108 protein-coding genes and 6 tRNA genes (2 of these 114 cut by a window edge) are annotated in these 115343 nt (G+C 33.8%); 63 read left to right on the plus strand and 51 right to left on the minus strand.

Annotated elements, in window-relative coordinates:
* The 4 genes from HQN85_RS11280 to HQN85_RS11295 all read right to left on the minus strand — a co-directional run.
* Window positions 1–5: transfer RNA gene (locus HQN85_RS11280), tRNA-Phe, on the minus strand (it extends 68 nt beyond the left edge of the window).
* 165 nt (window positions 6–170) lie between these two features.
* A complete protein-coding gene (locus HQN85_RS11285) occupies window positions 171–641 on the minus strand; it encodes an SRPBCC family protein (protein ID WP_173272200.1) in 471 nt (156 codons plus the stop codon).
* A 16-nt stretch (window positions 642–657) separates the two neighbouring features.
* Window positions 658–1071, minus strand: a complete 414-nt coding sequence (locus tag HQN85_RS11290) for a VOC family protein (protein WP_173272202.1) — start codon at window positions 1069–1071, stop codon at window positions 658–660.
* 94 nt (window positions 1072–1165) lie between these two features.
* On the minus strand, window positions 1166–1741 hold the full coding sequence (locus tag HQN85_RS11295; protein WP_173272203.1) for a thymidine kinase: 576 nt from the start codon (window positions 1739–1741) through the stop codon (window positions 1166–1168).
* A gap of 95 nt (window positions 1742–1836) precedes the next feature.
* Here HQN85_RS11295 and HQN85_RS11300 point away from each other — a divergent pair, with 95 nt between their 5' ends.
* The gene (locus tag HQN85_RS11300) at window positions 1837–2931 is read left to right on the plus strand and encodes a hypothetical protein (protein WP_173272205.1); all 1095 of its coding nucleotides are present in this window, start codon (window positions 1837–1839) and stop codon (window positions 2929–2931) included.
* Here HQN85_RS11300 and rodA read toward each other — a convergent pair.
* From rodA to purN, 7 genes are all read right to left on the minus strand, one after another.
* Complete coding sequence (gene rodA, locus HQN85_RS11305; RefSeq protein ID WP_173272206.1) at window positions 2924–4186, minus strand: rod shape-determining protein RodA; 1263 nt, start codon at window positions 4184–4186, stop codon at window positions 2924–2926. The genes HQN85_RS11300 and rodA overlap by 8 nt on opposite strands.
* Window positions 4170–6161, minus strand: a complete 1992-nt coding sequence (gene mrdA / locus HQN85_RS11310; RefSeq protein ID WP_173272208.1) for a penicillin-binding protein 2 — start codon at window positions 6159–6161, stop codon at window positions 4170–4172. Before mrdA ends, rodA begins: the two co-directional genes overlap by 17 nt.
* The gene (locus HQN85_RS11315; protein WP_173272210.1) at window positions 6161–6676 is read right to left on the minus strand and encodes a rod shape-determining protein MreD; all 516 of its coding nucleotides are present in this window, start codon (window positions 6674–6676) and stop codon (window positions 6161–6163) included. The genes mrdA and HQN85_RS11315 overlap by 1 nt, the downstream gene beginning before the upstream one ends.
* Window positions 6666–7505, minus strand: coding sequence for a rod shape-determining protein MreC (gene mreC / locus HQN85_RS11320; RefSeq protein ID WP_173272212.1), 840 nt, complete (start codon window positions 7503–7505; stop codon window positions 6666–6668). Before mreC ends, HQN85_RS11315 begins: the two co-directional genes overlap by 11 nt.
* Window positions 7506–7579: 74 nt before the next feature.
* Window positions 7580–8602 (minus strand): rod shape-determining protein, encoded by a 1023-nt coding sequence (locus HQN85_RS11325; RefSeq protein WP_173272216.1) that lies wholly within the window; start codon window positions 8600–8602, stop codon window positions 7580–7582.
* Between the two features lie 366 nt (window positions 8603–8968).
* Window positions 8969–10495 (minus strand): bifunctional phosphoribosylaminoimidazolecarboxamide formyltransferase/IMP cyclohydrolase, encoded by a 1527-nt coding sequence (gene purH, locus HQN85_RS11330; protein WP_173272218.1) that lies wholly within the window; start codon window positions 10493–10495, stop codon window positions 8969–8971.
* Window positions 10496–10667: 172 nt separating this feature from the next.
* Complete coding sequence (gene purN / locus HQN85_RS11335; RefSeq protein WP_173272220.1) at window positions 10668–11246, minus strand: phosphoribosylglycinamide formyltransferase; 579 nt, start codon at window positions 11244–11246, stop codon at window positions 10668–10670.
* A 269-nt stretch (window positions 11247–11515) separates the two neighbouring features.
* On the opposite strand from purN, the gene rpsT reads away from it, so the two are divergent.
* From rpsT to HQN85_RS11365, 6 genes are all read left to right on the plus strand, one after another.
* Complete coding sequence (gene rpsT, locus HQN85_RS11340; protein ID WP_055132277.1) at window positions 11516–11770, plus strand: 30S ribosomal protein S20; 255 nt, start codon at window positions 11516–11518, stop codon at window positions 11768–11770.
* Between the two features lie 144 nt (window positions 11771–11914).
* Window positions 11915–12613 carry a RadC family protein gene (gene radC, locus HQN85_RS11345; RefSeq protein WP_173272222.1) on the plus strand — a complete coding sequence of 233 codons (699 nt, stop codon included), beginning with the start codon at window positions 11915–11917 and terminating at the stop codon, window positions 12611–12613.
* Between the two features lie 49 nt (window positions 12614–12662).
* The gene (locus HQN85_RS11350; RefSeq protein ID WP_246249723.1) at window positions 12663–13502 is read left to right on the plus strand and encodes an endonuclease/exonuclease/phosphatase family protein; all 840 of its coding nucleotides are present in this window, start codon (window positions 12663–12665) and stop codon (window positions 13500–13502) included.
* A gap of 14 nt (window positions 13503–13516) precedes the next feature.
* Window positions 13517–14266 carry a prolipoprotein diacylglyceryl transferase gene (locus HQN85_RS11355; RefSeq protein ID WP_246249725.1) on the plus strand — a complete coding sequence of 250 codons (750 nt, stop codon included), beginning with the start codon at window positions 13517–13519 and terminating at the stop codon, window positions 14264–14266.
* Window positions 14267–14269: 3 nt separating this feature from the next.
* Complete coding sequence (locus HQN85_RS11360; RefSeq protein WP_173272224.1) at window positions 14270–15664, plus strand: radical SAM protein; 1395 nt, start codon at window positions 14270–14272, stop codon at window positions 15662–15664.
* A gap of 3 nt (window positions 15665–15667) precedes the next feature.
* The gene (locus HQN85_RS11365; RefSeq protein WP_173272225.1) at window positions 15668–15874 is read left to right on the plus strand and encodes a hypothetical protein; all 207 of its coding nucleotides are present in this window, start codon (window positions 15668–15670) and stop codon (window positions 15872–15874) included.
* Between the two features lie 140 nt (window positions 15875–16014).
* Here HQN85_RS11365 and HQN85_RS11370 read toward each other — a convergent pair whose 3' ends face one another.
* Complete coding sequence (locus HQN85_RS11370) at window positions 16015–16449, minus strand: hypothetical protein (RefSeq protein WP_173272227.1); 435 nt, start codon at window positions 16447–16449, stop codon at window positions 16015–16017.
* A gap of 172 nt (window positions 16450–16621) precedes the next feature.
* On the opposite strand from HQN85_RS11370, the gene pheT reads away from it, so the two are divergent.
* The 8 genes from pheT to HQN85_RS11410 all read left to right on the plus strand — a co-directional run bounded on the left by pheT (window position 16622) and on the right by HQN85_RS11410 (window position 26980).
* On the plus strand, window positions 16622–19021 hold the full coding sequence (gene pheT / locus HQN85_RS11375) for a phenylalanine--tRNA ligase subunit beta (RefSeq protein ID WP_173272228.1): 2400 nt from the start codon (window positions 16622–16624) through the stop codon (window positions 19019–19021).
* A gap of 29 nt (window positions 19022–19050) precedes the next feature.
* On the plus strand, window positions 19051–19341 hold the full coding sequence (locus HQN85_RS11380; RefSeq protein WP_173272230.1) for a hypothetical protein: 291 nt from the start codon (window positions 19051–19053) through the stop codon (window positions 19339–19341).
* Window positions 19342–19371: 30 nt separating this feature from the next.
* Window positions 19372–19662, plus strand: coding sequence for a cell division protein ZapA (locus HQN85_RS11385; protein WP_173272232.1), 291 nt, complete (start codon window positions 19372–19374; stop codon window positions 19660–19662).
* Window positions 19663–19850: 188 nt separating this feature from the next.
* A complete protein-coding gene (gene rny, locus HQN85_RS11390; protein ID WP_173272233.1) occupies window positions 19851–21413 on the plus strand; it encodes a ribonuclease Y in 1563 nt (520 codons plus the stop codon).
* A 168-nt stretch (window positions 21414–21581) separates the two neighbouring features.
* A complete protein-coding gene (locus HQN85_RS11395; RefSeq protein WP_173272235.1) occupies window positions 21582–22082 on the plus strand; it encodes an Mpo1 family 2-hydroxy fatty acid dioxygenase in 501 nt (166 codons plus the stop codon).
* A gap of 111 nt (window positions 22083–22193) precedes the next feature.
* The gene (locus HQN85_RS11400) at window positions 22194–24983 is read left to right on the plus strand and encodes a TonB-dependent receptor (RefSeq protein ID WP_173272236.1); all 2790 of its coding nucleotides are present in this window, start codon (window positions 22194–22196) and stop codon (window positions 24981–24983) included.
* Window positions 24984–25083: 100 nt separating this feature from the next.
* The gene (locus HQN85_RS11405; RefSeq protein WP_173272238.1) at window positions 25084–26532 is read left to right on the plus strand and encodes a hypothetical protein; all 1449 of its coding nucleotides are present in this window, start codon (window positions 25084–25086) and stop codon (window positions 26530–26532) included.
* A gap of 118 nt (window positions 26533–26650) precedes the next feature.
* Window positions 26651–26980: a hypothetical protein gene (locus HQN85_RS11410; protein WP_173272239.1), complete on the plus strand. Its 330-nt coding sequence runs from the start codon at window positions 26651–26653 to the stop codon at window positions 26978–26980.
* Between the two features lies 1 nt (window position 26981).
* On the opposite strand, the gene HQN85_RS11415 is transcribed toward HQN85_RS11410, so the two are convergent.
* Window positions 26982–28190 (minus strand): hypothetical protein, encoded by a 1209-nt coding sequence (locus tag HQN85_RS11415; protein ID WP_216847265.1) that lies wholly within the window; start codon window positions 28188–28190, stop codon window positions 26982–26984.
* 274 nt (window positions 28191–28464) lie between these two features.
* Window positions 28465–30216, minus strand: a complete 1752-nt coding sequence (locus HQN85_RS11420) for a lysophospholipid acyltransferase family protein (protein ID WP_173272241.1) — start codon at window positions 30214–30216, stop codon at window positions 28465–28467.
* 160 nt (window positions 30217–30376) lie between these two features.
* Here HQN85_RS11420 and HQN85_RS11425 point away from each other — a divergent pair, with 160 nt between their 5' ends.
* From HQN85_RS11425 to HQN85_RS11530, 22 genes are all read left to right on the plus strand, one after another.
* A complete protein-coding gene (locus HQN85_RS11425) occupies window positions 30377–31285 on the plus strand; it encodes a helix-hairpin-helix domain-containing protein (protein WP_173272243.1) in 909 nt (302 codons plus the stop codon).
* Complete coding sequence (locus HQN85_RS11430) at window positions 31286–31813, plus strand: adenine phosphoribosyltransferase (RefSeq protein ID WP_173272244.1); 528 nt, start codon at window positions 31286–31288, stop codon at window positions 31811–31813.
* A 262-nt stretch (window positions 31814–32075) separates the two neighbouring features.
* On the plus strand, window positions 32076–33227 hold the full coding sequence (locus HQN85_RS11435) for an acyl-CoA dehydrogenase family protein (RefSeq protein WP_173272246.1): 1152 nt from the start codon (window positions 32076–32078) through the stop codon (window positions 33225–33227).
* A gap of 491 nt (window positions 33228–33718) precedes the next feature.
* On the plus strand, window positions 33719–33913 hold the full coding sequence (rpsU, locus tag HQN85_RS11440) for a 30S ribosomal protein S21 (RefSeq protein ID WP_055132547.1): 195 nt from the start codon (window positions 33719–33721) through the stop codon (window positions 33911–33913).
* Between the two features lie 123 nt (window positions 33914–34036).
* On the plus strand, window positions 34037–34921 hold the full coding sequence (locus HQN85_RS11445; protein ID WP_173272248.1) for a tyrosine-type recombinase/integrase: 885 nt from the start codon (window positions 34037–34039) through the stop codon (window positions 34919–34921).
* Between the two features lie 13 nt (window positions 34922–34934).
* Entirely contained in the window at window positions 34935–35282 is a 348-nt protein-coding gene (hpf, locus tag HQN85_RS11450) for a ribosome hibernation-promoting factor, HPF/YfiA family (protein WP_173272249.1), read from the plus strand.
* A gap of 207 nt (window positions 35283–35489) precedes the next feature.
* Window positions 35490–35562: transfer RNA gene (locus HQN85_RS11455), tRNA-Thr, on the plus strand.
* 42 nt (window positions 35563–35604) lie between these two features.
* Window positions 35605–35687, plus strand: a tRNA-Tyr gene (locus HQN85_RS11460).
* A 63-nt stretch (window positions 35688–35750) separates the two neighbouring features.
* A tRNA-Gly gene (locus tag HQN85_RS11465) sits at window positions 35751–35823 on the plus strand.
* A gap of 74 nt (window positions 35824–35897) precedes the next feature.
* Window positions 35898–35969: transfer RNA gene (locus HQN85_RS11470), tRNA-Thr, on the plus strand.
* A 125-nt stretch (window positions 35970–36094) separates the two neighbouring features.
* Window positions 36095–37282 carry an elongation factor Tu gene (tuf, locus tag HQN85_RS11475; protein WP_173272251.1) on the plus strand — a complete coding sequence of 396 codons (1188 nt, stop codon included), beginning with the start codon at window positions 36095–36097 and terminating at the stop codon, window positions 37280–37282.
* Window positions 37283–37361: 79 nt separating this feature from the next.
* Window positions 37362–37432: transfer RNA gene (locus HQN85_RS11480), tRNA-Trp, on the plus strand.
* Window positions 37433–37448: 16 nt separating this feature from the next.
* On the plus strand, window positions 37449–37640 hold the full coding sequence (gene secE, locus HQN85_RS11485; RefSeq protein ID WP_173272253.1) for a preprotein translocase subunit SecE: 192 nt from the start codon (window positions 37449–37451) through the stop codon (window positions 37638–37640).
* Between the two features lie 13 nt (window positions 37641–37653).
* Window positions 37654–38196, plus strand: coding sequence for a transcription termination/antitermination protein NusG (gene nusG / locus HQN85_RS11490; protein WP_173272255.1), 543 nt, complete (start codon window positions 37654–37656; stop codon window positions 38194–38196).
* A 155-nt stretch (window positions 38197–38351) separates the two neighbouring features.
* The gene (gene rplK, locus HQN85_RS11495) at window positions 38352–38795 is read left to right on the plus strand and encodes a 50S ribosomal protein L11 (protein ID WP_113652284.1); all 444 of its coding nucleotides are present in this window, start codon (window positions 38352–38354) and stop codon (window positions 38793–38795) included.
* Window positions 38796–38818: 23 nt separating this feature from the next.
* Window positions 38819–39517: a 50S ribosomal protein L1 gene (gene rplA / locus HQN85_RS11500; RefSeq protein ID WP_055132255.1), complete on the plus strand. Its 699-nt coding sequence runs from the start codon at window positions 38819–38821 to the stop codon at window positions 39515–39517.
* 2 nt (window positions 39518–39519) lie between these two features.
* The gene (rplJ, locus tag HQN85_RS11505; protein WP_173272257.1) at window positions 39520–40041 is read left to right on the plus strand and encodes a 50S ribosomal protein L10; all 522 of its coding nucleotides are present in this window, start codon (window positions 39520–39522) and stop codon (window positions 40039–40041) included.
* Between the two features lie 63 nt (window positions 40042–40104).
* On the plus strand, window positions 40105–40482 hold the full coding sequence (rplL, locus tag HQN85_RS11510) for a 50S ribosomal protein L7/L12 (RefSeq protein WP_173272259.1): 378 nt from the start codon (window positions 40105–40107) through the stop codon (window positions 40480–40482).
* Between the two features lie 153 nt (window positions 40483–40635).
* Window positions 40636–44442, plus strand: a complete 3807-nt coding sequence (gene rpoB, locus HQN85_RS11515; protein ID WP_173272260.1) for a DNA-directed RNA polymerase subunit beta — start codon at window positions 40636–40638, stop codon at window positions 44440–44442.
* 86 nt (window positions 44443–44528) lie between these two features.
* A complete protein-coding gene (gene rpoC / locus HQN85_RS11520; RefSeq protein WP_173272262.1) occupies window positions 44529–48818 on the plus strand; it encodes a DNA-directed RNA polymerase subunit beta' in 4290 nt (1429 codons plus the stop codon).
* Window positions 48819–48977: 159 nt separating this feature from the next.
* Window positions 48978–49712, plus strand: coding sequence for a hypothetical protein (locus HQN85_RS11525; RefSeq protein WP_173272264.1), 735 nt, complete (start codon window positions 48978–48980; stop codon window positions 49710–49712).
* A gap of 57 nt (window positions 49713–49769) precedes the next feature.
* Complete coding sequence (locus HQN85_RS11530) at window positions 49770–50084, plus strand: DUF3467 domain-containing protein (RefSeq protein ID WP_173272266.1); 315 nt, start codon at window positions 49770–49772, stop codon at window positions 50082–50084.
* Window positions 50085–50109: 25 nt separating this feature from the next.
* Here the strand turns inward: HQN85_RS11530 and miaA are convergent, their stop codons facing one another.
* From miaA to HQN85_RS11565, 7 genes are all read right to left on the minus strand, one after another.
* Window positions 50110–51033, minus strand: a complete 924-nt coding sequence (gene miaA, locus HQN85_RS11535; RefSeq protein WP_173272268.1) for a tRNA (adenosine(37)-N6)-dimethylallyltransferase MiaA — start codon at window positions 51031–51033, stop codon at window positions 50110–50112.
* 88 nt (window positions 51034–51121) lie between these two features.
* Window positions 51122–51772 (minus strand): IS1096 element passenger TnpR family protein, encoded by a 651-nt coding sequence (locus tag HQN85_RS11540; protein ID WP_173272269.1) that lies wholly within the window; start codon window positions 51770–51772, stop codon window positions 51122–51124.
* A 62-nt stretch (window positions 51773–51834) separates the two neighbouring features.
* Window positions 51835–53241 (minus strand): CCA tRNA nucleotidyltransferase, encoded by a 1407-nt coding sequence (locus tag HQN85_RS11545; protein ID WP_173272271.1) that lies wholly within the window; start codon window positions 53239–53241, stop codon window positions 51835–51837.
* 105 nt (window positions 53242–53346) lie between these two features.
* On the minus strand, window positions 53347–53913 hold the full coding sequence (locus tag HQN85_RS11550) for an L-threonylcarbamoyladenylate synthase (protein WP_173272273.1): 567 nt from the start codon (window positions 53911–53913) through the stop codon (window positions 53347–53349).
* Window positions 53906–54709, minus strand: coding sequence for a glycosyltransferase family 2 protein (locus HQN85_RS11555; protein ID WP_173272275.1), 804 nt, complete (start codon window positions 54707–54709; stop codon window positions 53906–53908). The genes HQN85_RS11550 and HQN85_RS11555 overlap by 8 nt, the downstream gene beginning before the upstream one ends.
* Window positions 54706–55629, minus strand: a complete 924-nt coding sequence (locus HQN85_RS11560) for a glycosyltransferase (RefSeq protein ID WP_173272277.1) — start codon at window positions 55627–55629, stop codon at window positions 54706–54708. The genes HQN85_RS11555 and HQN85_RS11560 overlap by 4 nt, the downstream gene beginning before the upstream one ends.
* Window positions 55629–56447 (minus strand): 2,3,4,5-tetrahydropyridine-2,6-dicarboxylate N-succinyltransferase, encoded by an 819-nt coding sequence (locus HQN85_RS11565; RefSeq protein WP_173272279.1) that lies wholly within the window; start codon window positions 56445–56447, stop codon window positions 55629–55631. Before HQN85_RS11565 ends, HQN85_RS11560 begins: the two co-directional genes overlap by 1 nt.
* Before the next feature lie 66 nt (window positions 56448–56513).
* Between HQN85_RS11565 and HQN85_RS11570 the strand changes: the two genes are divergently transcribed.
* Entirely contained in the window at window positions 56514–56909 is a 396-nt protein-coding gene (locus HQN85_RS11570) for an RNA-binding S4 domain-containing protein (RefSeq protein WP_173272282.1), read from the plus strand.
* A 73-nt stretch (window positions 56910–56982) separates the two neighbouring features.
* Here HQN85_RS11570 and HQN85_RS11575 read toward each other — a convergent pair whose 3' ends face one another.
* Together HQN85_RS11575 and HQN85_RS11580 are read right to left on the minus strand one after the other, a co-directional pair.
* Window positions 56983–57711, minus strand: coding sequence for an EcsC family protein (locus HQN85_RS11575; RefSeq protein WP_173272284.1), 729 nt, complete (start codon window positions 57709–57711; stop codon window positions 56983–56985).
* An 83-nt stretch (window positions 57712–57794) separates the two neighbouring features.
* The gene (locus tag HQN85_RS11580) at window positions 57795–58391 is read right to left on the minus strand and encodes an OmpH family outer membrane protein (RefSeq protein WP_173272286.1); all 597 of its coding nucleotides are present in this window, start codon (window positions 58389–58391) and stop codon (window positions 57795–57797) included.
* A gap of 167 nt (window positions 58392–58558) precedes the next feature.
* Here HQN85_RS11580 and gyrB point away from each other — a divergent pair, with 167 nt between their 5' ends.
* Window positions 58559–60517 carry a DNA topoisomerase (ATP-hydrolyzing) subunit B gene (gene gyrB / locus HQN85_RS11585; protein WP_173272288.1) on the plus strand — a complete coding sequence of 653 codons (1959 nt, stop codon included), beginning with the start codon at window positions 58559–58561 and terminating at the stop codon, window positions 60515–60517.
* Window positions 60518–60673: 156 nt separating this feature from the next.
* Here gyrB and HQN85_RS11590 read toward each other — a convergent pair whose 3' ends face one another.
* Genes HQN85_RS11590 through mdh form a run of 4 tightly spaced genes read right to left on the minus strand, consistent with a single transcriptional unit; the run spans window position 60674 to window position 63382 of the window.
* The gene (locus HQN85_RS11590; protein ID WP_173272290.1) at window positions 60674–61207 is read right to left on the minus strand and encodes an SRPBCC family protein; all 534 of its coding nucleotides are present in this window, start codon (window positions 61205–61207) and stop codon (window positions 60674–60676) included.
* A 56-nt stretch (window positions 61208–61263) separates the two neighbouring features.
* On the minus strand, window positions 61264–61932 hold the full coding sequence (locus HQN85_RS11595) for a peptidoglycan recognition protein family protein (RefSeq protein ID WP_173272292.1): 669 nt from the start codon (window positions 61930–61932) through the stop codon (window positions 61264–61266).
* Between the two features lie 13 nt (window positions 61933–61945).
* The gene (locus tag HQN85_RS11600) at window positions 61946–62383 is read right to left on the minus strand and encodes a retropepsin-like aspartic protease (protein ID WP_246249727.1); all 438 of its coding nucleotides are present in this window, start codon (window positions 62381–62383) and stop codon (window positions 61946–61948) included.
* Window positions 62384–62443: 60 nt separating this feature from the next.
* Window positions 62444–63382, minus strand: coding sequence for a malate dehydrogenase (gene mdh, locus HQN85_RS11605; protein WP_173272296.1), 939 nt, complete (start codon window positions 63380–63382; stop codon window positions 62444–62446).
* 137 nt (window positions 63383–63519) lie between these two features.
* Between mdh and HQN85_RS11610 the strand changes: the two genes are divergently transcribed.
* From HQN85_RS11610 to HQN85_RS11630, 5 genes are all read left to right on the plus strand, one after another.
* Window positions 63520–63972 (plus strand): lipocalin family protein, encoded by a 453-nt coding sequence (locus HQN85_RS11610; protein ID WP_173272298.1) that lies wholly within the window; start codon window positions 63520–63522, stop codon window positions 63970–63972.
* Between the two features lie 78 nt (window positions 63973–64050).
* On the plus strand, window positions 64051–64731 hold the full coding sequence (locus HQN85_RS11615) for a type 1 glutamine amidotransferase domain-containing protein (protein WP_173272300.1): 681 nt from the start codon (window positions 64051–64053) through the stop codon (window positions 64729–64731).
* A 211-nt stretch (window positions 64732–64942) separates the two neighbouring features.
* Window positions 64943–69376 (plus strand): DNA polymerase III subunit alpha, encoded by a 4434-nt coding sequence (gene dnaE / locus HQN85_RS11620; protein WP_173272302.1) that lies wholly within the window; start codon window positions 64943–64945, stop codon window positions 69374–69376.
* Window positions 69377–69789: 413 nt separating this feature from the next.
* On the plus strand, window positions 69790–70107 hold the full coding sequence (trxA, locus tag HQN85_RS11625; protein WP_173272305.1) for a thioredoxin: 318 nt from the start codon (window positions 69790–69792) through the stop codon (window positions 70105–70107).
* Between the two features lie 130 nt (window positions 70108–70237).
* Window positions 70238–71449 (plus strand): PQQ-dependent sugar dehydrogenase, encoded by a 1212-nt coding sequence (locus HQN85_RS11630; protein WP_173272307.1) that lies wholly within the window; start codon window positions 70238–70240, stop codon window positions 71447–71449.
* A gap of 73 nt (window positions 71450–71522) precedes the next feature.
* On the opposite strand, the gene HQN85_RS11635 is transcribed toward HQN85_RS11630, so the two are convergent.
* From HQN85_RS11635 to HQN85_RS11645, 4 genes are all read right to left on the minus strand, one after another.
* Window positions 71523–71900: a VOC family protein gene (locus tag HQN85_RS11635; RefSeq protein ID WP_173272309.1), complete on the minus strand. Its 378-nt coding sequence runs from the start codon at window positions 71898–71900 to the stop codon at window positions 71523–71525.
* A gap of 202 nt (window positions 71901–72102) precedes the next feature.
* The gene (locus HQN85_RS15715; RefSeq protein ID WP_216847267.1) at window positions 72103–72309 is read right to left on the minus strand and encodes a hypothetical protein; all 207 of its coding nucleotides are present in this window, start codon (window positions 72307–72309) and stop codon (window positions 72103–72105) included.
* Between the two features lie 848 nt (window positions 72310–73157).
* Complete coding sequence (locus HQN85_RS11640; protein WP_173272311.1) at window positions 73158–73853, minus strand: hypothetical protein; 696 nt, start codon at window positions 73851–73853, stop codon at window positions 73158–73160.
* A 152-nt stretch (window positions 73854–74005) separates the two neighbouring features.
* Window positions 74006–74791, minus strand: coding sequence for a nucleotidyltransferase domain-containing protein (locus tag HQN85_RS11645; protein WP_173272313.1), 786 nt, complete (start codon window positions 74789–74791; stop codon window positions 74006–74008).
* Window positions 74792–75148: 357 nt separating this feature from the next.
* Between HQN85_RS11645 and HQN85_RS11650 the strand changes: the two genes are divergently transcribed.
* Window positions 75149–76066: a DUF58 domain-containing protein gene (locus HQN85_RS11650; protein WP_173272315.1), complete on the plus strand. Its 918-nt coding sequence runs from the start codon at window positions 75149–75151 to the stop codon at window positions 76064–76066.
* 381 nt (window positions 76067–76447) lie between these two features.
* Here the strand turns inward: HQN85_RS11650 and HQN85_RS11655 are convergent, their stop codons facing one another.
* The 12 genes from HQN85_RS11655 to HQN85_RS11710 form a co-directional block, all read right to left on the minus strand.
* Window positions 76448–77767 (minus strand): sensor histidine kinase, encoded by a 1320-nt coding sequence (locus tag HQN85_RS11655; protein WP_173272317.1) that lies wholly within the window; start codon window positions 77765–77767, stop codon window positions 76448–76450.
* Between the two features lie 243 nt (window positions 77768–78010).
* Complete coding sequence (locus HQN85_RS11660) at window positions 78011–78688, minus strand: response regulator transcription factor (protein ID WP_173272319.1); 678 nt, start codon at window positions 78686–78688, stop codon at window positions 78011–78013.
* A gap of 47 nt (window positions 78689–78735) precedes the next feature.
* Window positions 78736–79926 carry an aspartate aminotransferase family protein gene (locus HQN85_RS11665; protein ID WP_173272321.1) on the minus strand — a complete coding sequence of 397 codons (1191 nt, stop codon included), beginning with the start codon at window positions 79924–79926 and terminating at the stop codon, window positions 78736–78738.
* Between the two features lie 111 nt (window positions 79927–80037).
* Window positions 80038–80484, minus strand: coding sequence for a hypothetical protein (locus tag HQN85_RS11670; RefSeq protein WP_173272323.1), 447 nt, complete (start codon window positions 80482–80484; stop codon window positions 80038–80040).
* A 9-nt stretch (window positions 80485–80493) separates the two neighbouring features.
* A complete protein-coding gene (locus HQN85_RS11675) occupies window positions 80494–81117 on the minus strand; it encodes a hypothetical protein (RefSeq protein ID WP_173272325.1) in 624 nt (207 codons plus the stop codon).
* Window positions 81118–81158: 41 nt separating this feature from the next.
* A complete protein-coding gene (locus HQN85_RS11680) occupies window positions 81159–81710 on the minus strand; it encodes an RNA polymerase sigma factor (protein WP_173272327.1) in 552 nt (183 codons plus the stop codon).
* A 75-nt stretch (window positions 81711–81785) separates the two neighbouring features.
* Entirely contained in the window at window positions 81786–82742 is a 957-nt protein-coding gene (locus HQN85_RS11685; RefSeq protein ID WP_173272329.1) for a transketolase family protein, read from the minus strand.
* Window positions 82743–82787: 45 nt separating this feature from the next.
* Entirely contained in the window at window positions 82788–83633 is an 846-nt protein-coding gene (locus HQN85_RS11690; protein WP_173272331.1) for a transketolase, read from the minus strand.
* 79 nt (window positions 83634–83712) lie between these two features.
* Window positions 83713–84174 (minus strand): thioredoxin-dependent thiol peroxidase, encoded by a 462-nt coding sequence (bcp, locus tag HQN85_RS11695; RefSeq protein WP_173272333.1) that lies wholly within the window; start codon window positions 84172–84174, stop codon window positions 83713–83715.
* Window positions 84175–84183: 9 nt separating this feature from the next.
* On the minus strand, window positions 84184–85929 hold the full coding sequence (locus tag HQN85_RS11700) for a M23 family metallopeptidase (RefSeq protein WP_173272335.1): 1746 nt from the start codon (window positions 85927–85929) through the stop codon (window positions 84184–84186).
* Window positions 85930–86541, minus strand: coding sequence for a fumarylacetoacetate hydrolase family protein (locus HQN85_RS11705; protein ID WP_173272337.1), 612 nt, complete (start codon window positions 86539–86541; stop codon window positions 85930–85932).
* Window positions 86542–86571: 30 nt separating this feature from the next.
* Window positions 86572–87078: a T9SS type A sorting domain-containing protein gene (locus tag HQN85_RS11710; RefSeq protein WP_246249730.1), complete on the minus strand. Its 507-nt coding sequence runs from the start codon at window positions 87076–87078 to the stop codon at window positions 86572–86574.
* A gap of 194 nt (window positions 87079–87272) precedes the next feature.
* Between HQN85_RS11710 and HQN85_RS11715 the strand changes: the two genes are divergently transcribed.
* On the plus strand, window positions 87273–89252 hold the full coding sequence (locus tag HQN85_RS11715; protein ID WP_173272341.1) for a KUP/HAK/KT family potassium transporter: 1980 nt from the start codon (window positions 87273–87275) through the stop codon (window positions 89250–89252).
* Between the two features lie 59 nt (window positions 89253–89311).
* Here HQN85_RS11715 and HQN85_RS11720 read toward each other — a convergent pair whose 3' ends face one another.
* The 6 genes from HQN85_RS11720 to yihA all read right to left on the minus strand — a co-directional run bounded on the left by HQN85_RS11720 (window position 89312) and on the right by yihA (window position 98038).
* On the minus strand, window positions 89312–90340 hold the full coding sequence (locus HQN85_RS11720) for an acyltransferase (RefSeq protein WP_173272343.1): 1029 nt from the start codon (window positions 90338–90340) through the stop codon (window positions 89312–89314).
* A 28-nt stretch (window positions 90341–90368) separates the two neighbouring features.
* Window positions 90369–92315 (minus strand): amino acid permease, encoded by a 1947-nt coding sequence (locus HQN85_RS11725; RefSeq protein ID WP_173272345.1) that lies wholly within the window; start codon window positions 92313–92315, stop codon window positions 90369–90371.
* 110 nt (window positions 92316–92425) lie between these two features.
* On the minus strand, window positions 92426–94348 hold the full coding sequence (locus HQN85_RS11730; protein WP_173272347.1) for an LTA synthase family protein: 1923 nt from the start codon (window positions 94346–94348) through the stop codon (window positions 92426–92428).
* Window positions 94349–94768: 420 nt separating this feature from the next.
* A complete protein-coding gene (locus tag HQN85_RS11735) occupies window positions 94769–96484 on the minus strand; it encodes a M3 family oligoendopeptidase (protein ID WP_173272348.1) in 1716 nt (571 codons plus the stop codon).
* 1 nt (window position 96485) lies between these two features.
* Window positions 96486–97349, minus strand: a complete 864-nt coding sequence (locus HQN85_RS11740; RefSeq protein WP_173272350.1) for a UbiA-like polyprenyltransferase — start codon at window positions 97347–97349, stop codon at window positions 96486–96488.
* Window positions 97350–97387: 38 nt separating this feature from the next.
* A complete protein-coding gene (gene yihA, locus HQN85_RS11745; protein ID WP_173272351.1) occupies window positions 97388–98038 on the minus strand; it encodes a ribosome biogenesis GTP-binding protein YihA/YsxC in 651 nt (216 codons plus the stop codon).
* A gap of 95 nt (window positions 98039–98133) precedes the next feature.
* Here yihA and ubiE point away from each other — a divergent pair, with 95 nt between their 5' ends.
* From ubiE to HQN85_RS11815, 14 genes are all read left to right on the plus strand, one after another.
* On the plus strand, window positions 98134–98862 hold the full coding sequence (ubiE, locus tag HQN85_RS11750) for a bifunctional demethylmenaquinone methyltransferase/2-methoxy-6-polyprenyl-1,4-benzoquinol methylase UbiE (protein ID WP_173272353.1): 729 nt from the start codon (window positions 98134–98136) through the stop codon (window positions 98860–98862).
* Window positions 98859–99608, plus strand: coding sequence for a type IX secretion/gliding motility protein PorT/SprT (gene porT / locus HQN85_RS11755; protein WP_173272355.1), 750 nt, complete (start codon window positions 98859–98861; stop codon window positions 99606–99608). The genes ubiE and porT overlap by 4 nt, the downstream gene beginning before the upstream one ends.
* Window positions 99609–99658: 50 nt before the next feature.
* Entirely contained in the window at window positions 99659–100417 is a 759-nt protein-coding gene (locus HQN85_RS11760) for an SDR family NAD(P)-dependent oxidoreductase (RefSeq protein ID WP_173272356.1), read from the plus strand.
* 102 nt (window positions 100418–100519) lie between these two features.
* Entirely contained in the window at window positions 100520–100966 is a 447-nt protein-coding gene (locus tag HQN85_RS11765; RefSeq protein WP_173272358.1) for a GatB/YqeY domain-containing protein, read from the plus strand.
* A gap of 112 nt (window positions 100967–101078) precedes the next feature.
* On the plus strand, window positions 101079–101843 hold the full coding sequence (locus HQN85_RS11770) for an alpha/beta fold hydrolase (protein ID WP_173272360.1): 765 nt from the start codon (window positions 101079–101081) through the stop codon (window positions 101841–101843).
* On the plus strand, window positions 101843–102505 hold the full coding sequence (locus tag HQN85_RS11775; protein WP_173272362.1) for a CBS domain-containing protein: 663 nt from the start codon (window positions 101843–101845) through the stop codon (window positions 102503–102505). Before HQN85_RS11770 ends, HQN85_RS11775 begins: the two co-directional genes overlap by 1 nt.
* Window positions 102506–102513: 8 nt before the next feature.
* Complete coding sequence (locus tag HQN85_RS11780) at window positions 102514–103395, plus strand: NAD kinase (RefSeq protein ID WP_173272364.1); 882 nt, start codon at window positions 102514–102516, stop codon at window positions 103393–103395.
* A gap of 1 nt (window position 103396) precedes the next feature.
* Window positions 103397–104206: a type IX secretion system protein PorG gene (gene porG / locus HQN85_RS11785; RefSeq protein WP_173272366.1), complete on the plus strand. Its 810-nt coding sequence runs from the start codon at window positions 103397–103399 to the stop codon at window positions 104204–104206.
* 18 nt (window positions 104207–104224) lie between these two features.
* The gene (locus HQN85_RS11790; RefSeq protein WP_173272368.1) at window positions 104225–104965 is read left to right on the plus strand and encodes an isoprenyl transferase; all 741 of its coding nucleotides are present in this window, start codon (window positions 104225–104227) and stop codon (window positions 104963–104965) included.
* A 63-nt stretch (window positions 104966–105028) separates the two neighbouring features.
* Window positions 105029–107575: an outer membrane protein assembly factor BamA gene (gene bamA / locus HQN85_RS11795; protein WP_173272369.1), complete on the plus strand. Its 2547-nt coding sequence runs from the start codon at window positions 105029–105031 to the stop codon at window positions 107573–107575.
* Between the two features lie 16 nt (window positions 107576–107591).
* Complete coding sequence (locus HQN85_RS11800; protein WP_173272371.1) at window positions 107592–108122, plus strand: OmpH family outer membrane protein; 531 nt, start codon at window positions 107592–107594, stop codon at window positions 108120–108122.
* 47 nt (window positions 108123–108169) lie between these two features.
* Window positions 108170–108760, plus strand: a complete 591-nt coding sequence (locus tag HQN85_RS11805; protein WP_173272373.1) for an OmpH family outer membrane protein — start codon at window positions 108170–108172, stop codon at window positions 108758–108760.
* Between the two features lie 61 nt (window positions 108761–108821).
* A complete protein-coding gene (murI, locus tag HQN85_RS11810; protein WP_173272375.1) occupies window positions 108822–109655 on the plus strand; it encodes a glutamate racemase in 834 nt (277 codons plus the stop codon).
* Window positions 109656–109763: 108 nt separating this feature from the next.
* Complete coding sequence (locus tag HQN85_RS11815) at window positions 109764–111665, plus strand: amidophosphoribosyltransferase (RefSeq protein WP_173272377.1); 1902 nt, start codon at window positions 109764–109766, stop codon at window positions 111663–111665.
* Between the two features lie 70 nt (window positions 111666–111735).
* Here the strand turns inward: HQN85_RS11815 and HQN85_RS11820 are convergent, their stop codons facing one another.
* A complete protein-coding gene (locus HQN85_RS11820; protein WP_173272380.1) occupies window positions 111736–112356 on the minus strand; it encodes a LysE family translocator in 621 nt (206 codons plus the stop codon).
* Window positions 112357–112589: 233 nt separating this feature from the next.
* Between HQN85_RS11820 and HQN85_RS11825 the strand changes: the two genes are divergently transcribed.
* Together HQN85_RS11825 and HQN85_RS11830 are read left to right on the plus strand one after the other, a co-directional pair.
* Window positions 112590–114026 carry an MFS transporter gene (locus HQN85_RS11825; RefSeq protein WP_173272382.1) on the plus strand — a complete coding sequence of 479 codons (1437 nt, stop codon included), beginning with the start codon at window positions 112590–112592 and terminating at the stop codon, window positions 114024–114026.
* 222 nt (window positions 114027–114248) lie between these two features.
* Entirely contained in the window at window positions 114249–114710 is a 462-nt protein-coding gene (locus HQN85_RS11830; protein ID WP_173272384.1) for a deoxycytidylate deaminase, read from the plus strand.
* Window positions 114711–114730: 20 nt separating this feature from the next.
* Here HQN85_RS11830 and HQN85_RS11835 read toward each other — a convergent pair whose 3' ends face one another.
* Window positions 114731–115159 carry a hypothetical protein gene (locus tag HQN85_RS11835; protein WP_173272386.1) on the minus strand — a complete coding sequence of 143 codons (429 nt, stop codon included), beginning with the start codon at window positions 115157–115159 and terminating at the stop codon, window positions 114731–114733.
* Window positions 115160–115321: 162 nt separating this feature from the next.
* On the opposite strand from HQN85_RS11835, the gene guaA reads away from it, so the two are divergent.
* Window positions 115322–115343: the 5' portion of a glutamine-hydrolyzing GMP synthase gene (gene guaA / locus HQN85_RS11840; RefSeq protein ID WP_173272388.1), read on the plus strand. Its footprint extends 1505 nt past the window's final position; 22 of the gene's 1527 nt are visible here — the first part of the coding sequence; it begins with the start codon at window positions 115322–115324; the stop codon falls past the right edge of the window.

The raw sequence follows: 115343 nt of genomic DNA on the forward strand, positions 1-115343 counted from the left end.
GTACCTACTTCCCGTTTGGGATTGCAAATGTAGTGTCTTTTTTTAAAGCTACCAACATTTTTTCATTTTTCTTTTCTTGTAAATTTTTTTAAATACTTTTTATGCTCTAAATCAATAGTTTACAATGTTCAAAAAACTAAAATCAGAATAAACAAATAGATTGAAAATTTTTATACCACTACTGGAGGAATGATTTCATCCTGTTCTGCTAATGATTTTACATTTGCTAAGGCTTTAGGCCACATTCCTGCAAACATTTCAATCATTGCTTTATTAGCTTCAGAATCATCCATTTCCATAAAGACGTATAATTCTGTTTTACCATCTACATCTTTTAATGTATAATTCTCTTTGGCGCCTGCCCATTTCTTTACCTCTTCACTTTCATAATCTTCAATACCGTTCATAATCATCCCCAAATGTTCAATTGACATGTATTCGTTCGGTATATTTTCAGCAATTCTAGAAACCATACCACTATTTTCGTTACCTAGAAATAAAGCTTTGCTTCCTTTTTTCCAATCGGTTTCTACTCTAGATCCTTTACCAAAAGCAGCAGTCCACATTGGATATGTTTTTTCACCCCAAAGTACATCCCATACTTTTTCTTTTGGCGCATTAATTTCAATTTTAAAGTCCATATTAAAAAGATTAAAATTATTTACTCATTTTGCTAAAGTCCATATGTAGCACATTCCATCTGTGTCCATCTAGATCAATAAAGCCACCCCCATACATCCAACCATCTTTTTCCCCACCGTTTGCATAAATTTTACCTCCAGCATCTTCTGCTTTTTGTAGCATTTGATCTACTTCCTGAGGGCTTTCTGCATCAATAGAGAATAACACTTCGGTACCTTTTGAAGTGTCTGAAATTTTATTTCCACAAAAACCTTCTATAACTGAATTAGTGAATAACATCATCACGAAATTTTTTTCTCCAATAAAAAAGGAAGCCATTGTCTCAGTAAAAGGAAATCTTTCGTTGGCTTTAAATCCTAATTTCTTAAAAAAATCTACAGATTTTGAAATATTGGCTACAGGTAAATTTACCCAAATATCTTTTGTCATAATTTTTCGTTTTAATTAATAAACTAAAGTTCAGTAATTAATACTTAAAACAAGAGGTGTGATAAGACATTTTAAAGGTGTAAAGACGACAGTTTTAGCCAAGTGCATTGTAGCAAGCTCGGCAACGAGGTTCGTAACTGTCTTTTTCTCCTAATAAAATCTTTGCATCATTAGCAACAGTACGATATGAATAAACTGCTGGACTACCGCAACGCATGCAAACTGCATTTACTTTGGTAACATGTTCTGCAATAGCTAACAGGGCAGGCATAGGGCCAAATGGCTTGCCTAAAAAATCCATGTCTAAACCAGCAATAATCACTCTAATTCCTTTTAGAGCAAGTTTGTTGCACACTTCAGGTAAGTTTTCGTCAAAAAATTGTGCTTCGTCTATACCCACCACTTGTGTGTTAGCGCCTAATAATAAAATAGCAGATGAACTATCTACAGGAGTAGATTGTATGGAGTTTAAATCATGAGAAACCACTGCAGTTTCATCATAGCGGGTATCAGTTTTAGGTTTAAATATTTCTACATTCAGCTTTGCAATTTGAGCTCTTTTAAGTCTTCTAATTAATTCTTCTGTTTTGCCTGAGAACATGGAGCCGCAAATTACTTCGATGCTTCCACAAAATTCTCCTCTTCTAAAATTTTGCTCGCTGAATAACATTTGTAAAGGTATTTTAGCCAAATATAAAAGAATTTTATAGTACTTTTGACTGTCATTTATTAACATAAATCGCCCATTTTTTCGTTTACACAGTTATGATGAAGCAAGAAGATCTTTTTAGGAAATTAGGATTGATATTAAATGAATTGAATGAACAATATCAATTTTTAGCACAAAACCCACAACAACTCAATGAGTTAGAATTGGAGCTTTTTCATGCCAATGCAAATTTCCTAGCAGACCATGTTCAAATCATCAAAAAAATAAGTCTAGGCCAACAAGCGCCTATTGCTTTAGCGCCTGCTAGTGAAAATCAAGAAATAGCTGAAAATATAACCGAAGCTGAAGGAGATAACATTCAGGATGAGCAACAAGTTGAGGAAATAACTTTTGAAGATCAAATTAAAGATTCGGAACCAATTATAGAAGAAAAGCAAACTCCGAATTTTGAAGAGATAGAAGCTGAGGTTTTTAAATTAGATGATGAACCTGCTAAATTTGAGTTTATTTTAAATGACCACTCTGAGTATGAAACAACTGAAGATGTAGGGGAAATGGACAATAGGCAATTTTCACTAGATAGTTTCATCCATGAAGAAAATTCAAACGCAGATGAAAAATTTGATTTTGAGGAGAAGAGTGTTGATGAAATTTTTAATAGGCCTTTAAGTGAGGAAGAAGAACGTATTTTAGCGCAAAAGAAAAAGCTCAGAGAAGATCCTATAGAAGAAATTATAGATACTGATGAAGATGAAATTGGGCCTGAACCATTTTTAGTCAAAAAAAATGAGGATTTTATCATAACACCGAATGATCTAAAACTAGAAGAAGCTCCAACCCTAGAAGTTACTTTAGACAAAAGTGAACTAGTAGAAGATCCAAATTTCAAACCAACATTAAATGATTTATTGGCAAACAGATCGGCAGCTAACTTAAATTCTACTTCGACAACAGGTATTACTGATTTAAAACAGGCAATTAACTTAAACGATAAATTACTTTATATTAAAGATTTATTTAATGGATATAATTTAGCTTATGCAGAAGCAATTGATTTAGCCAACAAACTACCAAATTTTGAAGCTGCAGATAATTTCTTTAAAAACAATTATGCTGTCAAAAATAATTGGGCAGAAAAGCAAACAACGGTTGATAAATTTTACGAATTGTTAAATCAACGTTTTAAATAAAACCCATTCTATTTGAATCGAGTTTTAAGAAAATAAATAACAAAATTGTAAAACTCCACAAAGATGATCCGCCGTAACTAATAAAAGGTAATGGAATGCCAATTACTGGCATTATACCAATAGCCATTCCTATATTAATAAATACGTGAAAGAAGAAGATGCAGGCAATACAATAGCCATAAATCCTAGAGAAAGACGAACGTTGTCGTTCCGCAATATTCACGATTCTTAAAAGTAAAAAAATATAAAGTCCAATTACGACGAAGCAACCTACGAAACCCCATTCTTCACCAATGGTTGAAAAAATAAAATCAGTACTTTGAGCAGGTACATATTTTAATTTTGTTTGTGTGCCTTGTAAAAATCCTCTCCCTGTAGCTTGTCCAGAACCTATCGCAATTTTGGATTGTATAACATTGTAGCCAGCACCTTTATTATCTTTCGATAAACCAAGGATTAATTCAATACGTGTACGTTGGTGCGGTTGTAAAACATTGTTAAACATAAATTTAGCAACAAATAGATATGCAACTGCAATTAATGTAATGATGCCAATACTAATCATCTTTTGCTGTCTTTTTCTATTTGTGTAAATAAATAAAGCACCAATTAATAAAATAGCAGAAATGAGTAGATAAGGAGATAAGAAAAGATTAAGAATAAAGAGTAAAACAGCTCCCCAGAATATAATTAATAAATTGCCAGGTAAGCCTTCTCTGTACAATGGAAACATAAAAGATAAAAATACCAACATAGAACCTGCGTCTGGCTGCAACATAATTAATGTCATTGGTAATATAATAATTGCAGCAGATATAAGAATTGGTTTTAAGGAATTAAGTTTAAGGTTAAAGGAGCTTATATATCTGGCCAAAAGTAAAGCTGTTCCAAATTTGGCAAACTCTGAAGGCTGTAATCTAAATGAACCTATGGGAATCCAAGCCTGATTACCACCAACATTTCTGCCTATTACTAACACAATTAATAATAGAACAATGGTTACACCATATATAACTGGAGCAAATACACTAAAAAATTTGGCATCAAATAAAAGAATGGATAAGCCTAATACTAAACCTGTAATGATAAAGATTAGTTGTTTTCCATATTCTGCGGCAAAACTAAAAGCTTCCGATTTATCAGGATTGAATTTTACAGAGTAGATGTTCAAAAAGCCAATAGCACACAATGCCACATAAATTAATATTGTTATCCAATCTACATTAAAGAAAAACCGATTACTTTGATGTTGCATTGTCTTTTGGTTTAATAGCTAATTTATTAGGTTGATTTTGAGCAACTTTTGTTTTTACTGGTATAGTCTTTTTCAGACTGTCAGTTTTTTTTAAACTATCTGGTTTACTAAGTGGCTTAATTAAGGGTTTGGTTGTAAATACAGGTAATAAATTAGCTTCTTTATACATTTCTATTGTACTGCCATTTATTCTTCTTCCTGATAGGGAATCTGTTAAATATTTTTCAGTTAAATAACTTGCAATTGGTGCTGCATATGCCCCACCATAACCACCATTTTCGACAATTACAGCAATGGCAATTTTTGGATTATCTCTAGGGGCAAAGCCAATAAATACGGAGTGATTTTTACCCCTGCTATTCTGCACTGTTCCTGTTTTTCCGCACATAATGATATTCTGCAATCTCGATTCTGTCGCTGTACCCCATGATTGGTTTACAGCATCTTCCATACCATCTATTACTGGCTCAAAATAACGAGGATCAATGCCTACTGAATGTTTTTCTTTATATCTGGGAGCAATGCTTTTTCCATTTCCAATAGCTTTAACTACATGCGGTTTTAAGTAATAGCCTCTATTGGCAATAATTGCCATGATATTTGCCATTTGTAGAGGTGTAGTGTTAATTTCTCCTTGGCCAATAGCTACAGACATAATAGAGGTATTACCCCAATATTTACCACGGTGTAATTTATCGTAATCTGCAGCTCTATATAACTTGTATGCTTTTTCCCCAGGGAAATCAATTCCTAATGTATCGCCAATGCCAAATTTTCTAACCTTATTTTGCCAATCTTCGTATGTGATATGTTGTTTAGCATACGAACTGCCATTTTTTGTCATCAGTTTTGCGAAAATATTATAAAAATAAGTATTGCATGAACGAGCAATTCCTCGACGTAGACTAATATTTCCATCAACGTGCTCACACTTAAATCTTCTATTTCCGGCAATGTAATATCCTGGGCAATTAAATGTTGTGTTGGGATCTACAACACCTTCACTTAATGCAATTAAAGCATCTAGAGGTTTGAAAGCTGAACCCGGACTATATCCGCCTTGAATTGGCCTCACCACAAAAGGTCGATTTGGATTGCCATAAATTTCTTGATAATTAGGACTGAATTTATTTCCCACTAATCTATTAGGATCATATCCAGGGCTGCTCACAAAAGCTAAAATTTCTCCTGTGCTGGGTTCTATTGCCACAATACTTCCAACTTTATTAGCTAATAATTCTTCCCCTAATTTTTGTATTCTGCTATCAATTGTTGAGGTTAATTGATCTCCAGAAATAGCCAACGAATCAAGCTTTCCATTTGCATAGCTCCCTTGCGCTACATTATGCGCATTATAAAGCATATTAGTAACGCCTTTTGTACCGCGTAATACAGTTTCATATTCTCTTTCAATGCCGCTTTTTCCGATATAATCTCCTGGTTTATAGTAACCTGCATGTTTTTCTATATCTGTTGGATTAACCTCTCTCATGAAACCTAAAAACTGAGCAGCAATACTATCTGGATAATATCTAATAGTTCTTTTTCTAACACTAAAACCCCTATAATTAAACATCTTCTCTTGTAAAGAAGCGTAAGTTTCTACAGGTATTAATTTTTGAAAGATTGTTTCTTGGTACCTGGATTGTACAATTGCTTTATGGAACTTTTCCCTGAACTGTACCATATCAATACCGATGATCTTACAAAGTGATAAGGTATCAAATGGTTTAACCTGATTTGGAGTAACTAATAAATCGTATGTGGGTTGGTTTTGTGCTAAAACGTTATTATGACGATCTAAAATTACCCCCCTAGCTGGATATGTATAGATTTTACGAAGTGCATTATTGTTAGCGCTTAAAAAATATTTATCGCTAATTACCTGCATATAAAAAAGCTTGCCTAAAAGAATTAGGGCAATCAAAACAAATAAACCTTGTATAATATATTTTCTATTAAACAATTGATCCATTAATTCGATTTTCTATTATGGAAGATAAACTCGACCAATAAAACTAAAAATAGTGTAAAAATAACACTTAAAGCACATCTGCCTAAAGTGTAAGAGAATTCACTTAATTTAAATGCTTCTAAAAAGAATACCACAAAGTGATGTACAAAAATACAAAGAATGGCATAGATGGAAAACCATTTAAAACCCATATTGCCAAGGGATGGTTCTGGTTCATCAAAGGCATCGCGGTTTACGCTGACAGAAATAAATAAAATCCTCACAAAAGCTAATGCCACACAGGCTGTTGTGTGTACACCTAAAGTATCATAAAAAGAATCTAATGTTAAGCCTGTACCAAAAGCAATAATGAAGAGTAATAAATTTGGTATTCCGAAAGGAAGAACCAAAATAAATAATATGTAAATAAAAGGAGTGGAGAGGTTATAAAAACTAAGATTGCGTAATAAGAAAACCTGCACAAATAAAAGTACAAACCATCTAAATATGTTGATGAAAATAGTTTTACTGTTCATTAGGAGTCTGAGTTTCTAAAGTCTTTTGTTCTTCTGCTAATCGATTTTTTATAATATAAACATATTGTAAAGTGCTAAAATCGTTAAAAAGATTAATTTCTAACGTCATAAAGCTATCTCCCGTGCTTATTTGAGTTTTACTTACTTTACCAACTTGTATGCCCTTAGGAAAACCACCAGCCCCTGAAGTCACAATTGTATCTCCAACGTTAACTTTAAAATGATTTGGTATTTCTTTCACATAGGCTTTTCTAAAATCGAAATTTCCGTCACCCCACACCAATGAACCAAATGCATTATTCTTTTTAAGATTTACACTTATTAGGGTTTCTTTGTGCAATAAAGATCTTATGGTAGCCAAATGTGGCGAAACATTTAAAATAAAGCCAACCACCCCATTGTTTGGTGATATAACAGCCATATCTTTTACAATACCATCATCACTACCTCTATTAATGGTAATGATATTATTGCGTTGGGTAATAGAGTTTTTAATTACTTTGGCAGAAAGTAAGGTGTATTGTTGTTGATTTACAGTGTCCTTAACAACAATAGTTTTATTGCTGTCAATATTTTTTAAAGAAATCAGTTCTGTTTTAAGTTTCGCATTTTCTACAGCAAGACTATCGTTAACTTGTCCTAAATTTAAATAGCGTTTTAAAACATTTAAGCGTTCATAAGCGCTACCTACCACTTCATTTGTAGAATTTAAAGTAACACTACGTTGAAACACATTGTTTTTTAAAGTAAGGACAATGCCAACAGTAAAGAAAATGATGAAATAGAAAAATGCGTTATATCTGTTTATGAAAATCCAAAGGTTACGCATTCTGGGTTATGAATTGCGAGTTATGAGTTATGAGTTTAGGCTTGTAACCTTTAACTCATAACCCGTAACTCAATTTATTGCATTAAAAATTTAAAATTACCAATGTTTTTTAAAGCGATACCAGTACCACGAACTACTGCACGAAGTGGATCTTCGGCAACGTGAACTGGTAATTTTGTTTTAGCCGCAACACGTTTATCTAAACCACGTAACAATGCACCACCGCCAGTTAAATAAATACCAGTTTGGTAAATATCAGCTGAAAGCTCTGGAGGTGTAATCTCTAGCGCTTTTAAAATTGCTTCTTCAATTTTAGAAATTGATTTATCTAAACAGTGCGCAATTTCAGTGTAAGAAACAGTAATTTGTTTTGGTACACCAGTCATTAAATCTCTTCCTTGTACTGCAAAATCTGCAGGTGGATCTGCTAACTCTGGCAAAGCTGCACCAACTTCAATTTTTATCTTTTCCGCAGTACGATCACCAATCATAATGTTGTGTTGGCGACGAATGTAATTTACAATATCGCTATCAAAATTATCTCCTGCAACACGAATTGATTGATCGCAAACAATACCCGATAAAGCGATAACCGCAATCTCAGTTGTACCACCACCAATATCGATAATCATATTTCCCATTGGTTCCTCTACGTCAATTCCGATACCTACAGCAGCTGCCATTGGTTCATGAATTAAGTAAACTTCTTTCGCGCCAGCAATTTCTGCACTATCTCTAACCGCACGTTTTTCAACCTCAGTAATCCCGCTTGGGATACAAATTACCATCCTTAATGATGGGAACATCCATCCTTTACCGCCATTTAACATGCGAATCATTCCTTTAATCATCGCTTCTGCAGCATTAAAATCTGCAATTACGCCATCTTTTAAAGGTCTAACTGTTCTAATATTATCGTGTGTTTTACCTTCCATTTGCATCGCCTGACGGCCAATTGCAATAATTTTGTTTGTTTGCCTATCAAAAGCAACTATCGAAGGTTCGTCAACTACTACTTTATCGTTATGTATGATGAGGGTGTTTGCGGTGCCTAAATCTATAGCAACCTCTTGTGTAAACCAATTAAATAAACCCATTTATATCTTGTAATTATTTTATTCTAGTTAATGTGTATTATATCAAATGTAAAAATAGTCTTTTTATTATATTTTAATTCAAAAAAACAGTGTGATATCTTAATTTATTTTTTCAAATTATTTGAAAATCAATAAACTACTTTTATCGGTTTTTTCAGTCCCGCTTTCCCTACTGCCATGAAGAATGGCATTCGTTCAATCACGTTTATTTTATTTAGGTATGTGCAAATAGTAAAGGTTGTAAAGTTTTTAAAAAGTAATCGCTTTAAGATTGCTTCGTTCCTCGCAATGACGAAGAACGAGTTTATTCTTTGCTCCTTATTCTTTAATCTTTCCGACTTTCGGTCTTCTTGACTTACCTACTTCTTAGTGCTTAAAATGTCTAACCCCCGTGGTAACCATGGCAATACCTTTTGCGTTACACATGTCGATAGAATCCTGATCTTTAATCGATCCGCCAGGTTGTAAAACAGCAATAATTCCAGCGTCAGCAGCCAATTCAACACAATCAGGGAAAGGGAAAAACGCATCCGACGCCATTACAGCGTCTTTTAAGCTAAATCCAAATGCTTCTGCTTTTACAACTGCTTGTTTCAAGGCATCAACTCTAGAAGTTTGTCCAACTCCACTTGAAATTAGTACATTGTCCTTAACAAAAACGATGGTATTTGATTTGGTGTGTTTTACAATTTTATTCGCAAAGATTAAATCTTGAATAGATGCTGCACTTGGAGCTTTTTCTGTAACGACTGTCATTTGATCAGCACCCTCAAGGCTTAAATCTTTATCTTGTTCAATTACGCCATTTAATAAAGTTTTAAATTGTTTTTTACTCAATTCAACCTCATTACGCTGTAAAATCACTCTATTTTTCTTTGCTTTAAATAATTCTACTGCTTCTGTTTGATAAGAAGGAGCGATTAAAACTTCAAAGAACAAGTTGTTGATTTCTTGCGCCGTTGCTAAATCAACCTCTTTGTTTGTAATTAAAACACCTCCAAAAGCAGAAACAGGATCGCAAGCTAAAGCATCTTTCCATGCTTCTAGAACAGTTGGTCTTGATGCTAAACCACAAGCGTTGGTGTGTTTTAAAATGGCGAAAGTTGGTTCTGTAAATTCATCAATCAAACTAACCGCTGCATCAACATCAACCAAATTATTATAGCTTAATTCTTTACCATTCAATTTAGTAAACATTTCATCAAGGTTACCATAAAATGTTCCTTGCTGATGTGGATTTTCGCCATAACGTAATGTTTGTGCCTGTTTGACACTTTGTTTAAAAACGTTTAGTGGTTCTTCTGCATTAAAATAATTGAAAATAGCTGTATCATAATGTGAAGAGGTATGAAAAGCTTTTTTAGCATACGATTTACGTTGAGCTAAAGTTGTAGCGCAGTCTTGAGCTTGTAATTCTTCTAATAAATTTCCGTAATCATCTTTAGATGCAATAATAACTACATCATTAAAGTTTTTCGCGGCAGCACGAATTAATGAAATACCACCAATATCTATTTTCTCAATAATTTCTGTATCTGTTCCGCCAGCTTTTACAGTCTCTTCGAACGGGTAAAGATCTACAATCACTAAATCAATTTCTGGAATTTCGTATTCAGCAATTTGATTTTGATCGCCAGTTAAATTTCTACGGTTCAAAATTCCACCAAAAACTTTCGGGTGTAATGTTTTTACACGACCACCCAAAATAGAAGGATAACCGGTTAAATCTTCAACAGCAGTTACTGGGAGGCCTAAATCCTTAATAAATTGCTCTGTACCACCTGTCGAAAATAGGGTTACGCCCTGTTGGGCTAAATATTGAACAAGAGGTGCTAAACCATCTTTGTAATAAACTGAAATTAAAGCGTTTTTAATCTTAACTGGTTGGCTCATTGAGGTATTATTTTAAGCCGCAAAGGTAAGGAAAACGAACGTTTTTTAAAGAGGGTTTTTTGAATAAAAATCAAGCTATAATGGAAGATGTAAAATGTATGAGGAAGGATGCGTTTTATTCAACTGATTTAGCCACTTATCTTTTGGACTTTCCGTCTTCCTGACTATTTTACTACTTCTTAATCTTCTTAATGATACTTTCTACAACACGTGGATAATGCAAGTGTTCTAATTGTTGTCCTTTAAATTTTACCATTTCTAAGTTGTCACCTTTGTCAATGCGATATTTTGCTTGGTAAATATATTCACCCTCATCATAATTTTCATTCACATAGTGGATCGTAATTCCACCTTCTGGTTCCTTAGCTTCTATTACGGCTTTATGTACAAAATCTCCATACATTCCTTTTCCACCAAATTTTGGTAAAATGGCAGGGTGTATATTTATAATTCGTCCAGGATATTCATGTAACAAATTTTTAGGGATTAACCATAAAAAGCCCGCCAATACAATTAAATCAATATCTAAATTTTTTAAGAGATCAATAATGTTGTCGGTTTTGTAGAATTCGTGTTTGTCAAAAATATGAGAAGGGATTTCAAAACTATCAGCACGTTGTAAAACATAGGCATCAGGATTGTTGGTTAACACTAAAGCAACTTCCACCTCTGTGTTGCGTTTAAAGTGTTCCATTAATTTTTGGGCATTCGACCCTGATCCTGAAGCAAAAATTGCGATGCGTTTTTTCACTAAGCTGATGTTTTTTTCAAAAATAGCATTTTACCCTTTTAATGAAAGAGTTTTTCAAATTTTAAATATATAAGTCGGTCATTTTAACTGATATGCAAGAAAAATTAATCAGCACTAAGCATCCATTTTTATATTGCAAACCTAATTTTTAAATAAATGGAATGAATTATAAAATTATTTTCAAAAGCATTTTGTATTTTAGAAACATAAACTCTATATTTGCAGTCCGAAAAATAGTTAACACAGAAGATATAAAAGGCTAAACAATAATGGCAAATCATAAATCGTCTTTAAAAAGAATTAGAGCAAACGCTACAAAACGTCTACGTAACAGATATCAAGCAAAAACTACACGTACATTCATCAAAAGATTACGTGCTGCTGAAGATAAAAAAACTGGTGCTGAGTTATTACCTAAAGTAATTTCTATGTTAGATCGTTTAGCTAAGAAAAATGTAATTCACAAAAATAAAGCTGCTAACAATAAATCTAAATTAACGAAATTCGTTAACGGTTTAAAATAGTAAGTATTTTTCTTGATATTGAAACGGGGTAATCACAAGTTATGCCGTTTTTTTATGTCTAAAAATTGATAGACTACAAAGATTAATTTCTATATTTAACTTATTCATCCCTAAAAATTTTTACGAACTATAATTAGAAATGGGATGGATAATTACGATCAAAAATTAGGGATTAAAGCTTGGGCAGAAGCAGATAGACCACGAGAGAAATTACTTTTACAAGGTAGAAGACAATTGACTGATGCAGAGCTTATTGCAATTTTAATTGGCTCTGGAAGTAGAACCGAGACTGCAGTAGATTTAAGTAAAAGAATACTCAGTTTTTATCAAAATGATTTAGCCAAACTGGCGAAATTAAGTGTTAAAGAACTTTCTAAATTTAAAGGAATTGGTGAAGCAAAAGCTATTGCTATTGTTGCCGCATTAGAACTAGGTAGGCGCCGGAAAGAAACAGAGGAGAATGGTCAAGTAAAAATCACTTCCTCAAAAGATGCTTATTTTATTCTTAAACAGCAGCTTACAGATCTGCCTCATGAAGAATTTTGGATTTTGTTACTTAGTAGAGCCAACTTTGTAATTGGTAAGCATTTTATTAGTAAGGGCGGACAAGCAGGAACTGTAGTTGATCCGAAAATTATTTTTAAAGTAGCGATAGAGCATAATGCCTCATCAATTGTATTGGCGCATAATCATCCTTCTGGGAATTTAACTGCCAGTGGAGCTGATATTAAAATTACAAAGCAATTAATTGAAGCTGGCAAAACCTTAGAAATTACAGTTTATGATCATCTCATTATTAGCGATCACTCTTTTTTAAGCATGGCAGATGAAGGATTAATTTGAAACACGCTAGGTTTATACTAACTTAACATTCTATTTGTAATTTAGTGATATGATGAAAAGAACATTTTTACTCCTATTAATATGTGTATCCATTACATCGATAACAAATGCACAGAAAAATCAGCCCATAAATATAATTTCGTATAATATCAGATTAAATGTAGCATCTGATGGAATTAACGCTTGGCCTAACAGAAAAGATAATGTTAAAGCGTTGGTCAAATTTTACGATGCTGATATTTTGTGTGTTCAGGAAGCTTTGCCAGAACAATTTGATGATTTGTTAGCCAAAACAGATTTTGATGTAGTAGGAGTTGGAAGAGATGATGGAAAACGAAAAGGTGAGTTTTCTGCTGTATATTTTAATAAAAATCGTTTCGTAAAAAAGGACGGCGGAACTTTTTGGTTATCACTTACTCCAGATGTACCTAGCAAAGGTTGGGATGCTGCTTTAAATAGAGTTTGTTCATGGGTAAAGTTGTATGATAAATCGAATAAAAGAGAGTTTATTGTTTTTAATACACATTATGATCACATTGGAGTACAGGCAAGAATTGAGTCGGCGAAGTTAATTAAAAGAAAAATTCAGGAAATTGCACCAAAATTACCTGTGGTTTTTACAGGAGATTTAAATGTAACTCCAGAAACTGAAGCGATTGCTACAATTAAATCATTTTTGACAGATGCCAAAGAAATTTCAATCGAACCACCTTACGGACCAAGTGGCACATTTAATGGGTTTAAGTGGGATAGTCCTTTAAAGGATAAAATTGACTACATCTTTGTAAATAAGACTTTTAAAGTGCAAAAATTCGCGGTATTATCTGACAGTAAAGATCAACGTTATTACTCGGATCATTTACCAGTTTTTGCAAGGTTGATGTTTTAATGGGAGTTTTGAGTTTGATAAATTTTCCTGTACAATTTACAATTTATGGGAAACTTTACCATTGGCATTACATTTTTGAAACTTTAGCCTTTATTATTGGCATACGAGTTTATTATTACCTAAAAAAAGATATTAAAGATCCAATTTCGGATGAGAATAGGCTTTGGATTATGCTAGGAGCGATGATTGGTGCTTTGATAGGCTCTCGATTAATTGCCATACTAGAAACTCCAAACCAATTAAAAGGCCTCACATTTATGACTTTGTATGCAAGCAAAACTATTGTCGGTGGTTTGCTAGGTGGTTTATTTGGAGTAGAAATTATTAAAAAATTTATTGGAGTAAAGGTAGCGTCTGGTGATTTATATGTTGTTCCAATTCTTGTTGCCCTATTTATTGGTAGGATTGGTTGTTTTTTAATGGGGGTTGATGAGCCTACCTATGGAATAAAGACTAATTTTTTTATGGGAATGGATTTAGGTGATGGTTTGAAAAGGCATCCAGTTGCACTTTATGAAATGATCTATTTGACTATACTTTTTATATTATTTCAAGCCATTAAAAATAAAAGATTAATAAATGGAGATCGGTTTAAACTCTTTATGGTTTTATACTTTTTATACAGATATTTAGTTGAGTATATCAAACCATACCAACCATTATTTTTTAATTTAAGCAGTATTCATTGGTCGGCGATTTTTATTATATTTTACTATTATAAATTCATCATTAGATTAATAAAAACAATTTTAACTTATAAGTAAACTATGGCCAATACCAGAGATTATATTTATTACGATTATACTAAAAGTTTGTGTCCAGTATGTTTACTGCTTTGTGATGCGAAGATTGTTTTTCAAGATACAAATGTTTATATGCTTAAGCATTGTAAAGTGCATGGCGATACTAAGGTGATGATTGCTGATGACATAGAATACTATAAGCAAATTAGAAACTATAATAAGCAATCTGAAATGCCTTTAAAGTTTAACACAAAAGTTCATTACGGTTGCCCTTATGATTGTGGTTTGTGTACAGATCATGAACAACATTCTTGTTTAACAGTAATTGAAGTAACAGATAGGTGTAACCTAGCTTGTCCAACCTGTTATGCAATGTCTTCTCCTAATTATGGCAGACATAGAACTTTGGAGGAAATTGAAAAGATGATGGATGTTGTAGTTGCTAATGAAGGTGAACCTGATGTAGTGCAACTTTCTGGTGGCGAACCAACAGTCCATCCACAATTCTTCGAAATTCTAGATATTGCAAAAACAAAGCCCATTAAACATTTAATGGTGAATACAAATGGAATTCGTATTGCTAAAGATGTCAACTTCGTTGAAAAATTGGCAAAATATATGCCTGATTTTGAAATCTATTTGCAGTTTGATAGTTTTAACGCAGATGTATTAACAAGGTTGAGAGGTGAAGATTTAACACAGGTAAGAAAAAAAGCAATTTATAATCTTAATAAATTTAATGTATCTACAACATTGGTTGTTACACTTCAAAATGGTTTAAATGACCATGAAATTGGTGACATTATTGAATATGCACTTAAACAAAGATGCGTTAGAGGTGTTACTTTTCAGCCCACTCAAGTTGCCGGCAGAAATGATAACTATAATGATCAAACTGGAAGAATTACTTTAACAGAAGTTCGGAGAAAAATCTACGAACAATATCCAACCTTTACTCCGCAAGATTTAATTCCGGTACCTTGCAATCCTGACGCATTATGTATGGCATACGCTTTAAAAATTGGTGATGAAGTAATTCCTATGACTCATTTAATTAATCCTGAAGATTTATTAAACAACTCTAAAAACACGATAGTTTTTGAGCACGATGAAAAATTAAAAGAGCATATGCTTAACTTGTTTAGCACAGGAGTTTCTGTAGATTGTGCAGAAGATACATTTGGCGAATTAATGTGCTGTTTACCTAGAGTAAAATCTGATAATTTGAGCTATGATAATTTATTTCGTATCATTATCATGAATTTTATGGATCCTTTAGACTTTGACGTTCGTGCTGTAAAGAAATCTTGTGTTCACATTGTAAGTGATAAGTATAAGATTGTTCCGTTCGAAACGATGAATATTTTTTATCGTGATCATAAAATAGATGCGATTAGAGAAAAATTAAATTTAAACTAGATTATGGAAGGTGTTGTTGTTTTAAGTTTATTGTATTGGATAGCGGCTGGAGTTGTATTTTTAATTAGTTTGATTCAACTTATTATTAAATCATCCAATAACAAGCCTCTAAAACCCGCATTAAGGCTGCTAATTATTTCTGTAATTATGTTAGTGATCGGTGTAGGAGCTTGCGCTGTAATATTAGGTGGTTTGGGTAGTATGCACTAACATTAAGTTCTAATGTTAGGAAAATAAGACATTTAAAGTGCAAAAATTCGCAGTATTATCTAATAGTAAAGATCAACGTTATTACTCGGATCATTTACCTGTTTTTGCAAAGCTGATGTTTTAAACAAGTTTTGTTTGATCTAATTAGATTTTTCTTCTTTGACTTTTTCCTTCTTTCTAATAAATGTCATTGTGTTTTTTCGTGTTTCCCTTAACCAATTCGTTTGTTTGTCGTTAACATGTTGAATTTTAATAGTATCAGGGCCTAAAGGTTTGATGAAATAGTATAAAATTAATGTACGAACACCGCTTCCTTTATCAGGAGTAGTTAATTTTAGTTGATCTAAATCTCCAGTTTTATAAATTTCATAACTTCCATCAGTTTGTAACTCATTTCCTTTACGTTCCAATATGCTTATAAACTTGTTGTCGACATCAAATTTGTAAGTCAATTTATTTTTCTTTTTTGGGCTTTCATATTCCCATGTACCCTTTATTGATTTATAGTTAATCACCTGTGCATTTGCCAAAGAAAAGTACAGACAAATAATGATTAGCATGCTGAGGAATTTCATCGTTATGTTATTAAGTTAACTTATGATTTATTATATACAAAACAAAGGCCATTTTGTTTGCTTTGTAGCTTTAGCTTTCCGCTATAAATAATATCTTTGCGTTTTACAAATTTGTTGGCTCAATATTTTTGATTTTATCTCAAATTTAACGTCACATCTTATATTATATAAAATGAAAATATCATATAGTTGGCTTAAACAATTTATACAAACTGATAAAACTCCACAAGAAATTTCTTTAATCTTAACCGATATAGGTTTAGAGGTAGAAAGCTTGGAAAAAGTTCAGCCCATTGTAGGTGGATTAGAAGGGTTAGTTATTGGTCATGTAGTAGAGTGTGTTCAGCACCCAAATGCAGATCGTTTACGTGTAACAAAAGTTGATGTAGGTACTGGCGAATTATTGCAAATTGTATGTGGTGCGCCAAATGTCGCTGCTAATCAGAAAGTAGTTGTAGCTACAGTTGGTACAACAGTTTATCCAAACGAAGGTGAACCGTTTAAAATAAATAAATCTAAAATTAGGGGAGAGGTTTCTGAAGGGATGATTTGTGCAGAAGATGAAATCGGTTTAGGTACATCTCACGATGGAATTATGGTTTTGCCAGAAAATACTGAAATCGGTATTGCTGCAAAGTCTTATTTCAAAATGGATGACGATTTTATGTTTGAAATTGGTTTAACACCAAACAGAGCAGATGCGGCGTCACATTTAGGCGTAGCTAGAGATTTAGCTGCTTATTTGCGAACTTCTTATCAACTACCAGATGTTTCAAATTTTAAAACTGAGAATGAAGATTTAAAAATTGAAGTTAAGGTTGAAGATACAGTAGCTTGTCCTCGTTATAGCAGTGTAAGCATTACGGGTGTAACTGTAAAATCATCGCCAGATTGGTTAAAAGATAAATTGAAAGTTATTGGTATTCGTCCAATTAATAATATTGTTGATATTACGAATTACGTGTTGCATGAATTGGGACAACCTTTACATGCATTTGATGCGGACCAAATTAAAGGCAAACAAGTTATTGTTAAAAAATGCCCAGAGGGAACTCCGTTTATAACGCTAGATGATGTAGAACGCAAACTTTCTGCAGATGATTTAATGATTTGCGATGCTGAAAAACCATTGTGTATTGCTGGTGTATTTGGTGGAAAAACTTCTGGAGTAAGCGACAAAACCACAAATATTTTCTTAGAAAGCGCTTATTTTAATTCAGTTTCAGTGCGTAAAACTTCTAAAAGACATAACCTAAAAACAGATGCATCTTTTAGATTTGAGCGTGGTACAGATCCAGAAATTACAGTTTTTGCATTAAAACGTGCTGCATTATTAATTCAAGAAATTGCAGGTGGAAAAATTTCTTCATCAATTTCAGATAACTATCCTGTAAAGTCAAATCCTTTTGATGTTGAAGTTAATTATTCAAATATTGTAAAACTAATTGGTCAGGATATTCCTGCTGCAGAAATTAAAGCAATTATTGTAGCATTAGGGATTGAAGTGGTTAAGGAAACCGAACAAGGTTTAAGTTTAAAAGTGCCAGCGTATAAAGTAGATGTAACTCGCGAATGCGATATTACTGAAGAAGTTTTGCGTATTTATGGTTACAACAATATTCATATTCCTACTAAAGTAAATGCATCTTTGGCTTATACAGCGAAGCCGAATAAAGAAAATGTACAAAATCTAATCGCAGATATGTTAACTGCAAATGGGTTTTTAGAAATTTGGTGTAATTCGCTAACTCGTTCGGCTTTTTCAAAAAATCCTGATGAGGCAGTACAAATTTTAAATCCGTTAAGTTCAGATTTAAATGTAATGCGCCAAAGTTTATTACAGCCTGCTTTAGAAAGTGTAGCATATAATCAGAATCGTAAAAATTCTGATTTAAAGCTTTATGAATTTGGTAAAACATATCATCACATTGATTCTAAATATGTAGAACGTCCACGTTTATTAATTTTAATTAGCGGCGCAAAACAAAGTGAACAATGGAACCACGCAACTACACCATCAACATTTTACAATTTGAAAGCAACAGTTGATGCGATAATTGGTCGTTTAGGTATCACTAATTATCAGGTTAATGAAGTCAAGGATGAAAACTTCACCTATGGCTTAACCTATTTTAGGGGAGATAAGACTTTGGTTTCTTTTGGAGCGGCAACAGCAGCAGATAGGAAACAAGCTGATTTAGATAAAGATGTATTTTATGCAGATTTTGACTGGGCTTTATTGTTAGATGTTATTCGTAAAAATAAGATTATAAACAAAGAAGTGTCAAAATATCCGGCAGTGCGAAGAGATTTATCAATGTTGGTTAATGAGCAAGTTACTTTTGATGAGTTGAAAGGAATTGCATTTAAAACAGAGAAAAAACTAATTAAAAACATACAGGTATTTGATGTGTATCAAGGTGATAAATTACCTGCTGGGAAAAAATCTTATGCGCTAAATTTCACTTTACAGGATGAAGAACAAACTTTAACCGATAAACAAATTGATGCCATTATGCAAAAGATTATAGTTAACTTAGCCCAAACTGCAAAAGCAGAAATAAGAAAATAATCTAAAAATAGGTAAATATAATTTTAATAATGTCTTCGGTTGCTGATCAATTAAATAATGTATTACAAAAAACGGCTCGTTTAATTGAGCTTTGTAGTGCGTTGCAAGAAGAAAATGATTTATTAAAATTAGAAAATCAGCAAACAAAAGAGGCATTAAATGCTGCAAAAATAAAGCATACAGATCTCGATGAAAAGTTAAGAGTACTTAAATTAGCAAAGAGTATTGAAGGAACAAGTGAAAAGACACTTGATATAAAGCAAAAAATTAACGAATTTGTGCGGGAGATTGATAAGTGTGTAGTGTTGCTTAAAAAATAGGTAACATAAATAATTGAAACTAAGCTAAAAATGGGAGAAATCTCGATTAAAATAACTATTTCTGACCGTATTTACCCTTTAAAGGTGAATATGGAAGAAGAGGAAATTGTAAGACGGGCGGCTAAGATTATTAATGAACGTATAAAAGACTACCAAGAAAATTATGCGGTTAGAGATAAACAAGATTTGCTTTCTATGGCGGTATTGCATTATGCAACAGCCGTTTTAAGAACAGAGCATAAAGTGCAGAACCAAGATACTGCAGTTGCCGAAAAAGTTGAGGAATTGGATAGTTTATTAAACGGATTTTTCGCTAAATAACGTTCTTTATAATTAGTTTGCTTAATGTTTTTCATTAAATAAACTATAATAGCTAATAAAATTTAGCCGTGGCTAAATTTTTATGTTTCAATATTTGCTAATTAATTTATTTATCAGCTTTGCTGGGAATAAAGGGTTAGGTGCATGCGACATAATAATTTAGTTACGGTTTTTTTATATAAAACAAAATGGAGATTTTAGGAATAACGGGATGCATACTTGCCAGCTTAGTTGTTGGTATTGTAATTGGTAGATACCTGTTGCGCAACTTGTTAAAACAGCAAGAAATAGCGGCACAAAGTAAAGCAAAGAAGATACTTAAAGATGCAGAAAGCAACGCAGAGATATTAAAGAAAGATAGATTACTTGAAGCAAAGGAAAAGTTTTTGCAAATGAAAGCAGAGCATGAGCAACAAGTAAATGCAAGAAATAATGAAGTGAACCAACGTGAGAATAGTGTTAAGCAAAAAGAGCAATCGCTTAACCAGAAGTTGGAAAACATGAATCGCAAAGAGCAAGAATTAGATGCACACAAAGTTAACTTAGAAAAACAAACTGCTATTGCAATTAAAAAACAGGAAGAAGTAGATGTTTTAAAAAATCAACACGTACAACAATTAGAAACTATTGCGGGTCTAAGTGCAGAGGAAGCGAAGAATCAATTGGTAGAGAACATGAAATCTGAAGCACGTTCTCAAGCTATGATGCAGGTAAAAGACATTGTAGATGAAGCTAAATTAACAGCAAGTAAAGAAGCAAAAAAAGTAGTAATTCAAACTATTCAGCGTACTGCTGCAGAGGCTGCAATAGAAAACTCAGTATCTATTTTCCATATTGATAGTGATGAAATTAAAGGACGTGTTATTGGTAGAGAGGGTAGGAATATACGTGCTTTAGAAGCAGCAACAGGAATAGAAATCATTGTAGATGATACACCTGAAGCAATTATTTTATCAGGATTTGATCCAGTTAGAAGAGAGATTGCTCGTTTGGCTTTACACCGTTTAGTAACAGATGGTCGTATCCACCCGGCTCGTATTGAAGAAGTGGTAGCTAAAACTAAAAAGCAAATTGAAGATGAAATTGTAGAAATTGGCGAGCGTACTGTTATTGATTTAGGCATTCACGGTTTACATCCAGAGTTAATTAGAATGGTTGGACGTATGCGTTATCGTTCTTCTTACGGACAAAATTTATTACACCACTCTCGTGAGGTTGCTAATTTCTGTGCTACAATGGCAGCAGAATTGGGTTTAAATGCAAAAATGGCTAAACGTGCTGGTTTACTACATGATATAGGTAAAGTACCAGATGATAATCCAGAATTACCACACGCAATTTTGGGTATGCAATTGGCTGAGAAATATAAAGAGCACCCAGAAATTTGTAACGCAATTGGAGCTCACCACGACGAGATAGAAATGACTTCTATGATTTCTCCAATTATTCAAGCGTGTGACTCGATTTCTGGAGCAAGACCTGGAGCAAGGCGTGAAGTTGTAGAAAGTTATATTAAACGTTTAAAAGAACTAGAAGAATTAGCGTTATCATATCCAGGAGTAGAAAAAACTTTTGCGATACAAGCGGGTAGAGAATTACGTGTAATTGTAGAAAGTGAAAGAATTACTGATGCACAAGCAGAATTATTAGCGGCAGATATTTCTAATCGTATTCAAACTGAAATGACTTATCCTGGTCAGATTAAGGTTACAGTAATTAGAGAAACAAGATCTGTAGCATTTGCTAAATAGAATTGTCATTCAGAGCTAAGCGAATAATCCTTTAAAAAAATCAAAGCGTTCCGAATTTCGGAACGCTTTTTTATCTTTATATAAATTCCGTTACTTTAATATTTAGGTCTTTATTGCAAATCAAATTCTGAAACAAGTTTAAATATCGGTTATAATCATTACCAAAAAATGGAACAAATAGAAAAACGTCCTGTAGATGTACTTTTTGATAAATATGCAGAAAGCCATCAAAACCACACCAATGAAACCATCCATTGGATTTGTGTACCACTAATTGTTTTTAGTTTATTAGGGTTGGTTTGGCAAATTCCTTTCCCTGAATTAAGCTTTTTGGGCCAATATAAAACCTTTTTTAACTGGGCGTCTTTCTTACTTGCCTTTTCATTGTACTATTATTTTACACTTTCACCTGTGCTATTTTTTATAATGATTTGGGTAGTAGGGTTGATGAGCTTTTTCATTGTAAAAATAGAACAGGCAGTGGGTTTAGGAAGCGGAACTGCCTATGGTATTTATGCTGCTATATTTGTACTAGCTTGGATTGGTCAATTTATCGGTCACAAAATAGAAGGGAAAAAGCCTTCATTTTTAGATGATGTTAAGTTTTTGTTAATTGGCCCAATTTGGTTATTGCATTTCATCTGCAAAAAAGTAGGCTTAAAATATTAATCCTCTTGGCATTTAACAATTTGTTAACCTGTGGGTAAACGAATAGTAATTTACAGCTAACATGTAGCTAACATTGTGGTAATAGTTTTGCCTAAACAAAAAATAGGCAAATTGAAATCACAATTAACTCTTAAAAAAGCACTATTAACCTTACTATTTGTAGTTATAAGTGCAACTGTTTTCGCTCAAGGAACAGGAAAAATCTCAGGTACAGTATCAGATAAAAAAACAGGCGAAACGCTTATTGGGGTTTCAGTTAAAATAGCTGGTACAACAAAAGCAGTAGGTACCGATGTAGATGGTAAATACATATTTCCTGGATTAGCGGAAGGTAAATACACTATTGAAATATCTTATATTGGATATTCAACAAAAAAAATCACAGATGTAGAAGTAAAAACTAATACAACTACTTCATTAAATGTGGTAATGGAAGAAGCGAATTCTCAAACCTTAAATCAAGTTGTGATTACAGCGAGCTTTAAGCAAGAATCTACAAATGCTTTATACGCTCAGCAAAAAAATAGCTCGGTAATATCCGATGGTATCTCAAGTGATCAAATTAAGAAATCACCAGATAAAAATACCTCAGAGGCATTAAGACGTGTAAGTGGTGCAACAATTCAAGATAATAAATTCGTAATTGTACGTGGTTTAAGCGATAGGTATAATACAGCAACATTAGATAATTCAACTTTACCAAGTACAGAGCCTAATAGAAAAGCCTTCTCATTTGATATCGTTCCCTCTAATTTAGTTGATAAAATTACTATTAGCAAAACAGCTACTCCAGATTTGCCAGCAGATTTTGCAGGTGGAGCCGTTCAAATTTCAACTAAAGATATTCCAGATCAAAACTTTTTATCTTTTGGTTTAGGTTATGGATATAATACACAATCTACTTTTAAAGATTTTTTAGGAACTGGTAAAAGTGCATTGAACTATTTAGGTTTCGATGATGGTTCTAAACAATTGGCTTCGAATTTCCCTTCTAGAAAGAAAATTGCGGCAGGATTAACAACTGCCAGAAATAATTCTTCCTTAAGATCTCTATCTAATGATTTTTCAATTCACAATTCATCAGCATTGCCATCTCAAAACTATCAGTTTAACCTGGGTAGGGTAAAACAATTTAAAAACAGCAATCGTTTTGGTGCCTTGTTTTCACTAACATATCGTAATTCTCAAAACATTAATCAAGATGTAGAGCGTCGTTTTTATGAATATGACTATAATGATAATCAATATAAATTCTCTACAAATTTAGGTGCATTAGCAAACTTTGCTTACAGTTTTGGAAAGAATAAAATCAGTTTCAAAAATATCTATAACAAAACTTATGATGATAACTATACGGAGCGTACGGGTATAGATAATAGTTCAACAACAGCTAATAAGTTTTATGCTTATGATATTCTTCAAAAATCGTTGTTGAAAAACACTTTAGAAGGGGATCACCAAATTGGAGGGAAGAACAGCAAATTAAAATGGACATTATCTTTAAGTAACGTAAAAAATAATCAGCCTAATCAGTTAAAGATCGTTTATGTAAAACCAGTTTCTGCAATAAATGATCCAACTGTTGCCTATCAAGCAAACGTAACATCGTTAGGAAAAGAAAACAGCCGTTTATTTACTGATTTAGATGAAAACATTTATTCTGGAGATGTAAATTACAGTACACCTTTTAAACTTTTTAAAGCTTCAACAACTTTCAAGGTTGGTGTAGGTGGACAATACAGAGAGCGTACTTTTACTGCTAGATTTTTAGGTGCGCAGTTATCAACTAATATTGATCCTGCATTATTTGAATCAATAAGGAAATTGCCAGTAGATCAGATATTTTCTCCAGAACTTTTCAGATCTGGTGTTTATAAATTGGCAGAAATTGGTTCTGATGCTGATAATTATGATGCAAACTCTTTAACAAGCTATGGCTATGCCATGCTAGATCAGAAATTTGGAGAAAAGGTTCGTGTAGTATATGGAGTTAGAGCTGAAAATTATCATATACAATTAAATACTACTAAAACACTAATTGATGATACGAAGTTAGATTTATTGCCATCAGTAAATTTTACCTATAGCATTAATCCTAAAAGTAATTTCAGAGCTTCCTATTATCGCACTTTAGCAAGACCAGAATTTAGAGAGTTAGCCCCATTTTCATTTTATGATTACGAACTATTGGCTAACCAAAGTGGTAATCCAGATTTAAAGAGAACTGCTATTGATAATGCTGATTTGAGATATGAAATATATCCTGGTTCTGGAGAAATTTTATCATTCTCTGTATTCTATAAAAAGTTTACTAATGCTATCGAGTCTTATCGTTATGATGTAAACTCTACGCCAGATATTTCTTATTTCAATACCGCCAAAGCAACAACCTATGGTGTAGAATTAGAAGCACGTAAAAATTTAGGGTTTATAAACGATAGCCAATCATTAAAAAATACGACGGCCTATGTTAATTTCTCATTGATCAAATCAGAAGTGAAAAATCCAGACGATCAAAAATATATAGATAAAACTCGTCCTATGGTTGGTCAATCTCCTTATGTAGTTAATGCAGGTTTACAACATACTGCCTTAAATAATAAATTAAATTTCAACCTATTATACAATAAAATTGGAAGAAGGATTATACAAGCAAGTGGAATTAATTTTCCAAGTACTTGGGAAGCGCCTAGAAATGTTTTCGATTTCCAAATGGGCTATAAGGTTTTAAAAGCTAAAGGAGAAATTAAGTTTAATGCAAGCGATATTTTAAGCGAACGCAGTACAATTTACTTTGATTATAACAAAAATAAAAAGTATGATAAGAATGGTGGAGATGAAACAATAACTTCTTATAAACCAGGAACTAATCTTTCATTGTCATTTACATATACATTTTAATAGGAGTTAACAAAATGTTAATCTATCCTTAACTACTTGGATAAATTAAATCAATCTATTTGCATTATAAATTTCATAAAAGAAAAAATTAAAAAAAGAGATGAAGAACAAATTTTTATTATTGGCATTATCAGTTTTGCTTTTTGCAACGTCATGTAAAAAAACTACAGTAGTAGATGACGAAACAGATCCAGTTACTCCGTCAAACACAGTAGAAGTAAGTGGTGAGATTAGTACAAACACTACATGGTCTGCAAGTAAAATATATTTATTAAAAGGTTTTGTTTATGTAAGCAATGGCGCAACCTTAACTATTGAGCCTGGTACAATTATTAAAGGAGATAAAGCAAGTAAAGCTACTTTAATTGTAACACGTGGTTCAAAAATTAACGCAACAGGTACAGCAGAAAAACCAATTGTATTTACATCAGCTTTGCCAGCTGGAGCACGTGATAAAGGTGATTGGGGCGGTATTATCCTTTTGGGTAAAGCGCCTACAAATCAAGGTACAGATGTAAAAATTGAAGGTGGACCAGTTGCACCTACAGGTAAAGATGAAAAAGTATACACATTTTTTGGTGGTACTGATGCTGCAGATAATTCGGGTACATTAAAATATGTTCGTATAGAATATGCAGGTGTAGAATATACTGTTAACAGCGAGATAAACGGTTTAACTTTAGGTGGTGTTGGTAATGGTACAACTTTAGATTATATACAAGTTTACAGATCTGGTGATGATGCTTTTGAATGGTTTGGTGGTACAGTAAATGCTAAACATTTATTAGCTATTGGTACATGGGATGATGATTTTGATACAGATTTTGGTTATTCAGGTAATGTTCAATTTGCTTTAGCGCAACGTGTACCACTAAAAGCGGATCAGTCTGGATCTAATGGTTTCGAGTCGGATAACAATGCTAATGGTACAGATGATCTTCCAAAAACTTCTGCTGTATTCTCAAACGTTTCAATTTTAGGCCCAATTCAAAAAGCTGGTTTAGCTATTGATGCAAACTATCAAAATGGTGCACAAATAAGACGTAACTCATCTATCAGTATTTTAAACTCTGTAATTTCAGGTTTCCCAGTAGGGCTTTATATTGATGATACTAAAGTTACTACCGCAGGCTCAACTTCAACTAACTATACAGCTGGTTCTTTAGTATTTGCAAACAATTTAGTTTATGGTACAAAAGGTTTGGAAGTAAATGTAAGTACAGCAGGTGTTGCAGCTGCAATTGAGGCAAAATTACGTTTAGAAAATACTTTCGATAAGAATTTGTTTGCGACAAATGCATTTACTGCTCCTTATATGTACGGTGCAGATCTTGGTACTCCAGGTAGTACGGTTGGTACAACTAATTTTACTGTTTTAGCAGGTTCTGCTGCAGCTAGTGGTGCAGCATTTACAAATGCAAAAGTTGCAGGTTCATTCTTCGATAAGGTAACTTATAAAGGTGCATTTGGAACTGATGACTGGACTGCTGGTTGGGCAAGTTTTAATCCACAGGCTTTAGCTTACACTACTCCTGGTGCTGTAAAATAATAAGAAATTTTAAATAGAAAAGCTGCTTCAACATTATGTTAAAGCAGCTTTTTTCGTTATTTAACTATTATGTAGCGAAAGTAGCTTGGCTTACGTATAGGTGATAAACAAAAAAACTATGAAGTCCCAAACTTTACTATTAAAATTTCCGATAAAAATCTTTATTATCTCAGAATTATTTATAACTATAGTATCTGCTTGTAAAAAAGATAATGTAAAAACTAACGATGCAATTTATCGAGAAATTGCTTGGAATTATTTAGATACAAATTCAAAAAGCACAATAATTACACCCTATAGAACTGCAGTAGTAGGGCGTGAAACTTATGATAATCAAGAGGTAGTTAGTGTAAGGTTTAATACCACGCAAGATACATTACTGGGGCCAATTATAGTTTATATCAATATTAAAAGTAAGAAAGTTTTAGGTATTGGGAGCCGATTTTAAATTATCTATTTAAAGGATCATAATGATAAACAACCTCATAAGGCTTGTTCTTTAAACTGGCAGATAATTCACCAACCCGTAAATTTTCTTTTTGTGGCGTGGGCTCGCAAACGGTATAAGATTTTCCATTATAAACTACAGGATTACCAATAGGCTTGTCAAATTGTACAGCCATTGTAATATGTGTAGGATAAAGTAAGGCTATCATTGGTAAGTTATAAATCTCTTTTACGAGATAAAAGAACAATGCTGCTCGGTCATCACAATCGCTATATTTTGTTAATAAAGTTTGCTCAGGTGATAAACGCTTTTCTTTTCCAAAATTCATTTCATCATCTTCATATAAAAAAGCATAGCGAGTAAAACGCATTAAATAATCCACACCGTTTTTTTTGCTCATTCCTTTTAAATTCTCTTTTAAAATGGGTATAAGAGATTGATAAGTTTCATGACTAAGTGGAATGTTGAAGTAAGATTCAAAATCTACAACAGGATAATTCGCGAAAATTGTTTCTACTTCAGTATTCAATTTAACTTTGAAATGGTAGTCTTTATGCTTGTAATTAAATGCGATTTGTTTTTCTACATAATCTTCAGGTTTAAAATCTGGCATTCGCGTAACTTTATAACTAAAAGCTTCTTTCGCATTTGCCTCAACAATTTCAACTGGTTTGTACGCATTTTCTCTTTGAAATAACTTACCATAATCATGGTAATTCAAACACATATATTTTTTATCATTAATCATGAAGAAGGGAATGTCTGAAATATCTTCATCATTGCGCACATAAAATATAATTTGATTATTCCCTATTGCAATTTTCGCATCATAGCCAGATTTCAACATTAAAAACCATTTATATAAGGTATAACGATTATAATTTGCAGCCTTAGGACTAATTTGTTGAGCTGCTTTTCTTATTAATTGATAATAAAGCCAATCGTTTAATTTATATTTTTCTTTATAAACTAATAATGATTTCACTACATCTTGGTAATGACTAGAGCTAATTTTGTTATAAAATGCGGTTACGGATTTGCTATTTAATTCTTGATTAAAACTAATGTTTACAGTAGAATCGGCTTCGAAATTGAATGTTCCATCATAAAATTCAAAACTATAGCGCTGAGCTTTTGCAAGAGCAAAAGAAAACACTAATGTGATGGTAATTAATGCTTTAAACAGAATATGTTTAAACGATTTTTTCAACTGTTAACATTTAGGATATATTAAATATACATAAAATTAACACATAGTAATTTACTTTATTGCGTGTAAAACATGAAATTTTCAGGAAAATGAGTTTTTCTTAAAAATCATGTTAAATAATCTTAAGATAATCTCGATTTTATAAAGACTTAACATACCTGATTTACTTTTGTACTGTTAAATGTCTGGTTAATATTTAACATTACAGTTTAGGTTAGTTGATAACAAAAAGCCCCGATGGATGTCAGGGCTTTTGTTTTATGTTTAGTTTTAGTTAGAAATTCTTTCCAATTTTCTCGAGCATTTCAGCTGGAATTTTATGTACATCGACCACTAAAAATCCATCCAAACAATCTGAAAATTTAGGATCTATATTAAAACAGATAATTTTTGCATTCAAATTCATGTACTGTCTTAATAACACTGGAATTTTAATGTGAGAATTTTCAATATCCCCAATTAAACCATCTAAATCCTTTAATGAATCGCTACTTTCTACTAACAAATCAGTGTCAATAGCAGTAAGATCTGCTTTAAATTTATTTTTCGGTTTTACATAATGAGCTAGCTCGTAATCGAAATGATTTTTGATAATATAATCTACAATAATGGATTTAGAAAGCTTAGAAAAACTATTGCTAATACTAACGGGGCCAAACATGTATCTGTATTGTGGATTTAAAACCAAATATTTTAAAATCCCTTTCCAAAGCAAAAATAAGGGTAATGGTTTTTGTTGATATTCTTTTCTTATCCATGAACGGCCCAACTCAATACCTTGTCTTAAAACAGGATAAAAAGGTTCTTTAATTTTAAATAGTTCTGATAAATAGAAACCTCTACGGCCCATTGTATTCAAAATTTCATCTCCCTTGCCAATCCGGTAAGCACCCACAATATTTTGTAAATCTTTATCCCAAATAAATAAGTGATTGTAATAAATATCGTAGTTATCTAAATCTATTTTTTTATTAGTCCCCTCACCAACTTCTCTAAATGTAATTTCACGTAAACGACCAATTTCTCTTAAAATATTGGGAATGTTAGAGGTTGGTGTAATATAAACTTCATAGTTTTTCTCTTCCCAAACTCTAAAGTCTTCTAGTTTTTCGACTTCTTTAAGGATTAAATTTCTATCAGTTTCTTCTACAATTTGTGCAGGTTTTTTCTTTCTTTTAAAAAGATTAATCGGATTAAATAATTTCTTTTCTTCTTCTAAACTTGTGCCAAGAGCATAAGTTCTAGCTCGTAAAAAATCGAGTAATTTGTTGGTATCCTTTTTATAAGAAATATCTTCAATTTTAATAGGTTTTCCAATTCTCACCTTAATTTTTAAGCCTTGTTTATTTAAAAATTCTGATGGTAATTTCGCTGTTCTTAAAGTTGGATGAATAAAACTTAAAATGTTAAATAACACTCCATTATTCCCATGAAAATAAATAGGCACAACTGGTAATTTGGCTCTGGCAATTAATTTTCCTACTACAGGATGCCATAATCTATCGGTAACTTCCTGGCTTTCTAAATTAAAAGTAGAAACCTCACCAGCAGGGAAAATTCCAATTGGAGTTCCGCTTTGTAGTAAATCAAAAGTAGCTTTTAAACCGCTGATACTGGATGAATGTTGTACATTCTCAAATGGATTTACCGCTACAAAAAACTCACTCAGATTAGGTATTTTTTTAAGGATGAAATTCACCATTACCTTAGCTTCTGGCCTAACCATGCACAAAAGTTTAACCAATGCTAAACCCTCTACACCTCCATAAGGATGATTCGCAATAGCAATAAAGCCTCCAGTTTTTGGTATATTCTTTAAATCGTCTTCGTCGAAATCTATGGTAACGCCAATAGTTTCTAATATTTTATCAACAAATTCTAACCCTGCAAAATGTTCATTTTTAGAAAATACTTTGTTGATATCGTTTAACTTCATTACTTCCATTAATAAAGCTGCAAGACCTGGAACGCCTAATTTGTCTATTTTAGTGGCTTTGGCAAACTCTTTTGTAGTAATAATCTTCATTTATAAGACGGTGTTTAATTTTATAAAGCAATATCAAAAATAAGATTTATATTTATAGTACCTATGCTATCTATGAAAACATCTTCATTTTCCTTAATTTTTTACATCGTTAACACAAATCAAGATGATTTCATCGGTATTAAAACAACATTAATAAACGATGAAAACTTGGTTAAATAATTATTTCGGCTTTACAAAGCGAGAGTACAATGGGCTATTGGCTTTAATGGTTTTTTTGTTATTAATAAGTGCGCTTCCTTATATATATACCACATTTTTGATTAAGCCCACTGTAATTTCAAATGAAGAACAGGCTGCAATACAAAAATTAATTTTGGTTAGTCAACAAGAGCCCAACTATTATGCGAAAATGCGTAGCCAAGTTGAAGACAGTGAAGTGAATCCAACGATCACACTTTTCAAATTCGACCCAAATGTTATTGATGTTGAAGATTGGCAAAAATTAGGTCTGTCTATAAAGCAGGCACAGTCAATTGTAAATTACAGAAATAAAGGAGGGAAATTTTATAAGCCTGAAGATTTGAAGAAAATGTATACAATATCTCCCAAAAAATATGAACAATTAGTACCTTATATAACAATTGAAAATACAAATACAAAGTACATAAAGCAGGAGTATGCGAAGCAAGCCCCATATATAAAAAAGGAGTTGGTTATTGTAGAAATTAATAGCGCAGATACTTTGCAATTAGATGAAATAAAAGGCATAGGGGCAGCATTTACTAGAAGGATTGCTAAATATCGTGACAAGCTAGGTGGATTTTATAAGAAAGAACAATTGCTTGAAGTTTTTGGCTTGGATAGTATTAAGTTTAACGAAATAAAAGATCAGATTAAAATAGACGCCAATAACCTTAAAAAGATAAATATTAATACCGCAGAATTTGATGATCTTAAAAATCATCCTTATCTAAAATACAAACAAATCAATGCAATAATTCAATACAGGAAACAGCATGGAAAATATAACGATATTGCCGATTTAAAGAAAGTAGCTATCTTAACGCCACAAATTATTCAAACAATAGCACCTTATCTTATTTTTTAAATGATCGAAGCAAAAATTAAACAAACCTTACGAGATGTGCCCGATTTTCCCAAACCTGGAATTATTTTTAAAGATATAACTCCAGTATTGCATGATCCAGTTTTATGTGGCGAAATTACACAAGCTCTAGCTTTACAGCTTAAAGATATTAAAATAGATGTGGTTGCAGGTATAGAGAGTCGTGGATTCTTATTTGGTTTGGCATTAGCTCAAGCATTAAAAGTTCCTTTTGTCCCCATTCGTAAAGCAGGAAAATTGCCGTATAAGACAATTCAGCAATCGTACGATTTAGAATATGGAAGTGCAACATTGGAAGTTCATGAAGACGCTTTTAAGCCAGGACAAAATGTACTAATTCATGATGATTTATTAGCTACTGGTGGAACAGTAGTTGCGGCCTCGAAATTAGTCAACTTATTAAAAGCTAATATAGCAGCATACTCTTTCTTGATTAGTTTAGATTTTTTAAATGGAAGTGAGCGATTAGCTGAATTTAGTTCAAATACTTTTTCTTTAGCAAGGTTTTAAACAAATCGTTAACTATAAAGCAATTTTTTTTATTTTTTTAGAGTAAAATTTTCTCGTTATTTCTTTAACAATAATTAAATGAATTGAGTTATTGAACCCAATACCAAAACATTCTACTTCTAAGCAAATATAAATAGGTTGATTCTATTATATTATTTGTTTATCATTGTTCCTAACCAAATATAAATCTTAAAGAGAAGTTTAAATCCAAACGCTTATTAGGCCTAAGATTTAAGCTTTTCTTTTTTTTAACCCTACCGATATGAATACAGGCTTTAGCTTTGAAGTAGCCGAAAATCAAGACACAATTAAAAAAATGGTAAGCGATTTTGCCGAAAGAAACATTCGTCAGAATGTAATGAAATGGGATGAAGCGCAACATTTTCCAGTAGAAATTTTTAAAAAACTCGGCGAGCTTGGTTTAATGGGTGTACTAGTGCCTGAAAACTATGGAGGTTCTGGATTAGGCTATCAAGAATATGTAGATGTTATTGTAGAAATCTCAAAAGTTTGCGGTTCAATCGGACTATCGTTAGCCGCACATAATTCTTTATGTACAGGTCATATTTTGGCTTTCGGTAACGAAGAACAAAAAATGAAGTGGTTGCCAAAATTAGCAACTGCCGAATGGATTGGTGCTTGGGGGTTAACAGAAGCAAATACAGGTTCTGATGCATTACGCATGCGTACAACAGCTGTTTTAGATGGTGATGAATATGTAGTTAACGGAGCTAAAAACTGGATTACTCATGGTAAATCTGGAGATGTGGCAGTAGTTATGGTTCGTACTGGTGAAGCTGGTAGCTCTAAAGGAATTTCGGCTATTGTGGTAGAGCGAGGTACGCCAGGTTTCTCTGCTGGTAAAAAAGAGAATAAATTAGGCATGCGTGCATCAGAAACTACAGAGATGGTTTTTGATAATTGCAGAGTTCCAAAAGAAAACCTTTTAGGAAACGAAGGCGATGGTTTTAAACAGGCTATGAAAGTATTAGACGGTGGTCGCATTTCGATTGCAGCATTGTCGTTAGGTATTGCGAAAGGAGCATATCTAGCAGCATTAGGTTATGCAAAAGAACGCCATCAATTTGGTGTGCCTATTTCAAGCTTCCAAGGCATTAGCTTTAAATTAGCAGATATGGCAACAGAAATTGAAGCTGCAGAACTATTAATTCGCCAAGCCGCAGATTTAAAAAATCGTCATTTACCAATGAGCAAAGAATCTGCAATGGCAAAATATTATGCTTCCGAAGTTGCAGTTAGATGCGCAACAGAAGCGGTTCAAATATTTGGCGGTTATGGTTATACCAAAGATTTTCCTGTAGAGAAATTTTATCGTGATAGTAAATTATGTACGATAGGGGAAGGAACTTCTGAAATACAAAAAATTGTGATTGCCAGAGAAATCTTAAAATAAAGTTAGAAACTGTTTAAATTTCTTTTGTGTAAAATACAAGTGTCATGTTGAGCTTAGCCTGCACTGAGCTTGCCGAAGTGTCGAAACCTCCTTCAATAAGCTTAGACTGACAAGTAAAATATAACATAGGGTTTAGTACGTTTTATTGAAAATAAATTAAAGGTTTACCCTCTTAATTTTTTGCTTTTTTCTCCTACATTCCTCCTAGTATGCTCCTTCATTTCTTCTGGGAAATGCGGTTTGAGAAGAACAAACCTAGGGTAAACCTAGGACAAGAGTAGAACAAAATAACTTTTATACTGACATTCTCGGACATTCATAGACATTTTCGGACATTAAAACTGCTGTAAGCCGAAACGTTAACAATTTAACCGTTTCTTAATTATCAGAAGATTTTTAAAAAAACTTTCTCAGTTCCAATATTTTACCTACATTTGCAACCCCAAGTAAAATGGGAATTTAAAAACAACGAGAGGAGGTATTTCAACGTTATGATTATTATTAACATTAAAGACGGCGAATCATTAGATAAAGCGCTTAAACGTTTCAAGAAAAAGTTTGAAAAAACTGGTGTATTGAGAGAATTACGTAGTCGTCAAGCATACGAGAAAAAATCCGTAGCTCGTCGTACAGAAATTAAACACGCTGTTTATATTCAGAATATGAACCAAGAAGGAACTTTATAGTTCTCAATTGTTTAAATAGATAAGAAACGTCCTGACAAAAGTTAGGACGTTTTTTTTTGGCAAAAAATAATTTTGTGCTTGCTATTTTTTGTATATTCACCATACGAATAACAAATAAGGCCTATGCTTATTAGCAGTTTCTTAACTTATCTACAAACCGAGAAGCGCTACTCTCCACACACTGTACTGTCATATAAGACAGACTTACTTCAATTTCAAGATTTTATATTAAAGACTTTTGAACTGGATCTTTCTAAGGTTCAAGCTCAACATGTACGTAGTTTTATAGTTGACCTGTTGGATGTTAAAATTTCAGAAAATGCTATTGGACGAAAAATATCTACACTTCGCAGCTTTTATAAATATTTGCTTCGCGAAAAAGAAATAAAATCAAATCCTATGCTTTTAATTAAAGCACCAAAAGTTCCTAAACGCTTGCCGGTTTTAATAGAGGAAGTTAAAATGGATAGTCTTTTAGATAGTGATTCGAGTTTTGATGATAGTTTTTCCGGACAACGAGATAAAATAGTTTTAGAAATATTATTTGGTACTGGTGTGCGATTAGCTGAATTATTACGTGTAAAAGAAAATGATATAAATTTTTATGAGGGAACAATTAAAGTGCTGGGTAAGAGAAATAAAGAACGAATTATCCCTTTGCATACCGAGTTAATTAAGCAGCTAAAGGATTACCTTGCTTTAAAAACAGTTGAAAAATTGAATAACAAAAGCACTACCTTAATCGTTACCAATACAGGAACTGCCGCATATCCTAAATTAATTTACAGAATCGTAAATCGTTATTTGACATTGATATCAACTCAAGATAAAAAAAGTCCACATGTATTAAGGCACTCATTTGCCAGTAGTTTGCTTAATAGGGGTGCCGATTTAAATGCAATAAAAGAATTATTGGGGCATGCAAGTTTGGCTGCAACCCAAGTATATACACACACTTCAGTAGAACGTTTAAAATCTATATATAAACAAGCCCATCCAAAGGCATAAAAAAGGAGGAAAAATGAAAATTAGAGTACAGTCGATCCATTTTAACGCGGACAAAAAATTATTAGAGTTTATTCAAAAGAAAGTAGATAAGTTAGATCAGTTTTTTGATCAGATTATTGGAGGTGAAGTTTATTTGAAGCTTGAAAATGTAGAAGATGAAGAAAATAAAATATCAGAGATAAAATTAATGGTTCCAGGAATTACGCTTTTTGCCAAAGAACAATGTAAATCTTTCGAAGAAGCTACAGATTTGGCTATAGAATCCCTAAAAAAACAAATTACTAAACATAAAAATAAAACTCGTGCAAAGTTAAGTGAGCACAAAGCAATATTAAACGCAGACGAAGTGTCTGATTATTAAGGTGATATTTTATATCGCATTTAAAGAAGATTTGGCGGGCAACAATCCGCCAATTTTTTTTTTAAAATATATTTTGTTCAAAGATTAATTTTTGTAGATTTGCATTCCATTTCGGAAGGGGCGTTGGCTCTTGAGAAATTGGAAGTTCTATGAAAGATTAAAATATTATCTAAAACGTTTGTTTTATTAAATTAACGAAAGATATAAGCCTCCTTAGCTCAGCTGGTAGAGCAACTGACTTGTAATCAGTAGGTCATTGGTTCGATCCCGATAGGAGGCTCTTTTAGTTTATAGACTTAGCGATAGGTGTTAAACTAAAAGCGGGGGGATACCAGAGTGGCCAAATGGGACAGACTGTAACTCTGTTGTCGCAAGACTTCGAAGGTTCGAATCCTTCTCCCCCCACAATCTGATTTTAGATTGTAGATTTAAAAATGACGATGTAAATCTTCAATTGTAAATTGAAAAGCGGAAGTAGCTCAGTTGGTAGAGCGATAGCCTTCCAAGCTATAGGTCGCGAGTTCGAACCTCGTCTTCCGCTCTTGGAAGTTCATTAGTTGAAATGGTTCAATAAATAACCAAATGAACAAATGAACTGATGAGCTAAAATAATAAGCCGACTTAGCTCAGCGGTAGAGCACTTCCTTGGTAAGGAAGAGGTCATGGGTTCAATTCCCATAGTTGGCTCTGGTAATAATAAAGAAAAACACTTTGTTAAATCTGTAACAACAGAATGAGCAAGGTTTTTTGTATTGAATTTGTATCAAACAATAAATAAATAAAAAAGTTAACCTACTAATAAGTATAAAAACATGGCAAAAGAAAAGTTTGACCGCAGCAAGCCGCACTTAAACATCGGCACTATCGGTCACGTTGACCACGGTAAAACAACCTTAACAGCAGCTATCACTAAATGTTTAGCTGATGCTGGTTTATCTGAGGCACGTTCATTCGAATCAATTGACTCTGCTCCAGAGGAAAAAGAAAGAGGTATCACGATTAATACAGCTCACGTTGAGTATTCAACAGCTAACCGTCACTACGCACACGTTGACTGTCCAGGTCACGCGGATTACGTGAAAAACATGGTTACTGGTGCTGCTCAAATGGACGGTGCAATTATCGTTGTTGCAGCTACAGATGGTCCAATGCCACAAACTCGCGAGCACATTCTATTAGCTCGTCAGGTAGGTGTACCTTCATTAGTTGTTTTCATGAACAAAGTTGATATGGTGGATGATCCAGAATTACTAGAACTAGTAGAAATGGAAGTTCGTGAATTATTATCTTTCTATGAATTCCCTGGTGATGATATTCCTGTAATTCAAGGTTCAGCTCTTGGTGGTTTAAATGGTGATCCAAAATGGGTAGCTAAAATTATGGAATTAATGGATGCTGTTGATAGCTATATTCCAATTCCTCCACGTTTGACTGATCTTCCATTCTTAATGCCTGTTGAAGATGTATTCTCGATCACTGGTCGTGGTACTGTAGCAACTGGTCGTATTGAGCGTGGTGTAATCAACTCTGGTGATCCAGTTGAAATCTTAGGTATGGGTGCTGAGAACTTAAAATCTACAGTAACTGGTGTTGAGATGTTCCGTAAAATTCTTGATTATGGTGAAGCAGGTGATAACGTAGGTTTATTGTTACGTGGTATTGAGAAAACTGATATCCGTCGTGGTATGGTAATCTGTAAACCAGGTTCAGTAACTCCTCACACAGATTTCAAAGCTGAGATCTATGTATTATCAAAAGCAGAAGGTGGACGTCACACTCCATTCTTTAACAAATACCGTCCACAATTCTATTTCCGTACTACAGACGTAACTGGTGAGATTTCATTAGCTGAAGGAACTGAAATGGTAATGCCAGGTGATAACGTTACAATTACTGTAAAGTTAATTAACGCAATCGCAATGGAAAAAGGTCTACGTTTCGCTATCCGTGAAGGTGGTAGAACTGTAGGTGCTGGTCAGGTAACTGAAATTTTAAAATAGTAACCGCAAGCCCTAAGGCTTAAGGATATATGATTGCAAAGTACTTAAGATTTTACCTTGAGTACTTTGCTTTCTAATTACGGGAATAGTTCAATGGTAGAATAGAGGTCTCCAAAACCTTTGATCAGGGTTCGAATCCTTGTTCCCGTGCATAAAAATTATAAATATGGCTAGTGTAGTTCAATTTATTAAAGAATCGTACGAAGAAATGACTCAGAAGGTAACTTGGCCTACTTGGGGTGAATTGCAAAATTCTGCAGTATTGGTTTTAGTCGCATCACTAATTATTGCTATAGTAATTTATGCAATGGATAATGGTGCTAACTATATATTATCAACTTTTTATAAATCACTTTAAATTATAGTACTAGATGAACGATCAGTTAAAGTGGTATGTAGTTAGAGCGGTAAGTGGTAAAGAGAAAAAAGTAAAACAGTATATCGATTCTGAAATTAGCCGTTTAGGTCTTTCTCATTTGGTTCCTCAAGTATTAATTCCTATGGAGAAATACTATCAAATGAAAGAAGGAAAGAAAATTGCAAAAGAACGTAATTTTTATCCTGGTTATGTTTTAATAGAAGCAGTTTTAGACGGAGAATTGGAACATATTATTAAAGGAATAAATAGTGTTATTGGATTTTTAGGTGATAAAGCTGGAAATGCAATTCCAATGCGTCAAGCAGAAGTTAACCGTATTTTAGGTAAGGTTGATGAAATGAGCCAGCAAGGTGAAACAATGAATATTGCTTACTATGTAGGTGAGAACATTAAAGTAATGGATGGTCCTTTCAACGGTTTTACTGGAGTAATTGAAGAGGTTAACGAAGAAAAGAAAAAATTAAAAGTAATGGTTAAAATCTTTGGGCGTAAAACACCATTAGAGCTTAACTACATGCAAGTAGAAAAAGAATAAGTTTTTTTACAAAATATATTTGAGGACTGCAAGATTATTCATATCTTTGCAGTCCTTTTGGTTTATGTGGATTTTTATATCCCATTCTCAAAAGGAACAAAATGTTACATGCTTCCAATATTTAACATTGAGTATTACAATTAACAAATCAGAAAATGGCAAAAGAAGTCGGTGCACTTGTTAAATTACAAATCAAAGGCGGAGCTGCAAACCCATCACCACCAGTAGGACCTGCATTAGGTGCTAAAGGTGTTAATATCATGGAGTTTTGTAAACAATTCAATGCTCGTACCCAAGATAAGCCAGGTAAAGTATTACCAGTTGTGATTACTGTATATGTGGACAAGTCTTTCGAATTCATCATCAAAACCCCTCCAGTTGCTATCCAATTATTGGAAGCTACTAAGTTACAGAGTGGTTCTGCTGAGCCCAACCGTAAGAAAGTTGGTTCGGTGACTTGGGATCAAGTTAAGTCAATTGCTGAAGATAAGATGACTGATTTAAATGCATTCACTATCGAATCTGCTATGAAAATGGTAGCAGGTACAGCACGCAGTATGGGAATCACCGTTAGTGGTGATGCACCCTGGACAAATTAATTAACAAAAAACAGTTTACAACAGTGGCGAAATTAACAAAAAATCAAAAACTGGCACACGCTAAACTAGAAATCGGCAAATCGTATTCTTTACAGGATGCGGCTGCTTTGGTAAAAGAAATCACTACAACTAAATTTGATGCATCGGTTGATATCGATGTGAGTTTAGGTGTTGATCCACGTAAGGCTAATCAAATGGTACGTGGTATTGCTACTTTACCTCATGGTACAGGTAAAACTGTACGTGTTTTAGTACTTTGTACTCCTGATAAGGAAGAAGAGGCTAAAGCTGCAGGAGCAGATTTCGTTGGTTTAGACGAATATGTGGCTAAGATTGAAGGTGGTTGGACAGATGTTGACATTATTATCACTACTCCTGCTTGTATGGCAAAAGTAGGTAAATTGGGCCGTGTTTTAGGACCAAGAAACCTTATGCCAAACCCAAAATCAGGTACAGTAACTAACGAAGTTGGTAAAGCTGTAACTGACGTAAAAGGCGGTAAGATTGATTTTAAAGTTGACAAAACTGGTATCATCCATGCTTCGATAGGAAAAGTATCATTCTCAGCAGAGAAAATATATGAAAATGCGTTAGAAGTACTTCAAACGATTTCAAAATTAAAACCTTCTGCTGCAAAAGGAACTTATTTTAAAAGCATTCACGTGTCTTCTACAATGAGTCCTGGAATTGCAATCGAAACTAAATCAGTAGCGGGGATCTAATTATGAACAGAGAAGAAAAACAAGAAGTAGTTTTAGCTCTACAAGAGAAAATGCAAGAGTATGGCAATTTTTATATTGCTGATACCTCAGGCTTATCTGTTGAGAAAGTAAATAACATCCGTCGCAAATGTTTCGAAAGCGGTATCGAAATGAAAGTTGCTAAAAATACATTAATCAAAATTGCGATTGATGGATTAGAAGGCGACTCATCTGAGATATTCACAGCATTAAAAGGTCAATCGGCTTTATTATTTTCAAAAGTAGGTAATGGTCCAGCAAAGCTGATCAAAGCCTTAAGAAAAGGTAAAGAAGAGAAACCAGTGCTTAAAGCAGCTTATATCGACTCAGCAATATTTGTTGGTGATAATCACCTAGATTCATTAGTAAGTCTTAAATCAAGAGAAGAGCTTATTGGCGATATCATAGGATTATTACAATCACCAGCTAAAAACGTTGTTTCGGCATTAAAATCAAGCGGTGGAAAACTAGCAGGTATAGTTAAAACACTACAAGAAAGAGGTTAACGAACACCTAAAGTTCGAATTAAAACAATATTATTTTACGTAAATTTTTAAAATCTTAATAAAATGGCAGATTTAAAAGCGTTTGCTGAGCAATTAGTAAACTTAACAGTTAAAGAAGTTAACGAATTAGCTCAAATCTTAAAAGACGAGTATGGTATCGAACCAGCTGCTGCGGCAGTTGCTGTTGCAGGTCCTGCTGCTGGTGGCGAAGCTGCTGCAGTTGAAGAAAAATCTACTTTCGATGTAATTTTGAAAGAAGCTGGTGGTCAGAAATTAGCAGTTGTAAAACTTGTTAAAGACTTAACTGGTTTAGGTTTGAAAGAAGCAAAAGACTTAGTTGATGGTGCACCAAAAGAATTAAAAGCTGGTGTTGCTAAAGACGAAGCTGAAGCTTTGAAAAAACAATTAGAAGAAGCTGGAGCTGTAGTTGAGATTAAGTAATCACTTAATTTTAACGAACCTTTAAGAAAAGACTCCGACTGTAAAGTCGGAGTCTATTCCTGTTTATAAACATTTCATCTTGTTTGGTTGGTGAAATGCTTCGAGGCAAACCAAGCAAATAGTTTATTCTTAAACTAAATTAAATTTAGTCCCTTGGCAAATAAAGTCGTAGACCAAAGAGTAAATTTTGCACGTAGTAAGCACATTATTGATTATCCAGATTTTCTGGATGTGCAGTTGCAATCATTTAGAGAATTTTTTCAGATAGAAACCACTTCAGATAACCGTCACACAGAAGGTTTATTTAAAGTATTTGCTGAAAATTTCCCAATCACTGATTCTAGAAACATATTCGTTTTAGAATTTTTAGATTATTTTATTGACCCACCACGTTATGACATTCCAGAATGTATTGATCGTGGGTTAACTTACAGTGTTCCGTTAAAAGCAAAGCTTAAACTTTCTTGTAACGATGCAGAACATGAGGATTTTGAAACTATCATTCAAGATGTATACTTAGGAACCATACCATATATGACTCCTAAAGGTACATTCGTGATTAACGGTGCAGAACGTGTAATTGTTTCTCAATTGCACAGATCTCCAGGTGTGTTTTTCGGTCAAAGCCGTCACACAAATGGAACTAAACTGTACTCTGCTCGTGTGATTCCTTTTAAAGGTTCTTGGATTGAGTTCGCTACAGACGTTAATAACGTAATGTATGCGTATATCGACCGTAAGAAAAAATTCCCGGTAACCACCTTATTACGTGCAATCGGTTATGATTCTGATAAAGACATCTTAGAATTATTTGATCTTGCTGACGAAGTAAAAGTTAGCAAATCTGGTTTGAAGAAGTATACAGGTCGTAAACTTGCTGCAAGAGTTTTAAGAAAATGGACTGAAGATTTTGTAGATGAGGATACAGGTGAAGTTGTTTCTATAGATCGTAATGAAGTTATCTTAGATAGGGATACCGTTCTTGAAGACGACCATATCGATATGATCATCGATGCAGGTGTTAAAACTATCATCTTGTCTAAAGAAGATGGTGCATCTCAAGCTGATTATACCATTATATACAATACTTTACAAAAAGATACTTCAAACTCTGAAAAAGAGGCTGTTGAAAACATCTATCGTGCTTTGCGTAACGCAGAACCACCTGATGAAGAAACTGCAAGAGGTATCATTGAGCGTTTATTTTTCTCTGATAAACGTTATGACTTAGGTGATGTAGGTAGATACCGTATCAACCGTAAGTTAAAAATGGATACTCCAGATCATGTGAAAGTATTAACTAAAGCAGATATTATCGCTATTGTTAAATACTTGATCAAATTGATCAACTCTAAAGAAGAAGTGGATGATATTGATCACTTGTCTAACCGTCGTGTTCGTACAGTAGGTGAGCAATTATATGCGCAATTCGGTGTTGGTTTAGCTCGTATGGCTAGAACTATCCGTGAGCGTATGAACATTCGTGATAATGAGGTGTTTACACCAACTGATTTGATTAATGCCCGTACTTTATCGTCGGTTATTAACTCATTCTTTGGTACAAACCAATTATCTCAGTTTATGGATCAAACCAATCCTTTGGCAGAGATTACACACAAACGTCGTTTGTCAGCTTTAGGCCCAGGTGGTTTATCACGTGAGCGTGCTGGTTTCGAGGTTCGTGACGTTCACTATACTCACTATGGTCGTTTATGTACCATTGAAACTCCAGAGGGACCAAACATTGGTTTGATTTCATCACTATGTGTACACGCTAAAATTAACAATTTAGGTTTCATCGAAACTCCTTATAAAATTGTTGAGAATGGTGTTGTGGCAGTAGAAAAAGATGTAATTTATCTTTCGGCTGAGGATGAGGATGGTAAAACTATTGCTCAGGCTAATGCTGAATATGATGATAAAGGTAACTTTACAACTGCAAGAGTTAAAGCACGTTATGAGGGTGACTTCCCAATTATTGAGCCTGAGAAATTAGACTTAATGGATATTGCTCCTAACCAAATTACCTCTATCGCAGCTTCATTAATTCCTTTCTTGGAACATGATGATGCGAACAGGGCTTTGATGGGATCGAACATGCAACGTCAGGCAGTGCCTTTATTACGTCCAGAAGCTCCAATTGTTGGTACAGGTTTGGAAGGTCGCGTTGCTCGTGACTCAAGAACTTTGATCAATGCAGAAGGTGATGGTGTTGTAGAATATGTAGATGCTAACGAAATCACTATTAAATATGTACGTAACGATGGAGATCGTTTGGTATCTTTTGAAGGTGATAGCAAAACTTATAAATTAACTAAGTTCAAAAAAACCAACCAGAATACTTGTATCAACTTAAAACCTATCGTTAAAAAAGGCGAGAAAGTTAGCAAAGGACAAGTTTTATGTGAAGGTTATGCAACTGAAAATGGAGAGTTAGCATTAGGAAGAAACTTAAAAGTAGCTTTCATGCCTTGGCAAGGATATAACTTTGAGGATGCGATTGTAATTAACGAGCGTATTGTTAGAGATGATATCTTTACCTCTTTACACATTGAAGAGTTTGAATTAGAAGTACGTGATACTAAACGTGGTGAAGAGGAGTTAACTCCAGATATCCCTAACGTTTCTGAAGAAGCTACTAAAGATTTAGATGAAAACGGTATCATCCGTATTGGTGCTGAAGTAAAAGAAGGTGATATCCTTATTGGTAAAATTACACCAAAAGGTGAGTCTGACCCTTCTCCAGAAGAGAAATTACTTCGTGCAATCTTTGGTGATAAAGCTGGTGATGTTAAAGATGCTTCATTAAAAACTCCACCTTCAATTAAAGGTGTGGTAATTGATACTAAATTGTTCTCAAGAGCTAAGAAAACTACTAAAGCAGAAGAAAAATCAGCAATTGAGAAATTAGATAAAAGATATAATTTAGCTACAGAGAACCTTAAAAACGAATTAGTTGATAAATTATTCCAAATCGTAAACGGTAAAACATCTCAAGGTGTATTCAATGTTTACAAGGAAATGTTAATCGCTAAAGGAGCTAAGTTTACTCAGAAAATATTAGCAGACCTAGAGTATGCTCATATTAATCCATACAAATGGACAACTGATGATGATAAAAACGATCAAATCAAGTTGTTGTTACATAACTATGGTATTCGTGTAAACGAAGAATTAGGTGCTTATAAACGCGATAAATTTGCAATTAGTGTTGGTGATGAGTTACCATCAGGAATTGTTCAAATGGCGAAAGTTTATGTAGCTAAAAAACGTAAATTAAAAGTAGGTGATAAGATGGCGGGTCGTCACGGTAACAAGGGTATTGTTGCTCGTATTGTACGTGATGAAGATATGCCATTCTTAGAAGATGGAACACCAGTTGATATTGTGTTGAACCCACTAGGTGTACCTTCACGTATGAACTTGGGTCAGATCTACGAAACTGTATTAGCTTGGGCCGGTAAAGAATTGGGCGTTAAATTTGCAACTCCAATTTTTGATGGTGCTAAATCTGATGAGGTTGAAGAGTGGATTGCTAAGGCAGGTGTACCAGCTTCTGGTAGAACTTACTTACACAATGGTTTAACTGGTGAGAAATTTGATCAACCAACAACAGTGGGTATTATTTATATGCTTAAACTGGGTCACATGGTTGATGATAAGATGCACGCTCGTTCTATCGGACCATACTCATTAATTACACAACAACCATTGGGTGGTAAAGCTCAATTCGGTGGTCAGCGTTTTGGTGAGATGGAGGTTTGGGCATTAGAGGCATTTGGTGCAGCTAATATTCTTCAAGAGATCTTAACAGTTAAATCTGATGATGTTATTGGAAGAGCCAAAACTTACGAAGCCATCGTTAAAGGCGAAAACCTACCAACTCCAGGTGTACCAGAATCATTTAATGTATTGGTACATGAGTTACGCGGATTAGGTTTAGATATTACGTTAGACTAACGTTGAAAAGTTGTAAGGTTGGAATGTTGAAAGGTTAGCCTAAACATTCCAACTTTTTAAACCTTCCAACATTTAAACACATTAGTATGTCTTACAAAAAGGATAATAAATTAAAAAGCAATTTCACCTCGATTACCATTAGCTTGGCATCGCCTGAGAATATTTTAGAGCGTTCAAGTGGTGAGGTGTTAAAACCTGAGACTATCAATTATCGTACTTACAAACCTGAACGCGATGGTTTGTTTTGCGAGCGTATTTTTGGTCCAGTAAAAGATTACGAATGTCACTGTGGTAAATACAAACGTATCCGTTATAAAGGTATTGTTTGCGACCGTTGTGGTGTTGAGGTAACTGAGAAAAAAGTACGTAGAGAGCGTATGGGTCACATCAATTTGGTGGTACCTGTAGCGCATATCTGGTATTTCCGTTCTTTACCTAACAAAATCGGTTATCTTTTAGGTTTACCTACCAAAAGACTAGATTTGATCATTTATTACGAACGTTATGTAGTAATTCAAGCTGGTTTAATGGCAGAACAAGGTATCAACTATATGGACTTCTTAACTGAGGAAGAATATTTAGATATCTTAGATAAATTACCTAAAGAAAATCAATATTTAGACGATAAAGACCCTAATAAATTTGTTGCCAAAATGGGAGCAGAAGCGTTAGAAGATTTATTAAAACGTATTGATTTAGATAGCTTATCTTACAATTTACGTCACCAAGCTGCTAACGAAACTTCTCAACAACGTAAAAACGAGGCTTTAAAACGCCTTCAAGTTGTAGAAGCTTTCCGTGGTGCTAGAACTCGTATTGAGAATAACCCAGAGTGGATGATTATTAAAATCGTTCCAGTTATTCCACCAGAATTACGTCCTTTAGTGCCTCTAGAAGGTGGTCGTTTTGCAACTTCAGATTTGAACGATTTATATCGTCGTGTAATTATCCGTAATAACCGTTTAAAACGTTTGATCGAGATTAAAGCACCAGAAGTTATTTTACGTAACGAAAAACGTATGTTACAGGAAGCTGTAGATTCGTTATTCGATAACTCACGTAAAGTAAATGCTGTTAAAACTGAAGGTAACAGAGCATTAAAATCGTTATCAGATATTTTAAAAGGTAAACAAGGTCGTTTCCGTCAAAACTTACTAGGTAAACGTGTAGATTATTCTGCTCGTTCGGTAATTGTTGTAGGACCAAACCTTAAATTGCATGAGTGTGGTTTACCTAAAGATATGGCTGCTGAGCTATTCAAACCGTTTATCATTCGTAAGATGATTGAGCGTGGAATAGTGAAAACAGTTAAGTCTGCTAAGAAAATCGTAGATAGAAAGGATCCATTAGTTTGGGATATTCTTGAAAACGTATTGAAAGGACACCCAGTATTACTAAACCGTGCTCCTACTTTGCACAGGCTAGGTATTCAGTCTTTCCAACCTAAATTAGTAGAAGGAAAAGCAATTCAATTACACCCGTTAGTTTGTACTGCATTTAACGCGGATTTTGACGGTGACCAGATGGCTGTGCATTTACCTTTAGGTCATGCCGCAATTTTGGAAGCCCAAGTATTGATGCTAGCTGCACACAACATCTTAAACCCTGCAAATGGTACACCAATTACTGTTCCATCTCAGGATATGGTTTTGGGTCTTTATTATATTACTAAAGGCCGTAGAACTGATGCAAACCGTGTAGTTAAAGGACAAGATTCATCATTCTATTCTCCGGAAGAAGTAATTATTGCTTACAACGAAAAGAAAATTGATTTACACGCTTTCATTAAAGTGAAAGTTAATGTAAAACAAGAGGATGGAACGATTGTAAATAAATTAACTGAAACTACTGTTGGTAGAGTTTTATTCAACCAAATGGTGCCAGAAGAAGTGGGTTATATCAACGAACTATTAACCAAAAAATCTTTAAGAGATATTATTGGTGAAGTAGTAAAAATGACTGGTATGGCTCGTTCTGCAAGATTCCTTGATGATATCAAAGAGCTTGGATTTAAAATGGCTTTCCAAGGTGGATTATCATTTAACTTGCAAGATGTTAATATTCCAGTAGAGAAACATACTTTACTAGAACAAGCAGCTGGCGAAGTTGAAGAGGTAAGAAACAACTACAACATGGGTTTCATTACCAACAACGAGCGTTACAACCAAATTATCGATATCTGGACACGTATCAACAACCGTTTAACTACGTTTGTAATGAACCAATTGTCTAGCGATAACCAAGGTTTCAACTCTGTTTATATGATGCTTGACTCTGGAGCCCGTGGTTCTAAGGAGCAAATTCGTCAGTTAGCAGGTATGCGTGGTTTGATGGCTAAGCCTCAAAAATCTGGTTCAGGTGGTGAGATTATCGAAAACCCAATCTTATCTAACTTTAAAGAAGGATTATCGGTATTAGAATACTTTATCTCTACTCACGGTGCTCGTAAAGGATTGGCGGATACAGCGTTAAAAACAGCTGATGCGGGTTACTTAACTCGTCGTTTACATGACGTTGCACAAGATATGATTGTTAATGCGGTAGATTGTGGTACTTTAAGAGGTATGTACACTACAGCATTAAAAGATAATGAAGATGTTGTTGAACCATTATATGAACGTATTTTAGGACGTACTTCTTTACATGATGTTTATCACCCATTAACTGGCGATTTATTAGTTGGTGCAGGTGCAGATATTGAAGAAGATATTGCTAAAGCGATCGAAGAATCTCCATTAGAAGGTATTGAAATTCGTTCGGTATTAACTTGCGAGAATAAACGTGGTGTTTGTGCTTTATGTTACGGACGTAACTTGGCATCTGGTAAACGTGTTCAAAGAGGTGAGGCTGTAGGTGTAATTGCTGCACAGTCAATCGGTGAGCCGGGTACACAGTTAACACTTCGTACATTCCACGTGGGTGGTACGGCATCTAACATTGCCAACGAATCTCAAATCAACGCTAAATTTGATGGAGTTATCGAATTTGAAAACTTACGTACGGTAGAAACTCAAACAGAAGAAGGCAAAGTTGATATTGTACTAGGTCGTTCTGGAGAGTTTAAAATTACTGAGCCAGGTACTGGTAAGGTAATCGTAACTAATAACGTTCCTTATGGTGCATTCTTATATGTGAAAGAAGGAGATAAAATCTCTAAAGGCGATAAGATTTGTTCGTGGGATCCATATAACGCGGTTATTATCTCAGAATTTGCAGGTAAAATCGAGTTTGATGCGATTGTTGAAGGCGTAACTTTCCGTGAAGAATCTGATGAACAAACAGGTCACCGTGAGAAAGTAATTATCGATACACGTGATAAAACTAAAAATCCATCTATCAGAGTAGTAGATAAAAAAGGTGAACTAATTAGAGCGTATAACATTCCAGTAGGTGCCCACATTGCAATTGATGAAGGTGATTCTATTCAAACTGGTCAAATCTTAGTTAAAATTCCTCGTGCAACAGGTAAAACTCGAGATATTACGGGTGGTTTACCACGTGTAACTGAGTTATTTGAAGCACGTAATCCATCTAACCCAGCTGTAGTAACTGAGATTGATGGTGTGGTAACTTTAGGTGGTGTTAAACGTGGTAATCGCGAAATGACTATCGAAAGTAAAGATGGAGAAGTTAAAAAATATCTAGTTCCATTGTCTAAACACATTTTGGTACAAGATAATGACTTTGTGAAAGCAGGTATGCCATTATCTGATGGATCGATTTCTCCAGCTGATATTTTAGCAATTAAAGGTCCAGCAGCTGTACAAGAGTACTTAGTAAATGGTATCCAAGAGGTTTACCGTTTACAAGGTGTGAAAATTAACGATAAACACTTTGAAGTAATTGTACACCAAATGATGCAGAAAGTTCATATCGAAGATCCGGGTGATACTCGTTTCTTAGAAAATGATTCTGTTGATAGATGGGACTTCCAAGTTGAGAACGATGAAATCTATGACAAAAAAGTTGTTGTAGATGCAGGTGACTCTGAAGTAATAAAACCAGGTCAGATTCTTTCTCTACGTAAATTAAGAGATGAAAATTCTCAATTAAAACGTAAAGATTTGAAACAAATTGAAGTACGCGATGCACAACCTGCAACAGCGAGTTCAATCTTACAAGGTATTACTAGAGCTTCATTAGGTACCAAATCGTTTATCTCTGCAGCATCATTCCAGGAAACTACTAAAGTACTGAATGAAGCAGCTATCGCAGGTAAACGTGATAACATGTTAGGCTTAAAAGAAAACGTTATCGTTGGTCACTTGATTCCTTCAGGTACTGGTGTTCGTGGATATGAGCGTATCATTGTTGGTTCTCAAGAAGAATACGATAAATTATTAGCTTCTAAAGCGGAAGAAGAAGTAGAAGCATAATTAGTCATAAATTTCTGAAAGGAAATGTAAATAAAATCCCTAGTGTTAATTCGCTAGGGATTTTTTTGTACCCAATAACCCTTAGTTAAATATGCCGTGTTTGTGGTATATATTAATTGTTTTTTTGAATGGATATTTACAAAATCAAAATCACAAACAATGAAAAATAATTTTCTTAAAGGCTTACTATTATTTATTATCGCTACTAGTTTAATTTCTTGCAAGAAGAGTGAAACAGTAGAGCCTAAGCAAACTCAGCAGCTGGTAAAAGTTAGTAATTGGAATCCATCAACTGGTGTAGAATCAACAAGTATGGAATTTATATATGATGCTAAAGGAACTTTAACAAGTTTAGTTTATGGAGGAACAACTTTTACTACAAGCTATAATTCGGCAAACAAGTTAGCATCACTTACTGGAACATACAAACAAAACGTTACAGTTACCTATACGCTAGAATATAATTCTACAGGTCAGCTGATAAAAGTTACTAATTCAGATGGAACAAATAGCAATACTAAAATAATTACTTATAATTCTTCAGGTAAGATTAGTAAAATTGGAATTACATATTCAAATACTGCTGTTACACCATACAATGCAGACTATACTTGGATTGGTGATAATCTTGCTACTGCTAGTTCAGGAACTTATACTTCAACTTATACCGCTTATGATGATAAATTGAATCCTTTTAGTTTAGCTGAAGGAGTTGCTATCATTTTTTATGGTAACCCAGCTTCTAAAAATAATGCAACAGAAATCAAAACCTTAAATGGTGCAATTATTAACGTTCAAAAAAGAAGTTATGAGTACAATACTGTTGGTTATGCAACAAGTATGAAGCTATTGGATGGAAGTAATGAAGGAATGAGATTCTATTTTAATAAATAATTTATACGATAATTGAAATTGACTAGCACTTTAGAGATAAAGTGCTAGTTTTGTTTTATGGAAGAACAACAAAACGAAAACCAATTAAATATAGAGCTATCCGAAGAAATTGCTGAAGGTATATTTTCAAACTTAGCCATCATAACTCATTCTAATACAGAGTTTGTGTTAGATTTTATAAGAGTAATGCCAGGAGTACCAAAAGCGAAAGTGAAATCTAGAATTATTTTAACGCCTGAGCATGCGAAAAGATTAGTTCATGCAATGTTAGATAATGTTGAAAAATTTGAAGCAATAAACGGAAGAATAAAAACACAAGAAGAGCCTCCAGGTTTTCCTATGAATTTTGGCGGACCAACGGCGCAAGCATAATAAGTTAAAGGTTTTAAGTTGAAAGTTATACGTTGGGTTGCTTAATTTTTAATTTATCTTCTATAAGTTGAATTACTTCTTGAACTTGATGTGGCTCAAACCAAGTTGTGTTTTCATCTCGTCTAAACCATGTAAGTTGACGTTTAGCAAACCTGCGTGTGTTTTGTTTAATCATTGCAACTGCAGAAGATAATTCGATTTTTCCATCTAAATAATCGAACAACTCAGAGTAACCTACAGTGTTTAATGCATTGTATTGACGGTAAGGAAACAAGCCTTCAACTTCTGCAAGTTGACCTGCTTCCATCATTAAATCTACACGATGATTAATGCGTTCGTAAAGTAAAGCTCTATCTGTATTTAGGCCGATTTTGATTATATTGAATGGCCTTTCTTTTTTATTTGCCGTTAAAAAAGAACTCAATTTTTGGCCTGTAGAAAGCACAACTTCTAAACCTCTAATCATGCGTTGAGGATTAGATTGATCTACTTTAGCAAAATATTCAGGGTCTAATTCTTGAAGTTGCATTCTAATTGCTTCAATGCCTTCATCTGCCAGTTTTTTATTTAATTTTTCACGAATTGTTAAGTCAATTTCGGGTAAATCATCTAATCCTTTGCAAATCGCATCAATATATAAACCAGAACCGCCAACCAAGATTAAGATATTATGCTTTTTAAAAAGTTCTTGTATTAATTGAAGGGCTTGGACTTCAAAATCTCCAGTGCTAAATAGTGTTTCTATGCTATGAGAATCAATAAAATGATGTGGGGCAATAGCCAATTCCTCTTTTGAGGGCTTAGCCGTACCAATATTCATTTCCTTAAAAAATTGGCGTGAATCTGCAGAAATAATTTCGCTATGGTAAAACTTGGCAAGCTCAATAGCTAATGCAGTTTTACCGATGGCAGTTGGCCCAACTACTACAATTAAAGTTTTTTGTGGCATAGGACCTTTTTTGTTATGCTGTCTTTATTTTCAGCATTTTTTTGATTACGGATCCTGAAATAAATTCAGGATCACGCATTAATAGAAATTAATAATCTTCTTCCTTCCCGCTACCGTATTCCTCGTCCGCAAAATCATCACCATCTGCAAAGTCATCTTTTTCTTCCTCTTCTTCACTATCATCATCACCTTCTTCAGCGTTGATACCTCTGCCGCCCATTGCTTCCAATTCTTCAGTATCTTCAGGAACGAAGTCCATTTCATTTAAGAAGTCAAAATCGGTTGAAGCAGCAGCACTACTTACCGCAAAACCACCTGCATTTTTTTCAATAATTTTAGGAGCTTCACCTATGCTTTTTACTAAAAATGGATATTCAATATTCGGATCGTTTTCTAGAATAATTTTAATCAATTCTACATGAAAATCAAAAGGACGTTCGAAGTTGTAGATGTAATAAAATTTTTGATGTGGATCTTCAATAAAACTACTCAATTTGGCATTTTCCATTAAGGTAACACCGTTATTTATTTTACGTTCATTAGGTAATAAAGCAATTTCATCACCTTTAATCCAGTTATCAGTACTTACATAAAATGACGAAGATTTATCGGCGTTATAGCCAGTAGAACGATGAATTGCTCTGTGTAAATCTTCAAACGTTTGAGTGGTTTTAATATCGATTTCTCTTACTATGTCGTCAAAATCTTCAAAAGAAATTTTAAATCTATAAATTGCCATTTTCAGTATACTGTTTCTATCTGTAAAATTAAGAAATAAAAAATAATTTTAGGATTTTAAAGCTATCTAGTAATTGGTTTTAAACCTAATTCGCTAGCTTTCTTTAACATAAAGTTAAACGCCTCTTCGTAATTGTTTGTTATTTCACCTTCTAAAATAGCTTCTCGAATTGCATTTTTTAGTATTCCAACCTCCCTACCAGCATTTAAATTGAATGTTTCCATAATGTCGTTTCCAGAAATAGGGGGTTGCCAGTTTCGAAGTTGATCACGCTCTTCAACATCTTTTAGTTTTTGTTTAACTAGCTCAAAATTATTTCTGTATTTTTTAATCTTATACTCGTTTTTGGTAGTTATATCCGCATTACATAAAAGCATTAGGCTTTCAATTTCCTCTCCAGCTTCAAAAAGTAACCTCCGCACTGCAGAATCGGTCACTTTTTCTTGTGCTAAAACAATTGGGCGTAAATGAAGTTGAACTAATTTTTGCACAAACTTCATTTTTTCATTTAATGGAAGTTTTAATTGTGCAAAAATTTGAGGAACCATCCTCGCTCCTTTATCTTCATGACCATGAAAAGTCCAGCCGTGCCCTTCTTCAAATCTTTTAGTTGGCGGTTTAGCAATATCGTGTAAAATGGCTGCCCAACGTAGCCAGAGATCATCTGTTGTTTCGCAAATGTTATCTAATACTTGTAGAGTGTGATAAAAATTATCTTTATGGCCTTTTCCTTTTATAACTTCTACTCCATATAAAGCAGCCATTTGTGGAAAAATGAGATGTAATAAACCAGTATCGAATAAATAGTTAAAACCAATTGATGGAGTTTTGGCTAAAATAATTTTATTCAACTCATCTGTAATTCGTTCTTTTGATACAATACTTATTCTCTCTTTCTGAGATTTAATCGCTTCAATTGCTTTTTCATCAATATTAAAATTTAATTGAGTCGCAAAGCGGATGGCTCTCATCATGCGAAGCGGATCATCAGAAAAAGTAATTTTAGGATCTAATGGTGTACGAATTAATTTCTGTTCTAAATCTGCTAAGCCATTAAATGGATCGATTAAACTGCCATAATTAGATTTATTAAGAGATATTGCCAGTGCATTAATCGTGAAATCTCTTCGCAACTGATCATCTTCTAAAGTGCCGTTTTCTACAATTGGTTTACGAGAATTAGACCGATATGATTCTTGTCTAGCCCCAACAAATTCAATTTCCAAATCGTTATACTTTAGCATAGCAGTGCCGAAGTTCTTAAATACTGCGACCTTAGTTTTTAAATGTAGACCAACTCTTTCGGCAAACTCAATCCCATTGCCAACTATTACAATGTCAATATCTTTTGATGATCGATTTAAAAATAAATCACGTACAAATCCTCCAATAACATAAGTTTCTGTATTGGTTTGATCAGCAATAGTAGCTAAAACTTTAAATATTGGATTTTGTAGATGTTGCTGCATGATTAGGTATATCGCGATACTGATTTATTCAGCATCTTTTAATAGGCAGACTCTGAATAAATTTAGGGGCGATTTGGTTTAAAAATTTATGCAAAAATAGTAAAATTACTTACGTATAAATTCAAATTGGCCAGACGGGCCTAACTTAATAATAGTTGAGGGTTTTTTTGGACTTCGATTTTCCTGTTCTAAGTCTACAATATAATCAACGGCATCTTTAACCTCATCACTAATTTCATCGAAAAATTTAGGTGTAGGTTGGCCGCTAATATTGGCGGAAGTAGAAACAATAGGTTTGCGAAAACGCTGAATTAACTGCTCGCAGAAATCATGTTTTACAACTCTAATTCCTACAGTGCCATCCAGATTAATTACATTTTTAGCTAAGTTTTTTGCACCAGAAAAAACAATAGTTAATGGATTTTCAGCATATTCAATTAACTCATAAGCAACATCTGGAATTTCAGTCACATAGCTTTGCAATTTATTGTCGTTTTCTAAAAGAACAATTAGGCTTTTATCTGAAGCACGACCTTTAATTTCATTTATTTTGGCCACAGCTTCTTCATTTGTAGCATCGCAACCCAGCCCCCAAACTGTATCAGTAGGGTAGAGAATTACTCCTCCATTTTTTAAAATCTCTAAAGCTTTATTAACTTCTTCTCTAAGCATCTAAATATTGATTTAAACCTTTTGGTGTGAAAATTATTCCAGATTTAACGGTGTTTTCTAATAGTTCTCTGTTTTTTTGATCTTGTTTTTTGGAAGTTTCTTCTTTATGATAAATGTGATAAGCAATACCGCCAAATTTAAGTTGTAGTTTCTGCTTGCCAGCATTCAATAATCGGATAGTAAGTTCACTATCTTCATGACCCCATCCAGAGAAATCTTCATTATAACCGTTTGTTAATATTAAATCTTCTCTCCAAAAAGACATATTCGCACCTCTTGCAAAATATTTTGGATGGCTATTTCTATATCCAGCGGCAATAAAATTAGAGAGCGCTAAAAAACGAATACCATCTTTTCTTCTTTTAATATCATTAGCGAAAATATTTACATCTGTGTTTTTGCTGGACAAAATCTTCTCAGATATTTCAGGACCTAATAATACCCTACCACCCTGAATGAATGCATTCTTTTTAGCTAATCCTAAATGATCTTTAATAAAATGATGATGAAGAATAATATCTCCATCAATTTGAATAATATAATCTCCGGTACTTTTTGCAAATGCCTTATTCAGAATAGATGTTTTTTGAAAACCATTGTCTTCTTGCCAAAGGTGGATGATTGGTACTTTACTTTTTTCGGTGAGTTTTTTAATTTCTAACCTAGTTTGCTCTGTGGATCCATCATCGGCAATAATTATTTCATCAGGTAACCTACTTTGCTTAAATGCACTTAAAACAGCAAGTTCTAAAGCTTGTGGCCAATTATAAGTTGCAATGATTAAGGATACCTTCATTTTGCAAATTTAATGGAGTTTGTTAAAAAGGTAAATGCTGGAAATAGTCTTTTTTTATGACCAAAGATAATTTTGCTATGATTTATTAAAAATTTGAAAAAGTGCCAATCAATTTTAGAAGTTGGCGCTTGTTCATGTTGTTGTGCATGTGCAATAAATTCATCAAGAAATAAGCGGCTCTCTGAACTTAAATTTTGTATTTGCTTAAACAATAATAATCTTGATAGTAATGTTAAAGGGTTTTTTATTCTTTTTTTACTGAAAAATGCATTGTCCCCGTGTTTCCTATGATGAACTAGATATCTTTTAACCGCTTTAATTTCGCCTAACGTAGTTGCATTTAGTGCTAGCCACCAATCGTATGGCATAAAATCTGGAATGGGTATAGCTTGTTGTAAAATTGATTTTCTGAACATGATATTATGTCCACTCAATTGATTTAGCAGAAATAATTTTCTACTATCGCTTCCTTCAAAAAGTTTATAACGCTTCAACTGACCTGAAAAGTGGTGTAAATTCCCATTTTTAAGGGTAATTGAAGCGCCGTGTGCTAGCGTTACATGTTGATCTGCAAATAATTCGACTAAAGAACTTAATTTGTCTTTCATCCAAACATCATCCTGATCTGCAATAGCAATTAAATCTCCGCTACACAAAGAAATAGCTTTTTCAAAATTTTTGTCGAAACCAAGATTCTCCTCATTTAAGTAAAGTTTAAATAAAGAAGGATATTTCCCCTGCCAATCTTCTAGAATTTTAAAAGTATGATCAGATGACCGGTCATCAACTACAATAATTTCATGTAAAGGATAATCTTGCGCTAAAATTGTTTCCAATTGCTCATCAATGTATTTTGCACCATTATAAGTGCACATTGCAATTGATATCGGTACAATTTCAGATCCTTTACTTAAAATCATTAAACAGCTACATTATTTTCTCTTAATGCATCATTAAGTGAAGTTTTTTTATCGGTTGATTCTTTACGTTTTCCAATAATTAATGCACATGGAACTTGAAAATCTCCAGCAGGGAATTTCTTAGTATATGAACCAGGAATTACTACCGAACGAGCAGGAACAACACCTTTATACTCAATTGGTTTTTCGCCAGTTACATCTATAATTTTTGTAGATGCAGTTAAAACAACGTTTGCGCCTAAAACCACTTCTTTTTCTAATTTAACACCTTCAACAACTATAGCTCTTGATCCAAGGAAACAATCATCTTCGATAATAACTGGTGATGCTTGAACAGGTTCTAATACACCGCCAATACCCACTCCACCACTTAAATGTACACGTTTACCAATTTGAGCACACGAACCAACGGTTGCCCAAGTATCTACCATCGTGTCTTCATCAATGTAAGCGCCAATATTTACATAAGAAGGCATCATGATTACACCTTTTGCTAAATAAGCACCATAACGAGCACTAGCCATAGGTACAACTCGAACACCTTGATCTTTATAATTGGTTTTCAAATCCATTTTATCATGGTATACGAAAGGACCAACTTTAATTTCTTTCATTTCATTAATAGGGAAATATAAAATCACAGCTTTTTTGATCCATTCATTAATTCCCCAACTATTTAAAACAGGTTCAGCTACACGCAATGTACCTCTATCTAATCTTAAAATTACCTCTTCAATTGCTTCACAGTAGTTATTATAGGCTAACAAAGATCTGTCTTCCCAAGCGGCTTCTATTAATTTCTTTAAATCTTCAATCATTGTATTTTTATTTTTTTTACAAAATAAGTCAATTTTATGTATTGAGCATTGTATTTTTGATTTTTTATGACAGAGAAAGAGAAATTAAGGATTGATAAATACTTGTGGGCAATAAGATTGTTTAAAACCCGTAGTTTAGCAACTGAAGCGTGTAAAGCGGGTCGTGTAAAATTGAATGGTCAAAATCTTAAACCGTCTAGTATTGTTAAAGTTGGAGAGGTTTATCAAGTATCAAAAGGAATAGAGAAAAAAATAATAGAAGTTGTAGAGCTTTTATATAACAGGGTTGAAGCCAAAATAGCAGTAACTAAGTACAAAGATCTCACTCCTGAGGAAGAAACTCATGCTTTTAAGTCTGTATTTCATGCCCCAAGTTTAAAAAGAGATCGTGGAACGGGAAGACCAACCAAAAAAGATAGACGCGAAACGGATGATTTAATAGATGGAATGTTCGAGGAGTAGAGCCAGAAAGTTAAGAAGGTTAGAAGTCCGAAAAGTCTGGGAGTGAAGTTATATTCGATTATAGATGGCAATTTTATTTTTCTGACTTTAAAACTCTTAACCGATACGCCATCATCGCTGTTTTACCTAATTTTTGTATTAATTTGTAATTTGCAACTGCACCAACCGCTGCGCCAACAACAGGAAGTAATTGCGCCATCTTAGCTAAATCTATGTAATCTCTGTATTCTTGTTGAAACGTTTGCCAATCAAACTGATCTGCACTTTCTGGTAATACAATTAGTTTTTCATCCCAATTCTGCATTTGTTTAAATACATTCTGTGTACCTATTTGGCTAGAAAATGCCAACTGAAAAATATGGAGAATGTAGAGTCTTTCACGGTAGTCTTTTACATCAAACCCATACAATGAAGCAATTTCAAAAAGCATTTTAATTTTTATGCCAATTAAGATTGGAAAATCGGCCATGCTCATTAAAAATCCTCCAGCACCAGTTATTCCACCTTCGGCTGCACCAGTTTTACTATAACTTTCAATTTTTGCTTTTACTAAGGCTTCTCGGTGAATTAAACTCATGTCGATAGCTGGCATAGCCGATGTTGTATATGTAGAGCCAAATAAAACAGCCTTAACCATTTGCTTAATGGCTGTTGTAATTGCGCTATGAACTTTTGTGGGAATGTAACTATTAATTTTAGTTTGAACCTTGGTGGCTAAATTTCCAAGTAATGAAGGTTTTTTCATTAACTCCATTTTCCAAAACTGAAGTTCGTAACTCACTTGTTCTTCGTAACGCTGCATGGGTATTAATGTACAAAAAAAATGCCCCGATTATTCGGGGCATTTTTTATCTATAAAATCCTAAGTTAACTTAGCATGATAATCTATTTTTTATCTTTTGAATAAGCTTCATTTAAACCAACAATTACAGCGCTAGTTACATCTAAGCTTTCATCAGCAAATAAAATTGCGCTATTACCTTTAGAGTAAGTTAAAACCATTTTATATCCTTTAGTTTTAGCATATCCTTTTAAATATTCTGCCACTTTGTTGTATAAAGCTTCTTGTTCTTTAGCTTGCTCATTTTGTAAAGCAGCACCTGCATTTTGTTGGTAAGCTTGTAGTTCTTGTTGTTTACGTTGTAATCTTTGTTCTGTAGAAGCTCTTTGATCAGCAGGTAACGTATTTTGTGTTTGTTGATACTGTTGCACTTCTCTTTGGAAAGCTTGAGTTTTTGAAGCTAAATCACTTTCAGCAGCTTTACCTTTAACTTCCATTTTAGCTTTAAGGTCTTTAAAATATTCGTATTTAGTTAACAATGAATCAGAGTTAACATAAACAATTTTTTCATCAGCAGATACTGTTGCAGTTTTCGTAGTTGATGCATCCGTTTTAGTTTCCTTATTTCCACAAGCAGTTAGTACCGAAACTATTGCTATTGCAGTAGCTAAACTGCTTACTTTTAATGTAGTTACTTTCATTCTATTTTAATAAATTTTAGCAAATATAAAAATCAAAACGGACTATCCTAAAAACATACGTTTTTTAATCAATTTTTATCAGATTTTAACACCCAAATAGTTATCCACAATGTGGCTTAAGTGGTAAAAAATGGTTATTTTTGATTCTTTATGTATTAAATAAAATTATGAGCGAAGAAAAAGATCCAAACTCAAATTATGGTGCCGATAATATACAGGTTTTAGAAGGTTTAGAGGCTGTTCGTAAGCGCCCTTCCATGTATATCGGTGATACCGGAATTAAAGGGTTACACCACTTAGTTTACGAAGTTGTAGATAACTCAATCGATGAGGCATTAGCTGGTCATGCTGATACCATATATGTAAATATTCTAAAAGATAATTCAATTAGGGTAGAAGATAATGGTCGTGGTATTCCAACTGGGATAAATAAAAAAGAAAATAAATCTGCACTAGAAATCGTAATGACGGTTTTACACGCTGGTGGTAAATTTGATAAAGACACTTATAAAGTTTCTGGTGGTTTACATGGTGTTGGTGTTAGTTGTGTTAATGCATTATCTACACATTTAAGAGCAGAAGTACACCGCGAAGGTGAAATTTGGGTTCAGGAATACAACATTGGTAAGCCTTTATACGATGTAAAAAAAATTGGAACTACTGAAAAGCGAGGGACCATTGTAACTTTTACTCCAGATGAAACCATTTTTACGCAAACCACAGAATATCGTTACGATACTTTGGCATCGCGTTTACGTGAATTGGCATTTTTAAATAAAGGCATAAGTTTAACGTTAACAGATGAACGTGAAACTAATGAAGATGGAACTTTCCTTTCTGAAGTATTTAAATCTGAAGGCGGATTAAAGGAGTTTGTTCAGTTTTTGGATGGTACCCGACCGTCTTTAATTCCAGAACCAATTTATTTAGAAGGAATTAAAAATGGAATTCCAGTGGAATTGGCTATGCAGTACAATGATAGCTACTCAGAAAATGTCCATTCGTATGTAAATAACATTAATACCCACGAAGGCGGAACTCACATTGCAGGTTTTAGACGTGGTTTGACTCGTACTTTAAAAGCATACGCTGATAAAGAAGGATTATTGAAAAATGTAAAATTTGAAATTACTGGTGATGATTTCCGTGAGGGATTAACTGCTGTTGTTTCTGTAAAGGTTGCAGAACCTCAATTTGAAGGGCAAACTAAAACCAAGCTAGGTAACTCTGAGGTAATGGGAGCGGTAGATATTGCTGTTGGGGAGGCCTTAGGTAATTACCTTGAAGAAAATCCGCGAGAAGGTCGCATGATTGTTAACAAGGTAATCTTAGCGGCAACTGCAAGGGCTGCTGCTCGTAAAGCTCGCGAGATGGTGCAACGTAAGAGTGTAATGGGTGGTTCTGGTTTACCAGGAAAACTTGCCGATTGCTCTGATAGTGATCCAGAAAAATGCGAATTATACCTAGTGGAGGGAGATTCGGCTGGTGGTACCGCTAAGCAAGGTCGCGATCGTAATTTCCAAGCTATATTGCCATTAAAAGGAAAAATCCTTAACGTGGAAAAAGCTATGGAGCATAAAATTTACGAAAACGATGAGATTAAAAACATGTTTACCGCTTTAGGTGTAAGTATTGGAACTCCAGAAGATGATAAAGCATTAAATTTAACTAAACTTCGTTACCATAAAATTGTGATCATGACGGATGCTGATATCGACGGATCACACATTACGACGTTGATTTTAACATTCTTCTTCCGTTATATGAAAGCATTAATTGAAGCTGGTTATGTTTATATTGCTGCTCCACCGCTTTATCAAGTTAAAAAAGGTAAGGATTTTGAATATTGCTGGAATGATCAGCAACGTGATGCTGCTGTTCAACGTTTAAAAGGCGCTGGTAAAGAAGAAAGTGTACATATTCAACGCTATAAAGGTTTGGGTGAGATGAACGCTGAACAATTATGGGAAACTACGCTTGATCCAGCTAGACGTACTTTATTGAAAGCTACAATAGAAAATGCAGCAGAATGCGATCATACTTTTTCTATGCTAATGGGCGATGAAGTTGCTCCACGTAGAGAATTTATTGAGCGTAATGCAAAGTATGCAAAGATTGACGCATAATCTTAGTCTGAAGTTAATAGTCGGAAAAGTCCGAAAGATGACACGACAAAAAACCCCTTCAAGTTAATTCTTGAAGGGTTTTTTTATTTTATTAGTTTAAAACTCTAAACTTAACAAGCTTTCTGACTTTCTGTCTATCTTGTCTTTCCGACTTAGCTAATTTCCTTTTTCCGATTTTTCTTTCAGAGACTTTAAGCCATCTTCGAAATCTTTGCCCATCATTTTGTCCATAAATAAACCCATCCATTTGTTCATGGTGCCTACACTTTCGCCGCTAATAGTCCAGGTTGCTTTATTGCCATTACCTTCTTTAGCAATATCAAAACGAACTGTTGATGAACTTTCCATCGGTTTAATAAATTTCATTTCTTCTACAACCGATTGATTTGCCATAGCTTCAGTCAATTTCATTTGGCCAGTACCAACTTTATCACCTACCCATTCATACAAATGACCAGGTTGACCTGGATTTCCAGTGATGGTAACTTTAGCTGTTGGTTCCATTTTAGTCCATGGATTCCACTTTAAAAACTCATTAAAATCTGCAACATTCTTATAAATTACACTATCAGGTGCATTAATAGTCGTGGTGCGACTAACAGAATAGGTTTTAGGCAAAAACATTCCGCCTACGAAAAAAATAATTACTAATGCGACAATGATGCCGAGTAGAACTTTTAAAACTTTCATATTTTATTTGTTTGGTTTACTTAAAGTTAATCATAAACCAATTGAAAAAACAAGTGTTATTTTTTAGCAGGAGCGCCTTTTAAATTTAAGTCTTGCAATTCTTCTCTAATTTTTCTCATGAATGATATTCCTGGGTCGGTTTTTTGAGAAAAATAATAAGGATTGGTTTCTCTCCATAAAGAGGTGTTTTTAAACCAAGTATGTTCATAATGACCAATCAAATATTGAATGTTATACTTTTTTGTTAAATAACGAACTAATTTTTCGTTGGCAGAAAGCTGCGCTTGAGTTAATGGATAATTGTCGCTTCCCACATTTTCAATTCCAATGGCACAATAATTTAAGCCAATTACATGTCGAGCAAAAACGGTATCTGGTAATAACTGATAAATAGAACCATCACGATCTACTAAATAATGTGAAGAGACATTTAAGCTGCTAGCATTTACTAATGCTTTGCGTGAATTAGGTAAAATGGATTTATTAAAGGTGGCATATGTCCCCATCAAACTTCTAGAGGCTGTCCAATGCAAGACTATCATTTTGGGCGTAATTGTTGGCGTTTGTTGGATGAGATTATGTCTTCTTTTCAAATAATCTAAAGAAAGTTGAGCTCTCGTGTCATCAAAGGTGATTGGCTTTTGGATAATCTCAATTTGTTGTGCAAAACTTGTAATTGAGCTAAGAAATAAAAGAATTGGAAGTAGCTTTTTAAAAATGTGCATCAACGAAGTGAAATTACTTATATAATCTTAATACTCTTTTCTGGTAATCAATTTTGGCGTTAAATTCCGTTAAAATATCACCGCCAATAATCGCAGAAATTGAAGGGTGTCCTAAAAGCAAATAAGTGTCTGTTACACTTTGTAAATCTAGCGCAACGGCGTGGTATTGCTTTAAAATCAAACTGCCAATTTTAAGTTTAGGAATAAAGCCTTGTAATGTTGTGGCGGCACTAAAAATTGTAGCTGCCTGGGTATCATCACTTATGGTGAGCTCTTGAATGTGCTTTTCCATTAAACCTTTATCAAAAACAGATCTTGAAGCGCCAGTATCTAATACAGCAAACAATTTTTCTCCAAAAACAACAATTTCCACCAAAAGGTGGAAACCGTTGTCTTGTAAATTAATTAAGGTTAAAGGAACAGTAATTGTTCTCATATTTTCTGTTGTCATTCCGAGTAACGAGGAATATGATTAGAGATACTTCGTTTCGCTCTGCATGACAAAATAAATTTATACTAATTTCATTTCGGCCAGTACATTATTCATATTACGTACTGCATCAGCACTTTTATTGAATGTAGCTTGTTCTGTTTCGTTTAATTTATAATCAATGATTTTTTCCCAACCATTACGGCCAACAATCACTGGAACACCTAAACAAATATCCTTCTGACCGTATTCGCCATCTAAGGCAACACAACAGGTAAATAATTTCTTCTCATCACGTACAATGGCTTCTACTAATGCAGCACCAGCAGCACCTGGGGCATACCAAGCAGATGTACCCAATAATCCAGTTAAGGTTGCGCCACCAACCATTGTATCGGCAGCAACTTTGGCTAAGGTAGCCTCATCTAGTAATTCGCTAACAGGTAAACTTTGGTAGGTTGCATAGCGGGTTAATGGAATCATTGTTGTGTCACCGTGCCCACCAATTACAAATCCTTGTAAATCGTTAGAATTACAGTTTAATGCAACACTTAAATAATACTTGAAACGAGCGCTATCTAATGTTCCACCCATACCAATTATGCGATTTTTAGGTAATCCTAAAGATTTCAATGCCAAATAAGTCATCGTATCCATTGGGTTACTAATTACAACAATAATTGCATCTGGAGAGTATTTTAAAATATTTTCAGCAACACCTTTTACAATACCAGCATTAATACCAATTAGCTCTTCACGAGTCATTCCCGGTTTACGTGGTAATCCTGATGTAATTACAGCAACAGCAGAACCTGCAGTCTGACTATAATCATTTGTTACACCTTTAATTTTAGTATCAAAACCCAACAAAGTAGCAGTTTGCATCATGTCAATTGCTTTACCTTCGGCAAAACCTTCTTTAATATCTAGCAATACTAATTCTTCTGCTAATTCTTTTCTTGCAATGTTATCTGCACAAGTGGCGCCAACAGCACCTGCACCTACTACCGTTATTTTCATTTTATGTTATATTTTGGAGTTTTAGTTGAAAATTGTTTTACACGCCCAAGATATAGATTTGCTTCAGCTTACCCAAATGCTTTGCTATTTTTTAAAACTTTATTACAAAGAAATGGTTAAATAATAAACGATTAAAAATGGAAAATCAAGCTGTAAAAGTGATAGATTATTCAGCATTTGCTGGAAAATGGTATTCTTTATATTCTATTCCTACATTAATGGATAAGAATTGGAAGCAAACAACCGAAACTTATACCTTAATTGATGACGAACATTTCGACGTTTATACCACCTACCACAAAGAAGGAAAGCCTGAAGAAAAATCAATTACTTCAAAGTTGTTTTTTGATAAAGAAAAACCAGATGGTGAGATGAAGGCGCAATTTTTTTGGCCCTTTAAAATCGGATATTGGGTAATTGAATTGGCGGATGATTACAGTTATGTAGTAGTTGGTCACCCAGATGAGAAATATCTTTTTATTATGGCTCGAGAACCAAAAATGGATCCAACTTTATTAAAAGATATTATAGAAAGATGTAGGCAAATGGGATATGACACAGGAAGTCTAGTAAGTCAAGAGCATGATTAAGTAGTTCTTTTGTCATTATATTCTTAGAATGAAAATTGGGCATAATAATGGTTTCTGTTTCAGAAAATATATAAAAAAATGAAAATATTATTTGTTTTAACATCACATAGCGAACTTGGTAATACAGGTAAAAAAACTGGGTTCTGGATTGAAGAATTTGCGGCACCTTATTATGTTTTAGCAGATGCTGGCGCTGAAATCACTATAGCATCACCAAAAGGTGGACAGCCACCTATCGATCCAAAAAGCGATGAGCCAGATGCACAAACTGAAGCTACCAAGAGATTTAAGAATGATGCAGAATTAAAAGAAAAATTGAGTAAATCGGTAAAATTGTCTGAAATTAATGAGCTAGATTTTGAAGCTGTTTTTTATCCAGGTGGTCATGGGCCGTTATGGGATTTGGCAAATGATGAAAAGTCAATAGCCCTTATTCAAGAATTTTTAAGTGCACAGAAACCTGTTGCTTTGGTTTGTCATGCTCCTGGTGTTTTAATTAACGTGAAAGATGCCAATGGTGAAGCTTTAGTTAAAAATAAACAAGTTACTGGTTTCTCAAATACAGAAGAAGCAGCAGTACAACTTACTGATGTAGTTCCATTCTTGTTAGAAGACGAGTTTAAAAAATTAGGCGGAAATTACAGTAAAGGGCCAGATTGGGGATCGTATGTTAAAAAGGATGGTTTACTGATTACTGGGCAAAATCCAGGTTCGTCTGAAGAAGCGGCTAACTTGTTATTGGATACTTTGAAAAAATAGCATAACTATTCTTTAAAGATTAAAGGTTGGGAAATTAAAACTTCTTAGCCTTTTTTTATGCATTCTTATTTCTTTATTATGAATGTTGCTGTTCCATATAATTGCTTGTTGATTTTTCTCACTTACCATTATTTTCATTGTGGATGTTGATAATTTGCTGACAAGTTAACAAGGGAATTTCTCTATTTTTGATCTCCACCAATTCCCAACTATGTACCTGATTTTTGATACTGAAACGACTGGCTTGCCACGTAATTACAATGAACCTATTACCGATATCGATAATTGGCCACGTTGTATCCAAATTGCTTGGCAATTGCACGATGACATGGGGAAACTGATTGAGCATCAAAACTATTTGGTAAAACCAGAAGGGTTTAACATTCCGTATGATGCTGAGCGAATTCATGGAATTTCTACGGAATTGGCCCAAGATCAGGGAATTGAATTAGTAGAAGTTTTAGAAAAATTTAACATCGCCCTTGGCAAAGCAAAATTTGTAGTTGGCCAAAATATAGGATTTGATGTAAATATAATGGGTTGCGAATTTCATCGTTTGGGCGTGCCAAGTCCTATGACAGAAATGCCGGTTTTAGATACCTGTACTGAGATTACCGCTAATTTGCTAAAATTACCTGGCGGAAGAAATGGGCGATTTAAGTTGCCAACTTTAACAGAGTTACATCATTATCTGTTCGGTGTTCCATTTGCTGAAGCACATAATGCCACAGCAGATGTTGAGGCAACTACACGTTGCTTTTTAGAATTGATTAAAAAAGAGATTTTTAAACTTGAAGAATTACAAGTTGAGGCTGATTATTTTCAACGTTTTAAAGAACTTAATGAAGGTCCGATTGGTTCGTTTGGCATACAACACGCCAATTTAAAAACTGAATCCGATAAAATTAGAAAACGTCAACACGCTACAGAACCTGGTGGCATTTCTAAGCAAACTTTAGCCGGCAATAAACAAGAATTAGCAAGTGCAAATTTTATACACCTGCACAACCATACCCAGTTTTCAGTATTGCAAAGCACCATTAGTGTACCCGATTTGGTAAAAGCTGCAGCAGTACAAAATATGCCTGCTGTTGCATTAACCGATCATGCGAATATGATGGGCGCTTTCCACTTTGTGAGTGCGGTAAGTAAACATAATAAAGAGGCTAAATCTAAAAATGAAGAGGCTTTAGCTAAGGGCGAAAGCCCAACTGCTCAAGTCATAAAGCCAATTGTTGGTGTTGAATTTTTTGTTTGTGGTAATCATTTAGATAAAACCCGACAAGACAATGGGTATCAGGTGGTGTTGTTAGCAAAAAATAAAAAAGGCTATCACAATCTAGCCAAAATGTCATCAATTGCATATACCAAAGGCTTTTACTACGTTCCTCGTATCGATAGAAAAATAATTGAACAGTATAAAAGCGACATCATTGTGCTATCTGGTAATTTATATGGGGAGATTGCCAGTAAGCTCCTAAATATGGGGGAGAAGCAAGCTGAAGAAGCTTTAATTTGGTGGAAGGAACAATTTAATGATGACTTTTATGTAGAGTTAATGCGTCACGGTCAGGAGAATGAAGATCGTGTGAATACAGATTTAGTTGCTTTAGCTAATAAACATTCTGTTAAGTTAGTGGCAACTAACAATACGTATTATATTAACAAAAAAGATGCAAATGCACACGATATTTTGTTGTGTGTAAAAGATGCTGAAAAACAAGCAACACCAATTGGTCGTGGTCGCGGATACCGTTACGGCTTGCCAAATCAAGAGTATTATTTTAAATCTGCAGAGGAGATGAAAGCGCTTTTTGCAGATTTACCTGATGCAATTTTAAATACACAAGAAATTGCAGATAAAATTGAAGCGTACGAATTGGCTCGTGAAGTTTTACTGCCAAAATTTGATATCCCAGCAGAGTTTTTGGTTGAAGAAGATCAAGCAGATGGTGGTAAACGTGGTGAAAATAAATATTTACGACATTTAAGTTACGAAGGTGCTAAAAAGAGATATGGTGAATTAACCGAAGAAATTATTGAGCGCCTAGATTTTGAATTAGCTACCATTGAAAAAACTGGTTATCCAGGATATTTCTTAATTGTACAAGATTTTATTGCGGAAGCTCGCAGAAGAGATGTTTCTGTTGGTCCCGGTCGTGGTTCGGCAGCGGGTTCTGTAGTTGCTTATTGTTTATGGATTACCAATATTGATCCTTTAAAATACGATTTGCTATTTGAGCGTTTCCTAAATCCAGATCGTGTTTCCATGCCCGATATTGATATTGACTTTGACGATGAGGGTCGTGGTCGTGTAATGGAATATGTAATTGATAAATATGGCTCAAGTCAAGTAGCTCAAATCATTACCTATGGAACAATGGCTGCAAAGTCATCTATTCGTGATACCGCTCGAGTTTTAGATTTGCCACTTTTTGAGGCAGATAAAATCGCGAAGTTGATACCAAATATGAAGCTGGCTAAGATTTTTAATTTAGATGAAAAGTCTTTAAAATCCGCTTTGCGACCAGATGAGTATGAAAAAATTATAGAGTTAAAAGCTTTAGCTGCTGCCAAAAATTTAAGTGCAGAAACGATTGAACAAGCTATAATTTTAGAAGGATCTTTAAGAAATACTGGTATCCACGCTTGTGGAGTAATTATTACACCAGATGATATTACCAACTTCGTTCCTGTAGCTACGGCAAAGGATTCGGATTTATATGTGACCCAGTTTGATAACTCTGTGGTAGAGAGTGCTGGATTACTAAAAATGGACTTTTTGGGGTTAAAAACTTTAACCCTAATTAAGGATACTGTTAAACTCGTAAAGAAAAGACATGGTATTGATTTAGATCCAGATAGTTTTCCAATAGATGATGTAAAAACTTACGAACTTTTTCAACGTGGCGAAACGGTCGGCATTTTCCAGTACGAGAGTGCTGGTATGCAAAAGTACATGAAAGAGTTAAAGCCAACTGTTTTTGGTGACTTAATCGCGATGAATGCCTTGTACCGTCCAGGCCCTATTGCTTATATTCCGAGTTTCGTAAAACGAAAAAATGGTGAAGAGGAAATCAAATACGATTTGGAAGCTTGTGAGGAATTACTAAAAGAAACCTACGGAATTACAGTTTACCAAGAGCAGGTAATGCTTTTGTCGCAAAAGTTAGCAGATTTTACCAAGGGAGAGGCCGATGTGTTGCGTAAGGCAATGGGTAAAAAACAGCGTGATGTTTTGGATAAAATGAAGCCTAAATTTATTAAGCAGGCTGCAGAAAAAGGTCACGATGCTACTATATTAGAAAAAATTTGGAAGGATTGGGAAGCTTTTGCAGAATATGCATTTAATAAATCTCACTCTACTTGTTACGCTTGGATTGCTTATCAAACTGCTTATTTAAAGGCAAATTATCCTGCAGAATATATGGCTGCGGTACTTTCCAATAACATGAGCGATATTAAACAGGTAGCTTTCTTTATGGAAGAATGTAGACAAATGGGCGTTACGGTATTAGGCCCAGATGTAAATGAATCTGATTTAAAATTCTCTGTAAATGCCAAAGGCGAAGTTCGTTTCGGTATGTCGGCAGTAAAAGGCGTAGGTGAGAAAGCGGTAGAAAGTATTATCGAAGAGCGAGCAGAAAATGGTCCTTATACTTCAGTTTTTGATTTTGCCAAACGTTCAAACACACGTATTGTAAATAAAAAAGCTTACGAAAGTTTTGTGTATAGTGGAGCTTTTGATGCCTATGGCTTTCATAGGGCGCAATATTTTTATATTGGTCCAAACGATAAAATGAATGGAATCGAAAAGCTAATTAAATATGCCAACGATTTCCAGAATAACCAAAATACCTCTCAATCATCATTATTTGGTGGTTCAAAAGCCGATTTAATTTTAGAACCAACTTTTCCTGTTTCTCCAGAATGGGGATTGATTGATCGATTGAAGTATGAAAAGGATGCTATTGGAATTTTCTTATCAGGACATCCTTTAGATGATTATCGCTTTGAGTTAAATCATTTTTGCCAGCATTCTGTGAAACATTTAGCCATCGTTAATAAAATTAGAAGTGGCGATACCAACGAAGAGATTTTAACGGAGTTTGAGGCTTTAAAAAATAGAGATTTAGTGGTAGGAGGATTAGTAGTTCTCGCTTCTCAACGAATTACTAAAACAGGAAAGCCTTTTGGAACTTTCATTTTTGAAGATTATGATGATAGTTGTGAAATTGCTTTATTTGGAGATGATTTCTTGAAATTTAAACAGTTTTTAACAGAAGGATATTTCTTGCAAATTAGAGGTAGAGTAGGAGAACGCTTTAGAAAAGAAGGAGATTGGGAGTTTAAAGTTACATCGATAGATTTATTATCAGAATTGCGTGATAAACTAACCAAATGCATTACGATACAAGTTCCTATTGAAGAAATTAACGATGATTTGATGCAAAAAATTGATGTGATTTTGCAAGAAAACAAAGAAAATAGCGAGCGCCATAATTGTAAGTTAAACTTTGAAGTTTATGATAGAGAGCAGAATTTAAAATTAGAACTTCCTTCTAAATCACTAAAAATAAACCCTAACAATCAGTTTTTAGAACAATTAACCAAACTGAATGTTGTAAATTATAAACTAAACTAACCGTCATTGCGAGGTACGAAGCAATCTTAAAGCGATAGTAAATTTGCTAACCCAAAGTAGTAGGATTGCTTCGTACCTCGCAATGACGAGAAATAAGTTGAATTAGTTTAGCAAACCGTCATTGCGAGGAACGAAGCAATCTTAAAGCGATTATTAAATTGATAACGCAAACGTAGTAAGATTGCTTCGTGTCTCAAATGAAAAGATGATAAGTTGAATTAGTTTAGCAAAACGTCATTGCGAGGAACGAAGCAATCTTAAAGCGATAGTATATTTGCTAACCCAAATTAGTAAGATTGCTTCGTGCCTCGCAATGACGAGAGAAAATAAGTTGTAAAATTGTCAAATTGACAGCAACCTATTGATGGCATTACAATTGATAATATATTTGTATATAAATTTAAAAATAAGTTATGGCTTTAGAAATAACAGATGCGAACTTCGAGGAAGTTGTATTAAAATCAGATAAACCAGTATTAGTAGATTTTTGGGCAGAATGGTGTGGTCCATGTCGTATGGTTGGTCCAATTGTAGATGAAATTGGAAAAGAATACGAAGGTAAAGCATTAGTTGGAAAAGTGAATGTTGATAACAACCCTCAAATTTCAACGCAATTTGGTATCCGCAATATCCCTGCTTTATTGTTCTTTAAAAATGGTGAAGTTGTTGATAAACAAGTTGGCGCAGTGCCTAAATCAGTATTAGCTGGTAAATTAGACAAGCAATTATAAGCCTACTCGTTATTGCGAGTAAGATGTTGTCCCGCTTAGGGAAGCAATCCATATATTTAAATCCGATCTCCTTGAGTTCGGATTTTTTATTTTCAGAAATTTTTTGTTCTTTTAAGTAAATCCCAATATTATGAAAAATCTTAAATTTCCATTTTTAACGCTACTCTCTGCAAGTTTTTTAATTAGTTGTGTAAATGAAGCAGACGTTTCTGCACAAACCTCAGTTGAAAAAGGAAAACCTACTGCAGATTATAAGCCTGCATTTGAAGGACAAACAAGAATTAAGGCAGTTAAAACTAAAACGCCTTATACGGCAACAATCATAAACAGTAAATTAGATAGACCTTGGGCTATTTCTGCAATGCCAGATGGACGTTTCCTTATCACACAGAAAAGTGGTAACATGGTTATCTTACTGGCAAATGGTACGTTATCTAAAACAATCTCCGGATTGCCAAAAGTAGATGATTCTGGTCAAGGTGGACTTTTAGATGTAACCTTAGCGCCAGATTTTGCGAAAAACAGAATGGTGTATTGGGCTTATTCAGAACCGCAAAGCAAAGGTGCTTTATTGGCAATTGCAAAAGGCAAATTAGCTGCAAATGAAACTTCAATTGAAAATCAAGTGATTATTTATAGGGCAACACCAGCGCATACTGGCAAATTGCAATACGGCTCAAGAATAGTTTTTGATAAAAATGGAAATCTTTTCGTAAGTACCGGAGAACGCTCTGATAAAGAAATTAGAGTGCAGGCGCAGTATTTAAATTCTTCTTTAGGTAAAATTCTTCATCTTACCACATCAGGCAAGGCAGTGCCAAATGGACCTTTTGCTAATCAAGCAGATGCCAGACCAGAGATTTATTCTTATGGGCATCGTAATCCAGATGGCTTAGCAATTGATCCCCAAACCGGCAACTTATGGGAAGCAGAATTTGGCCCTAAAGGAGGTGATGAAATTAATTTAATTAAACCTGGCAAAAATTACGGTTGGCCAATTATAACTTACGGAACAGAATATAGTGGACAAAAAGTAGGAGATGGCATTCAGCAAAAAGCTGGTATGGAACAACCTGTTTATTATTGGAACCCAGTTATTTCTCCCGGAAGCATTGCATTTTACAATAGCAACCATATTGCTGAATGGAAAGGAAATTTATTTGTAGGTGCTTTAAGTGGCTCTCATATTATTCGTTTAGTACTTAAAAACAATAAAGTAGTTGGCGAAGAAAGATTATTGGAAGATAAAGGAGAGCGTTTTAGAGACTTGGTAGAGGGGAAAGATGGTGCTTTATATGCGGTAACCGATGGGGGTAACTTGTTTAAAATAAATAAGAAGTAAGATTTTTATCACGGATATAAAGAAATAGGCACGAATTTAAATGTGCAACCTTTATATCCGTGGTAAATTAAGCTTAGTCCTTAGGCTCCCATAATTCTACTTTATTTCCTTCGGCGTCAAGAATGTGTACAAATTTGCCATAATCATAAGTTTCTATTTTATCTACAATGGTTACACCTTCTTTTTTTAATTCTTCTACAAGCGCTTCTAAATTTTCTACCCTGTAGTTAATCATAAATTCTCTGGCAGATGGCTCAAAGTATTTTGTGTTTTCTGCAAATGGAGTCCATTGGGTTTGCGCTTTCTTTGTGCTATCTGCACCTTCAAACCATTCGAAAGTTGCTCCATAAGGGTTCGTGTCTAAACCCAAATGTTTTTCATACCATGCTGTCATTTTTTTTGGGTCTTTGCATTTGAAAAAAATGCCGCCAATACCTGTTACTTTTTTCATTCTTGTTTTTTTATTTTCTGATAATATAGTTTTAAATGCAAAGCCTGAGCAAAATGCTACAGCTATAAGTAAAGTTATAAAAATAGTTTTTTTCATTGGTTATAAGTAAGTTGTCTAACCGACATGATAAATTTAGTAAAATTTAGTGGTGAAATTATAGTAGAAATAAACTCTTGCTTGCAGCTTGTTTTAGTTGTAATGGTTAACACACCACGTCTTTGCGAAGCTGATTTTTCATCAGCTGTGCAATCTCATTTAGCATGAAGTAAAAGTTATAGCGTATCCTAAGATTATTAAATGATATGGGTTGTGATCTGTTGTGCATTGGCAACATCTCATTGTAGTTGTACAATGGCATTTTATTCATGAACATTTTGCTTTTGTTCATGAACATTTTGCTTTTGTTCATGAACATTTTGTTTTTGTTCATAAGCATTTTGCTTTTGTTCATAAGCATTTTGTTTTTGTTCATGAACATTTTGCTTTTGTTCATAAGCATTTTGCTTTTGTTCATGAACATTTTACTTTTGTTCATGAACAATGGCTCATTGTCGTTATACAATGGTTCATTGTTGTTGTACAATGGTTCATTGTTGTTTTACCAAGGCTTATTGTTGTTATACAATGGTTCATTGTTGTTATACAATGACTTATTGTTGTTAAACAAAATCTAATTACGAATAAAAAAAAGCAGTTTTTACTTCTTTCTCTGCTTTAGTTGAAAAACATTTCCTTCAGGGTCTTGTCCATCACAAAGCCAATAATCATAATTATCAAATGTCTTTACTTCCCTCATAGCAACATTTTTGTCAATAAGGATTTGTCTTATGTCGTTAATATCTTGTTGGATTTCAAAGACAATTTTTGCGTTGTTGTCAAACTTATATCCGTCTTCAATTTTGTTGATATATTCTTCACCGATTTTATGAAGCCCAACATGACCATTCCCTGCCCGAAAAAGAACCCAAACCGATTGGTCATCTTCTACAATTTCAGTCCAAGTATATCAGCGTAGAAAGATTTTAATTTGTCAATATTTTTAACATAGAAAATTATGGTGTCCAAATTGAGTTTCATAATATTATTTTTTGTCTGTTTAAATTTTTAGAGGTAGAGATTATAGTGAGAGTTTAAGAATTAGGGGTGAACATAACGTTTTGGCTTTGCGAGTGACGGTTTTCACCACAAATGTATATACGGAGCACTGAACCGCCACTTTTGCCAGACGCCTGTTAGTGGCAGTATTTTTCATTTTGTTCAATTTAGCCTAACTTTCTTTATGATATGAATACCACCAATGCTATATGCCAAGTCAATAGAAATAGGTTTGCCTTTCAAATAAAAATTACCATTTTGAAAAGGTGTTATTCTGTTGTCAATTAGGAAAAAGTAGTCTTCTCTTTTTGTCAAGATGTCCAAGTTGTTGGGAGTAAGTTCAACTTGTTCAACATACTCAACTAAACCTAATTCGTTCAATTCAGGAATTGTTACTTTTTGTCCGTTCATTTCACATACGTGTTTTTCACCAAGTCCTGGCATACCAAACCAAGGCATTGCTTGTCCAACCTGTAAAGAAATGTTTGAAGTGTCGCTGCCAAAAAGAAAATGTTTTGTTTTAAAAGTTTCAAACTCTGGTGGAAGAGATTTTTTAGGAAAAGGTTCTTCTGACTTCCAAAAGTACATTACTTTATTCTGCCATTCTGGGTCGTTACGGTCTGTGCAAACTAAGTTGTCTGTCCAATAGTGCATATAAAGTTGTCCTGTCCGAAGTAAAATTGTTGATTTGTCAATTTTATCTTTTTGCTCATCTGTCAAAGGTCTAATAACTTTAAATACAATATCGTCACCAGTTGAAATAAAAGTGTCGCCTTTTTGAAGTTGAACAGTTTTTGTCGCTTGTTGCGAAGTATCAGAGTTTGTCTTCCTTCCAAATATTTTGTTAAATAATCCCATATAATTGTCTGTTACTATAATATTGTCACCAACGTTTTCGGGCTTTGCGAAGGTGGCTATTTTCACCACAAACGTTGATGCGGAGTACCAAACTTTGATTAACCACAAAACTGTCTGCGAAGCACTGAACCGCCACTTTTGCCAAATGCCTGTTAGTGGCTGCCGTTCTTGTCCCACGCTTCATAAATTGTCTGTTTAAATAGTTCATCAAGTCTTACTGTGTCAGGTTGCTCACTTTGTCCTAACGATTTTACATAGTCATTGTAAAACGTAATTTTCTTTTCAAGGAAGTCGTTAAGAATTTGAATTTTCGGTTCTTCATTTAGTTCCTCACCTGCCATTTTTCTTTTCAGTAAGTTTTCAATTTCTGTTTTAACGTTTTGGTCTGTCACTTGGCTGTCGAGAAGTTTGCTAAATTCCATTGGAGCCATTGTGTTTGTCTGTATAATCCAGTCGCAAGCAAGTATTGGTCTTAATACATAAAAGTATTTTTTCACTCTCACGTTGTCCTTTTGCAAATATTCTCTGTAATTACCTTCTGCCATATGTAGGTAATGATGAAGGCAAGATTTAGGATTGAAAAATTCTTTTGTCAAGTCGCGTAGTTTGTCTGCGGTAGAAAACTGTTGTAAATAAACAATTGGACTTCTTAACCACTCTAACATAGGTGGATTTGATTTTCTGAAAAGTCGTAAAGCTTTTTTTAATTCCCAGCCAGCTAGGTCAATGTCGTTAGGTAAAATTTCTTCTTGATTATCTTTCTTGTCGTCAATTTTTAAATACCAGTCAAGTCTATGAATGTAAATATATCTAACATCCCAATCGCTGTCAGTCGATGCAAAACCCCAAGCACGGCTTCCACTTTCAACAGCATACAAGATTTTGATGTCGTGTTGCAGTTCAAGTCTTAAAAGCTCTTTTTTTATTTCTTCTGTCATTGTTTACTGTGTGTCGTCATACGATTGCCACTAACTTGTATATAAGTCTGACAAAGCCAGATCTATCCATTTATAAACGAATATAGCCGTTTAATCTCCGACTAATAAATTTACTTATTAAAATCTATAATTATTGAATTGCAGGTGCTGCATAATCCCAAAAGCTTTTTGCTGTGTTAGCTAAACCTGATTGCAGCGAGCACGAACGTAGGGAGTAAAGCGAAAAGCAGGACTACAGTTTCCGAAGAGTACTGGCTTTGATTTTCAAAATGTTTTAATTGCGATCTATAATAAAGATGCTGAAACAAGTTAAGCATGACGGTTTGATGTAAGCCCAATAATTATTAGTTTTACTAGATGCAGCACATCAATTATCAGAACGAGGGAAGTTTGGGCGATTTGGAGCTTTTGGCCCGACAAGTGGTTGAGGGGTTTATTACGGGTTTGCATAAAAGTCCTTTCCATGGGTTTTCTGTTGAGTTTGCTGAACATCGATTATACAATACTGGTGATAGCGTAAAAAACATAGATTGGAAGCTATTCGCCAAAACAGATAAGCTTTTTAGCAAGCGTTATGAGGAGGAAACAAATTTGCGCTGTCAGTTTGTGCTAGATACTTCTTCATCTATGTATTTTCCTAATGATGCCTATAACAAGCTGACGTTTTCGGTTCAATGTACTGCTGCGTTAATTTATTTGTTAAAGAAACAACGTGATGCTTTTGGGTTGAGTTTATTTACTGATGCTTTGAGTTTAAATACGCTAGCTAAGTCGACAGGTACACACCAAAAGTATTTGTTTTCGCAATTGGAACAGGTTTTGGCATCGCCTCAACTCAATGTAAAAACTAATTTGGCTTTGGCTTTGCATCAAATAGCTGAATTAATTCATAAACGTTCGTTGGTGGTTGTGTTTAGCGATATGCTGAATACGGTGCATGATGAAGCTCAGATTTCTGCTTTGTTTTCGTCGTTACAACACTTAAAATTTAATAAACATGAGGTTGTTATTTTTAATGTGACTGATAAAAGTAAGGAGGTAGATTTCGATTTTGCTAATCGCCCTCATCAATTTGTAGATATGGAAACGGGTGCAGTTTTAAAAGCGCATACTGCTAAAGTTAAAAATGCCTATTTAGAGCAAATGAATAGTTATCGGCAGATGCTATTGTTAAAATGTGCACAATATAAAATTGATATGATTGATGCAGATATAAATGCTGGGTTTAATCAGGTTTTGCAAGCGTATTTAATTAAACGACAGAAGATGGGGTAATTTGGTTCAATTGTTCATTAGCTCAATGGTTCATTTCTTTAATCGTGCGTCATTGCCAGCTCGACTGGCAATCGTAAAGCGGTGAAAGGTTACGGTTGCATTAAGATTCCCAATCGAGTTGGGAATGACGAGGAGATTGCCACGTCGCTGTGCTCCTCGCAATGACGTGGGGGATTATAAAAAAAACCTTCCTATATTTTTCAATACAGGAAGGTTCAGATAAGGGTAACCGGAAAACTAAAAAACTATTGATGAGTTTTATTAGATAACAAAACGGAAATCGCTTCTGATGTTTTGTTACTCAAAGATGCCTTTCATTTATGAAGATTTTATGAAGTTTACAGTTTGTTTTCAATAGATTGACTGCTATTGAGTTAGCTGCTAATTAATAGGGAATTCTATAGTCACAATAGTTCCTTTCTCTTTTTCTGACTGAATTGAAATGTTTATTTGATGAAATTTAGCGATACTATTCACAATTGCTAAGCCTAAGCCGAAGCCATCTTCATTATCACTGTTTTCTCTTTCAAACCTATTAAAAGCATTAGCCACAATTTCTTTTTCCATTCCCATTCCGCTATCAGCAATGGTTAGGGTGTATTTTGTTAATGTAAGTTCATCATGTATGGTAATAGCTCCTTTATTTACATTATATTTTATTGCATTGTTAATGATGTTAATTAGGAGCGTATGAATAAGCGCCCTATTTCCTGTGAAGCTAAAATTTGCTGCAATTTCATTTTTATAGATGATTTGTTTGTCGATAATGCGATCTTCTAAATCTTCATAAATATCAAGTAACTCTTGGTGGATGGAAACTTGGTCTTTTTTTAGATACTGCTCATTTTCGACCTTAGAAATTAATAACAGACTATTGATAATTACTTTTAAGCGATTTAATGTTTTTAAAGATGCTAAAATTTTATTTTCATGCTCAACCGGCAAGTTTTCTGCAGCTAAAATGTTTTCTAATCGACCACTTAAAATAGAAATTGGCGTAAGCAGTTCATGCGAAACATTAGCGATAAACTGTTTTTCTAACAAAAATAAATCTGCAATTTTTCGCATGAGCGAATTAATGCTGTTGTCTAATATTTTGAAATCTGTGGTATTAGTCGGGATATTTTCGTAATTGTAGGAGGTAGGATCGTTTACCTTATTTAGCTTTTGATCGATAATTTTATAAAAAGGCCTTAAAATAAAATTGGTAAAAGCATAATCTGTAAGTAGTGTAACTAATAGGGTTCCAATTAATACAATCAGCATGTAAAACCGAATGGTCGTTTTCACAGCTTCCATCGCCGTCATGGCTTCCCCTAATTCTAATTTATACCGTTTATTATTGTATTCGAATTGATCATTAAGAATTCGATAAATTTCTGTATCACCTTCAATTTCTCGTCGTTCTGTAATAAAGGTAATGCTGGTATCTATTTTTCCGACATTTGGAATTGCGTTTAGCACAATAAACTCATCTTTTAGAATATTGTAATCTGTAAATGAATGTTGATTTCTTAATAGACTATCAATTTCATTGTCACTCAAATTCTCGATTACCTTTAACCTTTTTTTAGTTAAACGACCATCTAAATGATGAGAAGAAATGGTTTCTAATGAAAGCAAAATAATTGCTCCCAACACTAAAATAACTGCTATTTTGGTGATGGCATTGTATAAAGCAAATTTTGCTTGCAGTTTCATTGGTTTAATTCGTTAGTTGAAAATACCACGCTTAAAGTTTAATACTTCTTTCTAAAACATTTGGTGTTATCGTCATTTCGAGCGTAGCCGAGAAATCTTTGGACTTTGCAATAAATATAGGTTCAAAGATTTCTCCATTTCGCAAAGCTCCAGTCGAAAGGACGCATTGTAATTTATGTTTGGTGAAAAGATTTCACTCTTTCTACGCAAACCTATGAAATATCAGTCCATAGAGGGTTAGTTTTAATAATTAATGCGATAACCAATACTGCGTACTGTTTCAAACCAATCGGTTTTAGTGCATTGTGTTAATTTTTTGCGTAGATTTTTTACGTGTACATCTACAAAATTAGAATCAGAATTTACCTCTAAAATATCTCCCCAAACATGCTCTGTTAAACTTATTCTAGAAACCACTCTATTTTTATTTAGTACGAGATAATTAAAAATCTCATACTCTTTTTTCGTTAAAGGAACTCTTTCATTTTGAAATGATACGGTATGGTTCTGAATATCTAACACGAAATCGTGAATTTTAACTTCATTTTTTTCTAACTTATGCTTGCGACGAATAATTGCATGCATGCGGGCAAGTAATTCATTTAAGGAAAATGGTTTAGCTAAATAATCATCAGCACCGCTATCTAAACCTTTAATCCGATCATCAACTGCACTTCTGGCTGTTAAAATAATGACAGCATCATCACGGTCTTTTAGGTTTTTCAATTGCTTAAGTACTTCAAAACCATCGCCATCTGGCAAACCTAAATCTAAAAGAATGAAATCGTAATTATTAACGAAAATCTTTTCTTCGGCAGAGGATTTTTTCCAAGCATGCTCAACAATATATCCTTCTCTGCTTAAAAATTCATCCATTTCAAGCGCTAAGCCTTTTTCGTCTTCAACTATTAATACGTTCATAAGTAAAGTTCATTAGTATCATTAGTATCATTAGTTCATTTGTAAATTTAACCGGTAACTAAATTAATATGCTTTAAAATTATATCGCAAGCCGTCCTAATTTCATCTTCAGTGATAATTAATGGTGGCGCAATACGCATAGAATTACTGCAATGTAAAAACCAATCGGTAATTAAGCCATCTTCAATGCAACCATCAATAATTTTTTTATTGGTTTCATAACTATCAAATTCTACCGCTAGCATTAATCCTTTTCCTCTAATTTCTACAATTGCCGGATGCTTTAATAATGATTTAAATAATTCTCCTTTTTGTTCCACACCTGTAACTAAATCTTCGGTTAAGATAGTTTCTAAGGTGGCTAATCCGGCTGCGCAACTTACAGGATGCCCACCAAAAGTAGTTATGTGTCCTAAAATTGGATTATTTGTAAATACCGACATTATTTGTGAAGAACTGATGAAGGCGCCAATTGGCATTCCGCCGCCAATGCCTTTTGCTAATAATAAAACGTCGGGAACAGTGTCGAAATGTTCAAAACCAAATAGCTTTCCGGTACGACCAAAACCGCATTGAATTTCATCAAATATTAAAAGCGTTCCAGTAGCTGTACATTTTTTTCTTAAGGCTTTTATATAAGTTGCATCTGGAATTCGAATACCTGCTTCGCCCTGCATAGTTTCTATAAATACCGCAGCAGTTTTAGTAGTTATTTGCTCTAAATCTGGTAAATGATTAAAAGTTATAAACTTGATATCAGGTAATAATGGTCGGTAAGCTTGTTTAAATTCTTCGTTGCCCATTAGGCTTAAGGCACCTTGTGAACTGCCGTGATAACTATCTTTACAGGCAATTAACTCGGTACGATTGGTATACCTCTTTGCCAATTTCATTGCTCCTTCAACAGCCTCTGCGCCAGAATTTACAAAATAAGTGCAATCTAAATTTTCTGGCAAAACCGATGCTAAACCCTTTGCAAAATCTACTTGCGGACTTTGTACATACTCGCCATACACCATTAAATGCATGTATGTTTCTGCTTGTTTTTTTACTGCTTCCACAACTGTGGGATGACAATGCCCAACATTGCTAACACCAATACCTGCAATTAAATCCATGTATTTTTTTCCAGATTGATCGTACATGTACATGCCTTTTGCTTTTACAAACTCTAATAAAAGTGGAGTTTCAGAAGTTTGGGCATTGTGTTTTAAAAATAACTGACGTTGTGTTTGCATAGCGCAAATTTAGCTTTTTTGAAATCTTAATTATTTTATCCAGGCAGAATAATGTAAAATAAAAAATCCCATACGTTTATACATATGGGATTTTCTAAAAATTAATTATTATTATTGTTTTGGTTGACCGCCTCTATAACGGTTCAATAGTTCTTTTTTAAATGCTTCTTGCGCTCTGTAAAACTTCCCTACAATTTTGATAGGTAAATTTGATTTAAACTTATTATAGTATTTCTTTTCTATATTAAGTTCTCTTTGTTTAAAATCAAAATCATTTACAATTAATGTTTGAATTTGAACATCTGTTAAATCGTCAATTTCTTTAATTTTTCTAAAGCTGATCATTTTTTGCATACGCTCTTTTCGCAATGCCTTTTGTTCTCTGGTAAAGTCATTATAAATAGGCCAAAATACTTTAGCTTCATCTGCAGAAAGATCAAGTTTTGTGGTTAGCCATGTTACTTTGTAAGCCTCCATTTTTTCATCGTCCATTCTTGGCCCTTGTGCAAAAGCTAATCCTGGTAATAAAATAAATAGTGCAATAATTAAGTTCCTCATCTCTAAATTTTATAAGTTATTTGATAGATCACTTGATGAAAAATGATCTAAAATATAGTTTTCCATTTCCGTATCTGACGCGGAAGTTGAAGCCGTTTGGCTTTCTTGTATATGATCAATAATTACACTTTCATCAATGTCATATAACATTTGTTCGCTTGCTAATTCGCTAGTACGATTTTCTTGTAATGTATTTTGCTGATTAAAATATAAACCAGATGCTGTTAGTAAAATAAAGCAGGCTGCAGCAGCATATTTCATAAAATCTGTTTGCCACAGGCGAACAACTTTTGTTTTTTGAACCGTACCTGAAGTTTTACTTAAAATATCAGCATTTAGCTTGTCAAAATAGTTAGCTGGAGTTTTAAACCCATCACTTTTGGCTAATTCATATAGTTGATCTACAGCAATACGGCTTTCTATTTCAGTACCTAATTCTTCAAAATAGTTTTGTGGTACTGTAAAACCTGGATTTTCTTTTTGCGTTAAACTAGCTACAAAAACAGACTGGTTAATGTGTGTAGTTAAATCCTTGAAATAGTTATCTGGCGCACTGTATGGTGTAGTTCTTGATAAACTCGCTAAGTGCGGAGCCTCCATTTCCCATTCCATATCTTCCTCTTTTTTCTTCATGATATAACTATTGATAGATTTTAGTGTAAAAGGTTTAATACTTAATCTTCATTTAGTAAAATACTTTCAATTTTTTTAACTGCAATATGAAATGAAGCTTTTAATGCACCCACACTAGTACCTAAAACCTCAGAGATTTCATCGTATTTCATATCATCAAAATACTTCATGTTAAAAATTATTCGCTGTTTTTCTGGTAGGGTCAAAATTGCTTCCTGAAGTTTGCGTTGTGCTTTATCGCCATCAAAGTAAGAAGAGGCAGCAAGGCTTTCGGCCAATTCGCCACTTACATCATCTAATGAAATATTATTCTTCAGTTTTTTCTTATTCAAGAAAGTGATGGATTCGTTAGTCGCAATTCTATAAATCCAGGTGTAAAGCTGTGAGTCGCTTCTAAAATTGGCTAGGTTTTTCCAAACCTTAACAAAGGTTTCCTGTACTAAATCATCTGTATCATCGTGATCAATAACTAATCTACGAATGTGCCAATATATTTTTTGTTGATATTTAGATAGAAGCAAGTTGAAAGCTTCATTTCGTGTTTTTTCAACACTAAATTTCTGCAATATTTCTGCGTCTTCAACTTGCTTCATTTTTCTATGAGTTCTACTGTTATTATTTGCGCTATAATCTTTTACGACATTCGGACTAATAACTTTCGGACTTTTTTAAACTTTTCTTTTCATTACTTTTTGAGCCGCAGCTACAATATCAGAAGGATCTAACTTGTATTTAGTCATTAGCTGATCTGGTGTAGCACTTTCGCCAAAACTATCATTAACTGCTACAAATTCTTGTGGCGCTAAATATTCTGTAGTTAATAAACGAGCAACGCTTTCGCCCAATCCGCCAAATTTATTGTGCTCTTCGCAAGTTACAATACAGCCTGTCTTTTTAACAGATTTAAGAATAGCTTCATCATCCAAAGGTTTAATGGTATGGATATTTATAATCTCAGCATCAATTCCTAGTTCTGCTAATTTTTCTCCAGCTTCAATTGCTCTCCAAACCATATGGCCAGTTGCAACAATAGTAACATCTTTTCCTTCATTTACCATCCATGCTTTACCAATCTCAAATTTTTGATCTTCTGGTGTAAATACAGGAATAACCGGGCGGCCAAAACGTAGGTAAACTGGACCTTCATAATCCATAATTGCAAGTGTTGCAGCTTTGGTTTGGTTATAATCGCAAGGATTGATAACTACCATTCCTGGCAACATTTTCATCAGACCTATATCTTCTAAAATTTGGTGAGTAGCACCGTCTTCTCCTAATGTTAAACCTGCGTGAGATGCACAGATCTTTACATTTTTACCTGAATAAGCAATTGATTGACGAATTTGATCGTAAACACGACCAGTAGAAAAGTTAGCAAAAGTACCAGTAAAAGGAATTTTTCCATTAATGGTTAAACCCGCTGCAATACCCATCATATTTGCTTCTGCAATACCAACTTGCACAAATCTTTCTGGGAAATCTTTAATAAAAGCGTCCATTTTTAATGAGCCAACTAAATCTGCACAAAGGGCAACCACATTTTCATTGCGTTTACCAGCTTCATGTAATCCAGCTCCAAAACCCGAACGTGTATCTTTCTTTTCTGTGTATGTATATTTTTTCACGATGTTTAATTTTTATTTAGCTATGAGAATTAAAGTTCTCAAGTTCTAGTAATCCCCAGCTGTTTCTTTAAGTTGACCTAATGCTACTTCTAATTGTGCATCACTTGGTGCAGAACCGTGCCATTTATGTGTTCCAACCATAAAATCAACACCGTAACCCATTTGGGTACTCATTAAGTTTAAAATTGGTTTTCCTTTTCCGGTTAATGATTTTGCATAATGCAATGCCTTTGTGATTTCTGCCATATCATTACCATCTGATGTAATTACATGCCAACCAAAAGCCTCAAATTTTTCTTTAAGAGATTCTAATGAAAGTACTTTCTCCGTTGGACCATCAATTTGTTGCCCATTGTAATCTACACTTGCAATTAAATTATCTACTTTATGAAAAGGGGCAAACATTAATGCTTCCCAATTTTGGCCTTCTTGTAACTCGCCATCGCCAGTTAAAGCGTACACCAATCCTTTATCGCCATCAATTTTTTTCCCTAAAGCAGCACCAATAGCAACAGATAAACCTTGTCCTAATGAACCTGATGCAATGCGAACTCCTGGCAATCCTTCATGGGTAGTTGGGTGACCTTGTAATCTAGAATCCAATTTTCTGAAAGTAGCTAATTCGCTCACTTCAAAATACCCAGATCTTGCTAAAACGCTATACCAAACTGGTGAAATGTGACCGTTTGAAAGGAAAAATAAATCTTCTCCAACTCCAGCCATCGAAAATTTAGGGTTGTGATTTAATACTTCGAAGTATAAAGCTGTAAAAAAATCTGCACAGCCTAAAGATGCCCCTGGGTGACCAGATTGAACGGCATGAACCATTCTTAAACAATCTCTTCTAACCTGTGAAGCAATATCTTCTAATTCACTAATTGTATGTTTCATTACTATAATGTTGTTATTACTAAAGAAAGGCAAGGTAATTATAAAATTTTAGCTAATTAAAAAAAGGAGGCCTAAAATTCTATTTAATTAACTCTAAAACTTGTGCTGTTGGACTTTTAGTGTCCACTTTGGTTATAATGTGCGCAATTTTTCCTTCTTCATCTATAATAAAGGTTGTGCGTACAGTGCCCATGTATTTTTTGCCATACATGTTTTTTTCGCCCCAAACTCCATAAGCCTCTACTATTGCTTTATCGGTATCGGCTAAAAGTGTGAAAGGTAAACTGTGTTTGTTGATGAATTTTTGATGTGATTTCTCATCATCTATACTTACTCCTAAAACTTCAATTCCTTTAGCTTTTAGGCCTTGGTAATTATCACGAAAATCACAAGCTTCTGCAGTACAACCTGGAGTGTCGTCTTTCGGATAAAAATATAAAACCACTTTTTTGCCTTTAAACTGATCTAAAGAAACTGTATTTCCATTTTGATCTTTTGAAGTAAATGTTGGAGCATTATCGCCCACTTTAAGTGTATTCATAATTATAATTTATCTATAAAAATCGATTGCATATCGTTTAACATTTTCCTTCATGTCAACAACAATTAATTCAAAGGTATGCTTTCCATCTAAAGTTTGTTCATCAAAGCTGTGCCATAAGTTAGCAGTTTTAGCATCAAACTCCATTAAAACCCATTTGCCATCAATGTAGCCATTAAAACTCTTAATTCCAGAAAGTCCGTCGCTAATTCTGAAACTCATTTTGCTAAGTCCTGCCATATTTTTACCATTGGCAACATTCACAGGAACGATAGTAGGAGGTACGGTATCAATGGCGATAAAAAAACTACCGAAATTTTTGGGCATTGCTTTCACATAACCATTTTCAAAATATCCACCTTGTGATGAGCGATTGGTATTTACAATTATCGCTTTGTTTTTATATTTATTTAACGTGCTATCAGCTTTTATCCAAAGTTCGAAACCAATATGTAATGGTGTTAAATTATTTTGAATTTGATGAATAGCAGAAAATGCATTGTGCTGAGGCTTTGGTAATTTTTTGTAGGTAAAATTTAAATCGTTATATAATGTACCTTTAGGCAATACTAGCTTAACATCATCATTAGTATATTCATTTACTTTTGTAAAGCTAAACGGAATTCCGGCAGGTACAGTTGGTGTATTAATTACTGCTTTTGCATCAGCTTTTACATTAAATAAAAGTGTGCTTTTGTTGCCCTTAGAATCAGTAATGATATATTTTACTGCATGTAGTTTGTCATCATTAAAGGTGATACGACCACTATTAACCAAATTGCTATAAATCTGCAACGGATTACCTGGATCAACAAAGCTTTTTTGAATACTTCGTTTAAGTGTTATAAATGCAGGATAATCAATATGAGAATTGATAGCTTTACTATTTTCAAAGCTAAATTTTTCTAAAGCAGAGGTAAATATAATTTTGCCATCAACTTCCAATTCTATTGAATATACACCGTTTGTACCCGAAAGTCCATTGTGTTTATCGGTAGTGATAACACCAAAACCAACTTCTCCGCTTAAATTAATCGTGTTTACTTTATTTAAGTTGTATTTTCCGTTAGCGCCCACAACTTGGAAATATTGTTTAGGCGTTAATTCATTAAAAGGTTTGCCATTTAGGCGATATACATACATCGAATAAATAACTGGCGGAATATTATCTAGAATTTGAATGCCTAATAATTGAGGGTTAATGGTTAATTCTGTTTTGGTATCTCTCAATTCAAAGTGCAAATGTGGTCCACCAGAACTGCCTGTATTACCCGAATAAGCGATGATATCACCTTTTCGCACAGGAATTAAATCAGCATTAGGAAATTCATCTATTTCGTAAGATTTGTGTTTGTACTGGATGCTTTTTACTTGCTGGGCAATTTTAGGGCTAAATCGCGATAAGTGGCCATAAACAGAGGTAAACCCATTAGGATGATTAATATACAGGGCTAAACCAAATCCACTATTTTGAACACGTAAACGTGATATATATCCATCTGCTGTTGCATAAACTGGATAACCAATTCTTTGATTAGTTTTAAAATCGGTTCCTGAATGAAAATGGTTTGATCTTAATTCTCCAAAAGAACCCGCCAAAGCTGGAGGTATAATATTTAAAGGCTGTCTAAAATCCGTGAGTGGATAAATAGTATTGCTAAAAATTTGCTGGGCATCAGCCTTGATGGCTAAAAAGAGTAAAAAGAATAGTGATGAAAATTTTAAGTGCTTTGAATAGATTTTCGGTCGAAACATTTATTTAATGTTGAAGTTTAGTAATTGCTTATCCTCTAACCAACACTCCAACTGGTCTCCTTGTTTTACCTGACCTACACCTTCTGGTGTACCCGTAAAAATTAAATCGCCTTTTTTTAGCGTAATGTATTGAGAAACGAAAGAAATTATTTTTTCAAAAGAAAATAAAAGATTTGCTGTATGCCCTTTTTGACGGGTTTCTTTGTTGATTTGCAATTCAAATTTTAAATCATACATATTTGGGTAAGCTGATTTTGGTAAAAAATTGCTAATTGCGGCAGAATTGTCAAATGCTTTAGCTAATTCCCATGGTAAACCCTTTTCCTTATGCTCGCTTTGAATATCTCTGGCAGTGAAATCTATTCCCAAACCAATTTCATCGTAATAATTAGCAGCAAATTTTTCTGCAATGTGCTTTCCTTCTTTGCAAATTTTTAAAACCACTTCTAGTTCATAATGAATATCTGATGAGAAATCTGGGATATAAAAAGGTTTATTATCTTTTAAAACGGCGGTATCTGGTTTTAAAAAAATAATAGGTTTTGTAGGAACAGCATTGTTCAATTCTTTAGCATGCGCAGCATAGTTGCGACCAATTGCAATAATCTTCATGTTTACAAAACTAAAAAAGAAAAGGGTAATTTATAATACTGAAATCTTCTTAACAACTGGTTCTCCACTTGCCAATATCCTTAAAAAATAAATTCCAGGATTTAATTTGTTAATGGTATAGGTTTTTGTTTGTTCACCAGCAGAAACACGCTCATTTGCTAAGGTAACTACATCATTTCCTAATAAATCGGTTATTTTTATAGATAGTGACGTTTCTCGATCAAGCCTAAGGCTAATGTTAATTTGATCTACAACAGGATTTGGATAAACTTTTAAAACAGTTAAGACTTTCCCGCGTTTTGTAGAGGTAGTATTAGAAAGTGTACTGCTTGATGAACCATAACCAATAGTATTTGGTTTATAAGGCTGAATATTAGCTTTTATTTGAGGAACTCGGCTAACTACTTTTGCCTTAGGTTTAAAAGAGATTTTAGAAGTATCAATTTTTTGAGCAAAAACAGAAGAACCCATCAAAACTACGATGCAAATTGTGCATAGTAAACTCCATGAGAACGCTATTTTTGGCTTTGAAATCATCCTTTAATCCTGGCAAAAATATAAATAATAAAACAAAGAAATCAAACATTTTGAGTATTAATCCAATATTTAACACTATTTAACAACAGTTGTTTTTCATTAAATTTTACTTGTTTTTGCTACATATAACGATGTAAATATTAATGACATTAATATTATATATTTAATTAATTTTGCAGTCAAATTTTATAACAGTGTCAAATCATAAAAACGTTAATACGCTTACCGCAGGTGGAGTTCTAGTTAGTTTAGGGATTGTTTTTGGAGATATCGGTACATCACCTTTGTATACTTTAAAAGCAATTTTTAAAACTGCAAAAGAGATAGCCGAAGGGCCAAGCGGTGCTGCAGGAAACTATATTACTCCAGCTTTAGTACTTGGCGCATTGTCTTGTATATTCTGGACATTAACCTTGCAAACTACAATAAAGTACGTAATTATTACACTTAGAGCCGATAATAGAGGTGAGGGTGGTATTTTTTCTTTATATTCGTTGGTTCGGAAAAAAGCAAAATGGTTAGTAATACCTGCCATTATTGGAGGTGCAGCACTTTTGGCCGATGGAATGATTACACCAAGTATTACGGTAACATCTGCAATTGAAGGTTTAAAATTGAAATTCCCAACGGTACATGTTGTTCCAATTGTTATAGCAATTATTGCCTTGCTTTTTATTATCCAACAGTTCGGAACAAATTTAGTGGGTAAGCTTTTTGGACCAATCATGTTCTTATGGTTTGCTGCTCTTGGTATTGCCGGATTAGGACAAGTAATCCACGATCCATGGATTTTTAAAGCTTTAAATCCATATTATGCTTTTAGTCTATTAGTATCAAATCCGGGGGCATTGGCTATTTTGGGTGGTGTGTTTTTATGTACAACTGGGGCAGAAGCTTTGTATTCTGATTTAGGACATTGCGGCAAAAGCAATATAAGAGTAAGCTGGATTTTTGTGAAAATTATGCTGATACTTAATTACTTGGGTCAAGGTGCTTGGGTTTTGAAAAATGCAAATTATGATCCTCATAGTACCAATCCATTTTTCGAATTAGTGCCACATGGTTTAGTACTGCCAATGGTAATCTTAGCAACAACAGCAGCGGTAATTGCTTCTCAAGCTATGATTTCTGGCTCATTTACTTTAATTTCTGAAGCAGTTCGTTTAAATCTGTGGCCTAAGGTTAGAATTAACTATCCAAGTATACAAAAAGGGCAGCTATATGTGCCTTCTATCAACTGGTTGTTATGTGTTGGTTGTATTATTATCGTTCTTATTTTCAGAAGATCTGACGATATGGAGGGAGCTTATGGTTTAGCAATCAACCTTACTTTCTTAATGACTACAGTTCTTGTAGCTGTATACATGTTAAGAAAAAAGTTTCCGAAGTACCTCATTGTATTATTCGTAGTTATTTATGGGTTGATCGAATTCTCATTCCTAGCAGGTAACTTATTCAAGTTTGTACATGGTGGATGGGTGACTTTATTGATTGGATGTGCCTTGTTAAGTGTAATGTGGACATGGTATAACTCCAGAAAAATAAAAAATCGCTTTGTAAAATATGTGGAGATAGAAGATTACTATACGATCTTGACAGAGTTGAGTAGTGATGAATCTGTTCCTAAATTTTCATCACAATTAGTATATCTAACAAGTGCGAATTTTAAAACTGAGATCGAATCTAAGATCATTTATTCCATTATTCAGAAAGAACCAAAACGTGCAGATGTATATTGGTTGGTTCACGTTGATGTAATGGATGAACCATATACAATGGATTATAAAGTAGAATTTTTAATCCCAGGTAAGTTAATTCGCATCGACTTTAAATTAGGCTTTAGAATTGAGCAAAGGGTAAATTTATTATATCGTAAAGTAGTTGAAGAGTTAGTGAAAAATGGTGAGGTAGATATTACAAGTCAATATACTTCATTGAACAAACATAAAATTGCTGGCGATTTCAGATTTGTATTATTAGAAAAACATCTTTCTAAATTTACGAACCTGAGCTTTTACGAGCGTAGTATCATGGATTATTACTTCGTTTTAAAACGTTTAAGTTTATCAGAGGTAAGCAGTTTTGGCTTAGATTCAAGTTATGTAGATGTAGAAAAGGTGCCATTAATTTTTGTAACCCCTGATGACATCGAATTGAACAGATTAGCTGTTTAAAAGAATAAGAACCTCAGTCTAAAAGCTGGGGTTTTATTTTGAGTAAAAGAAATTATAACCTATCCAGCTAATTTGTGCCCGAATGGAATCTTTTTGAGGAAATGAATAATTACACAAGAGCAAAATAAACAAATTCCTGTAGTGATCAATACGCCAAATTTAGGGGTTAAAATGCTGCCATTAATCCCTACTTTGTTTAGATAAAACAACACCAAAATATGCGCAAAATAGATTCCAAAGCTATTTCGGTTAATAAAATTTCGAAACTTTATAATATGTTTATTTTTTAGGGTAAACTGTTTAAAGAATAAGAATATTCCTATTGCGGCAACTACTACATTTAGAGAGAAATAGGTATATAAGTCGACTATAAATTTGCCTTTTTGACTGGATAAAAAATAAGTCCCAATTATCGTAATTAGTGCGCCAACTAAAAATATGCAAAAAGAAATCAGCTTAATCTGCTTAACCTTTGTAAGATCTATTCTCGATAAATAGTGTCCTAGAACCAAATAACCGATAAACCCAGAGAAGTATTTTAGATTAAAGTCTGGGGTATAATTTGAAATAATTGGCTGAGTTGCTAAGATCGAAATTAACCAAAGAGCTAAAAAATATAAAATCTCTTTTTCGCTTGCTTTTCTAACCCAGGTGCTAATAATTGGAATAATAAGGTAAATTCCAATAATCATATAAATATACCAAAGGTGATAGGCGGCACCGTTTATTAATTTATCTATAATAAAAGTTAAATTGTAATTGCTAGGCTTTTCATAAATAGCATGGCAAATGTAAATAACCGTCCAAAAGGCAAAAGGAATTATAATCCTAACCAATCTGTTTTTTAGGTAAGCTTTAAGGGTATGAGCTCTTGGGAGTAACAGCGCTCCAGTTAGCATTACAAATACAGGAACACAAAATCTCACTAATCCATCGTACGTATTAGCCCACCACCAATTAGACATTGAAATTTTGCCAAATTTGGTAACAAATGGAGCCGCAACATGTAAAAGTATAACACTGATGGTTGCAAAGACCCGTAAATTATCTAGCCAGGAAGTATCTTCTTTATGTTTAAAATCGCTCATCCACAGCAATAACAAATTAATAGTTTGATTATTGCGTTTGCTGCTTCCCTAATTTACTATTATGAAAACCATATGCGAAGTAAACCACCAAACCAACAACCAACCAAATTCCAAAACCAATCCAGTTCGAAATGCCTAACTCACACATCATATATAGGCAACTAATTAAACCCAATACAGGTATTAGCGATAAATTTTTAGTGATGCAATAATAAGTGATTACTAAACAAATGAATAAGAAGATCCACATTGGAATTTTGTGCTTGAATAAACTCCATCCACTTTCGTATTTTTTATCATATGAGATAGATGATTTGCTCATGAATTCATCGTACTGCGCTGGGGTTAAACTATTCAAATAAGCCTCAGCATCTATTTGTTTACCTTGTAACACCACAGGACTAGCACTAATTTCTTTTTTAACAGTTTCTAATTCTGGAGCAGATAATGAGGTAATAAATGCCACAGGTCCATTTGTTTTAGTTTTGTTGGTGATAAACCCAGTAGCTTCTTCCTTATAGGTGGTAAATGAAACAACAATTGCAACAACAAATACAACTGGAATAATGAACTTTGAATTTACATATGGGATTTTAAATTTCCCTCTTTGTACGCCAGGTCTATTTTGCAAAACCAATACACCTGCACAAACCAACACAAAGGCAAATAAAGTACCAATAGAGCATAAATCTGTAACGATGGTTAAGTTCATAAATAACGATGGAACTGCCACTACAAATCCCACTACAACTGTTGCAAAAGATGGAGTTTTATATTTAGGGTGTATTTTAGAAAATGATTTTGGTAATAAACCATCACGACTCATGCTCATCCAAATACGTGGTTGACCCATTTGGAAAACCAACAATACACTTGCCATTGCAAATACTGCACTTACTGCAATAATACCGCTCATCAATTTTAAATCTATCTGATCAAAAACAAATGCTAGTGGATCGCCTACGGCCAAAGTATCTGATTTTACAATACCTGTTAATACCAAAGCAATGGCAACATATAAAATTGTACAGATAATAATGGCCCACATCATCCCTCTGGGTAAATCTCGCTGCGGGTTTTTACACTCTTCTGCAGTAGTGGAAATTGCATCGAAGCCGATATAAGCAAAGAATACTGCCGAAACTCCCTTTAATACACCAGAAACACCGTTTGGCGCAAAAGGATTCCAGTTTTTGGTATCAATGTAAAAAACACCAACTGCTAAAACCAATAAAATAACAGCCAACTTTACTACAACCATTGCATTACTTGCATTTCTTGATTCTTTCATGCCGCGATAAACCAACCAAGTAATAAAAATAATAATGCCTAGTGCCGGTAAATCAGCCACTAAATGAAAATTGCCAATTTTTGGAGCTGAAGTCCAAGCATGATTTGCAATACGTGTCGCATCATCTAAATTAGCCATGCTTTTACCAGCATTTAATAAAGCATCTGCATGTTTATGGCCATTAAAAGCTGTTAAATAATCCATTGTTGCCCAATCTGGGATATTTATGCCATCTATACCTAGTGCCGGTATTCGGATGGAGGAGAGTAATCCTGTAAAATAATCAGACCAGGAAATAGCCACTGTTATATTACCAATCGCATATTCCATTATTAACGACCAACCGATAATCCATGCTACTAACTCGCCAAAAGCTACGTAAGAATAGGTGTAAGCACTACCAGAAACAGGAACCATTGAAGCGAATTCTGCGTAGGCAAAAGCCGCGAAACTACAAGCTACAGCTGTAAAAATGAATAAGAAAATAACCGCTGGCCCACCATCTGCACTTGCTTTACCTATTGTACTAAAAATACCAGCGCCAATAATTGCGGCTATACCAAAAGCTGTTAAATCTCTTACGCCTAAGGTTTTATGTAATGAATCTCCGTGATCTCCATATCCTTTTGCAGCGTCTTCTAAAATTTTGCTAATGGACTTTTTTCTAAATAGTTTTTCGAACATGTTTGGTCTTTTAAATAACTACAATTACCCTAAAAGGAAAAATTGCAATCCGGTTAGTTGCTCAAACTTAAAAAATTAAGTTTAAAACTACAGTTCCTAAAATCGTTTTGTTACTTTTTAAATTGATAAAGTCGGTGATGTAATAAATAGCTAGCCGATTGATAATAAGAAATTGCTTCTTTTTCTAAAGCAGGCGCAGATTTTATTGGAGTAGTGGCAAAGTTTGTAGAATCTACATTAAATGCTTCTACTTTTTGTTGCGGCGATAGTATAATTAATTGATTTTCTTTATAATAACCTAAATTTTGATAGGTGCTTATAAATGCTCTACGCTGATTTGCTGGGGTATTAAAAATGTCAAATCCGAAGAATTTAGAAGTGTAACTTACATTTAACATACCTAGTAAAGTTGGTGGAATATCAATTTGAGAAGTTAAGCCATTAAATGTACTCGGTTTAATAATAGATGGCGCATATACAATCATCGGGATGCGATAATTCTTAATTGGCAATTCAGTTTTTCCTGCACTTGATGCGCAGTGATCAGCTACAATTACAAATATGGTGTTGTTAAACCAAGGTTTATTACGACAATCATTAATGAATTTCCCAATAGCATAATCGGTGTATTTAACTGCTCCAGAACGTCCAGTATGCGATGGAATATCTATTCTTCCTTCTGGATAAGTATAAGGACGATGGTTAGAAGTCGTCATGATTTGACTGAAAAAAGGCTTATTTAGCTTATAATTCGCGTCAAAAGTTTTAACAGCTAAGGTGAATAAATCTTCATCAGCAACGCCCCAAATATTTTCATAATGAATGTCTTTTTCATTGGTGATGGCGGAACGATCAATTACATCATAGCCATTGTTGCTGAAAAAATAATTCATGTTATCGAAATAACCATAACCACCATATAAGTATTGAGTGGTATAACCTTTACTTTTTAATACATTTCCTAGCGAAAATCTTCCTTCGTTATTTGGTCTCTTTACTTCAGATTGACCAGGAGTTGGAGGAAGACTTAACGACAAAGCTTCTAAACCTCGAACGGTTCTAGTGCCAGTAGCAAAAAGATTAGAGAAGAATAATCCTTGATTAGCTAAACTGTCTAAATTAGGCGTAATATGCTCTGTATTACCAAATCTAGAAATGAAATCGCCACTTAAACTCTCTACGCTAATCATAATTAGGTTGTAGTTTTTTTGAGCTCCAGGATAAGTAATAGATCGTGTGATTGAAGTTAAAGAATCACTTTGAAACTGACTATTACTGGCAACGAAATCTTTTTTGACGGTATTAAAGATAGCGTTAACAGAATCGGTTTTATAAAATTTATCGTAATCTAATTGATTGTTGATAAAGGCCGCTCCGAAATCATACATGCCATTCCCAGAAAGTTCTGATGCATATTGGTTTTTGCTAAATTGTTTTGCGCCATTGCTTCCAAATAGAAATACCAAAACTGGTAAAAGTAATAGTGCAAGCGCAATTAAGGTTCTGTATTTGAATGGTATTCTGTTGGTTACCTCTGCTTTGATATATTTTTTCGTGAATAATAAGACCAAAATACTCAATACAAAAATACCGATTAACAACTTTACAATAGGATAGGATTGCCAAATGTTGCCAATAACTTCCGTAGTATAAATCAAATAATCAACTGCGATGAAATTATAGCGTGTTGAAAATTCATCCCAAAAAAACCATTCAGAAACAGCGTTAAAAACAAGTATAGTGAATGCTAAAAGGCATAAGCCGTACAATATAAATCGATGCCATTTTTTAAAATAGATTTTATTAGGCACTAGCCAGAGGTATAGCACAAAAGGGATGAGAAAAAATGTACTCATCAAGGTGTCATTAAATAAACCAATTAAAAAGATACCTATAATTTGAAGTGGATTAGTATCTAATTGGCTAAACGACTTGATGAAAAGGACAAATCGTGTTAAAAAAGAAACAGAAATAATAAATACATAGATGATTGCCAATAGTTTAAAACGAGTGGCAAATATTTTTTTAAGCATGAGCTAAGCTTCGTTTGGTTACACGAATGTCCGAAATTAGATTTAAATTCTGAAGAAATTCTGAATATACCATTGGCTAAAGTTTCTTTAATGTTAAATCTTCTTAAATTTTTAAAGTCAGTATTTGACTTTGAGATACGTTTTTTCCCTGCCAAGTTTTCTTCGATAAAAACTGTAAATAGACAAAAAAATGTTAAGTGTTGAGACGGACTTAATTCGGAGTTAGTTCGGGGTTTGGTCGGACTTGTGACAATTGGCTCCGAACCAAGTGCGACCCAGGTCCGAAGTAAACACGACACAGGTATAATGTATTACTCATCCGAGTTTGAGCATACAGTTAAAAATTAACTTTAAGTTAAAATCCATTCCATAAAAAAAGCCAAGTAATTTTACTTGGCTTTCAAAAAAGGGTGGGATAAATTATCCTAATTTGTTCAGTTCTTCTTTTACAAATGTGGCTAATTCTTTCACGTACTCGGCACTAAAATCAAATTTAATACCCGCTGTTTCGTAAATTTCATTCATTGGTTTAGTATAACCTAAAGCTAAGGCTGCTAAGTATTGCTCCAATGCTTTCTCTGGATTTTCTTTGTAATTCTTCCAGACTGCTATTGCGCCTAGTTGTGCAATTGCATATTCGATATAATAAAAAGGCACTTCGAATAAGTGTAATTGTTTTTGCCAAAGATTTCCAAATTGTTGTTCAAAGCCCGACCAATCTGCAAAACCAGCTCCAAAACGAGTGTAAATTTGTTTAAAAGCAGCTTCTCTATCCGCTGCATTGTGATTTGGATTTGTATAGATCCAATGTTGAAATTGATCAATTACTGCAACCCAAGGCAATGTTTTTAAAACATCTGCCAATTGTTCTTTTTTAGCACGAGTTAATTCTTCTTCGTTATCGAAATATACATCCCAATTGTCCATAGAAATTAATTCCATACTCATAGATGCCAATTCTGCAACTTCCGATGGACAATGTTTAAAATCATTTAGCGCTAAGTCGGCAGTTAAAAAAGTATGTATCGCATGACCACCTTCGTGAACCATTGTCGTTAAATCTCGTAATGAATTTGCAGAGTTCATGAAAATAAAAGGAGCGCCAGTTTCTGCTAAAGGATAATTGTAACCGCCTGGTGCTTTTCCCATTCTGCTTTCGACATCAAAAAGACCATTGGCCTTCATAATGTTCAATTTTTCTCCTAATGATGGATTTATTGCTGCAAAACAATTGATGCTTTTATCAATGAGTTCTTGTCCGTTGTTAAACGGTTTTAACATTGGTTTTCCGGTTGTACTTACTTCCATATCCCAAGGTTTCAATACCTCTAAATTTAAAGCCGCTTGTCTTTTTTCGGCTTGTTCTTTTAATACCGGAACAACTTCTTTTTCAATTGCTTCTGCAAAATCGTAACAATCTTTTGGTGTATAGTCAAAACGACCTAAAGCTTGGAACATATAATCACGATAGTTTTCAAAACCTGCGTTTAAAGCAACCTTATTACGCATAACGATCAATTCATCAAACAAGATGTTTAATTCGTCTTTGTTTGCTAAACGGCGTTGTTGAATGGTTTCCCACGCATTTTGTCTAACATTTCTATCGGTATCTTTTAAAAAATTCGCAGCTTGCTCTAATGTATATTCTTGATCGTTTATTTTAACACTCATGGCACCAGTTATGCCTTGATATTTTTGCTGCGTTACTTGTAATTGTGTAAAAAGTTCAATGTTTTCTTCGCGATATAATTCCAAAGCTTTTTTAACTGCTCTGATATAAACAAAGTATTTCTTTTGATCTAATTGATCAATAAATGGACTTTCACTAAATTTCTTATTTAACTCATTGGCTATTGGCGATATTTTAGGCTCAATTTCAGTCGCGAAATACTGAAAATCTTTTACTAAATTTTCATTGGCTGTATCACAAGTCATTTTAATATAACGCCAAGCAAAATCTTCTTCAAGCGCAGCTTCTAACTCGCTTTTATCTTTCAACCATTTTTCTAATCCTTCCACATTGTGGATTTCTCTTTTTAATAGCTCATCTAAAATTGGAGATAAGCTTTCCCATTCCATTTTTAAATTTTGAGGAATGTAGGTTCTGGTTTTCTTAGGTATGATTAAATTATTCATTTTAAATAGTATGTGTTCTTAAAAAAGCATCAATTAAAAAGCAAAGTGCAAAAATGACTGATGCAAATCCATTTGTGGTCGCAAAAGCACGATCAACTTTACTAATGTCGGTTGGTTTTACTAGCAAATGCTGATAAGTAAGCATGGCACAGAAAAATAAAATTCCGATATAATATACCCAACTAAATTCGGCAAAAAATAAAGGTAATATTACGCATATAGCAGAAAAAACGTGTAAAACTACCGATAAACGTAAAGCATTTTTTATGCCAAGCGCTGCTGGTATAGAATGTAGATTTTCTTGTCGATCGAAACTTTCATCTTGCAAAGCATAAATAATATCGAACCCGCTTACCCAAAATAAAACAGCAAATGAATAAAATAGCGGAACTATATTAAATGCCCCTGTAACTGCAATATATGCTCCAATTGGTGCTAAGGCAAGTCCTAAACCTAAAACCAAATGGCACAGTGCTGTAAAACGTTTGGTGTAGCTATAAAATAGCACAACAAATAACGCTATTGGCGACAAATAAAGACATAATGGGTTGATAAAAGCTGTCGCGATTACAAACAAAATGCAATTTACAATTACAAAAGTAAGCGCTTCGCTAGCAGATACTTTACCCGCAGGAATATCTCGCATTACTGTACGAGGGTTTTTTGCGTCGATATTTCTATCTAAATAACGATTAAATGCCATTGCCGCATTGCGGGCAAATACCATGCATAAAATTACCAATGCCAATATGTACCAATTAAATGGGTTTGAAGTTGTAGTAACCCCTAAAAAGAAACCAATTAAGGCAAAAGGCATTGCGAATATAGAGTGTGCAAATAATACGAGTGAAAAGTACTTTTTCATTTTTCATAATTAACGTCATTAAGAGAATGACGAGATTGTTAGTTTTTATCTGATTTAGCAGCAGTATAAAATTGAGTATCTATTTCTGGTTTTACAAAATCTTCATTTACTTCTTGAACAAACTGTAAAACTTTATCTCTGCCTTGTCCTTTTTCAGCAGAGGTAATAAAGAATGGTGGCACTTCTTCAAACCAGCCCAATAGTGCTTTATTAAATTTTGCAACGTTTTGGTCGGTCTTTGGACCCGATTGTTTATCAGCTTTGGTATACACCAAAGCAAATGGTATTTGACATTCGCCTAACCATGAACAAAATTCTAAGTCTATTTTTTGCGGTTCTAAACGGCTGTCTATCAATACAAAAACGCATTGTAAGCTTTCTCTTTTAGTTAAATAGTTTCTAATGAATTTCTCCCATTTCTCTCTACTACTTTTACTCACTTTAGCATAACCGTAGCCAGGTAAATCAACTATATACCATTTTTCGTTAACTAAAAAATGATTAATTAATTGTGTTTTTCCAGGTCTTTGAGATGTTTTTGCTAAACCTTGCACATTCACTAACATATTGATAAGTGACGATTTGCCAACGTTAGAACGCCCAATAAAAGCATATTCAGGCATATCTGGCAGTGGTAAAGCAGAAACTTTGGTATTGCTAACAACAAAAGTGGCAGATTTTATAATCATAGCACAAAGGTAAGAATAAGTTTGGAGTTGACAGTTTTCAGTTGTTTTTCAAATCTCACATCTTCAATTACAATTTATATCTTTGATGCATAATTATGAATAAAGAAGTAACTCCATATTCTGGCACAGCAACAAAAAAAGAACAAGTAGCTACAATGTTCAATAACATTTCTGGCACTTACGATTTTCTAAATCACTTTTTATCATTAGGTATAGATATCATTTGGCGTCGCAAGGCGATAAAAGAATTGTCATCTATACAACCTCGAATGATTTTAGATGTTGCAACAGGTACAGGAGATTTTGCTTTCGAATCGATCAGTATTTTACATCCCGATAAGGTAATTGGAGTAGATATTTCTGAAGGAATGTTGGAAGTAGCCAAAAAGAAAATTAAAGAACGTAATCTTGGTCATGTTTTCTCAGTACAATTAGGAGATTCGGAAGGTTTGCATTTTGACGACAATACCTTCGATGCCATTACCGTAGCATTTGGGGTACGTAATTACGAAAACCTAGAGAAAGGCCTAGCAGATATGCTTCGTGTTTTAAAACCAGAAGGAAAAATTGTGATTCTAGAATTCTCTAAACCCAGAGTTTTTCCGGTAAAACAAGGCTATAATTTTTACTTTAAATACGTTACTCCATTTTTTGGTAAGTTGTTTTCTAAGGATGATAGAGCTTATACTTATTTGCCAGAATCGGTCGCTGCTTTTCCAGATGGGCAATCATTTACATCATTAATGGAAAAAGTTGGTTATAAAAATACCAAACATCGCCCTTTAACGTTTGGTATAAGTGCTATTTATACCGGTATTAAATGAGAAAAAAACTAACGCTCTTAATTGTAGTCTTTTTAGTAATAAGTAACCTAGCTAAGGCTCAAAATTGGGGTGGGGGTATTGATGATGAGGACTTTAACTTCGGATTTAGTTTTCAGTATATTTCATCCGAATACAAAATCCTTAAAAAAGCAGATTGGAGAAATCCCTATTTTGACAGTGGCTTAGGCAAATATGTTACCGATTCGTTATCAGCTATTTCTTCTCCAACATCTGTTGGATTTGGAATTGGGTTTGTTGTAAATAAAAGAGTAAACAACAATTTAGATGTTCGACTTACACCAACTTTGGTTTTTAATGATAGATTAATTAGTTATTACTACGTTGAACCTGGCATAAATAATCCCGGAACTCCATTAATTCAGAAAAAGTTTCAAGCTACTATGATAGATCTTCCTGTAGGCTTAAAAATTAAATCAGACCGAATGATGAATTTTAGAGCATATATGTTGGGTGGATTAAAATATTCTATTGATTTGGCATCGGGTAAAAAAAATAATGATGCTTCGGCAGCACCAATTGATAAACTGATTAAGAATAATAAGAACTTTTTGTCATACGAAGCCGGCATTGGTTTCGATATTTATTTCGAATGGTTTAAAATGTCGCCAGAGTTAAAGATGTCTTATTCTTTCAAAGATATTTTGAAGCATGACAATACACCCTATGCTAATCCTATAGATAAAGCTAAACTTAGACATTTTACTTTCAGTTTATTTTTCGAGTAAGTTCCCCATTCAAAAATTTATACCTTTGTTAACATCAAATAAATTAACAAATGGCTAAAATTGCATTAATTACTGGTGCAAGCTCAGGTATCGGCGAGGCTTGTGCACACCTTTTCGCTCAACAAGGTTATCACCTTATCTTATTAGGAAGAAGAGAAAATTTGCTAGAAAAAATAGCTCATCATTTGGCGGATAAGTACGCAATAGAAGTGAAAAAAATTCAAGCTGATGTAAGAGATAAAGAAAATATCAATTATGTGTTGGAAACACTTCCAGCCAATTGGAAAAATGTTGATGTACTGATAAATAATGCAGGTTTAAGTCAAGGTTTAGATCCAATTGATAAAGGCAATACTGATGACTGGGATACGATGATAGACACAAACATTAAAGGCTTATTATATGTTTCTAAAGTAGTGAGCGGTTGGATGGTAGAACAGAAAAAAGGTCATATCATCAATATAGGTTCTATTGCTGGTAAAGAAGTGTATGCAAATGGTAATGTGTATTGTGCAACGAAACATGCTGTAGAAGCATTAAATCAAGGTATGCGCATTGATCTTTTACCTCATGGAATAAAAGTTACTGCTATTCATCCAGGTATGGTAGAGACTGAGTTTTCTATTGTGCGTTTTAAAGGTGATGAAAGTAGAGCAAAAAAGGTGTACGATGGGTTTGAACCACTAATAGCACAAGATATTGCAGAAGCTATTTGGTTTGCCGTAAGTAGGCCACCACATGTAAACATTAACGATATGTTAATAATGCCAACAGCACAAGCAACAGCAACTACAGTAAAAAGAGATTAAACTTGGTTAGTTAGTTGTTTTGGTGTTAGTTTTTAGGAAATCTGAAACAATACGCTAACCAAACAACAAACAAGCGAAAAAAACCAAAAAACAAATAGAAAAATGATATCAACTACAATAGATCAGGAAATAAAACAAGCCATGTTGGCTAAAGATCAAGCAAGGCTTAGAGGCTTACGAGCAATTAAAGCTGCATTGTTATTGGCGAAAACAGAAAAAGGTCATGCAGAAGAAATTTCTGAAGATGCAGAAATGAAAATTTTGCAAAAACTAGTAAAACAACGTAAAGAATCAGCAACTATTTATAAAGAACAAGGTCGTGAAGATTTATATACCGTTGAGCAAGAAGAGATTGATGTAATTAGTCAGTTTTTGCCTAAACAATTAGCACAAGCTGATATTGAGAAAACAATTGCAAGAATTATCTCAGAATCTGGTGCAACATCTATTAAAGAAATGGGTAAGGTAATGGGTTTAGCTAATAAAGAATTAGCAGGTAAAGCCGATGGGAAATTAATTGGAGAAATTGTAAAAACACAATTGGGATAATCGATTTATAATTTGAGGTTGATCTTTTTTCTTAAAAATATCAGATTAATTGCCATAATTTAATTTTACTCTATTAACTTAGTAGCACATACCAAACATCATAACACTATATATGCAATACGAAGTAATTGAAGAAGACGGGTTTAAGTACATTCAAGCAGGCGAAGGAGAAACGTTAGTATTGCTTCATGGGCTAATGGGCGAGTTAAGTAATTGGGAGCCAGCGATAGATCATTTTAAAAAAAATTATCGTGTTTTAGTACCTATTTTGCCTATTTACGATTTACCAATTCTTACACTGGGTGTAAAAAGCCTTTCTAAATATGTACATCGCTTTCTTAAATATAAAAAATTAAGTCAGGTTGTATTAATAGGAAATTCATTAGGTGGTCACGTAGGCTTGGTTTTTACAGCTGCGCATCAGGAATTTGTGAAAGCTTTGGTATTAACAGGAAGCTCGGGTTTATATGAAAATGCTTTTGGAGGATCATTTCCAAGAAGAGAAAGCTATGATTATATCAAAGAAAAGGTAGAATTTACTTTTTATGACCCTGCTACAGCGACTAAAGAGTTGGTAGATGAAGTGTTTAAATCTGTAAATGACCGTTCTAGAGTGATTCGTATTTTAGCATTAGCTAAATCGGCTATACGCCATAATATGAGTAAGGAATTATCGAGAATAACTATTCCTGTATCATTAATTTGGGGTAAACAAGACAAAATAACTCCACCAGAAGTAGCAATTGAATTTCATGAACTTTTACCTAACTCAGAATTAAACTGGGTAGATAAATGTGGACATGCGCCAATGATGGAAAGACCGACTGAATTTAATGCATATTTAGATACATTTTTAAATAGGATTTTATTAAAATAATGTTTGCAGCAGAACTCATATCAAATGTAATACCTCCTCTAAAAACTTCCGATAGCGTTAGGAAGGCTTTAGAAAGGATGAGTGAGTTTAAATTGTACCATTTGCCAATTGTGAATGAAGCTCAATTTTTAGGATTAGTCTCTGAAGATGAGCTGATAGAAGTTAGAGATCAAGATACACCAATTGGGAGTTTGTCTTTAACAATCATGAATCCATTTGTTTTTGAGGATTCACATATTTACGACGTGATAAGGCTATTTAATCAATTGCAATTATCATTAGTGCCAGTGTTAGATCAACAAAAAAACTATTTGGGTGTAGTTTCTATCAATAATTTGCTAGAATATACTGCAGATACCTATGCTGTAAAAGAGCCGGGAGGAATTATTGTATTATCTATCAGCAATAGAAATAATTCATTAGCTCACATGGCTCAAATTGTAGAGGCAGATAATGCTCAGATTTTATCATCATACGTGAGCTCTTTTCCTGATTCTACACGATTAGAAATTACCTTAAAAATAAATAAAACAGAGCTTTCAGGCATTATTTCATCATTTGAAAGATATAATTATGAAGTTAAAGCTGTTTTTAATAATACGCAAAACGATGATGGTTCGGCAGATAGATTCAATTCTTTTATGAACTATTTAAACGTATAATTCCCCCAATGAAAATAGCCATATACGGAAGAGATTTTAACGATACCGTTTTGCCATTTGTGAAACAGGTATTTAATGCCTTGGCATTGTACAAAATTGAAATCTTGGTATACTCGAAATTCAATAATTTTATCAAGGAAAAGATTGCACTTCCGCATAATTCAACTGTATTTTCCACTTCCAAAGAACTTTTAAATCATGCCGATGTATTATTGAGTTTAGGCGGAGATGGGACATTGTTAGATACACTTTCGCTAGTAGGAGATTCTGGTATTCCGATTATTGGAATCAACTTTGGACGATTAGGATTTCTAGCCAGTATCAATAAGAATGAAATTGATACGGCTATCAGTGCTTTAGTTAATGGCGATTATACGCTTGACAAAAGAGGAATTCTAAACCTTGAGTCGAAAAACAACTTATTTGCAAATGAAAATTTTGCAATGAATGATATCACTATTCATCGCAGGGATAATTCGGCAATGATGATTATTCACGCGTATATGAACGGTGAATTTGTAAATTCATACTGGGCAGATGGATTAATTATTGCGACACCAACTGGTTCTACTGCTTATTCTTTAAGCTGCGGTGGGCCAATTATTTTACCAAATGCACAAAACTTTGTGATTACTCCAATTGCTCCGCATAACTTAAATGTGAGGCCAATTATAGTGCCTGACAATGTAGAACTCACTTTTGAGATTGAAGCTAGAAGTACAAAATTTCTCCTTTCGTGTGATTCAAGAACGGAAACTGTAGATAGATCTGTTAAAATTACCATCAATAAAGCTAAGTTTAACATAAATCTTATCCGCCTTAACAATGAAAGTTACCTTACTACGTTAAGGAATAAATTACTTTGGGGTATTGACACCCGTAATTATTAAAATGCGGTATATAAAGACAGTCTTAATTTTCGTAATCTCATTTTCTTTAGGTAATACAAGCTTTGCCCAACGAGCAGAAATAGGTATAAACGCTGGTGGTGCAGGATATTTAGGAGATTTAAATCAAAATAATCCCGTAAAAATTACTGGTATTTCTGCAGGTGCTTTCGGCAGAATAAATTTCAATCCATATTTTGGACTAGGTTTACATTATACTTATGGCGAGATAAAAGGTGATGATTTGGAGTCTTCAAACGAACAGTTTAAAGAACGTGCTTTAAATTTTAATACTTCAATCCATGAAGTGAGCTTATTAGCCAACCTTAACTTTTTCGATATTTATTCATCTGCTTCAAAACGTAGATTTACCCCTTATATATTTGCCGGTGTTGGTGGCTTTTATTTTAAGCCAAAGGCAACGTATAATGATATTAAATACAACTTATCTGATTATATAACTAATGCAGATAAAGATGGTAGACCAGTATCCTATAAATCATATGCCATTTCAGTTCCTTATGGTGCAGGTGTAAAATATAAATTAACAGATTATTTAACACTGTTTTCAGAAATAGGTTATAGAACTACTTTTACCGACTTTATCGATGATGTAGGAGATTATTATTATCTAAATACCATGCCCAGTTCGCCTGGGTCTTCAAGGTATTTTCCTCCATATAATGCTTCAACAGCTTCTCGAGTTGGTGTTCCTGGAACTCAAAGAGGAGATTTAAGAAAAAGAGATACCTACATGTTTGTAAGTATTGGGATATCTTATACCTTTGTGAGCCAAAAATGCTTTACTTTTTAGGGCGTCGATAAAACATTAATGGGATTTAAAAAACAAATAGATATTAATCGCTTACCAGAGCACATTGCCATTATTATGGATGGTAATGGGAGATGGGCAAAAAATCAAGGGAAATTTCGCGTTTTTGGCCATGAAAGTGGTGTATTGTCTGTAAAAGATATTGTTGAAGGCTGTGTAGATATTGGCATAAAATACCTAACAGTATATGCTTTTTCTACAGAAAACTGGAATCGCCCAGTAGAGGAAGTAAATGCTTTAATGGAGTTACTAATCTCAACCATTAATGAACAAGCCGAAACTTTAAATAAAAATAATGTAAGGTTAAATGCCATTGGCGATTTAAAATCATTACCACAAAAATGTATTGATGATTTAGCTAATGTGATGGAAATAACCAGCAAAAACACCAAATGCACCTTAACTTTAGCCTTAAGTTATAGTGCAAAATGGGAAATAATTGAAGCTGCAAAAAAATTAGCAAAGCAAGTTCAGGAACAAAAGATAGTTCTAGACGATATTAATGAAGAAACTTTTAACGCTCAATTAACCACCGCTCAAATACCCGACCCAGAGTTAATGATCCGTACTAGCGGGGAGCACAGAGTAAGTAATTTTTTATTATGGCAAATTGCTTACACCGAATTATATTTTACCGAAACCTTATGGCCAGACTTTAGAAGAGAACACCTTTTTGAAGCCATTGTAGATTACCAAAAACGCGAACGTCGCTTCGGGAAAATTAGTGAGCAATTGAACTAATTTTACTTTTAACACTTTTTAACATGTGTTTAAATTAACTTAGCAACGTTTTTTAGATTGTAAATGAAAAGAATATACCAACTCATATTTTTGTTATTGATTGGCTTGCCATCACTAGCTCAGATCCGTACACAACCTGCACCTGCAGCACCTTCCTTAAAAGTTCAAGGCTTAAATATTGATTATTTTAGTCCAAAAGAATATGTAATTGGTGGTACAACTTTAACTGGAACGCAATACCTAGATAAGGAAGTAATTATTACACTTTCTAAATTGACCAAAGGAGAGCGAATAATTTTACCAGGAGAAGCAACTTCAAATGCAATTAAAAACTTATGGGTCCAAGGCCTATTTGATGATGTACAATTATTTGTAACTAAAATAGAAGCTGATACAGTTTACTTTGATATCGAAGTTGTGGAACGCCCACGTTTAAGTTCATTCGAATTCATCGGCGTTAGCAAATCACAAAAAACTGATATTAGCGAAAAACTAGCAGATAAAGCCGGTAAAACCATCATTAACGATAACTTATATAATACTACAAGATCTATTATTAATAAATACCTTTTAGATAAAGGATATTTCTATACAACAATTGATTTTAAATCTAAACCAGATCCTAATCAGGAGAATAGTGTTATTCTTCAAGTACTCATTAATAAAGGAAAAAGGGTAAAGGTTCACGAAATTACATTTACAGGTAATAAAGATTTTAAATCTTCTAAGCTTAGAAAATACCTTAAGAAAACAAAGCAACAAGCTTTTTATAAAGTTTTTGGTAGTGGTAAATTCAATAAAGAGAAATACGAAGAAGATAAACTGAAATTAGTTGCTAAAATGCAAGAAAAGGGCTACAGAGATGCCGCCATTTTAAAAGATAGTATTTATAAATATAACGATAAATCTATTGGCATTAAGCTAGATATTTATGAAGGTCCTAAATATTATTTTGGTAATATTAGCTGGGTTGGTAATGCAAAATATACAACAGAATATCTAGAAAAAGTTTTAGGAATTGAAAAAGGAGAATTATTTAGCGAAGAGAAATTAGAAAAGAAATTGCGTGGTAGTGCAAATGGTGATGATGTTTCTAGTGTTTACTTAAACGATGGATATTTAACCTTTAACATTGACCCAGTACAAACTAAAATACACAATGATACTGTAGATGTAGAGATGCGTATTTATGAAGGTCCTCAATATACCAACAACAAAATTAGTATTGAAGGAAATACCATTACTAACGATAGAGTTGTTTTACGTGAAATTCGTACCAAACCAGGGGAGAAATTCTCTAAAGAATTATTGGTAAGAACTGTACGTGAAATTGGTGCATTAGGTAATTTTGATGAATCTAAAACTAATCCAGTTCCAAAACCTAACCCTGCTGATGGTACTGTAGATATTGTATATCATGTAGAAGAAAAACCTTCAGATCAAATCGAATTATCAGGTGGTTTTGGTGGTGGCCGTGTAATTGGTACCTTAGGTTTAACTTTCAATAACTTCTCATTAAGAAACCTATTTAAGGGAGAAGCATACAAACCTCTTCCTAAAGGTGATGGTCAAAAATTAAGTTTACGTGGACAAACTAATGGTAAATATTACCAATCGTATAGTTTCTCATTTTCTGAGCCTTGGTTTGGTGGTAAAAAACCAATCAGTTTTGGACTAAGTGCATTTACATCATTACAATCTAATAGTTTAGCTGCAACAGATGCTAATTACCAAAAAATTCGTTTAAATGGGGTGTCTATTAGTTTAGGTAGAAAATTGAAATGGCCAGATAACTGGTTCTCATTAGTTCACAGTGTGAATTTAAATCAATATATCTTAAATAACTATCCAGGCTATTTGTTTAGCACTGGTACTTCATACAACTTGAACTTAACACAAGAAATTGCAAGAGATTCAAGAAATGGAAGTCAAATTTTCCCTACTGGAGGTTCTTATATTAAATTTACCATACAAGCTACGCCACCTTATTCATTATTAAATAATGTGAATTATAAAATAGCTTCAGATAAATTACGTTACAAGTTTACCGAGTACCACAAGTGGAAATTTGAAGCCCAATGGTTTGAAACCTTAATTGGTAAATTGGTATTTAAAGGACAGGCACAATTTGGTTTCTTAGGAACTTATAATAGTGCGGTTGGTGAGTCGGCATTTGAGCGTTTTAAATTGGGAGGAGATGGTATGCAGGGTTTTGATTTCTTACAAGGTTCTGAGTTAATCGCTATGCGTGGTTATTCAAATAACTCGGTTATTCCAGTAGGTTCAAACCCAACTATTGCACAAAGTTCTGGTAGTCCAATTTTTAATAAATATGTAATGGAGTTAAGATATCCAGTAATATCATCTCAACAAGCAACTGCATTTATGACAGTGTTTGCAGAAGGTGGTAACACTTGGAATAAGTTTAGTGATTTTAATCCGTTTAATGTGAGGCGCTCGGTTGGTGTTGGTGCAAAAATATTCTTGCCTATATTTGGTTTATTAGGTATTGATTATGGTTATGGTTTTGACAAAATACCTGGTATTCCAGATGCAAATAAAGGTCAATTCCACTTTAGTATTGCCCAACAACTCGGAGGATTTAATTAAATTGCATCTATCGAATATGAAAAAATATATATTAGCTAGCTTTTTGCTCCTAATCGGATTGGGTGCATCAGCGCAAAAGTTTGCTTATGTGGATACAGAATATATCCTTAAGCATTTACCAGAATACAAGTCTGCATTGAGTCAACTAGACGGATTATCTCAACAATATCAAAAACAAGTTGATGATAGTTTTAGTGAGATTGATAAAATGTATAAAGCGTATCAAGCAGATCAGGTATTATTAACCGATGATATGCGTAAGCGCAGAGAAAACGATATTATTGAAAAAGAAAAGAAAGCCAAAGAATTACAACGTCAAAAATTTGGTCCAGAAGGAGATCTTTTTCAAACACGTACTAAGCTATTAAAGCCAATTCAAGATAAGGTATCAACAGTAATTGGTGAAACAGCAAAAAACAAATTTATTGACTTTGTATTTGATAAAAGCAGTGAATCTACCATGATGATTTACGCCAGTAGCAATTATGATATTAGTAATGACGTTATTACTAGGTTGGGTTATAAACCTGGTACAGTTGTAAAATAAAAATAAAACACATAAATTATAAAACAATTATTAAGTAAAATAGAAAAATGAGAAAGTTAATTAACGTATTTTTTGTTGCAGCTGGATTATTGCTTACTGCGAACGTTGCGAATGCTCAACAAAAATTGGGTCACCTTAATTCTGATGAGATTTATGCAAGTATGCCAGAAGCTAAAAACGCACAGACTACATTGGAAACATTAGCAAAAACTAAACAAGCTGAAATTGATAAAATGATAGCTGAATATCAAACTAAAGCTGCAGCTGCAGAAGCAAAACAAAAAACATTAAGTGAAGCTAATAAAGATGTTGTTATCAAAGAACTTCAAGCTGCACAAACAGATTTACAAGATCTTGAAAAAAGAATTGGAGAGGCTCGTACTAAAGCTAATACCGATGTAACTGCTAAACAAGGTGAATTATTTCCTCCAATTAACCAAAAATTAGCTAGTGCTATGGGTGCCGTTGCTAAAGAAAAAGGTTTAGCTTATGTATTTGATATTTCAGTAGCGCAAGGTTTTAATAATTTAGTTTATTTTGATGGTGGTGAAGATATTACCGCTGCGGTTAAAGCGAAATTAGGTATTTCTAATACGCCAGCAACAAAACCAGCAGCTACTCCTGTTAAAAAGAACTAATTAGATATAATTTAATATCTTTAGCGGAACTGATTAATACTCAGTTCCGCTTTTTTTTGCAATGGATAATAAAGTTTCTTCAATTGGGGTTTTTGATTCGGGTTTTGGCGGATTAACCGTGTTCAAATCTATTGCCGAAAAACTTCCACAGTATAACTATATTTATCTTGGTGACAATGCTCGTTCTCCCTATGGTGATCATTCTTTCGAGACCGTTTACCAATATACTTTAGAATGTGTAGAATGGCTTTTTGAACACGGCTGTCCATTAGTTATTTTAGCATGTAACACTGCTTCAGCAAAAGCATTAAGAAGTATTCAGCAATTAGATTTGCCTAAGAGATATCCAAATCATAGAGTTTTAGGTGTAATAAGACCAACCGCAGAAATTATAGGGGATTTTACTAAAACCCAAAATATTGGTGTGATGGGAACCCGAGGAACTATTAATTCAAATTCTTATCCAATAGAGATTAGTCATTTCTTTCCTACATTAAAAGTACACCAACAAAGCTGTCCAATGTGGGTGCCCATTATAGAGAACGGCGAACATTTAGGAGAAGGAGCAGATTTCTTCGTAAAGAAGTACGTTCAACAATTGTTGGAGAAATCCCCAGATATAGATTGTATTTTGCTTGCTTGTACGCATTATCCATTATTAATACCAAAAATTAAAGAACAACTTCCAAAGCAAATTCAAGTGCTTTCTCAAGGAGAAATTGTGGCGAATAGTTTAGCCGATTATCTCGAAAGACACCCAGAAATAGAGCAAAAAGTAGCCAAACAAGCTAAAAAAACATTTTATACATCTGGGGATATTAACACTTTTAATGCCCATGCCTCAGTATTTTTAGGAGAAGAAATCGAAGCTCAGAAAATGATTGCGAACCATTAATCATGGCGTAAAAATTAACATTCAGATGATCAGTATTTTAAGAATCAATATATTTCTCGTTAGGTTTTAAAATTTTAAAAGGGTAAATTTGCAGCTCAATCACACTCAATGAGCGATCAGATCAAACACGAATGCGGGATAGCCTTTATCCGCTTGTTAAAACCTCTCTCATATTACCAAGAAAAATACGGTACAGCACTTTACGGCCTCAATAAATTATATTTATTGATGGAAAAGCAGCACAATCGTGGGCAGGATGGAGCAGGTATTGCAACTATTAAATTGGACATGAAACCTGGTAGTCGCTATATTAGCCGTTACCGTTCTATGGCTCAAAATGCAGTTGCTGATATTTTTGGATATGTACAAAATAAGTTTGTAGATATTCAGAATGAGACACCAGAACTGATGAAAGACACCGAATACCTAAAACAAAATGTAAGTTTTATTGGTGAAGTTTTATTAGGTCACTTGCGTTATGGTACTCATGGTAAAAACAGCATCGAAAATTGCCATCCTTTCTTGCGTCAAAATAATTGGATGACTAGAAATCTAGTGATTGCAGGTAATTTTAACATGACTAATGTTGATGAGTTATTGGAGCAATTATACGAATTGGGTCAGCATCCAAAAGAAAAGGCCGATACAGTTACGGTTCTTGAAAAAATCGGTCATTTTTTAGATGATGAAAATCAAGAATTGTTTGATGAATACAAAAAGGATGGATTGAGTAATGTAGAGATTACTCATAAAATTTCTGAAAACTTAAATATAGCTAACATTCTACGTCGCTCTGCGAAAGATTGGGATGGCGGCTATACTATTTCTGGTATTGTTGGTAATGGCGATGCATTCGTTTTAAGAGATCCTTCAGGCATTCGTCCCGCATTTTATTACGCAGATGATGAAATTGTTGTGGCTGCTTCTGAAAGACCAGCTATACAAACGGCGTTTAATGTACAAATTAAACAAGTAAAAGAAATTGAGCCTGGACATGCATTGATTGTTAAAAAAGATGGCACAGTTACCCAGGAGATGTATCGTGAACCTGTAGAAAAAAGAGCATGTTCATTCGAACGTATTTATTTCTCAAGAGGAAGCGATGCAGATATTTATAAAGAGCGCAAAAAATTGGGTGATTTATTAATTCCTCAGGTTTTGTCTTCGGTAAATAATGACTTGAAGAATACTGTATTCTCTTTTATTCCTAATACCGCTGAGGTTTCGTTTTACGGAATGGTAGAAGGTTTACACCAGCATGTAAGAGAAATTCAGAAGGATACACTGTTAAATCGCAAAGAAAACTTAAGCGATACAGAATTAGATGAATTACTATCTATGTCGCCAAGGGTAGAGAAATTAGCGATTAAAGATGTGAAGCTTCGAACTTTTATTACGCAAGATGCAGATAGAGGAGAAATGGTAGCTCACGTTTATGATACTACATACGGCGTAATAAAAAATCATACTGATACCTTAGTGGCCGTTGACGATTCTATTGTTAGAGGTACAACTTTAAAGCAAAGTATCATTAAGATAATAGATAGGCTACATCCTAAAAAAATCGTTATTGTTTCTTCTGCGCCACAAATACGTTATCCAGATTGTTATGGAATTGATATGTCTAAAATGGGACAGTTTGTTGCGTTTGATGCCGCAATTCAATTGCTTAAGCAAAGAGGAATGGAACATATTATTGAAGAAGTTTACGAGAAATGTAAAGCTTCGCTATTGTTGCCTAAAGAAGAAATAGTAAATCATGTGAAAGAAATTTACAGACCATTTCAACAACAAGAAATTTCAGATCAGATTGCTAAAATTATTACTCCACAAGGCACAGTTGCAGAGGTAGAAGTAATTTATCAAACTTTACATAACTTACATCTTGCTTGTCCAGATCATACTGGTGATTGGTATTTCTCAGGAAATTATCCTACGCCTGGTGGCAATAAAGTAGTAAATAAGGCATTTGTAAACTGGAAAGAAGGAAACAACCAAAGAGCATATTAACTACTCTTAAAATATATCAGCAGGAAAAAGGCGAAAACTTAAGTTTTCGCCTTTTGTATTTTAGTACACACTAGTAATACTTGTGATAGGTTTTATAGATCAGCCATATCGCAAAGGCAATAATGATAATCCCTGCAATCTTGTTTAGCTTCTTTAATGAATCTTCCTTTATACGGTAGCGTAATTTACTAGAGTAATAACTTTTCAAGCCATCTATAGTTAATTGTGTAGACATGGCAATAAAGAAACAGAACAGTTTCTCATCGAGTGAATTTAACTTTGCAGAAATAATCCCGCTCACAATAATCCAAAACATAAGGGTGGAAGGAGTCAAAATGCACATTAAAAATCCTTTGAGTAGATATCCACGCTTGCTTACTTTAATTAGTGCGTTGTTTTCGTAATTAATAGAAACTTTGGAGTACAAATAGTAAATACCAACGGCAAATAAAAACAAACCACCTATTATGCCAACATATTTGTCAAAACTTTCTTGATATACCAAGAACTGACTGCCATACAGCACCAGCCCGATTAAAATAACATCGCTGATGATTACACCCAGCGCTAATGAAAATCCGGCTTTAAACCCTTTTTCTATGCTGGTCTTAATCATTGCAAAAAAAACAGGACCAGTTAAGAATGAGGAAATTAGCCCAGCTCCCATGCCCAATAAAATCGCTTCAAACATTAGCCTAATATATTATTTATGCTAATATGCGACTTTTCGAGCTAAAATCTATCCATTTTTTGGTTTGATTTTTTATTTAATTTTTTTCAATCACTCAATTATAACAACCTTATTACTTATTAAAAGTATCAAATATCAACTGTGTAAAAATTACACTTTAGTAAGCAATAAATTTTATTTATGTTTAACAAACTAAATTTAAAATTAGACTTACTTAAACTCTAAATCCTAGTATGGAACAAAATTCACAAACCAAATGGGGGCAGTTCATTCCCTTAGTTACGGTATTCTTTTTTTGGGGCTTCGTAGCAGCCAGTAATGACATCTTAATTCCGGTATTTAAAAAAGCATTTGATTTATCACAAAGTGAAAGCCAGTTAGTGTCTATTGCATTTTATGTGGCTTATACGGTAGGTTCATTAATCTATGTCGGTATTTCGGGCTTAATGAAAAAAGATTTAATTAATACGATTGGTTACAAAAACAGCTTAGCCTTAGGGCTTACCATATCTGCGGTGGGAACCTTATTATTTTACCCAGCGGCAAATATAGGTTCGTTCCCTTTAATGCTTTCAGGTTTATTCATCGTAGCTCTTGGTTTTTCATTGCAACAAACTGTTGCAAACCCACTTGCTATTGCTTTGGGGCCAATTAAAACAGGTTCACAACGTTTAACCCTAGCAGGAGGAATAAATAACTTAGGAACTACTATAGGGCCACTAATTGTTAGTTTCGCTATTTTCGGATCTATCTCGAGCGCAACAAATGATGTGAGTATTGAAAGTGTGAAAATTCCTTATTTATGTTTAGGAGCTGCATTTTTAGCTGTAGCACTATTTTTGAAATTATCTCCACTTCCAGATAAACCAGCTTTAGTGGAGGCCAAGTTAGACGATGCTTCTGTGAAAGGATCTGCTTTAAAATATCCACAATTGTTGTTGGGTATGATTGGTATTTTTGTTTATGTAGGTGTTGAAGTTTCAACAGCAAGTAATTTACCTGCTTACATGGAAAAAGATTTAGGTTTCGCTATTAAAGATATCGCTCCATACATTTCTCTATATTGGGCAAGTATGATGATTGGTAGATGGACTGGTGCAGTTGAGGCTTTTACAGACAATGTAAGCACCCAAAAAATCTTAAGATTTATAGCACCTTATTTAGCTTTCGCCATATTCTTAGGAGTTAATGCTGCGTTTGGTCATGATTTGCAACCATTTTATGTATATGCATTAATCATTTTAGTATTAATCATTGCTGATTTTATCAGTAAAGGAAATCCTGCCAGAATGTTATTGATTTTCTCTGGTATTGGTATTTTGGCTTTGTTAATTGGAATGTTCACTACTGGAATGGTAAGTGTTTATGCCTTTACAAGTGTAGGTTTATTCTGTAGTACTTTATGGCCGTGTATCTTCACACTTGCAGTAAGTGGGTTGGGTAAACACACAAGTCAAGGAAGTAGTTATTTAATTATGATGATTATGGGAGGCGGTATTGTGAGCTGGTTACAAGGTTACGTTTCACAAATTCCAGCTATTGGTATTCAATATAGTTACATTGTAGGTATTTTATGTTTTGCTTATTTAGCATTTTATGCTTGGAAAGTGAGCGGAATATTAAAAGCGCAAGGTATTAACTTTGATGAGAAGATTTCTGGCGGACATTAAACCGAAATATATTTTATTTAGAGTCCCGATTATATCGGGGCTTTTTTTTGTCATTAATTTAGTTTACCTATATATTATATTTTTGCGATTAATTGGAATAAGGCAGGCTTTAGGAAATAAATTAAGGCAATTGCAGAAATAAATTAGCCTTACCATTTAAAGAAAAAACACTAATTTTGAAAGCGCTCTGGTATTTATCGGAGCGCTTTTTAATTTACAAAAATGGCAAAACAAGCTTTCAACGAAATATTTATGAATCTGGCATCAGATTTGGCTACTCGTTCGCATTGTGTACGAGCACATGTTGGTGCAGTTTTAACAAAAGATACACGTATTATTTCTATCGGTTATAATGGTCCGCCAGCAGGCACACATAACTGCGACGAAGAATGGCCAGAAACTGGTTGTGCAAGAGACAGTAAAGGAAGTTGTTCTTTAGCTTTACACGCAGAAGAGAATGCAATTTTGTATGCGATTAAAAATGGTTCTAAAATAGAAGGATCAACCCTGTATACAACACTTTCGCCTTGTATTGCTTGTGCCCGATTAATTTTATCTTCAGGAATTAAGAAGGTTTACTTTAAAGATTCTTATGCAGCTTACAAAGGTTTAGCAAGTGATGAAGGTGTAGATTTCTTAATCCGTTTTGGCGTTAAGGTAATGCAACATTCCATAGAGGGGTAGGTTTGGTTTTGAGTTCGCAGCTATTCTAAATATTTAGAAAATTCGTATTTAAGAATTGTTCCAAATTTCTTTGCAAGCTCGTTCATTTTTTCAAAAGCAAACTTATCCATACTATCTATAGTCCCCGTACTTTCAATTCTTAAATATCTGGTTTTTTCGGTATTTGATTTCCATTTGCCACTTATTGTAATTTTATCGTCCCTACAATCAAAATCAAAGTATGCAGTTGCTTGGTCATTAATTTGAATGGTATCTGTTTTAATCTGAAATCTATCCTTATCTAAATCTGTAATTTTGATATTCATTTTTGTCAATAATAACCTTACATCCGTAAAATTTGCATATGCGGTATTTTTGTTGACGATAACGATACAGTTTGCTTTAGGAATATATTTTTGGGCAAATGTCGCTAGAGGTATAAATAGTAATAAGTATAATAATCGTTTCATTAATTCATTCTTTTTGTTTTTTGATAAGCTATTAACTTAGGGAAATTCCTTTATTTAATAAAGCTACAATTTTTATATCTTTTCTATAAATATATACTATTTAAACCCTATACTACAACCATAATTCCTTTGCCCTTTCAGGGTAAAACGTTACCTTTGCGCATGCTAGAAAAAATCATCATTC

The sequence above is a fragment of the Pedobacter boryungensis genome (genome assembly GCF_013204825.1).
Taxonomy (GTDB): domain Bacteria; phylum Bacteroidota; class Bacteroidia; order Sphingobacteriales; family Sphingobacteriaceae; genus Pedobacter; species Pedobacter boryungensis.

What these genes read in the sequence shown, in the direction of transcription:
- HQN85_RS11285 (WP_173272200.1), bottom strand. Translation starts at nt 641, where the DNA reads ATGGACTTTAAAATTGAAATTAATGCGCCAAAAGAAAAAGTATGGGAT.
- HQN85_RS11290 (WP_173272202.1), bottom strand. Translation starts at nt 1,071, where the DNA reads ATGACAAAAGATATTTGGGTAAATTTACCTGTAGCCAATATTTCAAAA.
- HQN85_RS11295 (WP_173272203.1), bottom strand. Translation starts at nt 1,741, where the DNA reads ATGTTATTCAGCGAGCAAAATTTTAGAAGAGGAGAATTTTGTGGAAGC.
- HQN85_RS11300 (WP_173272205.1), top strand. Translation starts at nt 1,837, where the DNA reads ATGATGAAGCAAGAAGATCTTTTTAGGAAATTAGGATTGATATTAAAT.
- rodA (WP_173272206.1), bottom strand. Translation starts at nt 4,186, where the DNA reads ATGCAACATCAAAGTAATCGGTTTTTCTTTAATGTAGATTGGATAACA.
- mrdA (WP_173272208.1), bottom strand. Translation starts at nt 6,161, where the DNA reads ATGGATCAATTGTTTAATAGAAAATATATTATACAAGGTTTATTTGTT.
- HQN85_RS11315 (WP_173272210.1), bottom strand. Translation starts at nt 6,676, where the DNA reads ATGAACAGTAAAACTATTTTCATCAACATATTTAGATGGTTTGTACTT.
- mreC (WP_173272212.1), bottom strand. Translation starts at nt 7,505, where the DNA reads ATGCGTAACCTTTGGATTTTCATAAACAGATATAACGCATTTTTCTAT.
- HQN85_RS11325 (WP_173272216.1), bottom strand. Translation starts at nt 8,602, where the DNA reads ATGGGTTTATTTAATTGGTTTACACAAGAGGTTGCTATAGATTTAGGC.
- purH (WP_173272218.1), bottom strand. Translation starts at nt 10,495, where the DNA reads ATGAGCCAACCAGTTAAGATTAAAAACGCTTTAATTTCAGTTTATTAC.
- rpsT (WP_055132277.1), top strand. Translation starts at nt 11,516, where the DNA reads ATGGCAAATCATAAATCGTCTTTAAAAAGAATTAGAGCAAACGCTACA.
- radC (WP_173272222.1), top strand. Translation starts at nt 11,915, where the DNA reads ATGGATAATTACGATCAAAAATTAGGGATTAAAGCTTGGGCAGAAGCA.
- HQN85_RS11350 (WP_246249723.1), top strand. Translation starts at nt 12,663, where the DNA reads ATGATGAAAAGAACATTTTTACTCCTATTAATATGTGTATCCATTACA.
- HQN85_RS11360 (WP_173272224.1), top strand. Translation starts at nt 14,270, where the DNA reads ATGGCCAATACCAGAGATTATATTTATTACGATTATACTAAAAGTTTG.
- HQN85_RS11365 (WP_173272225.1), top strand. Translation starts at nt 15,668, where the DNA reads ATGGAAGGTGTTGTTGTTTTAAGTTTATTGTATTGGATAGCGGCTGGA.
- HQN85_RS11370 (WP_173272227.1), bottom strand. Translation starts at nt 16,449, where the DNA reads ATGAAATTCCTCAGCATGCTAATCATTATTTGTCTGTACTTTTCTTTG.
- pheT (WP_173272228.1), top strand. Translation starts at nt 16,622, where the DNA reads ATGAAAATATCATATAGTTGGCTTAAACAATTTATACAAACTGATAAA.
- HQN85_RS11380 (WP_173272230.1), top strand. Translation starts at nt 19,051, where the DNA reads ATGTCTTCGGTTGCTGATCAATTAAATAATGTATTACAAAAAACGGCT.
- HQN85_RS11385 (WP_173272232.1), top strand. Translation starts at nt 19,372, where the DNA reads ATGGGAGAAATCTCGATTAAAATAACTATTTCTGACCGTATTTACCCT.
- rny (WP_173272233.1), top strand. Translation starts at nt 19,851, where the DNA reads ATGGAGATTTTAGGAATAACGGGATGCATACTTGCCAGCTTAGTTGTT.
- HQN85_RS11395 (WP_173272235.1), top strand. Translation starts at nt 21,582, where the DNA reads ATGGAACAAATAGAAAAACGTCCTGTAGATGTACTTTTTGATAAATAT.
- HQN85_RS11405 (WP_173272238.1), top strand. Translation starts at nt 25,084, where the DNA reads ATGAAGAACAAATTTTTATTATTGGCATTATCAGTTTTGCTTTTTGCA.
- HQN85_RS11410 (WP_173272239.1), top strand. Translation starts at nt 26,651, where the DNA reads ATGAAGTCCCAAACTTTACTATTAAAATTTCCGATAAAAATCTTTATT.
- HQN85_RS11420 (WP_173272241.1), bottom strand. Translation starts at nt 30,216, where the DNA reads ATGAAGATTATTACTACAAAAGAGTTTGCCAAAGCCACTAAAATAGAC.
- HQN85_RS11425 (WP_173272243.1), top strand. Translation starts at nt 30,377, where the DNA reads ATGAAAACTTGGTTAAATAATTATTTCGGCTTTACAAAGCGAGAGTAC.
- HQN85_RS11430 (WP_173272244.1), top strand. Translation starts at nt 31,286, where the DNA reads ATGATCGAAGCAAAAATTAAACAAACCTTACGAGATGTGCCCGATTTT.
- HQN85_RS11435 (WP_173272246.1), top strand. Translation starts at nt 32,076, where the DNA reads ATGAATACAGGCTTTAGCTTTGAAGTAGCCGAAAATCAAGACACAATT.
- rpsU (WP_055132547.1), top strand. Translation starts at nt 33,719, where the DNA reads ATGATTATTATTAACATTAAAGACGGCGAATCATTAGATAAAGCGCTT.
- HQN85_RS11445 (WP_173272248.1), top strand. Translation starts at nt 34,037, where the DNA reads ATGCTTATTAGCAGTTTCTTAACTTATCTACAAACCGAGAAGCGCTAC.
- hpf (WP_173272249.1), top strand. Translation starts at nt 34,935, where the DNA reads ATGAAAATTAGAGTACAGTCGATCCATTTTAACGCGGACAAAAAATTA.
- tuf (WP_173272251.1), top strand. Translation starts at nt 36,095, where the DNA reads ATGGCAAAAGAAAAGTTTGACCGCAGCAAGCCGCACTTAAACATCGGC.
- secE (WP_173272253.1), top strand. Translation starts at nt 37,449, where the DNA reads ATGGCTAGTGTAGTTCAATTTATTAAAGAATCGTACGAAGAAATGACT.
- nusG (WP_173272255.1), top strand. Translation starts at nt 37,654, where the DNA reads ATGAACGATCAGTTAAAGTGGTATGTAGTTAGAGCGGTAAGTGGTAAA.
- rplK (WP_113652284.1), top strand. Translation starts at nt 38,352, where the DNA reads ATGGCAAAAGAAGTCGGTGCACTTGTTAAATTACAAATCAAAGGCGGA.
- rplJ (WP_173272257.1), top strand. Translation starts at nt 39,520, where the DNA reads ATGAACAGAGAAGAAAAACAAGAAGTAGTTTTAGCTCTACAAGAGAAA.
- rplL (WP_173272259.1), top strand. Translation starts at nt 40,105, where the DNA reads ATGGCAGATTTAAAAGCGTTTGCTGAGCAATTAGTAAACTTAACAGTT.
- rpoC (WP_173272262.1), top strand. Translation starts at nt 44,529, where the DNA reads ATGTCTTACAAAAAGGATAATAAATTAAAAAGCAATTTCACCTCGATT.
- HQN85_RS11525 (WP_173272264.1), top strand. Translation starts at nt 48,978, where the DNA reads ATGAAAAATAATTTTCTTAAAGGCTTACTATTATTTATTATCGCTACT.
- HQN85_RS11530 (WP_173272266.1), top strand. Translation starts at nt 49,770, where the DNA reads ATGGAAGAACAACAAAACGAAAACCAATTAAATATAGAGCTATCCGAA.
- miaA (WP_173272268.1), bottom strand. Translation starts at nt 51,033, where the DNA reads ATGCCACAAAAAACTTTAATTGTAGTAGTTGGGCCAACTGCCATCGGT.
- HQN85_RS11540 (WP_173272269.1), bottom strand. Translation starts at nt 51,772, where the DNA reads ATGGCAATTTATAGATTTAAAATTTCTTTTGAAGATTTTGACGACATA.
- HQN85_RS11545 (WP_173272271.1), bottom strand. Translation starts at nt 53,241, where the DNA reads ATGCAGCAACATCTACAAAATCCAATATTTAAAGTTTTAGCTACTATT.
- HQN85_RS11550 (WP_173272273.1), bottom strand. Translation starts at nt 53,913, where the DNA reads ATGCTTAGAGAAGAAGTTAATAAAGCTTTAGAGATTTTAAAAAATGGA.
- HQN85_RS11555 (WP_173272275.1), bottom strand. Translation starts at nt 54,709, where the DNA reads ATGAAGGTATCCTTAATCATTGCAACTTATAATTGGCCACAAGCTTTA.
- HQN85_RS11560 (WP_173272277.1), bottom strand. Translation starts at nt 55,629, where the DNA reads ATGATTTTAAGTAAAGGATCTGAAATTGTACCGATATCAATTGCAATG.
- HQN85_RS11565 (WP_173272279.1), bottom strand. Translation starts at nt 56,447, where the DNA reads ATGATTGAAGATTTAAAGAAATTAATAGAAGCCGCTTGGGAAGACAGA.
- HQN85_RS11570 (WP_173272282.1), top strand. Translation starts at nt 56,514, where the DNA reads ATGACAGAGAAAGAGAAATTAAGGATTGATAAATACTTGTGGGCAATA.
- HQN85_RS11575 (WP_173272284.1), bottom strand. Translation starts at nt 57,711, where the DNA reads ATGCAGCGTTACGAAGAACAAGTGAGTTACGAACTTCAGTTTTGGAAA.
- HQN85_RS11580 (WP_173272286.1), bottom strand. Translation starts at nt 58,391, where the DNA reads ATGAAAGTAACTACATTAAAAGTAAGCAGTTTAGCTACTGCAATAGCA.
- gyrB (WP_173272288.1), top strand. Translation starts at nt 58,559, where the DNA reads ATGAGCGAAGAAAAAGATCCAAACTCAAATTATGGTGCCGATAATATA.
- HQN85_RS11590 (WP_173272290.1), bottom strand. Translation starts at nt 61,207, where the DNA reads ATGAAAGTTTTAAAAGTTCTACTCGGCATCATTGTCGCATTAGTAATT.
- HQN85_RS11595 (WP_173272292.1), bottom strand. Translation starts at nt 61,932, where the DNA reads ATGCACATTTTTAAAAAGCTACTTCCAATTCTTTTATTTCTTAGCTCA.
- HQN85_RS11600 (WP_246249727.1), bottom strand. Translation starts at nt 62,383, where the DNA reads ATGACAACAGAAAATATGAGAACAATTACTGTTCCTTTAACCTTAATT.
- mdh (WP_173272296.1), bottom strand. Translation starts at nt 63,382, where the DNA reads ATGAAAATAACGGTAGTAGGTGCAGGTGCTGTTGGCGCCACTTGTGCA.
- HQN85_RS11610 (WP_173272298.1), top strand. Translation starts at nt 63,520, where the DNA reads ATGGAAAATCAAGCTGTAAAAGTGATAGATTATTCAGCATTTGCTGGA.
- HQN85_RS11615 (WP_173272300.1), top strand. Translation starts at nt 64,051, where the DNA reads ATGAAAATATTATTTGTTTTAACATCACATAGCGAACTTGGTAATACA.
- dnaE (WP_173272302.1), top strand. Translation starts at nt 64,943, where the DNA reads ATGTACCTGATTTTTGATACTGAAACGACTGGCTTGCCACGTAATTAC.
- trxA (WP_173272305.1), top strand. Translation starts at nt 69,790, where the DNA reads ATGGCTTTAGAAATAACAGATGCGAACTTCGAGGAAGTTGTATTAAAA.
- HQN85_RS11630 (WP_173272307.1), top strand. Translation starts at nt 70,238, where the DNA reads ATGAAAAATCTTAAATTTCCATTTTTAACGCTACTCTCTGCAAGTTTT.
- HQN85_RS11635 (WP_173272309.1), bottom strand. Translation starts at nt 71,900, where the DNA reads ATGAAAAAAGTAACAGGTATTGGCGGCATTTTTTTCAAATGCAAAGAC.
- HQN85_RS15715 (WP_216847267.1), bottom strand. Translation starts at nt 72,309, where the DNA reads ATGAACAAAAGCAAAATGTTCATGAACAAAAGCAAAATGTTCATGAAT.
- HQN85_RS11640 (WP_173272311.1), bottom strand. Translation starts at nt 73,853, where the DNA reads ATGGGATTATTTAACAAAATATTTGGAAGGAAGACAAACTCTGATACT.
- HQN85_RS11645 (WP_173272313.1), bottom strand. Translation starts at nt 74,791, where the DNA reads ATGACAGAAGAAATAAAAAAAGAGCTTTTAAGACTTGAACTGCAACAC.
- HQN85_RS11650 (WP_173272315.1), top strand. Translation starts at nt 75,149, where the DNA reads ATGCAGCACATCAATTATCAGAACGAGGGAAGTTTGGGCGATTTGGAG.
- HQN85_RS11655 (WP_173272317.1), bottom strand. Translation starts at nt 77,767, where the DNA reads ATGAAACTGCAAGCAAAATTTGCTTTATACAATGCCATCACCAAAATA.
- HQN85_RS11660 (WP_173272319.1), bottom strand. Translation starts at nt 78,688, where the DNA reads ATGAACGTATTAATAGTTGAAGACGAAAAAGGCTTAGCGCTTGAAATG.
- HQN85_RS11665 (WP_173272321.1), bottom strand. Translation starts at nt 79,926, where the DNA reads ATGCAAACACAACGTCAGTTATTTTTAAAACACAATGCCCAAACTTCT.
- HQN85_RS11670 (WP_173272323.1), bottom strand. Translation starts at nt 80,484, where the DNA reads ATGAGGAACTTAATTATTGCACTATTTATTTTATTACCAGGATTAGCT.
- HQN85_RS11675 (WP_173272325.1), bottom strand. Translation starts at nt 81,117, where the DNA reads ATGAAGAAAAAAGAGGAAGATATGGAATGGGAAATGGAGGCTCCGCAC.
- HQN85_RS11680 (WP_173272327.1), bottom strand. Translation starts at nt 81,710, where the DNA reads ATGAAGCAAGTTGAAGACGCAGAAATATTGCAGAAATTTAGTGTTGAA.
- HQN85_RS11690 (WP_173272331.1), bottom strand. Translation starts at nt 83,633, where the DNA reads ATGAAACATACAATTAGTGAATTAGAAGATATTGCTTCACAGGTTAGA.
- bcp (WP_173272333.1), bottom strand. Translation starts at nt 84,174, where the DNA reads ATGAATACACTTAAAGTGGGCGATAATGCTCCAACATTTACTTCAAAA.
- HQN85_RS11700 (WP_173272335.1), bottom strand. Translation starts at nt 85,929, where the DNA reads ATGTTTCGACCGAAAATCTATTCAAAGCACTTAAAATTTTCATCACTA.
- HQN85_RS11705 (WP_173272337.1), bottom strand. Translation starts at nt 86,541, where the DNA reads ATGAAGATTATTGCAATTGGTCGCAACTATGCTGCGCATGCTAAAGAA.
- HQN85_RS11710 (WP_246249730.1), bottom strand. Translation starts at nt 87,078, where the DNA reads ATGATTTCAAAGCCAAAAATAGCGTTCTCATGGAGTTTACTATGCACA.
- HQN85_RS11720 (WP_173272343.1), bottom strand. Translation starts at nt 90,340, where the DNA reads ATGAGCGATTTTAAACATAAAGAAGATACTTCCTGGCTAGATAATTTA.
- HQN85_RS11725 (WP_173272345.1), bottom strand. Translation starts at nt 92,315, where the DNA reads ATGTTCGAAAAACTATTTAGAAAAAAGTCCATTAGCAAAATTTTAGAA.
- HQN85_RS11730 (WP_173272347.1), bottom strand. Translation starts at nt 94,348, where the DNA reads ATGCTTAAAAAAATATTTGCCACTCGTTTTAAACTATTGGCAATCATC.
- HQN85_RS11735 (WP_173272348.1), bottom strand. Translation starts at nt 96,484, where the DNA reads ATGAATAATTTAATCATACCTAAGAAAACCAGAACCTACATTCCTCAA.
- HQN85_RS11740 (WP_173272350.1), bottom strand. Translation starts at nt 97,349, where the DNA reads ATGAAAAAGTACTTTTCACTCGTATTATTTGCACACTCTATATTCGCA.
- yihA (WP_173272351.1), bottom strand. Translation starts at nt 98,038, where the DNA reads ATGATTATAAAATCTGCCACTTTTGTTGTTAGCAATACCAAAGTTTCT.
- ubiE (WP_173272353.1), top strand. Translation starts at nt 98,134, where the DNA reads ATGAATAAAGAAGTAACTCCATATTCTGGCACAGCAACAAAAAAAGAA.
- porT (WP_173272355.1), top strand. Translation starts at nt 98,859, where the DNA reads ATGAGAAAAAAACTAACGCTCTTAATTGTAGTCTTTTTAGTAATAAGT.
- HQN85_RS11760 (WP_173272356.1), top strand. Translation starts at nt 99,659, where the DNA reads ATGGCTAAAATTGCATTAATTACTGGTGCAAGCTCAGGTATCGGCGAG.
- HQN85_RS11765 (WP_173272358.1), top strand. Translation starts at nt 100,520, where the DNA reads ATGATATCAACTACAATAGATCAGGAAATAAAACAAGCCATGTTGGCT.
- HQN85_RS11770 (WP_173272360.1), top strand. Translation starts at nt 101,079, where the DNA reads ATGCAATACGAAGTAATTGAAGAAGACGGGTTTAAGTACATTCAAGCA.
- HQN85_RS11775 (WP_173272362.1), top strand. Translation starts at nt 101,843, where the DNA reads ATGTTTGCAGCAGAACTCATATCAAATGTAATACCTCCTCTAAAAACT.
- HQN85_RS11780 (WP_173272364.1), top strand. Translation starts at nt 102,514, where the DNA reads ATGAAAATAGCCATATACGGAAGAGATTTTAACGATACCGTTTTGCCA.
- porG (WP_173272366.1), top strand. Translation starts at nt 103,397, where the DNA reads ATGCGGTATATAAAGACAGTCTTAATTTTCGTAATCTCATTTTCTTTA.
- HQN85_RS11790 (WP_173272368.1), top strand. Translation starts at nt 104,225, where the DNA reads ATGGGATTTAAAAAACAAATAGATATTAATCGCTTACCAGAGCACATT.
- bamA (WP_173272369.1), top strand. Translation starts at nt 105,029, where the DNA reads ATGAAAAGAATATACCAACTCATATTTTTGTTATTGATTGGCTTGCCA.
- HQN85_RS11800 (WP_173272371.1), top strand. Translation starts at nt 107,592, where the DNA reads ATGAAAAAATATATATTAGCTAGCTTTTTGCTCCTAATCGGATTGGGT.
- HQN85_RS11805 (WP_173272373.1), top strand. Translation starts at nt 108,170, where the DNA reads ATGAGAAAGTTAATTAACGTATTTTTTGTTGCAGCTGGATTATTGCTT.
- murI (WP_173272375.1), top strand. Translation starts at nt 108,822, where the DNA reads ATGGATAATAAAGTTTCTTCAATTGGGGTTTTTGATTCGGGTTTTGGC.
- HQN85_RS11815 (WP_173272377.1), top strand. Translation starts at nt 109,764, where the DNA reads ATGAGCGATCAGATCAAACACGAATGCGGGATAGCCTTTATCCGCTTG.
- HQN85_RS11820 (WP_173272380.1), bottom strand. Translation starts at nt 112,356, where the DNA reads ATGTTTGAAGCGATTTTATTGGGCATGGGAGCTGGGCTAATTTCCTCA.
- HQN85_RS11825 (WP_173272382.1), top strand. Translation starts at nt 112,590, where the DNA reads ATGGAACAAAATTCACAAACCAAATGGGGGCAGTTCATTCCCTTAGTT.
- HQN85_RS11830 (WP_173272384.1), top strand. Translation starts at nt 114,249, where the DNA reads ATGGCAAAACAAGCTTTCAACGAAATATTTATGAATCTGGCATCAGAT.
- HQN85_RS11835 (WP_173272386.1), bottom strand. Translation starts at nt 115,159, where the DNA reads ATGAAACGATTATTATACTTATTACTATTTATACCTCTAGCGACATTT.